At 39.5% G+C, this 115,343-nt stretch carries 93 protein-coding genes, 1 tRNA gene and 2 pseudogenes (1 of these 96 running past the window's edge); 69 read left to right on the top strand and 27 right to left on the bottom strand.

What is annotated here, in order from left to right:
- Positions 1 to 810 precede the first annotated feature (810 nt).
- From ACJJVZ_RS05060 to ACJJVZ_RS05075, 4 genes are all read left to right on the top strand, one after another.
- Entirely contained in the window at positions 811 to 1,605 is a 795-nt protein-coding gene (locus ACJJVZ_RS05060) for a VOC family protein (RefSeq protein ID WP_405598661.1), read from the top strand.
- A 298-nt stretch (positions 1,606 to 1,903) separates the two neighbouring features.
- Entirely contained in the window at positions 1,904 to 2,266 is a 363-nt protein-coding gene (locus tag ACJJVZ_RS05065) for a hypothetical protein (RefSeq protein ID WP_077536274.1), read from the top strand.
- Positions 2,263 to 4,596 (top strand): fatty acid cis/trans isomerase, encoded by a 2,334-nt coding sequence (locus ACJJVZ_RS05070; RefSeq protein ID WP_405598664.1) that lies wholly within the window; start codon positions 2,263 to 2,265, stop codon positions 4,594 to 4,596. The genes ACJJVZ_RS05065 and ACJJVZ_RS05070 overlap by 4 nt, the downstream gene beginning before the upstream one ends.
- Before the next feature lie 120 nt (positions 4,597 to 4,716).
- Entirely contained in the window at positions 4,717 to 6,438 is a 1,722-nt protein-coding gene (locus tag ACJJVZ_RS05075) for a response regulator (protein ID WP_405598667.1), read from the top strand.
- 158 nt (positions 6,439 to 6,596) lie between these two features.
- On the opposite strand, the gene ACJJVZ_RS05080 is transcribed toward ACJJVZ_RS05075, so the two are convergent.
- The 4 genes and pseudogenes from ACJJVZ_RS05080 to ACJJVZ_RS05095 all read right to left on the bottom strand — a co-directional run.
- Positions 6,597 to 7,475, bottom strand: a complete 879-nt coding sequence (locus tag ACJJVZ_RS05080; protein WP_405598668.1) for a TraB/GumN family protein — start codon at positions 7,473 to 7,475, stop codon at positions 6,597 to 6,599.
- A 50-nt stretch (positions 7,476 to 7,525) separates the two neighbouring features.
- On the bottom strand, positions 7,526 to 8,962 hold the full coding sequence (locus tag ACJJVZ_RS05085; RefSeq protein WP_405598670.1) for a sensor histidine kinase: 1,437 nt from the start codon (positions 8,960 to 8,962) through the stop codon (positions 7,526 to 7,528).
- Positions 8,943 to 9,365 (bottom strand): annotated as a pseudogene (locus ACJJVZ_RS05090) (response regulator transcription factor); the annotation flags it as partial. The gene ACJJVZ_RS05085 and the pseudogene ACJJVZ_RS05090, both read right to left, overlap by 20 nt.
- A gap of 51 nt (positions 9,366 to 9,416) precedes the next feature.
- Positions 9,417 to 10,568, bottom strand: a pseudogene (locus ACJJVZ_RS05095) (phosphoethanolamine transferase); the annotation flags it as partial.
- A 552-nt stretch (positions 10,569 to 11,120) separates the two neighbouring features.
- On the opposite strand from ACJJVZ_RS05095, the gene ilvG reads away from it, so the two are divergent.
- The 8 genes from ilvG (at position 11,121) to ACJJVZ_RS05135 (ending at position 20,239) form a co-directional block, all read left to right on the top strand.
- The gene (gene ilvG / locus ACJJVZ_RS05100; RefSeq protein ID WP_405598672.1) at positions 11,121 to 12,770 is read left to right on the top strand and encodes an acetolactate synthase 2 catalytic subunit; all 1,650 of its coding nucleotides are present in this window, start codon (positions 11,121 to 11,123) and stop codon (positions 12,768 to 12,770) included.
- On the top strand, positions 12,767 to 13,012 hold the full coding sequence (ilvM, locus tag ACJJVZ_RS05105) for an acetolactate synthase 2 small subunit (RefSeq protein WP_096792339.1): 246 nt from the start codon (positions 12,767 to 12,769) through the stop codon (positions 13,010 to 13,012). Before ilvG ends, ilvM begins: the two co-directional genes overlap by 4 nt.
- A gap of 103 nt (positions 13,013 to 13,115) precedes the next feature.
- Positions 13,116 to 14,972: a dihydroxy-acid dehydratase gene (ilvD, locus tag ACJJVZ_RS05110; protein ID WP_096794061.1), complete on the top strand. Its 1,857-nt coding sequence runs from the start codon at positions 13,116 to 13,118 to the stop codon at positions 14,970 to 14,972.
- Positions 14,973 to 14,974: 2 nt separating this feature from the next.
- Positions 14,975 to 16,528, top strand: coding sequence for a threonine ammonia-lyase, biosynthetic (gene ilvA / locus ACJJVZ_RS05115; protein WP_405598675.1), 1,554 nt, complete (start codon positions 14,975 to 14,977; stop codon positions 16,526 to 16,528).
- A 96-nt stretch (positions 16,529 to 16,624) separates the two neighbouring features.
- Positions 16,625 to 17,659, top strand: a complete 1,035-nt coding sequence (locus ACJJVZ_RS05120) for an ABC transporter substrate-binding protein (protein ID WP_405598676.1) — start codon at positions 16,625 to 16,627, stop codon at positions 17,657 to 17,659.
- Between the two features lie 62 nt (positions 17,660 to 17,721).
- Entirely contained in the window at positions 17,722 to 18,897 is a 1,176-nt protein-coding gene (locus tag ACJJVZ_RS05125) for a methyltransferase (protein WP_182701835.1), read from the top strand.
- A 30-nt stretch (positions 18,898 to 18,927) separates the two neighbouring features.
- A complete protein-coding gene (gene can / locus ACJJVZ_RS05130) occupies positions 18,928 to 19,590 on the top strand; it encodes a carbonate dehydratase (RefSeq protein WP_077536252.1) in 663 nt (220 codons plus the stop codon).
- A 4-nt stretch (positions 19,591 to 19,594) separates the two neighbouring features.
- Positions 19,595 to 20,239, top strand: a complete 645-nt coding sequence (locus ACJJVZ_RS05135) for an NAD(P)H-binding protein (protein WP_405598679.1) — start codon at positions 19,595 to 19,597, stop codon at positions 20,237 to 20,239.
- Positions 20,240 to 20,456: 217 nt separating this feature from the next.
- On the opposite strand, the gene ACJJVZ_RS05140 is transcribed toward ACJJVZ_RS05135, so the two are convergent.
- Positions 20,457 to 20,720, bottom strand: coding sequence for an accessory factor UbiK family protein (locus ACJJVZ_RS05140; RefSeq protein ID WP_405598681.1), 264 nt, complete (start codon positions 20,718 to 20,720; stop codon positions 20,457 to 20,459).
- 161 nt (positions 20,721 to 20,881) lie between these two features.
- On the opposite strand from ACJJVZ_RS05140, the gene rep reads away from it, so the two are divergent.
- Positions 20,882 to 22,900: a DNA helicase Rep gene (rep, locus tag ACJJVZ_RS05145; protein WP_405598683.1), complete on the top strand. Its 2,019-nt coding sequence runs from the start codon at positions 20,882 to 20,884 to the stop codon at positions 22,898 to 22,900.
- Positions 22,901 to 23,392: 492 nt separating this feature from the next.
- Here rep and mutT read toward each other — a convergent pair whose 3' ends face one another.
- Together mutT and secA are read right to left on the bottom strand one after the other, a co-directional pair.
- Complete coding sequence (gene mutT / locus ACJJVZ_RS05150; protein ID WP_182701832.1) at positions 23,393 to 23,791, bottom strand: 8-oxo-dGTP diphosphatase MutT; 399 nt, start codon at positions 23,789 to 23,791, stop codon at positions 23,393 to 23,395.
- 68 nt (positions 23,792 to 23,859) lie between these two features.
- Complete coding sequence (secA, locus tag ACJJVZ_RS05155; RefSeq protein ID WP_182701831.1) at positions 23,860 to 26,568, bottom strand: preprotein translocase subunit SecA; 2,709 nt, start codon at positions 26,566 to 26,568, stop codon at positions 23,860 to 23,862.
- 650 nt (positions 26,569 to 27,218) lie between these two features.
- Here secA and ACJJVZ_RS05160 point away from each other — a divergent pair.
- On the top strand, positions 27,219 to 27,989 hold the full coding sequence (locus ACJJVZ_RS05160) for an NADP-binding protein (RefSeq protein WP_405598686.1): 771 nt from the start codon (positions 27,219 to 27,221) through the stop codon (positions 27,987 to 27,989).
- Between the two features lie 103 nt (positions 27,990 to 28,092).
- Here the strand turns inward: ACJJVZ_RS05160 and hutH are convergent, their stop codons facing one another.
- From hutH to hutC, 3 genes are all read right to left on the bottom strand, one after another.
- Positions 28,093 to 29,625, bottom strand: coding sequence for a histidine ammonia-lyase (gene hutH, locus ACJJVZ_RS05165; RefSeq protein WP_077536233.1), 1,533 nt, complete (start codon positions 29,623 to 29,625; stop codon positions 28,093 to 28,095).
- 2 nt (positions 29,626 to 29,627) lie between these two features.
- Positions 29,628 to 31,301, bottom strand: a complete 1,674-nt coding sequence (hutU, locus tag ACJJVZ_RS05170) for a urocanate hydratase (RefSeq protein WP_405598688.1) — start codon at positions 31,299 to 31,301, stop codon at positions 29,628 to 29,630.
- Between the two features lie 66 nt (positions 31,302 to 31,367).
- Positions 31,368 to 32,075, bottom strand: a complete 708-nt coding sequence (gene hutC, locus ACJJVZ_RS05175; RefSeq protein WP_077536229.1) for a histidine utilization repressor — start codon at positions 32,073 to 32,075, stop codon at positions 31,368 to 31,370.
- Positions 32,076 to 32,193: 118 nt separating this feature from the next.
- On the opposite strand from hutC, the gene hutI reads away from it, so the two are divergent.
- Entirely contained in the window at positions 32,194 to 33,441 is a 1,248-nt protein-coding gene (gene hutI, locus ACJJVZ_RS05180) for an imidazolonepropionase (RefSeq protein ID WP_405598690.1), read from the top strand.
- A gap of 123 nt (positions 33,442 to 33,564) precedes the next feature.
- A complete protein-coding gene (locus tag ACJJVZ_RS05185; RefSeq protein WP_405599091.1) occupies positions 33,565 to 35,226 on the top strand; it encodes an EAL domain-containing protein in 1,662 nt (553 codons plus the stop codon).
- Here ACJJVZ_RS05185 and ACJJVZ_RS05190 read toward each other — a convergent pair.
- Both ACJJVZ_RS05190 and rraA read right to left on the bottom strand, forming a co-directional pair.
- Complete coding sequence (locus tag ACJJVZ_RS05190; RefSeq protein ID WP_405598692.1) at positions 35,223 to 36,272, bottom strand: formimidoylglutamase; 1,050 nt, start codon at positions 36,270 to 36,272, stop codon at positions 35,223 to 35,225. The genes ACJJVZ_RS05185 and ACJJVZ_RS05190 overlap by 4 nt on opposite strands.
- Before the next feature lies 1 nt (position 36,273).
- Positions 36,274 to 36,771, bottom strand: coding sequence for a ribonuclease E activity regulator RraA (gene rraA / locus ACJJVZ_RS05195; RefSeq protein WP_138584618.1), 498 nt, complete (start codon positions 36,769 to 36,771; stop codon positions 36,274 to 36,276).
- Positions 36,772 to 36,976: 205 nt separating this feature from the next.
- Between rraA and ACJJVZ_RS05200 the strand changes: the two genes are divergently transcribed.
- From ACJJVZ_RS05200 to ACJJVZ_RS05210, 3 genes are all read left to right on the top strand, one after another.
- The gene (locus ACJJVZ_RS05200; protein WP_193156173.1) at positions 36,977 to 37,516 is read left to right on the top strand and encodes a phosphatase PAP2 family protein; all 540 of its coding nucleotides are present in this window, start codon (positions 36,977 to 36,979) and stop codon (positions 37,514 to 37,516) included.
- Entirely contained in the window at positions 37,513 to 38,547 is a 1,035-nt protein-coding gene (locus ACJJVZ_RS05205; RefSeq protein ID WP_138584620.1) for an MJ1255/VC2487 family glycosyltransferase, read from the top strand. The genes ACJJVZ_RS05200 and ACJJVZ_RS05205 overlap by 4 nt, the downstream gene beginning before the upstream one ends.
- A 91-nt stretch (positions 38,548 to 38,638) precedes the next feature.
- Entirely contained in the window at positions 38,639 to 40,519 is a 1,881-nt protein-coding gene (locus tag ACJJVZ_RS05210; RefSeq protein WP_405598695.1) for a methyl-accepting chemotaxis protein, read from the top strand.
- Positions 40,520 to 40,569: 50 nt separating this feature from the next.
- Here the strand turns inward: ACJJVZ_RS05210 and ACJJVZ_RS05215 are convergent, their stop codons facing one another.
- The 5 genes from ACJJVZ_RS05215 to priA all read right to left on the bottom strand — a co-directional run bounded on the left by ACJJVZ_RS05215 (position 40,570) and on the right by priA (position 45,663).
- Positions 40,570 to 40,944: a gamma-butyrobetaine hydroxylase-like domain-containing protein gene (locus tag ACJJVZ_RS05215; RefSeq protein WP_138584622.1), complete on the bottom strand. Its 375-nt coding sequence runs from the start codon at positions 40,942 to 40,944 to the stop codon at positions 40,570 to 40,572.
- A 55-nt stretch (positions 40,945 to 40,999) separates the two neighbouring features.
- A complete protein-coding gene (hslU, locus tag ACJJVZ_RS05220; RefSeq protein ID WP_193156176.1) occupies positions 41,000 to 42,328 on the bottom strand; it encodes an HslU--HslV peptidase ATPase subunit in 1,329 nt (442 codons plus the stop codon).
- 11 nt (positions 42,329 to 42,339) lie between these two features.
- Positions 42,340 to 42,858, bottom strand: coding sequence for an ATP-dependent protease subunit HslV (gene hslV / locus ACJJVZ_RS05225; RefSeq protein ID WP_405598699.1), 519 nt, complete (start codon positions 42,856 to 42,858; stop codon positions 42,340 to 42,342).
- Positions 42,859 to 42,937: 79 nt separating this feature from the next.
- The gene (locus tag ACJJVZ_RS05230) at positions 42,938 to 43,456 is read right to left on the bottom strand and encodes an SPOR domain-containing protein (RefSeq protein WP_405598701.1); all 519 of its coding nucleotides are present in this window, start codon (positions 43,454 to 43,456) and stop codon (positions 42,938 to 42,940) included.
- Positions 43,457 to 43,476: 20 nt separating this feature from the next.
- The gene (priA, locus tag ACJJVZ_RS05235; protein ID WP_405598703.1) at positions 43,477 to 45,663 is read right to left on the bottom strand and encodes a primosomal protein N'; all 2,187 of its coding nucleotides are present in this window, start codon (positions 45,661 to 45,663) and stop codon (positions 43,477 to 43,479) included.
- Positions 45,664 to 45,894: 231 nt separating this feature from the next.
- Between priA and rpmE the strand changes: the two genes are divergently transcribed.
- Together rpmE and ACJJVZ_RS05245 are read left to right on the top strand one after the other, a co-directional pair.
- Positions 45,895 to 46,110 (top strand): 50S ribosomal protein L31, encoded by a 216-nt coding sequence (gene rpmE, locus ACJJVZ_RS05240; RefSeq protein ID WP_007377245.1) that lies wholly within the window; start codon positions 45,895 to 45,897, stop codon positions 46,108 to 46,110.
- Positions 46,111 to 46,632: 522 nt separating this feature from the next.
- On the top strand, positions 46,633 to 47,874 hold the full coding sequence (locus tag ACJJVZ_RS05245; protein ID WP_077536209.1) for a malic enzyme-like NAD(P)-binding protein: 1,242 nt from the start codon (positions 46,633 to 46,635) through the stop codon (positions 47,872 to 47,874).
- A gap of 94 nt (positions 47,875 to 47,968) precedes the next feature.
- Here the strand turns inward: ACJJVZ_RS05245 and metJ are convergent, their stop codons facing one another.
- Positions 47,969 to 48,289, bottom strand: coding sequence for a met regulon transcriptional regulator MetJ (metJ, locus tag ACJJVZ_RS05250; RefSeq protein WP_077536207.1), 321 nt, complete (start codon positions 48,287 to 48,289; stop codon positions 47,969 to 47,971).
- 198 nt (positions 48,290 to 48,487) lie between these two features.
- On the opposite strand from metJ, the gene metB reads away from it, so the two are divergent.
- Positions 48,488 to 49,735, top strand: coding sequence for a cystathionine gamma-synthase (metB, locus tag ACJJVZ_RS05255; RefSeq protein ID WP_193156179.1), 1,248 nt, complete (start codon positions 48,488 to 48,490; stop codon positions 49,733 to 49,735).
- A 20-nt stretch (positions 49,736 to 49,755) separates the two neighbouring features.
- A complete protein-coding gene (gene metL, locus ACJJVZ_RS05260) occupies positions 49,756 to 52,101 on the top strand; it encodes a bifunctional aspartate kinase/homoserine dehydrogenase II (protein ID WP_405599093.1) in 2,346 nt (781 codons plus the stop codon).
- A gap of 62 nt (positions 52,102 to 52,163) precedes the next feature.
- Here the strand turns inward: metL and ACJJVZ_RS05265 are convergent, their stop codons facing one another.
- Positions 52,164 to 54,665, bottom strand: coding sequence for a penicillin-binding protein 1A (locus ACJJVZ_RS05265; protein WP_405598707.1), 2,502 nt, complete (start codon positions 54,663 to 54,665; stop codon positions 52,164 to 52,166).
- Between the two features lie 131 nt (positions 54,666 to 54,796).
- On the opposite strand from ACJJVZ_RS05265, the gene ACJJVZ_RS05270 reads away from it, so the two are divergent.
- The 9 genes from ACJJVZ_RS05270 (at position 54,797) to ACJJVZ_RS05310 (ending at position 63,707) form a co-directional block, all read left to right on the top strand.
- The gene (locus tag ACJJVZ_RS05270; protein WP_405598709.1) at positions 54,797 to 55,876 is read left to right on the top strand and encodes a pilus assembly protein PilM; all 1,080 of its coding nucleotides are present in this window, start codon (positions 54,797 to 54,799) and stop codon (positions 55,874 to 55,876) included.
- Complete coding sequence (locus tag ACJJVZ_RS05275) at positions 55,864 to 56,436, top strand: PilN domain-containing protein (protein WP_077536201.1); 573 nt, start codon at positions 55,864 to 55,866, stop codon at positions 56,434 to 56,436. Before ACJJVZ_RS05270 ends, ACJJVZ_RS05275 begins: the two co-directional genes overlap by 13 nt.
- The gene (locus ACJJVZ_RS05280; protein ID WP_077536199.1) at positions 56,426 to 57,031 is read left to right on the top strand and encodes a type 4a pilus biogenesis protein PilO; all 606 of its coding nucleotides are present in this window, start codon (positions 56,426 to 56,428) and stop codon (positions 57,029 to 57,031) included. The genes ACJJVZ_RS05275 and ACJJVZ_RS05280 overlap by 11 nt, the downstream gene beginning before the upstream one ends.
- Positions 57,028 to 57,564 carry a pilus assembly protein PilP gene (locus tag ACJJVZ_RS05285; RefSeq protein WP_138584628.1) on the top strand — a complete coding sequence of 179 codons (537 nt, stop codon included), beginning with the start codon at positions 57,028 to 57,030 and terminating at the stop codon, positions 57,562 to 57,564. The genes ACJJVZ_RS05280 and ACJJVZ_RS05285 overlap by 4 nt, the downstream gene beginning before the upstream one ends.
- Entirely contained in the window at positions 57,551 to 59,644 is a 2,094-nt protein-coding gene (locus ACJJVZ_RS05290; RefSeq protein ID WP_405598713.1) for a type IV pilus secretin PilQ, read from the top strand. Before ACJJVZ_RS05285 ends, ACJJVZ_RS05290 begins: the two co-directional genes overlap by 14 nt.
- A gap of 184 nt (positions 59,645 to 59,828) precedes the next feature.
- Positions 59,829 to 60,347: a shikimate kinase AroK gene (gene aroK, locus ACJJVZ_RS05295; protein WP_006793103.1), complete on the top strand. Its 519-nt coding sequence runs from the start codon at positions 59,829 to 59,831 to the stop codon at positions 60,345 to 60,347.
- A 27-nt stretch (positions 60,348 to 60,374) separates the two neighbouring features.
- Positions 60,375 to 61,445, top strand: a complete 1,071-nt coding sequence (gene aroB / locus ACJJVZ_RS05300; RefSeq protein ID WP_405598715.1) for a 3-dehydroquinate synthase — start codon at positions 60,375 to 60,377, stop codon at positions 61,443 to 61,445.
- Positions 61,446 to 62,801: an SPOR domain-containing protein gene (locus ACJJVZ_RS05305; protein ID WP_405598717.1), complete on the top strand. Its 1,356-nt coding sequence runs from the start codon at positions 61,446 to 61,448 to the stop codon at positions 62,799 to 62,801.
- A 54-nt stretch (positions 62,802 to 62,855) separates the two neighbouring features.
- Positions 62,856 to 63,707, top strand: a complete 852-nt coding sequence (locus tag ACJJVZ_RS05310; RefSeq protein ID WP_077536190.1) for a Dam family site-specific DNA-(adenine-N6)-methyltransferase — start codon at positions 62,856 to 62,858, stop codon at positions 63,705 to 63,707.
- Here the strand turns inward: ACJJVZ_RS05310 and ACJJVZ_RS05315 are convergent.
- Together ACJJVZ_RS05315 and ACJJVZ_RS05320 are read right to left on the bottom strand one after the other, a co-directional pair.
- Complete coding sequence (locus tag ACJJVZ_RS05315; protein WP_182701811.1) at positions 63,670 to 63,855, bottom strand: DUF2970 domain-containing protein; 186 nt, start codon at positions 63,853 to 63,855, stop codon at positions 63,670 to 63,672. The genes ACJJVZ_RS05310 and ACJJVZ_RS05315 overlap by 38 nt on opposite strands.
- Positions 63,855 to 64,136, bottom strand: coding sequence for a hypothetical protein (locus tag ACJJVZ_RS05320; protein WP_405598721.1), 282 nt, complete (start codon positions 64,134 to 64,136; stop codon positions 63,855 to 63,857). Before ACJJVZ_RS05320 ends, ACJJVZ_RS05315 begins: the two co-directional genes overlap by 1 nt.
- Positions 64,137 to 64,351: 215 nt before the next feature.
- Here ACJJVZ_RS05320 and rpe point away from each other — a divergent pair, with 215 nt between their 5' ends.
- Genes rpe through trpS form a run of 3 tightly spaced genes read left to right on the top strand, consistent with a single transcriptional unit; the run spans position 64,352 to position 66,737 of the window.
- A complete protein-coding gene (gene rpe / locus ACJJVZ_RS05325; RefSeq protein ID WP_405598723.1) occupies positions 64,352 to 65,035 on the top strand; it encodes a ribulose-phosphate 3-epimerase in 684 nt (227 codons plus the stop codon).
- Entirely contained in the window at positions 65,035 to 65,700 is a 666-nt protein-coding gene (locus ACJJVZ_RS05330; RefSeq protein ID WP_405598726.1) for a phosphoglycolate phosphatase, read from the top strand. Before rpe ends, ACJJVZ_RS05330 begins: the two co-directional genes overlap by 1 nt.
- Positions 65,701 to 65,732: 32 nt before the next feature.
- Entirely contained in the window at positions 65,733 to 66,737 is a 1,005-nt protein-coding gene (gene trpS, locus ACJJVZ_RS05335; RefSeq protein ID WP_193156184.1) for a tryptophan--tRNA ligase, read from the top strand.
- Between the two features lie 157 nt (positions 66,738 to 66,894).
- Here trpS and uvrA read toward each other — a convergent pair whose 3' ends face one another.
- Positions 66,895 to 69,720, bottom strand: a complete 2,826-nt coding sequence (gene uvrA, locus ACJJVZ_RS05340) for an excinuclease ABC subunit UvrA (RefSeq protein ID WP_405598729.1) — start codon at positions 69,718 to 69,720, stop codon at positions 66,895 to 66,897.
- 163 nt (positions 69,721 to 69,883) lie between these two features.
- Between uvrA and ACJJVZ_RS05345 the strand changes: the two genes are divergently transcribed.
- The 3 genes from ACJJVZ_RS05345 to ACJJVZ_RS05355 all read left to right on the top strand — a co-directional run bounded on the left by ACJJVZ_RS05345 (position 69,884) and on the right by ACJJVZ_RS05355 (position 73,805).
- On the top strand, positions 69,884 to 71,251 hold the full coding sequence (locus ACJJVZ_RS05345) for an MFS transporter (protein ID WP_405598731.1): 1,368 nt from the start codon (positions 69,884 to 69,886) through the stop codon (positions 71,249 to 71,251).
- A gap of 20 nt (positions 71,252 to 71,271) precedes the next feature.
- Positions 71,272 to 71,985, top strand: coding sequence for a single-stranded DNA-binding protein (gene ssb, locus ACJJVZ_RS05350; RefSeq protein WP_405598734.1), 714 nt, complete (start codon positions 71,272 to 71,274; stop codon positions 71,983 to 71,985).
- Between the two features lie 230 nt (positions 71,986 to 72,215).
- Entirely contained in the window at positions 72,216 to 73,805 is a 1,590-nt protein-coding gene (locus ACJJVZ_RS05355; protein WP_405621610.1) for an EAL domain-containing protein, read from the top strand.
- Between the two features lie 356 nt (positions 73,806 to 74,161).
- Here ACJJVZ_RS05355 and ACJJVZ_RS05360 read toward each other — a convergent pair whose 3' ends face one another.
- Positions 74,162 to 75,073: a 1-aminocyclopropane-1-carboxylate deaminase/D-cysteine desulfhydrase gene (locus ACJJVZ_RS05360; RefSeq protein ID WP_405598739.1), complete on the bottom strand. Its 912-nt coding sequence runs from the start codon at positions 75,071 to 75,073 to the stop codon at positions 74,162 to 74,164.
- Positions 75,074 to 75,598: 525 nt separating this feature from the next.
- Here ACJJVZ_RS05360 and ACJJVZ_RS05365 point away from each other — a divergent pair.
- From ACJJVZ_RS05365 to tldD, 9 genes are all read left to right on the top strand, one after another.
- Entirely contained in the window at positions 75,599 to 77,617 is a 2,019-nt protein-coding gene (locus ACJJVZ_RS05365) for an SUMF1/EgtB/PvdO family nonheme iron enzyme (RefSeq protein WP_405598742.1), read from the top strand.
- A gap of 94 nt (positions 77,618 to 77,711) precedes the next feature.
- Positions 77,712 to 78,755 carry a rod shape-determining protein gene (locus ACJJVZ_RS05370; RefSeq protein ID WP_002958401.1) on the top strand — a complete coding sequence of 348 codons (1,044 nt, stop codon included), beginning with the start codon at positions 77,712 to 77,714 and terminating at the stop codon, positions 78,753 to 78,755.
- Positions 78,755 to 79,597 (top strand): rod shape-determining protein MreC, encoded by an 843-nt coding sequence (gene mreC, locus ACJJVZ_RS05375; RefSeq protein ID WP_171037454.1) that lies wholly within the window; start codon positions 78,755 to 78,757, stop codon positions 79,595 to 79,597. The genes ACJJVZ_RS05370 and mreC overlap by 1 nt, the downstream gene beginning before the upstream one ends.
- Positions 79,590 to 80,069 (top strand): rod shape-determining protein MreD, encoded by a 480-nt coding sequence (gene mreD, locus ACJJVZ_RS05380; protein ID WP_077536168.1) that lies wholly within the window; start codon positions 79,590 to 79,592, stop codon positions 80,067 to 80,069. The genes mreC and mreD overlap by 8 nt, the downstream gene beginning before the upstream one ends.
- The gene (locus ACJJVZ_RS05385) at positions 80,070 to 80,639 is read left to right on the top strand and encodes a Maf family protein (protein WP_405598748.1); all 570 of its coding nucleotides are present in this window, start codon (positions 80,070 to 80,072) and stop codon (positions 80,637 to 80,639) included. It begins immediately after the preceding gene.
- 1 nt (position 80,640) lies between these two features.
- Positions 80,641 to 82,113, top strand: a complete 1,473-nt coding sequence (gene rng / locus ACJJVZ_RS05390; RefSeq protein ID WP_077536165.1) for a ribonuclease G — start codon at positions 80,641 to 80,643, stop codon at positions 82,111 to 82,113.
- Positions 82,113 to 85,973: a YhdP family protein gene (locus ACJJVZ_RS05395; protein WP_405598750.1), complete on the top strand. Its 3,861-nt coding sequence runs from the start codon at positions 82,113 to 82,115 to the stop codon at positions 85,971 to 85,973. Before rng ends, ACJJVZ_RS05395 begins: the two co-directional genes overlap by 1 nt.
- Entirely contained in the window at positions 85,966 to 86,805 is an 840-nt protein-coding gene (locus ACJJVZ_RS05400; RefSeq protein WP_405598752.1) for a carbon-nitrogen hydrolase family protein, read from the top strand. Before ACJJVZ_RS05395 ends, ACJJVZ_RS05400 begins: the two co-directional genes overlap by 8 nt.
- Complete coding sequence (tldD, locus tag ACJJVZ_RS05405) at positions 86,802 to 88,241, top strand: metalloprotease TldD (RefSeq protein WP_138584335.1); 1,440 nt, start codon at positions 86,802 to 86,804, stop codon at positions 88,239 to 88,241. Before ACJJVZ_RS05400 ends, tldD begins: the two co-directional genes overlap by 4 nt.
- Positions 88,242 to 88,304: 63 nt before the next feature.
- Here tldD and ACJJVZ_RS05410 read toward each other — a convergent pair whose 3' ends face one another.
- A complete protein-coding gene (locus tag ACJJVZ_RS05410) occupies positions 88,305 to 89,198 on the bottom strand; it encodes a LysR family transcriptional regulator (RefSeq protein WP_405598755.1) in 894 nt (297 codons plus the stop codon).
- Between the two features lie 113 nt (positions 89,199 to 89,311).
- Between ACJJVZ_RS05410 and ACJJVZ_RS05415 the strand changes: the two genes are divergently transcribed.
- The 5 genes from ACJJVZ_RS05415 to ACJJVZ_RS05435 all read left to right on the top strand — a co-directional run bounded on the left by ACJJVZ_RS05415 (position 89,312) and on the right by ACJJVZ_RS05435 (position 93,333).
- A complete protein-coding gene (locus ACJJVZ_RS05415; protein WP_077536155.1) occupies positions 89,312 to 89,716 on the top strand; it encodes a hypothetical protein in 405 nt (134 codons plus the stop codon).
- Between the two features lie 306 nt (positions 89,717 to 90,022).
- Complete coding sequence (locus tag ACJJVZ_RS05420; RefSeq protein ID WP_405598757.1) at positions 90,023 to 91,123, top strand: alkene reductase; 1,101 nt, start codon at positions 90,023 to 90,025, stop codon at positions 91,121 to 91,123.
- Positions 91,124 to 91,157: 34 nt separating this feature from the next.
- Positions 91,158 to 91,697: a YbhB/YbcL family Raf kinase inhibitor-like protein gene (locus ACJJVZ_RS05425; protein ID WP_193156192.1), complete on the top strand. Its 540-nt coding sequence runs from the start codon at positions 91,158 to 91,160 to the stop codon at positions 91,695 to 91,697.
- An 18-nt stretch (positions 91,698 to 91,715) separates the two neighbouring features.
- Positions 91,716 to 92,651 carry a polysaccharide deacetylase family protein gene (locus tag ACJJVZ_RS05430; protein WP_193156193.1) on the top strand — a complete coding sequence of 312 codons (936 nt, stop codon included), beginning with the start codon at positions 91,716 to 91,718 and terminating at the stop codon, positions 92,649 to 92,651.
- Positions 92,652 to 92,742: 91 nt separating this feature from the next.
- Positions 92,743 to 93,333, top strand: coding sequence for a DUF2799 domain-containing protein (locus ACJJVZ_RS05435; RefSeq protein ID WP_405598761.1), 591 nt, complete (start codon positions 92,743 to 92,745; stop codon positions 93,331 to 93,333).
- Between the two features lie 282 nt (positions 93,334 to 93,615).
- Here ACJJVZ_RS05435 and ACJJVZ_RS05440 read toward each other — a convergent pair whose 3' ends face one another.
- Positions 93,616 to 94,452: a mechanosensitive ion channel family protein gene (locus ACJJVZ_RS05440; protein ID WP_077536151.1), complete on the bottom strand. Its 837-nt coding sequence runs from the start codon at positions 94,450 to 94,452 to the stop codon at positions 93,616 to 93,618.
- A 137-nt stretch (positions 94,453 to 94,589) separates the two neighbouring features.
- Positions 94,590 to 95,951, bottom strand: coding sequence for a glutathione-disulfide reductase (gene gorA / locus ACJJVZ_RS05445; RefSeq protein ID WP_405598764.1), 1,362 nt, complete (start codon positions 95,949 to 95,951; stop codon positions 94,590 to 94,592).
- Positions 95,952 to 96,248: 297 nt separating this feature from the next.
- On the opposite strand from gorA, the gene prlC reads away from it, so the two are divergent.
- The 12 genes from prlC (at position 96,249) to ACJJVZ_RS05505 (ending at position 109,078) form a co-directional block, all read left to right on the top strand.
- Positions 96,249 to 98,288 (top strand): oligopeptidase A, encoded by a 2,040-nt coding sequence (gene prlC, locus ACJJVZ_RS05450; protein WP_405598766.1) that lies wholly within the window; start codon positions 96,249 to 96,251, stop codon positions 98,286 to 98,288.
- Positions 98,289 to 98,425: 137 nt separating this feature from the next.
- Complete coding sequence (locus tag ACJJVZ_RS05455) at positions 98,426 to 99,607, top strand: PleD family two-component system response regulator (RefSeq protein WP_193156196.1); 1,182 nt, start codon at positions 98,426 to 98,428, stop codon at positions 99,605 to 99,607.
- A gap of 57 nt (positions 99,608 to 99,664) precedes the next feature.
- Positions 99,665 to 100,420 carry a class I SAM-dependent methyltransferase gene (locus tag ACJJVZ_RS05460; RefSeq protein WP_182702346.1) on the top strand — a complete coding sequence of 252 codons (756 nt, stop codon included), beginning with the start codon at positions 99,665 to 99,667 and terminating at the stop codon, positions 100,418 to 100,420.
- 159 nt (positions 100,421 to 100,579) lie between these two features.
- Positions 100,580 to 101,305: a tRNA (cytosine(32)/uridine(32)-2'-O)-methyltransferase TrmJ gene (gene trmJ, locus ACJJVZ_RS05465; RefSeq protein WP_182702347.1), complete on the top strand. Its 726-nt coding sequence runs from the start codon at positions 100,580 to 100,582 to the stop codon at positions 101,303 to 101,305.
- Positions 101,306 to 101,540: 235 nt separating this feature from the next.
- Complete coding sequence (gene iscR / locus ACJJVZ_RS05470; protein WP_024612845.1) at positions 101,541 to 102,032, top strand: Fe-S cluster assembly transcriptional regulator IscR; 492 nt, start codon at positions 101,541 to 101,543, stop codon at positions 102,030 to 102,032.
- 24 nt (positions 102,033 to 102,056) lie between these two features.
- Complete coding sequence (locus ACJJVZ_RS05475) at positions 102,057 to 103,274, top strand: IscS subfamily cysteine desulfurase (RefSeq protein WP_077536140.1); 1,218 nt, start codon at positions 102,057 to 102,059, stop codon at positions 103,272 to 103,274.
- Between the two features lie 41 nt (positions 103,275 to 103,315).
- Positions 103,316 to 103,699, top strand: coding sequence for a Fe-S cluster assembly scaffold IscU (gene iscU, locus ACJJVZ_RS05480; protein ID WP_007377675.1), 384 nt, complete (start codon positions 103,316 to 103,318; stop codon positions 103,697 to 103,699).
- 12 nt (positions 103,700 to 103,711) lie between these two features.
- Complete coding sequence (gene iscA, locus ACJJVZ_RS05485; protein ID WP_007377674.1) at positions 103,712 to 104,035, top strand: iron-sulfur cluster assembly protein IscA; 324 nt, start codon at positions 103,712 to 103,714, stop codon at positions 104,033 to 104,035.
- 95 nt (positions 104,036 to 104,130) lie between these two features.
- Positions 104,131 to 104,658 (top strand): co-chaperone HscB, encoded by a 528-nt coding sequence (gene hscB / locus ACJJVZ_RS05490; protein ID WP_405598773.1) that lies wholly within the window; start codon positions 104,131 to 104,133, stop codon positions 104,656 to 104,658.
- 41 nt (positions 104,659 to 104,699) lie between these two features.
- Complete coding sequence (hscA, locus tag ACJJVZ_RS05495) at positions 104,700 to 106,562, top strand: Fe-S protein assembly chaperone HscA (protein WP_405598775.1); 1,863 nt, start codon at positions 104,700 to 104,702, stop codon at positions 106,560 to 106,562.
- Between the two features lie 11 nt (positions 106,563 to 106,573).
- A complete protein-coding gene (fdx, locus tag ACJJVZ_RS05500) occupies positions 106,574 to 106,912 on the top strand; it encodes an ISC system 2Fe-2S type ferredoxin (RefSeq protein WP_007377671.1) in 339 nt (112 codons plus the stop codon).
- A 738-nt stretch (positions 106,913 to 107,650) separates the two neighbouring features.
- Positions 107,651 to 109,078, top strand: coding sequence for an NAD-dependent succinate-semialdehyde dehydrogenase (locus tag ACJJVZ_RS05505; RefSeq protein WP_405598778.1), 1,428 nt, complete (start codon positions 107,651 to 107,653; stop codon positions 109,076 to 109,078).
- A 515-nt stretch (positions 109,079 to 109,593) separates the two neighbouring features.
- Here the strand turns inward: ACJJVZ_RS05505 and ACJJVZ_RS05510 are convergent.
- Positions 109,594 to 109,669: transfer RNA gene (locus tag ACJJVZ_RS05510), tRNA-His, on the bottom strand.
- A gap of 261 nt (positions 109,670 to 109,930) precedes the next feature.
- On the opposite strand from ACJJVZ_RS05510, the gene ACJJVZ_RS05515 reads away from it, so the two are divergent.
- From ACJJVZ_RS05515 to ACJJVZ_RS05535, 5 genes are all read left to right on the top strand, one after another.
- Positions 109,931 to 110,749, top strand: coding sequence for a mechanosensitive ion channel family protein (locus ACJJVZ_RS05515; protein WP_182702352.1), 819 nt, complete (start codon positions 109,931 to 109,933; stop codon positions 110,747 to 110,749).
- Positions 110,750 to 110,888: 139 nt separating this feature from the next.
- Positions 110,889 to 111,677, top strand: coding sequence for a YdiY family protein (locus ACJJVZ_RS05520; protein WP_405598780.1), 789 nt, complete (start codon positions 110,889 to 110,891; stop codon positions 111,675 to 111,677).
- 117 nt (positions 111,678 to 111,794) lie between these two features.
- A complete protein-coding gene (locus tag ACJJVZ_RS05525) occupies positions 111,795 to 114,506 on the top strand; it encodes an SLBB domain-containing protein (RefSeq protein ID WP_405599096.1) in 2,712 nt (903 codons plus the stop codon).
- 16 nt (positions 114,507 to 114,522) lie between these two features.
- Entirely contained in the window at positions 114,523 to 114,918 is a 396-nt protein-coding gene (gene gspG / locus ACJJVZ_RS05530) for a type II secretion system major pseudopilin GspG (protein WP_405598782.1), read from the top strand.
- Positions 114,918 to 115,343, top strand: the start of a protein-coding gene (locus ACJJVZ_RS05535; protein WP_405599098.1) for a GspE/PulE family protein. It continues 1,221 nt past the right edge of the window; 426 of the gene's 1,647 nt are visible here — the first part of the coding sequence; its start codon is at positions 114,918 to 114,920; its stop codon lies beyond the right edge, outside the window. Before gspG ends, ACJJVZ_RS05535 begins: the two co-directional genes overlap by 1 nt.

The following is a 115,343-nucleotide window of genomic DNA, read 5'->3' on the forward strand; positions in this document are numbered from 1 at the left end:
GGCTCTACTTTTCCCATCTAAAAAATGAGAAATAGCTAATAAACGAAGTCTCAATCGGGCATCTGATGTTGAAGTAATCATTTTATCTAAGTCTTGTGTCATATTTCACCACCTATAAATAGAAACTTATTAGATCACAAAATTAATGGAATTGGTATTAAAATACGAAAGTGGTGTTTTTTGTTATCACCGCTTACTTATACCAAACTGCATAAATCTTTGATCAATTTAACGAATTAAATTGCACTATAACGTCGTTGAAATTTTTTATTTAGAACACTAGATACAAAAATTTTTGCCTAGTTCTAGCGTAATTTTATTAACGTTAAATAGGCCTCATATATAAATAGATTTGTATAATAGGGAGCAAACGCATTATATAATCTCTTTTTTGCGTAAAAATAAAGCATACTGCCGCAAATTAAACCTTCAAAAAATTAACCGCTGATAATTTCCTTAATATTGAGCAGAGCTGGTACTTAGCCGGTTGATATAATTTATCTGTTTTTTATACCAATCCGCAATAATACTTAATCAATTTGAGGGATTAAATCTGACGCTAACTGCGTTAAAAATTTCTGATATAGAACAACTAAATAACGAAATTCTTGCCTTGTTATCGACACGATTTTCTTACCTCAGGATAGATTACTTAATTAAGCGAATTGGTATTAGATATAAAATGTATATCACTCTACTTTAAGCCATTTTAATTTCTGCCTATTAATATTGATTAATTACTGCTCTAAGCTAAATTTTAGTTATATGATTTATCAGGTAAATAAAAATTAAAATAATAAGGGTTTAATAATGAATAAGACTAAAAGCCATTCGCATGGGATTTTTTGCTGGTCTGAGTTATGTACGCAAAACTGGAAAGAGGGTAAAAACTTTTATACTTCATTATTCAGCTGGGGATATGATGATCAAGCTATTGGAGAAGGCGTATATTACACCATGTTACAAAAACAAGGGGATGATATAGCCGCTATGTATGAAATGCCCAAAGAGCAAGTTGATGGCGGAGTTCCCAGTCACTGGTTGGCGTATATTGCAGTTGATAATGTTGATAATTGCGCAGTTAAAGCAAAAATGCTCGGGGCTGAGATTATTGCGGGTCCTCATGATGTTATGAATGCTGGGCGTATGCTGATGCTAATAGATCCTGCTGGTGCTACGGTGGCTTTGTGGCAAGCAAATGAGCATAAAGGCTGTAAACGCTTAGGTGAATTAAATACACCATATTGGCATGAGCTAGCAACCAGAGATAGCAAAGTAAGTAGCGATTTTTATTGTTCTTTATTGGGATGGACAAGCGAAATAAAGCCGATGGAAGGCATGGACTACACTTTGTTTTTAGTAGATGGGCAACCCATTGCTGGCATGCTTGAAATGACAAGTGAGTGGCCAGAAGATATTTCTGCTCATTGGATGATTTACTTTGCGGTAAAAAACTGCGATGCAACTGTAAATAAAGCGATTAGTTTTGGGGGCGAAATATGTGTTCCTGCGACAGATATCCCTGAAGTTGGGCGTTTTAGTGTTATCTGCGACCCCCAAGGCGCTGTATTTTCGGTGATCGAATCTGCTATGGATAACGTTTAATGCGGTTATGTAATACCAATTTTATTAAAAACATGATCATTCTAGCGTATTAAATAACTCACTAACGACGTTAAAAATTATTTATATAGAACAACTATGTATCATAATTTTGGCCTTGTTATTGCGCTATTTTCTTATCGCTATAATAGATCACTAATTTAATGCAATTGGTATAATTATTAAGTGCAAGATTAAATGGCTTTGTGCTTAATTATTTTACACTCCCTTTAGCGTTAATTTATTTGCAATTTTGCTATAATGCTAACCAATTAAATCGTCAGTAAGTGCAGAGAACGCAATGGAATTTGAACAAGATAGCAATTTAACCCTCCCTTTATTTCTTTTAGATGAAACATTAAGTGAAAGAGATTTAGAGCAGCCTGATTTTGAAATATCAATTGGACTTGATGATGAGTTACTTGCTCAAATTTGCCAGAATCCAAGTGAAGATAGCAGTATCGCTATTACCGTTAATAGTTATGAATTACTTATTGCTGACTCCCCATATTTAAAGATATTAGATCAAGAACATGATGCGCAAATAACATTAACGCACGGACCGCTTTTAAGTGTTATTTTAAATACTGAAGATCAAAAGGCATTCGTTTCTCCACAAATGGATATGATGCCTACTTTCGACTTGGGCGACGAAGACGAATGAAAAAAATCATAATAAGTACATTTGTATTAATAATTCTTAGTGGTTGTGCGTACTTGGGTAATGTTCACTACAATGATTTATTTGGTTTGGAACAAACACAAGAGCGAATTGTTTCACACTCTACACTTTCAGGTGCTGATTTTTTACAAAATGTAAAGCCGGTGCTAGATACCCGCTGTGTGGTTTGCCATGGTTGCTATGATGCTCCGTGCCAACTTAAGCTGTCATCGCCTGAAGGAATAGATCGAGGGTTGAGTAAAGAGTTGGTTTACGATGGAACTCGTTTATTGGCAACGACTCCGAGCCGTTTATTATTTGATGCGACTAACACTCAGCAATGGCGGGGGAAAAACTTTACGCCGGTACTTAATGAGCGAATACAAACTGAAGAGGCGAATTTAGCCGGCAGTGTTTTATTTAATAGTTTAGTACTTAAACAAAGCCATGAATTACCAGCAAATGAAGTATTAGACGATGAGTTTGATTTTTCTTTAAATCGCTCTCAAACTTGTGCAACGATGGGGGAATTTGATCAATTAGCTGATGAACAACCTCATGGTGGTATGCCCTATGGATTGCCTGGCGTATCACGCGAAGAGTTTAATCATCTACAAAGATGGCTTAAAACAGGCGGTAAAATGTCGCATATTACGCCGCCAAGTAAACTCGAGCAAAATAAAATAAACGGATGGGAAGCCTTTTTAAATCAAGACAGTTTAAAATATCAGTTATCGGCTCGTTATATTTATGAACACTGGTTTTTAGCACATATTTATTTTACCCCAGAAAATCCACAGAGCTTTTTTAAGTTAGTACGATCTAGCACACCCCCAGGAGAGAAAATAAAGCTTATTAATACACGTCGCCCTTATGACGACCCTAAGGTTAGTCGTGTTTATTACCGATTTATGCAAGAGCGCACAACAATATTATCTAAAACGCATTTACCGCTAGAGCTTAATGAAGCTAAATTACTGCGTTTATATGATCAATTTATTGCTCCTGATTATACTGTTACTCAAATGCCAAGTTATAAGCCTGAGTCAGCATCTAACCCATTTAAAACATTCGAAGTTATTCCTATTAATTCAAAATATCAGTTTATGCTGGATGAAGCTGAATTAATTATAATGGGCTTTATTAAAGGGCCGGTTTGTCGTGGTCAAATTGCTTTAAATGTGATTAACGACCATTTTTGGGTCGCGTTTGCTGATCCAGCTAAAGTAGCTACTCCCGCTGTTGGTGAAATGCTCATGCAACATGAAGATGCGCTTGAACTGCCCGCTGCTGAGGAAAGTAATGCCTTACCTATTTCTAACTGGGTTAAATATTCAGCGTTAGAACAAAAATATTTAAAAGCAAAGGTTGGCCTTGCTAATGAAATGTTTAAAGGTGGGGAGCACTTAACAACTGACTTATTATGGAAAGGCGATGGGCATAATGAAAATGCGGCACTGACTATTTTTCGTCATTTTGATAGTGCCACTGTTGTGAAAGGTTTTATAGGACAAGAGCCAAAAACTACATGGATCCTCGATTATGCCTTATTTGAACGTATACATTACCTTCTAGTCGCCGGCTTTGATGTGTATGGTAATGTTGGGCATCAGCTAATAACGCGTTTATATATGGACTTTTTACGTTTAGAAGGTGAGCAAAACTTTTTAGCATTATTACCTGAGCATAAGCGTGATCAAATTAAAAAACATTGGTATCGCAAATCGCCACCGAGTCTTGCTGACTTTTTTAAAAATAATCGAGAGTTTAGTCAACCAAGTGGTATTGAATATGAAACAAATGATCCTCAACATGAGCTTTATGGCTTAATGAAAGAGGCTTTAGCGCCAGTGTTAAGTAAGCAATATGACTATACTCAAGTACCTAAAGCGCTAGGCGTAATAAATGCTATGCCAGCAAAAGCAGTTAATTTATTGCCGCAATTATCTTTTGTTTTAGTTAAGCAGTCTGATGATAGCCACAAGGCTTATACTATTATTCATCACAATGCACACTACAATATATCCAGTTTATTAAATGAAGATGGGCAACGTGCTTATAAAGAGGATACAGCGACTATTGTTCCAGGCTTTATTGGTGACTATCCAGAATCTATTTGGTATTTAAATAATGATCAGCAAGTGGCTGCTTTTACAGAGCAATTACCCATGATGCAAATAGAGGCTGATTATAGAGCATTAAAGTCTAAGTTTGGTATTCGACGTACTCACCCTCAATTTTGGCAGTATAGTGATATTCTGCACGATACAGCTAAACAATATCGCGGTATAGAATATGGAATGTTCGATTATAATCGCTTAGAGAATCGATAATTAAATAGTTTTTTATTGGCCCAGCTTTTTAAGTTGGGCTTTTTTATTTAAAAATCATATTGAAGCCGTTTATTTGTTTTAAAAAATTAAGCTACACTTAAAACAAAAACTGGCCATAGTATGTTTAAAGTTGTCGCAAATATCCGAACCCGCTACCAATGGGCTTTAATCGCAATCGCGGTCTTAATAAGCATATCAGCATCACTTATGCAGTATTTTTTATCAGTGCAAAAATATGATGCAAAAATTATCAATATCGCAGGTAAACAAAGAATGCTTTCGCAAAAAATTGCTTGGCATAGTAATGAATTACTCATATCTTCAGTAGATGCTACCAACCATATTAAAGCGCTAAAAGCGTCATTACTATTATTTAAAAATAGTCATGAATATTTGCTTTCTAAAAATGATGATGGCGAATATCAGTACCTTACTCCTAAGCTTGTAAAGCTATACACATCAACTCCGAATAAACTCGACTCTCAAGTTAAGGTATTTATTCAAGAGGCTGAAAGTCTACTTTATCAACAAGGACAAGTAGATAGGCAAATATTTTCTGTTACACAAGTTGAAGTTCTATTAAAACAGTTAGATTATGCTGTAAGTTTATTTGAGACCGAAGCAATCACAAAAATGAACTGGGTGTCTAATCTTGAGCTGCTATTTTGGCTTGCTGCCATGCTATTGCTACTTGTAGAGCTACGGTTTGTATTTATGCCAATGGAAAAGGAGATACTTAATGCGTTGACTGATTCTCAAAAACAGAAGGAGTTTGCTTATCAGGTGAGTAAAAATAAAGAACATTTTATTGCCAGAGCTAGTCATGAATTCAGAACGCCATTGCAAGGGCTGATTTCGTCAATCGAAACTCTATATATTAAAGATGAGCAAAAAAAAATTAAAATGCAGGCGGCTTTTTGCGCGTCAAGAATAATAGCGATGCTCGATGAACTTCAAGATTTACAAGCATTGAGTTTAGGGCATTGGTCACTGCAATTAACAAATAAAAATTTATTACGATCACTAGAAAGAATATTAACCACTTATAAGTATGCTTATGAGCAGAAAGGTATAAGGTTGATAACCTCGTTCGATTCGACTCTTGATTGTACTACTGAACTCGATCATAAGCGTTTGCAGCAGATGCTAGCTGAATTATTAAGTAATGCGTTAAAGTTTACCCTGCAGGGTGAAGTTCATATCGATGCTAAAGTGGATTGCGAGCAATTAATTGTTACGGTAAAAGATACAGGATGTGGTTTTTTAAGTCAGGTAGATAGCCCTGTATTTAATTCGCAGGAGCAAAGCAATCATTTTCAAGGCCTTAGAACAGGCCTTGCGCGCGTGCAATACATTGTTAAAGCTTTTCATGGCAAAATATTATTTGAAAATAATGAACATGGTGGGGCGTTGGTCACGCTTAAAATACCAATTACTATTAATGAGCCAGATAAATCGAAGAAGACAATACTACCTTCAACGCTTCATTGCTTAGTTGTTGAAGATAACCCATTAAATATGCTGGTATTAACACGAGTTTTGACATCACTCGGTTATAGCTGCGTATCTGCTGAAAATGGTAAAGTAGCCTGTGAAATGGTCACTAGAGAACGATATGACGTAATATTTATGGATTTAAATATGCCCGTAATGGATGGCTTTGAAGCGAGTAAAAAAATACGAGCATTTGATCAATCAACACCAATCATTGTTGTTACTGCAAATACCTCCGATAGTGATATCGCGTATGCAGGTGAATGTGGGATTAATGCCCATGTTTTTAAGCCTATAGATAAGCAGATGGTGATTGATGTATTAGCGAAAGTGTATAGTCGTAAATAGGTCTATTTTTGATATCTCAAATGACAAAATTTTATCAACTCAGTGCTTTTAGCTGTAAAGTAAATTATCTAAATTGTTATTGTGTAAATAAAATTAGGAAGTAGCTCAGCGTATAAAAATGAGCAAACATTGGCCTGCTCATTTCATTTTATAGAGGATTAAATACGGCTAACGGTAAAACCTTGCTTTTGTAGTTGTTTAATTAGACCGTGTTGCTCAGGTAAGTGTAGAGCGCCCACCGCAATAAACAGTTGCTCGTTTGCTAAACGGGGTGTGAGTTGTTTAACCCAATTATTGTTACGATTAATTAGCATTACTTGCTCGCTGATCTTACCGTAGTCACTCTCATCAAAACTCATGTTGTAGTAATCGGTTAGTGTATCCATGTCACCGCTTTTCCATGCATTAACTAACTTGATAAAGTAAGTATTAATATCGGCTAGTTGCTCAAAGGTTTCTTCAATCATTTCATTGCTTAATAGCGCCATACCATCAAACATTTGTAGTTGCTGCTCTAGGGTTTCAAGCTCGCCAATTTTAATATTATGCTCTTTTGCATAACTAAGTACTTGCTTGTCTATGCCCGTTTGATCAGAAAAGCCTGCATTTTGAAATTCAATTTGCATCATGGTAACCATTACGGCCCATGGCTTTAAAGCATTGAACATAGCAATATCAATCGATTTTTTAGCAAAGTAGTCTTTTAGTTTATTGTAATTTTGTTTAGACAGTTCTGTTTGCAGTGTTTTACCATCGGTTTGCATCATAAGTGGCATTGAGCGCTGCTGCATTTCAAATGGTGTAAGTTTACTTATATCAACCTCTACAATAACTTCTTTGCTTGCGCTAATTGCATCGGTTACCTTTATAGGTAAGCCCTTCATGCTGGCATCACCAACGTGTACGGTGCCAAATAAGTAAGAGCTAACGCCATTTTTTTCTATTTTATATAAGGCAGGATCTGCGTAGCTGTTAAAGCTAAATGTTATAAGTAACGCCACAATAAATAAATGGCTCATGCGGATCAGGGCATTCATGGTTTATCCTTAAAATTTCGAGAATTAGTAATATAAATACTAACCTAAATTCACTTAGTGGGTAACGTTAATATAAACGTTAGCGTGGTATCTTTGGTATTGTTAGCTGTAATTGTAAGGCCATTTAAGTTACACAAGCTCTGCACAATAGATAACCCTAAACCGTGGCGTTGATTATTAGTTCGTGACGAATCTAACTGATAGAGCGGATCAAAAATAGCGGTCAACTGATCGTGACTTAGTGGCTTGTGTATTTTATTACTAACAGAGACAGTAATATTTTTCGTGTTATTTACTGCACTTAATCTAATAGGGTCTTCAGGAAGTCCATAAAATAGTGCGTTATCAATCAAATTACACAAAATAGTATTTAAACTAAATTCGTCAGCCATAAGTGTAAGGTCTTCACTAATATTGCTTCTTAAACGCGATTTAATAGTTGGGTGCTTAAAAGTCAGTTCATTAATAGTTTGATTGACTAAGTTATTGAGGGTGATTGCTTTTATATCTAATTTCATTGTACTGCTGTTTGAACGTTGTAATAACAATAGGTTATTCACTATCGTTTTCATACGCTGTGAAATATTAAGTACATCACTGGTATAGGTGTCGCTAATACGTTTATCGTCAGGGTAGCGAATAGCCACTTCTGAAAGGCTTATGAGTTCAGCTATTGGGGTTTTTAGCTCGTGTGCAATGTCGCTTGTTAGGCGTTTTTCATTACTATAGAGTTGCTGATTAACGGTAATAAACTTATTTAGCTCGTTACGTATGGGTTCTATTTCTTCTACTTTAAAGTCGCTTTCTATTGTTTGCGCAACACCAGTAATATCGAGTAACTTAATTTGGTCGTTTAAGTTGTGTAGCGGGTGCAGACCTTTATTTACAATACGTGTCACTAAATAGCGCACACCAAACACACCAAGCACACAGGTTAAAATAAAGACCACATCAATAATAATAAGTACTTTATTAAGTTCGGCTGTCGGCGCTGCAATCGCAAGAGTCATGGTATTAAAAACAGCAGAGTGAGTGGGGTTTCTATCGTCTTTTTGGGCTACAAAGTGACTTATAAGTGCGCGGCCATCACGCCCGTTAGGAAGCTCGTAATCTATAATTTTAGATTCGTTTATCGGCATTTTTAAAAAAGGCAGGTTAGCATTTTCATAAAGCGCTAATGAGTCCGAACGCTCAAAAACATCACGGCCATGCCATAACTGGTAAAACTCCGTGGCATCGGCTGCTTCATACTCCGACATAAATTCACCAGCAAAATCAAATTCAACCACGTTGTTGTCATCTTCAACTAAGGTTTTTAAGTAGTTAGCTTTGTTAGTTAAAGACTGATTGAACTGATCTTCCACCCAAGTATCAACGCTTAAATCAACGGTTAAAAATATGGTGAATAAAATAACTGAGATCACAGCGCTAATATTATTAACGAGTTTACGTTTTATTGAGTGACTTTTATTTTGTTGTTGCGACATAACCAAATCCACGTTTATTTTTTATCGGGAGCTCGCCGTCAAACTGTCTTACTTTTTTACGTATGGTTGAGATGTGTGCTTCAAGCGCATTTTTAGAGAGCATATCAAACTGACCTACCACCGCTTCACTTATAAGTTCAAGCCCCAATACTCGCTCTGGGGCATTAAATAAGCATTCTATTATTTTGTATTCATTGCGAGTGAGCTCAATGGCATGCTGCTTGTAATGGAGAGTTTTAAGCGAAAGATCTAATACGCAATCGCCTACGGTAAGCGTATTTTGCTGGTTTTGCAGTGAACCACGACGAAGCAATGCAAGGACGCGAGCATGGAGTTCTTCAAACGAAAATGGCTTAGTTAAATAATCGTCAGCGCCTTTTATAAGGCCGCTAATTTTATCTGGGTAGCGTTTAAAGTTGGTTGGTCCGTGTGAGCCCATCATATGTAGGACGATAACGGTATTAGCTTGGCTTAAATTAGCGAGTTTGCGCTTAAGTGGATCAAGCAGTGCTTCATCAAAACAATATTTCCCATCGCAAAGCGCTGATGGGGCGGTTGGTATATCAATATTAACAACACGGGTGCATACATTTTTGCAGCCGCTGTTGTTATCAACCCACAGTACGTCACTGCCAGCTTGTTGTGCTAAGCCAATTAGGTTTTGTTGGTTGTCGGCTGCTAATCGATCAAAGTTATTTTGTGTTTGCAGTGAAAACATACACGGCACAGACACAGCCGTAGCGGTGCCACAAGACGCCACATTTTTGAAATACTTCACATTGTACTTTTGTGTGTAAGGATTGGTGTTGCGCTTATAACCTTGATAAGCAAAGTTTTCTGCTCGTGCGGTTTCGCCAACAACTATAACTGTTACGCTGGTGGTGTTTGGCGCAATAAGCGTAGGTGTTGCATCTATATTTTTAAATTCCATATTGGTATACAGCAGCTGATCGCGCATATATTTATAACCGCTAGAGAGATACTGAAAGGGAATGATTTCTTTTTTTAAAATACGGTTATTGCGGCCTGTGGCTGCGTAGTCGGCGTAAAAGTTTATGACCACTAAAGCAATTAATGAGCAGCACGCTACAATAAGTTTTATGCGACTAATCGCTTCTTGGTGAGGGCGGGTAAAGTGTATTTTTACTTTGCTTAATACAAAAACAGGTAGCGCACAAAACAGCAGTAGAAAGCCTATGAGCTGCGGATTTAAATAGCTCAGTGCTTCGCTTGAATCCGTTTCAAACGTGTTTTGAATCATTGAATAGTCAAACACGACGCCGTAATTTAATGAGCCGTAAAGCACAGCGCTCGAAATTATCAGTAAAAGGTAGTTAATTGGCTTTAGTAACCACCTAACCGACACTATCGAAAAGAAAATAATTAAAAGGCATAACAACAGTAGTGGCACTGAAAGTAAAAATAGCCACGAAAAAGATGCAAGGGAGGTGATGGCGCTAAACGAACCTTGAATAAAAGGAATGTTTATAACTAAACAGTAATAACAGGCAATCATCACTACAAAGGCATTTGCACTACAGTGAATGTAAAACCGTTTACTACGATTTGGCTTTTTTTGTGCTGGTGTTTGGCTAACTACGTTCATATACAGGCTCGTTTAAAATAACAACGCCATGCTATGCAACAACACTTAAGAGTCGCTTAAGAGAACCTACGCATTACCTGAAGGTGATAAATAATTTTATTTATAAAAACATTCTCAAAAATTAATCAAACCTTAAATAAGGGATATAAGAATAGTGAATTTCTGAGATTAAAATTAGAGCATAAAAAAACCACTACTAACTTATATAGTGAATTATAAAACCTGATAAATTGTGTTTTAGTCTTTTTGTTAGATTAACTTTGGTGTTGACTTAAAGGGCCTAGCGCGGTACTAATATAAAAAGAGAGCGAAGGAATAACCTTCGCGATAATTGAACAAAATTTGGTATTAATTACATGCTTACAAACGCACTTAACCTAGTCCTGATTATTATCGTGGTGATTATTCCCGCGAGGGCTTCGTAGTGCTTTAAAAACTTAAGCATTAAAGAGCCCTCCGCACTTAACCGTTCGGAGGGCTTTTTAGTTTTAAGGGTAAAATTTTTAGCGTGAAAATGTAATTGGGTTGTCACTGAGGAATGAGGGTTTATTAATGACAGGCGCAGAACTAACAATCGATTTATTGACCAAACACGGCGTAAATGAAGTATTTGGCTACCCAGGCGGAGCTATTATGCCAATTTACGATGCGCTGTATGGTGCGCCAGTCAAACACTACCTTACTCGCCATGAGCAAGGTGCAGGGTTTGCCGCTGTTGGTTATGCTCGCAGTACGCGTAAATTAGGCGTGTGCTTTGCAACATCGGGCCCAGGTGCAACTAACTTAATAACAGCCCTTGCTGATGCGATGATGGACTCAGTTCCGTTGTTAGCGATCACCGGCCAAGTGCCTACTGCAGCCATTGGATCTGATGCATTTCAAGAAATAGATGTACTAGGTATGTCGCTTTCGTGTACCAAACATAGCTACATGGTAGAACGAGCTGAAGACTTAGCAGAGATATTACAAGAAGCTATCCATTTAGCGCAAAGCGGCCGACCAGGTCCCGTACTTGTCGATATCCCAAAAGATATTCAAATGGCGCAAGTCCCTTTTAAGCCTTGGCTTGCAGCTGATGAATACTTACCAGAGTTAGATTTAAAGCAAGTTGCTATTGCTAACCAACTGTTGAGTGAGGCTAAACAGCCTGTAGCGTATGTAGGCGGTGGTGTACAAGCTGCTGATGCGCAAGACGAGTTAATGCAGTTTTTAAACAAAACGCAGATGCCAGCTGTATCAACACTTAAAGCGCTAGGCAGTGTGTTACCAGATTACGAGCATTACTTGGGTATGTTAGGTATGCATGGTGGTCAAGCTGCTAATATTGCGGTGCAAGAATGTGATGTACTTGTATGTATAGGTGCACGCTTTGATGATCGCGTAACAGGTAACTTAGCTAAATTTGCAGCTAAAGCAAAAGTAATCCATTTAGATATAGATGCCGCTGAAGTTGGTAAACGAAAACCTGCTAAAGCCTCATTAATTGCTGATTTAAAAACGTCGTTACCCGCACTTGAGTGCTTTGTAGCACCTAAAGCCTGGTGTGACACAAATAAAGAAATGAATATTAAGCACGCGTGGCGTTACGACTACCCAGGTGAGAAGGTATATGCACCGTACTTGTTAAACCAATTGAGCCAACGCATGCCAAAAACGGGTGTTGTGTGTTGCGATGTTGGTCAACACCAAATGTGGGTAGCACAACACATGAAGTTTACTCACCCGAGTAATCATTTAAGCAGTGGTGGTGCAGGTACAATGGGCTTTGGTTTACCTGCGGCTATTGGCGCGCAGGTAGCACGCCCTGATGACTTTGTTATTACTGTGTCGGGTGATGGCTCAATAATGATGAATATTCAAGAATTGGCCACTATTCGCCGTAATAATTTACCTGTAAAAATATTAATTTTAGATAATCAGCGCTTGGGTATGGTTCGCCAATGGCAGGAACTATTTTTTGAAGGGCGTTACTCTGAAACTGACCTTTCGGATAATCCAGATTTTGTTCAATTAGCTGCTGTATTTGGTATTCCTGGGCAAACAATTACCCACGCGAACCAAGTTGATGATGCTATTACAGCATTAGTTAACAGTAAAGGCCCGTACATAGTACATGCCTGTATTGATAATAAAGAAAACGTTTGGCCACTTGTACCACCTGGGGCTGCTAACGACGAAATGATGACGGAGAAAGCACAATGAAACATAGCCTAACTATTGCATTAAAAAGCCAAAGTATAGCGGTAGAGCGCTTTTTACGCGTTGTGCGTCATCGTGGTTTTGACCTTACGCATTTTCAGCTCAATATGGATGATGGCTTATACAATGTGGTCATGACGGTAGATAGTGATAAACCTATTCACCTATTAACCAGCCAGCTAAACAAGCTGGTGGATGTAAAAGAAGTCACTTTACAAAATTTACAGCACCAACAGGCTGTGTAATTACGCATTAAAAAATAATTTACGAGTAACTGAGTCACTCGGTTATTCACCAATTTTAGAATGAGGAATGCCCGCTTACATTGCGGCAAAAACTGAGGTAACTATGGCTAAATTAAGAAGTGCAACAACAACTGAAGGACGTAAACGTGCAGGCGCAAGAGCATTATGGCGCGCAACAGGTATGACAGACTCTGATTTTGGTAAACCGATTATTGCCGTAGTTAACTCGTTTACACAATTTGTACCAGGGCATGTACACCTTAATCAGCTTAGTGAGCTTATGGGTGAGACAATAACCCAGGCCGGTGGCGTTCCAAAAGAATTTAATACCATTGCGATTGATGATGGTATTGCGATGGGGCACGGCGGTATGCTTTATTCGCTGCCTTCGCGCGATTTAATTGCTGATTCGGTTGAGTACATGGTAAATGGTCATTGTGCTGATGCGATGATCTGTATTTCAAACTGCGACAAAATTACGCCAGGAATGATGCTTGCAGCACTACGCTTAAACATTCCGGTAATATTTGTATCGGGCGGTCCAATGGAAGCGGGTAAAACTAAACTTGCTAACATCGACATTAAACTTGATTTAGTTGATGCCATGGTTAAAGGCGCTGATGAATCGGTAAGTGATGCAGATTCAGAGCAAGTAGAGCGCTCTGCGTGCCCTACATGTGGTTCGTGTTCGGGTATGTTTACTGCAAACTCAATGAATTGTTTGTTAGAGGCAATAGGCTTAGCGCTGCCGGGTAACGGAACCACGCTTGCCACTCATAAAGACCGTAAACAACTGTACGTTGAAGCGGGGGCTCGTATTGTTGATTTATGTCGTGAGTATTATCAAAAAGATAATCAAGATGTATTGCCACGCGCTATTGCTAACAAAACAGCCTTTATGAATGCAATGGTTGTTGATATTGCAATGGGCGGCTCGTCAAATACCGTATTACATTTACTCGCTGCAGCGCAAGAAGCGGGCGTTGATTTTGATATGTCGCACATTGATGCGCTTTCTCGTAAAACACCGTTTTTATGTAAAGTGGCACCAGCAACACCAGAGTACCATATTGAAGATGTACATCGCGCTGGTGGCATGATGGCAGTCGTTCGCGAGCTTGGTAAAGCAGGCTTAGTTGATATGTCGGTTAATCATGTTGCTGGGTCAACAATGGCTGAACTTGTTAAAAAATGGGATGCAACTGACCCTACGAACGAAGCGGCGCGCAAGTTTTATCGTGCAGGCCCTGCGGGCATTCGTACAACTAAAGCAATGAGCCAAGAGTGTCGTTGGGATGAAGGCGATAACGACCGTGTGAATGGGTGTATTCGAAGCGTTGAACACGCTTTTCGTCAAGACGGTGGTTTAGCTGTGCTTTCGGGTAATCTAGCCGTTGATGGTTGTGTTGTGAAAAGTGCAGGCGTCGTTGACGAAATGCTGCATTTTGAAGGCACCGCAGTGGTGTACGAATCACAAGATGATTCGGTAGAAGGTATTTTAAATAATGAAGTAAAAGCCGGCGATGTTGTTGTTATTCGTTATGAAGGGCCAAAAGGCGGCCCAGGGATGCAAGAAATGCTATACCCAACAAGCTACTTAAAATCGAAAGGCTTAGCTGAAAAATGCGCACTTATTACTGATGGTCGTTTCTCAGGTGGTACTTCGGGTTTATCAATTGGCCATGTGTCGCCAGAGGCTGCAAGTGGTGGTGCAATTGCTTATGTTGAAAATGGCGACAAAATCATTATTGATATCGCAACACGCGAAATTACGTTAGCGCTAAGCGATGAAGAACTTGAGGCACGTAAACAAAAGCAATTAGCACGCGGAAAAATGGCGTACAAACCAGTTGATCGTGAACGTTATGTGTCGTCTGCTTTAAAAGCCTATGCATTACTTGCAACGAGTGCCGATAAAGGCGCTGTTCGCGATTTAGCTAAATTGGAGGCGCTTAGTTAATTATGGTCTCTCAAGAGCTCGATTATTTTCGCGCTATTATTCAAGCAAACATGGAGCCTTTGGCTAAAGTTACTGAGGTCAGCGAAATGGCTGAACTCAGTAAAAAGCTAGGTAACCATGTTTGGTTAAAGCGTGAAGACCAACAGCCCGTGTATTCGTTTAAATTACGCGGGGCGTATAACAAATTAAATAAATTACCTAAAGGTTCGGTGGTTATTACCGCTTCTGCGGGTAATCATGCTCAAGGGGTTGCATTAAGTGCATCTCACTTAGGGCATCAAGCCACCATTGTAATGCCAGTAACAACGCCTGAAATAAAAGTAAGCGCCGTACGCGCACTTGGCGGTGAAGTTGTATTACATGGGCATCATTTTGATGCAGCAAAAGCCTATGCGCTTGAACTTACAGAGCAACGTAACGGTATATTTGTCCCACCATTTGATGATCCAGATGTCATTGTTGGTCAAGGCACTGTTGCGCGCGAATTAATGCAGCAATTAAACGAGCTTGATGCTGTGTTTATTCCTGTTGGCGGCGGCGGTTTACTTGCTGGTATGGCGGTTTATATTAAATCGTTGCGTCCAGATATAAAAGTAATTGGTGTAGAAGCCGACGAAAGTGCATGTTTACAAGCAGCGCTTGAAGCCGGTAAGCCAGTAGAGCTTGATCGCGTTGGCAGTTTTGCCGATGGCGTAGCAGTTAAAATTATTGGCACTGAAACATTTCGTTTAGCGCAAAAGTTTTGCGATGAGGTTGTTACAGTAACTAGCGACGAAATATGTGCAGCCATGCAGGATATTTTTGTATCTACCCGTGCAATTGCAGAGCCTTCAGGTGCACTTGCAACGGCTGGGCTTAAAAAATGGAGTCAGCAACCGGGGTTAAAAGGATTGCACTTAGCCGCTGTTTTATCGGGTGCTAATTTAAACTTTGATCGCCTGCGTTATGTGGCAGAGCGCACAGCGCTGGGTGAAAAAAATGAAGCGTTATTAGCCGTTACAATCAAAGAAGAAAAAGGCAGCTTTAAACAGTTTTGCGCTTCTTTAGGTGGCCGTGCTATTACTGAGTTTAACTACCGTTATGCAGGACCTGGTGAAGCACAAATATTTGTCGGTATTGCCCTTCGCCAAGGCGAGCAAGAACTCAATGAGCTAAAGCAAGACTTAACAAATAACGATTATCAATTTTGCGATCTTTCGGATAACGAACTCGCTAAATTACATGTGCGCTATATGGTTGGCGGAAAAGCACCAGAGCAATTACATGAGCGTTTATTGCGTTTTGAATTTCCTGAGTATCCAGGTGCGCTTGCACGCTTTTTAGATACTTTAGGCAGTAATTGGAACATTACCTTATTTCATTATCGTAATCACGGTGGTTCGATGGGGAATGTACTGGCAGGTTTTGCTATTGAGCCTAGTCAGTATGAAATGTTTAACGAGCATTTAAATCGCTTAGGTTACAGTGTACAGGATGAAACACAAAACCCGTGTTTTAGCCAATTTTTAACATCAAAACCGCAAGCAGAAAAAGCCGAAAAACTCGCCTCAGTATAATCCTTCTTTAAAGGCAGGTACCTAACTAGGGTGCTTGCTTTATTACACGTTTTACATATAGTTACAGGTAATCGCCATACTTTTGAGGATACCTAGTTGCTATTTAAGGGATTAATTATTGGATTGTGCTTTTTTTGTAGCCATATAGTGGCGCAAGAATCAGTCACATTACAGCTAAAATGGACGCATCAATTTCAGTTTGCTGGTTATTATATGGCAAAACAAAAAGGTTTTTATGAAGAAGTTGGCCTTGATGTAATTATTAATCCCGCTAATCCGATGATGCCCGATACCTTCGAACCTGTTGCCAATAATAAAGCACAGTTTGGGGTCGGTCATTCAGGTATTTTACAGCAACGTATTAATGGTCAACCCCTTGTTGCTATGGCTGCTATGCTGCAGTTTTCACCTTACTGCTGGATGGTTAAAGATACTTCCGATATTTTCCATCCACGCAACTTTGCTAATAAACGCATTACTGGCGTAAGCCGTAAGGATGCTACCGAATTAATGGTTATGCTTAAGCGCAGCGGGGTAGATACTGATAGGCTTAAGGTTTATGAGGGGGAAAATCCAAATCAAGCATGGATTGAAAACAAGCTAGATGCGATGCAAGTATACGTCACTACTGAGCCTTATTATATGACCCAGCAAGGTATTGCGCATCGCCTTATTTGTCCGCAGCGATATGGTATGGATGTGTACGCTGATATTTTATTTACCAGCGAATATATGCTTAAAAAACACCCGCAAACCGTCGAGAAATTTTATCAGGCCAGTTTAAAAGGCTGGCGTTATGCGATGATGAACATGGATGAAGCAATTAATATTACGCAACAAGTATATGCGCCAAGTAAAAGTTTTCATCAGCTCGCTTTTGAGGCTGAAGTATTAAAAAATTACATAATGCCTCCTACAACCAACTTAGGGCATATGTCTATAGCAAAATGGCGTTTAATCGCGGATTTATATAGCATACAGCAAAGTAAATTTGATGACGTTAAAGCAAGTTTTATATATAAATATCAAGAACCCGAAGCAATGCAATTATCTTGGATGCTCATAGCCGCTATTCTGGTGAGTATCATTTCGATACCTTTGTATATACGGCTGATTTTTAGCAAAAAATAACCGCTTAATGAGAATCTACTGAACTGCTATAATCGACTGTCTTTTTTTTACTTTAAGTTGTTATGACTTTAGCTGAGCAATTTTTTGCCCTTGATTCACTTTTACTACGCAATCGCCAGTATTGGCAGTGTACTGCATTTGATTTTGACGCGATCCCGTGGCCAAAACTACAAGAGGTACTTAATGGGCTAAGTGACGATCAAGTTACAGCACTTGATAACGATCAAAGTCAGTTATATCAATTTTTTAGTCAATACATAAATGACCTTGGTGAACTTGCTAATTTGTGTGAACTACCAGGCGCGGAGTTAAACCGAACTGATTATCCATTTTGGATAAGTAACGGTATTAAAGGTCGTAAGTTTGATCAGTTACAAGATTTTGTATCGGCACTGCCTAATACTAAACAGCCAGTTTTAGAGTGGTGTGCTGGTAAAGGGCATTTAGGGCGAATGCTTGCTTTTAATGGCGCCAGTGATGTGCACAGTATTGAGCTGCAACAAAGCTTATGTGAGCAAGGGCAAAAAAGTGCACAGCAACAAGGCTTAGCAATGCACTTTAGCCAAGCAGATGTGCTAAAAGATGACATCACTCAATTTTTTAATGCTGATATGCATGCTGTAGCGCTGCACGCATGCGGTGGCTTGCACCAAACATTTATGCGCCAAGCAAGTTTAGCTAAAGTACAAAAAATTAGCTTTTCACCTTGTTGTTATCACCTATTTACGGCTAATGAATACCTTGCTATGAGTGAGGTTGCAAAGCAAAGTACGCTTAAGCTAACGCATCGTGATTTAAAGCTCGCATTGCAAGAAACCGTTACAGCGCCTTCTCGTCTGGAAAAAGTGCGTAAAACAGAATTAGAATGGCGACTCGGTTTTGACGCACTAAGAAAGTCGATTACGAATGAATCACACTACGTAAGCGTGCCTTCGGTTAATAAAGCAATATTCTCAGATTCGTTCAAATCATTTTGCGCATGGGCTGCTGAAAAAAAAGATATAACGTTACCTCAATCTACTGATTATAATCAGTTTTTAGAAGTGGGGCAGGCGCGAAAAAAAATAACTGACCGAATTGAACTGGTTCGACATGTGTTCCGAAGAGCAATTGAGGTTTGGCTTGTGCTCGATCGTGCTTTATATTTGCAGCAGCAAGGTTATCAGGTGAGTGTTAATATTTTTTGCGAGAAGCAGTTAACGCCTCGTAATATTTTAATTCTTGCCAGTATCCATTAAATTTCCGTCCTCGACTTAATAAGAGATGTAATGAGAAAGTTAAAAAATTTATTCGAAAATAATAAACGCTGGGCTGCTCGTACAAGCGAAGCCGACCCTGACTTTTTTAAAATTTTATCAATGCAACAAAATCCTGAATATTTATGGATTGGTTGTTCTGACTCTCGTGTACCTGCTAATCAAATAGTTGATTTACTACCAGGCGAATTATTTGTACATCGTAACGTTGCTAACGTGGTTGTACACACTGACCATAATTGTTTGTCGGTTATGCAGTACGCTGTGGAAGTATTAAAAGTAAAACACATTATGGTTGTGGGGCATTACGGTTGTGGTGGCGTACAAGCCGTTTTAAGCAATGCAAAATTTGGCTTTATTGACAACTGGCTGCGCCATGTAGGTGATGTAAAAGAAAAGCACCTTGAGCAACTTAACGCAATGCCAGAAAGCGAGCGCTTAAGCCGTCTTATTGAGTTAAACGTAATCGAACAAGTACGTAATGTATGTCGTACTAACATTGTGCAAGACGCGTGGGAGCGCGGGCAAGAGCTCAGTGTTCATGGTTGGGTTTATGGTTTAGAAAATGGGCACCTTCATGATTTGGAGTCGGTTGTAACGTGCGCCAGCGAGGAAACACAAAGTTATAAAAGAGCAGTACAGCACGTGCTTAAAAAAGTAGGTGAGAGTAAATAAAACTATGACTAAGACGGCGATATTAATAGGTGCTACAGGTTTGGTTGGTAATGAGTTGCTGCATAAGTTACTCAATAGCGAGCACTATACACAAGTGGTTACGTTAAGTCGTCGGGCTTTGCCACTTACACATGCAAAGTTAGTTAATCACGTTATTGATTTTGAAAAATTAACTCAATACGTTGAGTTTTTTAAAGGTGACGTATTGTTTTCGTGTTTAGGCACAACACGTAAGCAAGCAGGCTCAACCCAAGCTCAGCGCAGAGTTGATGTTGATTATCAGTTCATAGTCGCGCAACTGGCGGCAAGTAATGGCATCTCACATTACTGTTTAGTGTCATCAAGTGGTGCTAATGCACACAGTAATAGTCCTTATTTAAAAATGAAGGGTGAGCTTGAACAGCATATTAAAGCACTCACTTTTGACAAAATAAGTATTTTTCAACCGTCGTTGCTATTAGGTGATCGTGAGCAGTTTAGAGTGGCAGAAAAAATAGGCAGTATTATTTTTCCTGTTATTACACAATTTGCGTTTTTAGAGCGTTACAAACCAATAACTGGCGAGCAAGTGGCGCAAAAAATGCTGAGTGTGAGTTTAGAGCAGCAGGCTAAGTTGTCTTATTACGTACTTGATGAGCTATTTGAATAAACTTAGTAAAACGCAAAAGGCAGCCTAAGCTGCCTTTTTTGTACATTAAATTAATACCAATTTTATTAAAAACATGAACATTCTAGCGTATTAAATAACTCACTAACTACGTTAAAAATTATTTATATAGAACAACTATGTATCATAATTTTAGCCTTGTTATAGAGCTATTTCCTTATCGCTATAATAGATCACTAATTTAATGCAATTGGTATAATTATTCAGCGTCAGTCTCAGTGCTAAGTTGTTGTTCAAGTAATGCTACTTTAGCTTCGAGTTCAGTTAGCTTTTCGCGAGTACGAATAAGTACTTGGCTTTGCACATCAAATTCTTCACGGCTCACAAAGTCCATCTCAGCAAGCTTGTTTTGTAAAACTTGCTTTGTTTTACCTTCGAGTGTGTCTGCTAGGTTTTTTACACCTTGTGGCATATTGCTAGTAATTTGCTTAGCAATTTCTTCAAGTTTTGCTGGGTTGAGCATATTTTTCCCTTCGGCATTGCCTAAATGATAATAACTAATATTACCTTATACCCACGGTATTTAACACATGATCATCTTTGCCTTAATTAATTAAGGCAATTGCTATGCTCGCAGTAATGGTTACGTTAAAATTGCGCGTCTTTTAAATTTCTTTGGTCGTTATGAAACTCAATCCTAAACAAGATGAAGCCGTAAAATATATTAGTGGTCCATGCTTAGTACTCGCGGGCGCGGGTTCTGGTAAAACCCGTGTTATTACTAATAAAATTGCTTATTTGGTGAAAAAATGTGAGTACAAAGCGCGAAATATAGCGGCGGTTACTTTTACCAATAAAGCAGCCAAAGAAATGCGTGAGCGAGTGCTGCAAACGCTTGGTAAGCAAGATGCTAAAGGGTTATGGGTATCAACGTTTCATACGCTAGGTTTAGAAATAATAAAAAAAGAGCTAAGCACACTGGGGTTCAAGCCAGGTTTTTCGTTATTTGATGACCAAGATACCAATCAATTACTGGGTGATTTAACCGAAGATGAGCTAAAAAAAGACAAAGATTTACTCAAACTACTTAAAATGGAAATTGGTAGTTGGAAAAATGAGTTAGTGCTGCCCGAGCAAGCAATACGCGAAGCACGTGATGCGCAAAAAGCCTTGTTTGCACAGCTTTATGCACGCTATCAAAATCAGCTACGTGCTTATAACGCACTGGATTTTGATGATTTAATTATGATCCCTACTTTGCTACTTACTAATAACGCCACTTCTCGTGAGCGCTGGCAACAACGGTTTAAGTATTTGCTGGTGGATGAGTATCAAGATACCAATACTAGCCAATATCAACTTGTTAAATTGTTAGTAGGCGAGCGTGCCCGTTTTACCGTGGTAGGTGATGACGACCAATCAATTTACTCATGGCGTGGTGCACGTCCGCAAAACTTAGTGTTATTAGGTAAAGACTATCCAGGGCTTAGGCTTATAAAGCTTGAGCAAAACTACCGAAGTGCAGGGCGAATACTAAAAGCGGCTAACATTTTAATTGCCAATAACCCTCATGACATCGAGAAAAAACTATTCAGTGAACTAGGTTACGGTGAGCCAATTAAGGTAATTGGCTGTCGTGATGAAGAACATGAATCTGAGCGAGTGGTTGCTGAAATAATTTCGCATAAGTTTATGAAGCGCACCAGCTATAAAGATTATGCGATTTTGTATCGTGGTAATCATCAAGCGCGTGGCTTTGAAAAATCACTAATGAGTAACCGTATCCCCTATAAAATTAGTGGTGGGATGTCGTTTTTCGCTCGTTCAGAAATTAAAGATATTATGGCGTACTTACGCCTGTTAGTTAATCAAGATGATGACAATGCTTTTTTACGTATCGTAAATACTCCGCGCCGTGAAATAGGCACGGTCACACTTGAAAAGCTTGGCACATTAGCTAACGAAAAACATGCGAGCTTGTTTGCTACTTGCTTTGATAACGATTTAGGCTACAGATTAAAAGGACGTGGCTTTAATGCGCTTGCCGGATTTGCGCGCTGGGTTGTTGAGCTATCTGATAACGCAGTACGCAGTGACACGCTTGAAGCAGTTAAAGACTTAGTGCGTAATATTAACTACGAGGCGTATTTGTACGAGTCATCACCGAGTGCAAAAGCCGCTGAAATGCGCATGAAAAATGTATCCGAACTGTATCGCTGGATAACCGATATGCTGACCGGTGATGCCGATAACGAGCCAATGACATTGGCTGAAGTTGTGAGTAAGTTAACCCTTCGCGATATGCTTGAGCGTAACGAAGAAGAAGACGAAGCTGATGCGGTGCATTTATCAACACTGCATGCATCAAAAGGCTTAGAGTACCCGTATGTATTTATGGTGGGTATGGAAGAAGGTTTGCTTCCTCATCAGGTAAGTATTGATGAAGACAACGTAGATGAGGAACGCCGATTAGCTTACGTTGGTATTACACGTGCCCAGCAAGAGTTAACACTTACTTATGCAAAAATACGACGTCAATTTGGTGAAACCTCACAAACCGAATTAAGCCGATTTGTACAAGAATTACCACAAGACGATCTTGCGTTTGAAAATAAAAAGGCACCTAATACGCAAGCAGAACGTATGGAAAAAGGCCAAGCAAGAGTGGCTAATTTACGGGCTATGTTTAAAAAGCCGGAATAGATTTTTAAGGTGAAGTGATTAAATACGATCGTATCCATGACCATCTTTAGTCTATTTTTATAAAGCGAAAGTTGGTTTCGGATACGTTATAAATTGTATTTTTTAGCGCTTTAAAATTAAATGCTGCTCAATCAGCTTTGCATTACTGACTAACTGAGCAGTTTTTAGGTACTTTGGTTATAGCAATCCGCAATAATATTTAACCTGAACTTTGGTTAAGAGATTTACTAACGTATTGAATTATCGTGATATTTAAATTTATTTTCTCTAGCCAGAGATTTTTGGTGAAAACAAGGCGAATTTACGCGTCAATAGCAGGCCTATTGCAAGTAAATTCAACGCAGTTAGCGCTGAAAATAGCTGCTCGAGATAGATTTATTATCTAGAGTTCAGGTTATTTAACCTGAGCTCTGGTTAAATAAAAAACTTTTGCCTTGTTATCGACACGGTTTTCTTACCTCAAAATAGATCACTTAATTAAGCGAATTGGTATTATGCGTACCGAGAGATTATCTTTTCGATTATGTCGGCATTAGCCTCAGGAAAATCATAATTTCCTAATTCACTAATTGCTACCCACTCGCTAGGTTGTCCTTCTGCACCATGCGCTTCACCGCTAAAGTTACTTACTACGTGTACATCTAACTTAACGCATTTATCGCCGTAGTCATGTTCAATAACCATAAGTTGGCTAGAGCTGTGAATAGTTAACCCTACTTCTTCAATAAGTTCGCGCTTAAGTGCTGCAAAAACACTTTCGCCTGCCTCAACCTTACCACCTGGAAATTCCCATAACCCGCCCTGATGTTGTTCATCTGCGCGTTTACAAATGAAGATCGCATTGTTTTTTTTAATCACACCAACAGCAACATGCACAATTTCTATAGTCATAACTCTGAAACTCCATAAAAAAAACGACGCTAACGTCGTTTTTTTATTAACTACTTATACAGTATTGGTTACTTTAATTTACCACAACACTGTTTGAATTTTTGACCTGATTTACAAGGACAAGGGTCGTTACGACCAACTTTTGGTTCTGTACGAGCCATCACTGTAGCTGTTTCTGGCGTTTCACCACCAACATGCTCAACTTCTTCATGTTGGTATTCGCGAGGAGCGCTTTCACTTTTACGGTGTTGCTCTTCTACTTTTTCAACATCTTCTTCTGCGCGTACTTGCACCTTACTTAAAATGCTTACAACATCAACTTTTAAGTTTTCAAGCATTTCAGAGAACAGCTCAAACGATTCACGTTTATACTCTTGTTTAGGGTTCTTTTGCGCGTAACCACGTAAATGAATACCTTGGCGCAAGTGATCCATAGCAGCAAGGTGATCTTTCCAGTGCTGATCAAGACTTTGTAACATAATTGCTTTTTCGAATTGACGTAGGACAGAATCGCCGACCATCTCTTCTTTTTGCTTGTATGACTGCTCAACTGCTTCTTCAATACGTTCACGAAGTTTTTCTTCGTATAGTTTATTATCGTCAGCTAGCCATTGAGCGATTGGCAGTTCAATTAAGAAATCTTGTTTTAAGCGTTCTTCAAGACCGGGGATATCCCACATTTCAGCAAGGCTTTGCGGTGCAATGTACTGATCAATTATATTGCTAAGTACGTCACCACGAATTGCAGTAATCGTTTCTGAAATATCGCCTTCTTCAAGTAGCTCGTTACGCTGAGAGTAAACAACACGACGTTGATCGTTTGCTACATCATCGTATTCAAGTAGTTGCTTACGAACGTCGAAGTTACGTGCTTCTACTTTACGTTGTGCATTTTCAATCGCACGGTTTACCCAAGGGTGTTCAATCGCTTCACCGCGTTGCATGCCTAATTTACGCATCATGTTAGTCATGCGCTCACCAGCAAAAATACGCATTAACGCATCGTCCATCGATAAGTAAAAGCGGCTTGAACCGGCATCACCTTGACGACCAGAACGACCACGTAATTGGTTATCTATACGACGTGATTCATGACGCTCAGTACCAATGATATGCAAACCACCCGCGTCAATTACAGCATCGTGACGAATTTTCCAAGCTGCTTTAATTTCAGCAATTTGTTCATCCGTTGGGTTTTCAAGTTTTTCAACTTCACTGTTCCAGTTACCACCTAACACGATATCGGTACCACGACCAGCCATGTTAGTTGCAATTGTAACTGTACCAGGTAAACCCGCATCTGAAACAATATCGGCTTCTTGTGCGTGGAATTTAGCGTTAAGTACGTTGTGCTTAATTTTTTCTTTACGTAAAAACTGCGATAAATATTCAGAGCTTTCAATCGAGATAGTACCAACCAGCACAGGTTGTCCACGCTCTTGGCAATCTTTAATATCGATTAAAATAGCTTCGTATTTTTCTTCTTGTGTTAGGTATACTAAATCAGCACGATCATCGCGGATCATTGGCTTATTAGTTGGCATAACGACAGTGTCTAGGCCATAGATTGACTGAAATTCAAAAGCTTCAGTATCCGCAGTACCTGTCATACCGGCTAACGTTTCGTATAAACGGAAGTAGTTTTGGAACGTAATAGAGGCGAGCGTTTGGTTTTCGTTTTGAATTTTTACACCTTCTTTAGCTTCAACAGCTTGGTGTAAACCTTCTGACCAACGACGACCTTCCATTGAACGACCGGTGTGCTCATCGATGATGATTACTTCGTTTTCTTTTACAACGTAATCAACATCTTTCTGGTATAGCTTGTGAGCACGAAGTGCTGCGTAAACATGGCTCAATAGCGTGATGCTTGTTGCTGAATAAAGCGAATCGCCTTCTTCAATCAAACCGCGTTCAGTTAGTAGCTCTTCTACCTTAATTTGGCCGCGTTCAGTTAAGTGAACTTGTTTAGATTTCTCATCGATAGTGTAGTCGCCATCGCCTTCAATACCTTCTTCGTCTTCTTTTTCTTGAAGTTCAAGTAAAGGAACGATGGTATTTATTTCAGTGTAAAGCTCCGAGCTGTCCTCAGCGGGGCCTGAAATAATAAGTGGCGTACGTGCTTCATCAATTAGGATTGAATCCACTTCATCGACTACAGCATAAAATAATGGACGCTGTACACGTTCATCAATGCTAAATGCCATGTTGTCGCGAAGGTAGTCAAAACCAAATTCGTTATTAGTACCGTATGTAATGTCGGCAGTATACGCCTGCTTTTTCTGCTGTGGCATCATACCTGGTACGTTACAACCAACCGTCAGGCCTAAAAACTCGAATAATGAACGGTTAGTTTCAGCATCACGCTTTGCAAGATAGTCATTTACGGTAATTACATGAACGCCTTTACCAGTTAAACCATTTAAGTACGCTGGTAATGTTGCTGTTAATGTTTTACCTTCACCGGTACGCATTTCTGCAATACGACCTTCGTGCAAAACCATGCCGCCTAGTAGCTGTACGTCAAAATGGCGCATACCATTAACACGTCTTGATGCTTCACGTACCACACCAAAAGCTTCTGGCAAAATGTCGTCTAGACTTTGTCCGTTATCGTAACGTTCTCTAAACTCAGCTGTTTTCGCTTTTAAATCTTCATCAGAAAGCGCTTCTAGTTGCGTTTCTAGTGCATTGATAAGCGCGACCGTCTTTCTAAAGTTTTTAATAGTGCGGTCATTGCGACTACCAAAAATTTTGGTAAATAAATTAGATATCATGATAAAACCGTTACAATGTATTCTTTGTCAGCCGAGTATCAGCCAACCCATTTTTAATAATTGGTAATTAATATGTGCTTTTAAATAACACCTAGAACATATTAATTAGCAATTTTGTATTTGAAGTACTTAAAAGCACTGTTTATTACGTGCGCTACTATACCAGACTCTGCCAAACAACAAACTATCTCGACAAAAAGATGTGTATTTAAAATGGAAAAATTTGATCTAGTTAGTAAAAATAACGCTATACCCTTAAACCGTTACAAAAAACAGTAGCTAGCTGTAAAGATATGGTGATTAATAAATTAAAAACAAGGGTCACACTTAGCTTAAATTTAACGCTTAAATATGCACTTAAATAAGAGCCTCTTTTTCATTTAAAACATGTGGCTCACTCGTAATCATGGCTGGCCTATTGCAAGTAAATTCAACGCAGTTAGCGCTGAAAATAGCTGCTCGAGATAGATTTATTATCAAGAGTTCAGGTTAAATAGTGTTGTTGCATTTTACGTAATAACTAACGGTTTAATACAAGTGCACATATTCTTTTGATTTAGTAGAGTACCTATAATTATATCGCGTTTGAAATCTGTATTAAAGTTAGACAAAAATACTAATTTTTCTTTTAAAGTGGAGGCTTACACAAAATGGAAAATAAAATAAATAAATTGGTAGTTTTAGGAGCCGGTTGGCTAGGTCATACTTTATGTGTAAATGCACAAACAGCGGGCTGGCAAGTGCAAGGGACGCATAGAAGTGATGTACACAAGTTTGATTTTGAACGTCAATTTATACTCGAGAATGACCAATTAACACATCAAATAGACTTGCAAGATGCTTATTGGGTGTGTGCTATCGCGCCGCGTAGCAGGCACAATGAAAGTAATTATCCTGACACACTCACGGCAGCACTTAAACTTTCAAAGGGGCTAAACGCTAAAGGTTTTTTGTTATGTTCATCAACAGGTGTGTACGATCAAGAGCCTGGTGTATATAGCGAAAATAGTGATATTTCGTGTACTAATGAGCGACAGATAAAGCTTTATGAGGCTGAAGAGCAAGTGCTGCAACAAGATGGCAAAGTACTTCGTTTAGCTGGGTTGTTTGGTCCTAACAGAGAACCTGGTCGTTTTGTTGCGGGTAAGGAGCTCAATACATCAAGTGAGCAAGTGGTAAATATGGTGCATCAACAAGATGTTATTAATGCCATTTTTGCTGTGATAGAACATTGGTCAGTTGGGCAAAATATTTATAATGTGGTTAATCCGGCGCATCCAACAAAAGCTGAATATTACGCATTAAAGTGTCTGCAGCAGGGGAGTGAAATGCCTCGTTTTGCCAGTGACGAAAAAGCTGAGCGCAAAGTGATTGGCTCAGCTATTGAGGCGTTAGGCTTTACTTATCAATATGGGATTTAGCAAAGACATTCCACTAAAGTTTTATACCAATTGCATTAAATGAGTGATCTATTATAGCGCTATTCAATGCGCTAGAACGATCATGTTTTTTATAAAATTGGTATTAGTATGAAGGCAAGGGGTTGCTGTCAATAAAGTCACATAACTTGCCTTCACTTAATAGTGTATTTGTTTGTTCTATATCCGGTGCAAAATAGCGATCTTTATCATAGTAACTAACGTGTTCGCGTAATAATGTTTTTGCGTTTTGTACCTTATTAGATGGTTTGAGTGGCTTTCTAAACTCTAGCCCTTGCACCGATGCTAACCATTCTATAGCTAAAACCCCCTGAGTGTTATTGGCCATTTCACCTAAGCGCCTAGCTGCAAAAGTGGCCATAGATACATGATCCTCTTGATTTGCTGATGTTGGCAAACTATCGACCGAAGCGGGGTGTGCTAATGATTTATTTTCTGATGCGAGCGCTGCGGCGGTTACTTGTGCAATCATAAAGCCTGAATTTACACCGCCGTTTTCAACTAAAAATGGTGGTAATTTAGATAAGTTAGAATCGATAAGTAATGCAATTCGTCGCTCTGCTAATGCGCCAATTTCGGCAATAGCGATCGCTAAGTTATCGGCGGCCATCGCTACCGGCTCTGCATGAAAATTCCCACCAGAAATAATATCGCCTACATCCGCAAAAACTAATGGGTTATCGGTGACGCCGTTTGATTCACAGAGTAATACTTCTGCAGCTTGGCGTATTTGCGTTAAACACGCACCTAACACTTGTGGTTGGCAGCGCAGGCAATAAGGGTCTTGTACTTTTTCACAATTGACGTGTGAATCGCTAATTTGTGAATGAGTATCAAGTAACTCTCTAAATACTTGAGCAGTATCTATTTGCCCTCGTTGACCGCGAATGTCATGAATACGCGCATCAAATGGTGAACGACTGCCCATTGCGGCTTCAATACTAATAGATCCAATAACACAGCTTTGTGCATATAAATCTTCAGCTCTAAATAAGCCTTGTAGTGCAAATGCAGTAGATGCTTGTGTGCCATTTAATAATGCTAGGCCTTCTTTTGCTGCAAGGGTAAGCGGTTTAAGCTCTGCTATTTTTAAGCCTTCTTCGGCACTAATAATATTACCTTTATAGCGCATGTTACCCTCACTGAGTAAAGGTAGGCACATATGCGCAAGAGGGGCTAAATCGCCCGACGCACCCACAGAGCCTTTTTTAGGTACGCATGGGTAGACTTCACTATTAAGCAATTGCATAAAAAATTCGATAACTTGCAGGCGAATACCTGAGTAGCCACGAGACAGCGAATTAATTTTTAAGGTGATCATCAGCCTTACTGTACTGTCATCCATGTATTCGCCAATACCCGCTGCATGCGAAAGTACAATGGAGCGCTGTAATAATTCAAGTTCATCATCGGCAATTTTAGTATTGGCTAATAATCCAAAGCCGGTATTTATTCCGTATACAGTGCGGTGTTCGTTAATCACATTTTGAACGGTTTGTGCGCTTGCTGCTATTTGTGACTCAGCATGCTTGGCAAGGCTTAACTTTACTGATGAATTATTAATTTTTCTCAGCGTGCTTAAATCAAGCGAGCCAGGTGTGAGAGTAAGTTCTACCATGATCATTCCTCGTTTAGCATTGGTAAGTCTAAGTTTTGCTCTTTAGCACAGGTTTTTGCGATGTCGTAGCCCGCATCTGCATGGCGCATTACGCCAGTTGCAGGGTCGTTCCATAACACACGGCCAACACGCTCTTTGGCTTCGTCTGTTCCATCGGCAACAATAATCACACCAGAGTGCTGACTAAAGCCCATACCAACGCCACCACCATGGTGAAGCGATACCCATGTAGCGCCACTTGCTGTATTAAGTAATGCATTAAGTAATGGCCAATCTGATACTGCATCAGAGCCATCTTTCATGCTTTCTGTTTCACGATTAGGGCTTGCAACAGAGCCTGAGTCTAGGTGATCGCGACCAATGACTATCGGTGCTTTAAGCTCGCCATTTTTAACCATTTCGTTAAAGGCCAATGCAAGGCGTGCTCTGTCTTTTAAACCAACCCAACAAATGCGTGCAGGTAAGCCCTGAAATTGAATACGTTCACGCGCCATATCTAGCCAATTATGTAAATGTGCATCATCGGGAATCAGCTCTTTTACTTTTGCATCGGTTTTATAAATATCTTCTGGGTCGCCCGATAAGGCTACCCATCTAAAGGGCCCAATACCTTGGCAAAATAAAGGTCGAATATAAGCAGGAACAAAGCCTGGAAAATCAAATGCGTTGGTAACGCCTTCATCAAACGCCATTTGGCGAATATTATTACCATAGTCAGTTGTTGCAGAACCTGCTTTTTGCAGCGCTAGCATGGCGTTAACTTGCACTGCCATTGATTGCTTAGCCGCTTTTACTACGGCTTTCGGATCTTGCTCACGCATTTTTGCTGCGTACTCCATTGTCCAATCTTGTGGTAAATATCCATTAAGTGGATCGTGAGCAGATGTTTGATCTGTGACTACATCAGGGGTAATGCCTGTTTTAACGAGTGTACTAAATACATCGGCAGCGTTGCCAAGTAAGCCCACCGAGAGGGCCTCACCTTTAACACATGCATCGGTTATTAATTGCAGTGCATGTTCAAGGTTCGTTGCTTTTACATCAACGTAACCTGTTTTTATACGAAAATCGATTCTGCTTTCATCGCACTCAACAACAAGTGCGCTAAATCCAGCCATTGTGGCTGCAAGCGGTTGTGCGCCGCCCATGCCGCCAAGACCACCTGTTAATACCCATTTTCCTTTAGCTTGACCGTCAAAATGCTGTTTTGCCATGGCAACAAACGTTTCGTAAGTGCCTTGCACTATGCCTTGCGAGCCAATGTAAATCCAAGATCCGGCAGTCATTTGCCCATACATCATCAAGCCTTTTTTATCGAGCTCGTTAAAGTGTTCCCAATTTGCCCAATGCGGCACTAGATTTGAGTTGGCAATCAGTACGCGCGGTGCATTACTGTGGGTTTTAAATACGCCGACGGGTTTGCCCGATTGTACAAGTAGGGTTTCGTCGTTTTCGAGCCTATCGAGGGTTTCTATAATTTTGTCATAACTTGGCCAATCGCGTGCTGCACGGCCAATACCACCATACACAACAAGCGAATGAGGATGTTCTGCAACATCAGGATCTAAATTATTCATGAGCATGCGTTTAGCCGCTTCAGTTTGCCAGCTTTTAGCGCTTATTTTATCGCCATGCGGTGCACGTATTACGCGACTTGTGTCGAGTCGGTTGTTCATGTTTTACTCCTGTTGTATATACAAGGTTGTTAATTATAAAAAAGCGCAATAAGCGCAATTTTTTTGTTATTTTTTAAATGTTAAATGGCCACCTAAGCGGTATTTACTGCCAGGTGATACAAGGCGTGCAAAGCTTACAATGCCATGAATAGACCATGTGCGTCGAATAACTTGTAAGCATGGCTCTTCGTTATATAAATTGAGCCATTGGCACATTTCGCTGTTTGGCATAATGGCTTCTACGGTATGCCTTGCTTGAGTTAGCGGTGCAACGCTCGATAGATATTCATGAGGAGTGAGTGCCGTAAAATCTTGCTGTAGATAGCCACTAGCAAGTGCTGGATTTACAAAGCGTTCTTCTAGCTGCAAAGGGCTATCGTTCTCATTGTGTACGAGTACACTGCGATATACTACGCTGTCAATTTCAACACCAAGTGCAATAGCTATGGGCGCGACTGCATTTATAGATTCAAGTATGAGTACATTACAGGTGTAGTTCCCGTTGCGCTCTTTTACTTCATCAGCAATATTTTTGATTTCGAGTAATGATGACTGCGATTTAAATGTAGCAACGAATGTACCTAACCCTTGGCTGCGCGTTAAAATACCGGCTTCGGTTAGTTCGCTTAGCGCTCGACGAGCCGTCATTCTGCTCACGCTAAATTGACTAGCCAGCTCGTTTTCAGAGGGCACACGTTGATTTTCTTGCCATGTGGCGCTGCGAATTTTATCAACAATAAATTGTTTTATTTGCGCAAATTTAGGTGTCGTCATTAAATTAATGGTTACATTGAAAGTAAACTATATAAACAAGATGGCATAATTACCTTGTATATACAAGGTGAATTGCTAGACTATATTTTCATCATAATAGGGCAAAAAAGGGTATAAGATGCAAAGCACATCACAACATTATGAGTTAGAAGATCTCGACTTACTTTTAACCGACGCCAATATTGCCACTATGGATAGCAGTATCGATGCGGCTTATGGTGCCATTGAGAATGCAGCAATAGCCATTAAAAATGGTGAGATTGTGTGGCTTGGAAAGCAATCGACATTACCAAGTTTTGATGTTTTTGCAACGCCGACATTAAGTATAAAAGGGCAATGGCTAACGCCTGGATTAATCGATTGTCATACGCATTTAGTGTTTGCAGGCTCAAGATCGCAAGAGTTTGAACAACGCTTGCAAGGAGTTAGCTATGAGCAAATTGCAGCACAAGGCGGTGGCATAGCGAGTACGGTAAAAGCGACTAGAGCGGCTGATCGAGAACAATTATTTGTTGATGCAAAAGACAGACTCAATACTTTGTTAAAAGAAGGGGTTACCACAGTCGAAATTAAATCAGGCTATGGGTTAGATACTGAAAACGAAATAAAAATATTAGAAGTCGCCCGCTTGTTAGGTGAACACCATCCTATAGATATTAAAACTACGTTTTTGGGAGCACATGCTTTACCGCCAGAGTACAAAGGCCGTGCTGATGAGTATATTGATCTAGTTTGTACAGAAATGCTTGAGCAAGTAGTTGCTAGTGATCTTGCTGATGCTGTCGATGTATTTTGTGAAAATGTAGGATTTAGTTATGCACAAACCAAGCGTGTTTTTGAAGCCGCTAAAAAGCATAATCTTCCAGTTAAATGTCATGCTGAACAGTTATCTAATCAACATGGTGCTGAGCTAGTAGCGCAGTTTAATGGTCTTTCGGCCGATCATATTGAGCATCTTGATGAAGAGGGGGTAAAAGCAATGGCACAAGCAGGTACTGTTGCCGTGTTATTGCCTGGTGCATTTTATTTTTTGAGAGAAACTAAATTTCCACCCATTGAACTACTCAATCAATATAAGGTGCCGATAGCGATAGCCAGTGACTTTAATCCCGGAACTTCGCCATTATGCTCTGTGCAGTTGATGATGAATATGGCATGTACTCTATTTAGGTTAACGCCGGAACAGGCCTTATTAGGCGTAACTCAAAATGCGGCTAAGGCATTGGGATTAAAAGATCGTGGTGTGCTAAAGGTGGGTGCCAGAGCTGATATAGCGCACTGGGAAATAGGTCATCCATCACAGCTGAGCTATCAATTTGGTGTAAATAAACTGTTAAATCTATGGGTTTTGGGTAAACTTAATTAGTTTGAATTAATTTGGTTCACAATAAATATGCTTATACTGAATTTTTTAATCAATACGAGCGGTACAGATTTGGGAATTTTAGCTGATAGCCGTTTTGCTATTTTTTTTAGCGGTGCGTTGCTGATGGCGATGATTGCTACTTTGCTTGTTGTTAAAAGTAACAGTATTAAATTTAGTTATTTATGTATTGCGCTGATTGGCTTTGCGATTTTGAGCAATGAAACGCCTTGGCTTGTTATTTTACTTACCTTTGGGTTTTGCTTTTATTTATGGCAAGCTTTAGAGCATAATAATTGGGCTATGATCATGGTCAGTGCAGCTGCAGGCTTATTGTTTGTATTACTGCTGAGTGCCTATTTTTTACTACATATTCCTTTATTTTGGGTCGTGCTCGCTATCCTATTGTTAACATTAGCAGGTTTTTTCAATGATAATGCAGCTATAAAAAATCAACGAATAGAAAATACACCAGAGCAAGAAACATTTATTGATAATTCGCCTCTTGCCGCCTTCAGTAATATAAGTAAGTTGCGTAAAAAGGTTGATGAGTGGTGTATTAATAAACCACTCAACGCCGTACTTGTTATTATCCGTTTAGAAGGTTTTGAGCAGGTAAATCAGCATTTAGGACGTAATTTTGGAGATTTACTTTTAGCGCAATCGGCAAATAGAATAAAGGCGCTATTAGAGAGTGATGAGGTTGTTAACTTAGCCCCACAAGAGAAGCTTGCGCATTTGGGTGGGCTCAACTTCGCATTTATTTGTGATCTCGCGAATCAAAAGCATATTCATGAGCAGCTAATACAAAAAATACTAGATGCAACACTTAAGCCTTTTAATGTTGCCAATTGCACCGTTGAAGTAAAAGCAAGAGCAAGCTATGTGGATTGTACAGAGCAAAAAAATGACTTTGATAATTTAATATCCTTTGCTTACCTTGCGCTTGATAGTTACCCAGGTAGACAAGTCATTGCTTATCGAAAACAAATGATGGTTGAGCAATTAGAACAGCAAGCTAGGTTAAAGGAGCTAGCCAATATCGATTTTTCGAGTGAATTTGAGTTATATTTTCAACCCATAATTTGTAATGAAAATGGAAAGATTGAGTTTTTAGAGCTATTGCTGCGTTGGCAGCATCCTAAGCAAGGTATTTTATCGGCTAACCGATTTATTGATGACATTAAAATTGCGGGGCTTGCTTTTCAATTAGCGACGTTTGTAATGGAGCGAGCGGCGGAGCTGGCGATGGCGTTACGCATGGAAGGTATGGCGATACCGCTCAGTGTTAACGTATTTGGTCCTGAGATGCTAAATGAAGAATTTGTAGAGTTTGTTGACAACATAACAAAAGATCATCAATTAGAAACTGGCGATTTAATTGTTGAATGTCCATTGCATATTTTTACTAACTTAGATAGTAAAGGTAAAGCAATGATTGCTCGACTTAATAATATTGGTTTAAAAATATGTGTTGATGGCTTGGGCGATAATCCTGTACTGCTGTCTAAATTACCCAGCTTGGCCGTTGAATATATTAAAGTTGCGCCATCATTAACCGCTGATTTTAGTAATCAAAATACGATACGCAGTTTGATCGGTGGTATGGTTGAAATGCATAACCAGCAAAAAACAAAAGTTATTTTTGAAGGGATTGAAACGCTTGAGCAACTGAGATTTATTAAAAGCTTAAATGCTTATGCCGCACAAGGTTATTACTTTGGGCACCCACTAAGTAGTGTAGGCTTAATGAGCTGGCTAAAGCAGTGGCTATTAGCTCAGCGTTAAAGGCTCTCTTTAGATTGTATGTAGCTATTGACGAGTGCCGTTATTACTTGCCCACAATGCTGCATTCCACTATCTAGTCCATTGGGGTGTTGACTCGGTGCCGCTTCACATAAATGTAGGTATGTAGATTGACGTTTTTTAGCTGCTAAATGTACAAAATGTTCAGTGTCGCTGACGCTAAATCCACAGCATGTATAAGCACTAACCGGCATACCAGTAATGCTATCTAAATCAACTTCTACACCTAGCGGTGCTTCATCAAAACAATTTAGTGCATTATTAATTGCTTGAGTAAGAGTAATCTCTCGTTTAACTTGTATTGCTTGATAACTATTAAACTTAAAGTTGGCTTCATTCATTGCTGTAATAATTGCTTGGTTGTTCTTTAACTCATGTAAGCCAATAACATGGTAATTATTTAAATGTTTTTCGTTGTATGCATAGCGAAAACCATTGCCACTATGGCGACCTTCACACTCTCTAAAATCAGCATGGGGATCAAAGTTTATCGCATTTATTGGTGTGTTTTTATGCTTGCTCAGCGCTCGAATAATTCCCAAGCAGTTGTTGTGTCCGCCACCAATTATTATGGGTTCAAGTCCTGCTTGAAAAATAAGATTCAAAACAGATTCAACGCGTTCATCAAGTTGTTGGCACAAAGCGCGTAATTGAGTTAATTGTTGAGGTTGTTGATTATCGAGTAGATTACTTTGCGCCATTAAATCATCAACATTAACTTCACCCAACAAAAGTACTTTTTGAGTCGTGATAAATTGATTATGAGGCTGGTTTAAAAAACGTTTTAGAAATGCTGACCATGCTTGATTTGCACCGCCATTACCTAAGTTTGCTTTGGGGCCAATATCTTCGCAAATACCAAGAAGAACATAGCGAATACCAAATTGTGCAGCGTCAACAAGAGCTTGTTGTACGTTTACTTGGGTGTCGAGCAAGGCCATTGTTTGCCAAGCTTTTTTCTCGTTTGCGCGGGTAGAGCAAAGTGCTGTAACCGCGCTTTCATCATATACTTTTAATTGAATGGTCACGTTATATTTCTACGACTTCCAATTCAAGTTCTTCAGCAGATAGAACGATGCCTGTGCTGTCGGCATAAATAAAGTCGTCATCAAAAAAGGATACGCCAGCAAAGTTAACACCTATAGCGTCTTCGCCTGCACCCTCACTGTCGGCTGCAACAGGAATAGAAGCAATGGCTTGAATGCCTAAATCAAGCTCTTCAAGCTCGTCTACGTGGCGCACTGCGCCGTAAACAATAATGCCATTCCAGTTATTTTCAAGTGCTAACTCGGCCAGTTCAATATCAATAAGTGCACGACGAGTTGAGCCACCGCCATCAATAAGCAGCACTAAGCCTGTACCATCTTGAGAAAGCAATTCGCGGATCAGTTCATTATTTTCAAAACATTTGACCGTTTTAATGCGGCCACCAAAGCTGTGTCGACCACCAAAGTTGATGAACATAGGCTCTAGCACGTCAACCACATCAGCAAAGTGGTCACATAAGTCAGAAGTGCTGTAATCCATTATTTTATCCTCAAAAGATACATTAATTTATACCTCAGTATACCCTCCTTATATGCAATAACAACGACTTAATCGCAGTAAATTTAGCCAAAACAAAGCCTAAATCAATAATAGCAACAATAGTGTCTTAAAAGCGTCACTCAATTGTTATTTACAACACCTAAGCTAAATCAGTGTTCATATATTATGCAGCGTGGAGTAAGTGATGGATGATAATAATATGCTTAAAAAGGTAGCTCAGGTGGATGAGCAATTATTTTTAACTCTGTTTAATTACAACTCACCTAGATGGCTTAAAGTAATAGCATTTGGGTTGTCTAAAAGCGGCGATGGTGGTTTGTACTTGCTTATGTGCGCAGCTGTTTGGTGGCTTAGCAATAACGAGCAGCACCAATTACTACCCATTACAATTTTGGTTGGCTTTGCCATAGAAAGACCCATCTATTTTTTAGCGAAAAAGAGCTTTGCCCGGGTGAGACCTTGTGATTGCTTAGTTACGAATGCGTACATAGTACCCAGTGATAAATTTAGTTTACCGTCAGGGCACAGTGCCGCCGCATTTCTTGTTGCTATTATATTGAGCAATTTTTTCCCTGAGTATGTGTGGTTGTTATTTGGCTGGGCTTCTAGTGTGGCAATTTCTCGTGTGGTCTTAGGTGTACACTTTCCTGCAGATATTATTCTCGGTGCAATTATTGGCAGTTCTTGTGGCTTATTTGCATTAGTCTTGGTGGTTCCTGTATGAAAATACTGTATGGCATTCAAGGCACTGGTAATGGTCACATAACGCGAGCTCGTGTTATGGCGAGCTGTTTTAAACAACATGGAATTGATGTTGATTATATTTTTTCAGGGCGTGCTACTAAAGACTATTTTGATATGCAGGAATTTGGACATTATAAGAGTTTTCGAGGGTTATCTTTTAACACTAAAAATGGTCAAATAAAAAGCTTACAAACAGTTAAAAATGCGCGGATTTGTGAGTTGGTTTCAGATATAAAGTCACTCGATATAAAACAGTATGATTTTATACTTAACGACTTTGAACCAATTACGGCATGGGCTGCAAAACGTGCAGGCGTTCCTGTTGTAGGAATTAGCCACCAAGCGGCGTTTTTATCAGACAGCGTGCCGATGTTCAGCCGAGGTATTTTACGTAAATCTTTAATTAAATATTATGCCCCAGCAAACACTTATCTCGGTGTTCATTGGCAGCCATTTGCAGATAATATTATTCCTCCTTTTATCGCAAACCATCAACATGGTAACCCTGTTGCAGTAATGAATAAGGTATTGGTATATTTACCATTTGAAAATTTAAATAGTATTATCGATTACTTAAAAGATTTCCCCGAAAAAGAGTTTTATTGTTACCACCCTCATGCATCAAATCAGTCAATGGGGCATATTCATTTACGTGCTCCATCGCGTGTTAGTTTTTTAAATGACTTAGCCAATACCAGTGGTGTTATTGGTAATGCAGGGTTTGAGCTGGCAAGTGAGGCGCTTAAGCTAGGTAAAAAGCTACTTTTAAAACCACTTGATGGGCAGTTTGAGCAAGGCGCGAATGCGCAAACGTTGTTATCAATGAGGATGGCGCATGTAATGAATTACTTAAACCCGCAAGCACTAGATGATTGGAATAGTGCCCCACAAAATAAACGAATTAATTATCCTAGTGATCCCACACCGTTAATTAACTGGTTGGTAAATAAGCAATGGTGTAATACGCAATCACTGCATAAAGGGCTTTGGGGAAGTGTAAATGTGTCATAGCAGAAATAAATTAAAAATTTACTCTGATAATTGAACCACTTGATCTATGCTTAGCTATACTAGAGAAGAATATTAAATATAGGCTCTTAGAATGAATTTTTTGCAGAATCTTACTATCAAACGTCGCTTGCAATTAAATGCGATTGTTGTTGGCTTAGCAATGATTGTTTTATTATGTGTGATAATTTTTGAATCACGTACCACTTTGAATTTAAATAAAACGATTCAATTGGCGGAAGAGCTTAATGTACATTCATTAGCATTACGTAACCACGAAAAAAACTTCTTGTTTTACAAGCAAGAAGATTCACTGGCTGAGTTTGAAATGAATTTTAAGCAGCTAAGCATTAAAATTACTAAGTTAAAACAATTAATGACTCAGCAGGGGATTTCTGCTGCTCAGCTTGAACGTTTTGAACAACTAATAAACAGCTATAACAACGACTTTAACACGGTTACTACGCTGCAAAAAGAGATTGGGTTGACCCCTAAAGATGGCTTATACGGAAAGCTAAGAAGTGCAGTGCACGAAGTCGAAGTACTATTAAAAGAGCAAGAAAACTACAAGCTTTTATCATCTATGTTACAACTTCGGCGCTCAGAAAAAGATTTTATGCTTAGATTTGATGATAAATATCTAGGCCGCTTTAATGAAAGTATAAATACCTTTAAGCAGCAGATTGCATCGGCTGATTTGTTAAGTAGTTATAAAACACAAATAACCCCGCTAATTGATACCTACCAAAATGAGTTTAAAACACTTGTGCAAGCGCAAACTGAATTAGGGTTAGATCTCAACTCTGGTGCGCTGGGTGTTATGCAAGAGAGCGTAAATAAAAGTGAAAAAATTGTTACTCAAATCGTTCAAGATACCAAGCTACAAGTTGAAAAAAGCGTAGAGCAAGCGCAGTTTTTAGCTATTCTCGTTTTTGTTATTGCAGGTGTTATTGTTTTAGCTTTGGTTTATTTTACTAGTCGCTCAATTATCATTCCTATTGAACGTGTTTATCATACTATAAATGATATTCGCCGCAGCAATGATCTTACTATTTTGATAGAGCAGACTGGCAAAGATGAAATCACCACGATGACAGTCGACTTCAATAGCTTAATCGGTGACTTTAAACACCTAGTTAACGATGTTAATGGGGCTTTGAATACACTTAATATTGCCACAGAGCATTTGTCAGAGAATACATCAGCAACAAGCTCTGGTATGCAAGAGCAATTGCATGAAGCTGATATGGTGGCAACGGCAGCCACTGAGATGCAAGCAACAATTCAGGATATTTCACATAATACTGAGGCTGCGGCTAAAAAAGCTGAATCAACCAACTTGAGCGCACAGCAAGGGCGTAATGAGGTTGAGTCAACCGTTAAGCAAATTAGAGAGCTGTCTGGCTCACTGGGAGATGCATCGAGCGTTGTTTCTCAATTAGAAAAAGATGGTGAGACTATTGGATCTGTACTCGATGTGATTCGTGCCATTGCAGAACAAACCAACTTATTGGCACTTAACGCAGCGATTGAAGCTGCAAGAGCTGGTGAATATGGACGCGGTTTTGCGGTTGTAGCAGATGAAGTTCGTTCATTAGCAAAACGTACCCAAGAGTCCACAAGTGAGATTGAAGGTATAATAAGTACTTTGCAGCAGCGTACACAAGAAGTCGTCAGTATTATGCATAAGTGCCGCTCACAGGGGGACGAAAGTGCATCGCAGGCAATTAAAGCTGGCGATTTACTTGGAGCAATAACGGAAGATGTACAAACGATAATGGAAATGAGCACACAAATTGCCGTAGCCATTGATGAGCAAAGCCAAGTGGCATCAGAGGTAAATAAAAACGTAGTGCGTATACGCGATATTGCACAAAGCGCATCAGAAAATGCATCTAGCAATGCACAAACAAGTGAAGAAGTATCTCAACAATCTCGTGTGCTATTTGCTGCTATTGATAAGTTTAAGGTGTAATCAACAAGCTATTTATAACTTACAATAAACTATTAAATGGCCAATAAGGTTTAAGGAATAAACTTTATTGGCACACTATCTTTATTGTTTTTATGCTCGTTTATACGTTGTAAATATTCATCCCACAGTGCGCTTTGCTGCTCTTGTAGTTTTGCAAAATATTGCCAGCTGAATAATCCACTATTATGACCATCATCAAAGCCTAAACGAAGCGCATAGTGCCCAACGGGTTCAATACTGTTAATACTCACAGATTGCTTATTAAACACTAACTTCATCGGACCTGAACCATGTCCTTGTACTTCAGCAGATGGAGAATGGACGCGTAAAAATTCACTACTAAATACCGATTTGCTTTCGTCATCAAAGTAAATATCTACGTTTTTACTTATGCTGTGGTAATGTATTTTTGTTACGTGTTTCATTTTTATCCCATTAAAAAGCCCCCATAACGGAGGCTTTTAGTATAAGGGGTATCAATTAAAGAATGAAGCGGCTTAAGTCTTCATCTTCAACCAATGCACCTAGGTGTTTTTCAACATAAGCGGCGTCAATAGTAAGTGACGAACCTGCTTTTTCAGAAGCGTCGTATGAAATCTCTTCCATTAACTTTTCCATCACAGTATGCAAACGGCGAGCACCGATATTTTCAGTTTTTTCGTTAACTTGCCATGCCGCTTTTGCAATACGATCAATAGCATCATCACTAAACTCAACAGTTACCTGTTCAGTTTTTAGAAGCTCTCGTTGCTGCTCTGTAAGCGATGCATGAGGTTCTGTGAGAATGCGTTTGAAGTCATCAGCAGTAAGCGCTTCAAGCTCTACACGAATTGGCAGGCGACCTTGTAGCTCAGGGATCATGTCAGATGGTTTTGCCATTTGAAATGCACCAGAGGCAATAAACAACATATGGTCAGTTTTAACCATGCCGTGTTTAGTGTTTACTGTTGAACCTTCAATAAGCGGCAGTAAATCGCGCTGCACACCTTCACGGCTAACATCAGGACCTGAAGAATCACCACGCTTACAAATTTTGTCTATTTCATCAATAAACACAATACCATTTTGTTCTACTGCAAAAATAGCTTGTTCTTTTAGCTCTTCAGGGTTCACTAATTTCGCGGCTTCTTCTTCCGTTAATAGTTTGAAGGCTTCTTTGATTTTTAGCTTACGTTTAGTGCGTTTGTCGCCACCCATGTTTTGAAACATGCTTTGCAGCTGGTTGGTCATATCTTCCATACCAGGGGGCGCCATAATCTCTACGTTTGGCTGTGTTTGAGCTAAATCAATTTCAATTTCTTTATCATCTAGCTGGCCTTCACGTAGTTTTTTACGAAACGTTTGACGTGTTGAGGAGTTATCATCACGCTGTGTTTCGCCGTATTGATCTTTAACAGGAGGAAGCAAGGCATCTAAAATACGCTCTTCGGCCGCTTCTTCTGCGAGATGTTTAAATTTTTTGGTTTGCTGCTCACGAGTCATTTTAATCGACACGTCGACTAAATCACGGATGATCGTATCAACTTCTTTACCAACATAGCCAACTTCGGTGAATTTTGTCGCTTCTACTTTAATGAATGGCGCATTCGCTAATTTTGCTAAACGGCGTGCAATTTCTGTTTTACCTACGCCAGTTGGGCCAATCATTAGAATGTTTTTAGGTGTCACTTCACCACGTAAATCTTCATTAAGTTGCATACGGCGCCAGCGATTGCGAAGTGCAATAGCCACTGCTTTTTTTGCATTCGCTTGGCCAATAATGTGTTGATCTAGTTCGTGAACAATTTCTCTTGGGGTCATTGCAGACATAGCGGTTCCTATTATAATTCTTCGATGGTTTGGAAATTATTAGTGAATACGCAGATATTGCCTGCAATAGTTAAGCTTTTTTCGACGATTTCACGAGCGCTTAAGTCGGTATTTTCTAATAAGGCTGTTGCTGCAGATTGGGCAAAATTACCGCCACTGCCGATGGCGATTAGATCATTCTCTGGCTGCACCACATCACCGTTACCGGTAATAATAAGAGATGCAGTTTCATCTGCTACAGCGAGCAATGCTTCGAGTTTTCGAAGAGCCCGATCGCTGCGCCAGTCCTTAGCCATTTCGACCGCTGCTTTGGTTAGGTTGCCTTGGTGCATTTCTAATTTACTTTCAAAGCGTTCGAAAAGGGTAAAGGCATCAGCAGTACCGCCGGCAAAGCCAGCAATTACTTTGCCATGATAAAGGCGTCTAACTTTACGGGCGTTGCCTTTCATTACGGTGTTACCAAGAGATACTTGGCCGTCACCGCCGATTACAACTTTGTCGCCGCGGCGTACACTTACGATAGTAGTCATGTTATTCCTCATCATCGAGCTGTAGAGACAACTCGTAAAAAACGATTATGATGAGGTTATATGGGTGAATGGTTTATTTTCAAGTCCAGTTCCAAATTCCGCAGCTGACTATATTCACACGTTTAAGCTTGTTTTTATCACTTTCGGCTTGGCGTTTGGTTTTATAAGGCCCTAAACGCACCTTGTGCCAAGTGCCTTCTTGCTTAATTTCAGATATAAGTCCTGCAAATGCAATTTTAGCTTTGAGTGATTCGGCTTGGGCGTGGGTTTTAAATGAACCACATTGCATAACGTAAGGACCTTTTTGCTCAAGCTGTTTTACCTCAACTTGAATTTCGTGGTTTCTAATTTCTTTAATAAATGCGGGCGTACGTGGGATAACCACTTCGACCTTTTTTTCAGCTGTCGTCGAGTTAGCCTGCTTTTCTACCAGCTTAGGATCGGCGTTACTTTTAATAAACCATAACCCGTAGACGAAACCGCCTACAAGTAAAAGAGCAATACTCACTAAAAAAATCGGAAATGGTTTTTTCGCAGGTGCTTGCTTATTGTTTTTTCTGTTTGCTGGTTTTTTGTTAATGTAATCGTGCTGTGCCATAGCGTTATTTTGGCCTTAACCTAAATCATGTCTATAGGGTCTACGTCTAAGCTCCAGCGGACTTTTTGTGCGAGTTTGCTTGAGCTTAAATAATCAACCATTTGCGCAAGATATTGGTGCAGTATGCGGCGATCTTGCGCTTGAATATGTAACTGAAAACGATACATACCTGCGACCCTTTCTAGAGGCGCAGGTATCGGGCCGAGCAATTGTATACCAGATACCCCATTGACTGGAACCAAATCAGTCAAAAAGTCGACGACTTGCTTAATGCTATGTCCTTGAGCACGAACAATAGCCATATTTGTAATTGGAGGGAGATCGGCATCATCGCGTTCACTCAGTGCAAAGCGAGCAAAGTCTTGATATCCATTGTTAACCAAGTCTTGTAAAAGTGGATGCTCAGGAAAGTGGGTCTGCAATAGTACTTGGCCTGGTTCTCCAGAGCGCCCAGCACGTCCTGCTACTTGTGTAACAAGCTGAGCTAAATGTTCGGTTGCTCTAAAGTCACAGGAGTATAAACCGCTATCTACATCTAAAATAAGCACCAAGCTGACATCTGCAAAGTGATGACCTTTGGCAAGCATTTGTGTGCCAACTAAAATACGTGCTCCCCCTAAGTTAATTTCATCAAGTGCTTTTTCAAGACTCCCTTTACGACGAGTTGAATCGCGATCAATGCGCGTGATCGGCGTATCAGGGAACTCAGTTGATAAAAACTCTTCTATTTGCTCTGTACCTTTGCCGTTGGGGAATATTTGCGTACTGCCACAATCAGGACATTGATGAGGCACCGGGTATTGATCGCCACAATGGTGGCAAATCATTTGACCAATCGCTTTGTGAAACGTTGCGCTAGTGCTACAGCGTTTACACTCGCTTAGCCAGCCGCATTCATGACAAATAAGCGTGGGCGAAAAGCCTCGGCGATTTAAAAATACCATCACCTGTTTACCACGATTTAAATGCTGACGCATAGTGGCAAGGCTTGCATGGGCTATACCAGCTTGATCGGGCTGGCCTTTCATGTCGAGTAATTTGAATTGGTTGTCGGTCGCGGTTTGTGCACGCTCAGTTAGGCTCAATAGCTTATATTTATTATTAATCGCTTTGTGAAGTGTTTCAAGCGCGGGCGTAGCACTGCCTAATATGAGTGGAATCTTATGCTGAAATGCTCTGTATGCGGCTAAATCACGAGCATGATAGCGAAGGGTATCTTGCTGCTTAAATGAAGAGTCGTGTTCTTCATCAACCACTATCATACCGAGTTGCAAAAAGGGCAGAAAGATACTCGAGCGAGTGCCTATTACGATTGCACAGCTGCCTTTTTCGCAAAATCGCCATGTTTGGAGTCTTTCGTTATCGGTCAGGGCTGAATGCCAAAGCATAATGGGTGTATCAGGAAAGCGGCGACGAAAGCGATTAACTGTCTGGGGGGTTAAACCTATTTCGGGAACTAATACGAGGGCTTGCTCACCACGCTTTAATACCTCTTCAAGGCACTGTAAATATACTTCAGTTTTACCACTGCCTGTCACACCTTCCAATAAAAAGCTGCTAAAGCCTTTGCTTTGATTAATCGCCGTACAGGCAACCGCTTGCTCTTTATTAAGAATTGGTTTGCTACCAACTTTGGGGGTAATGCTTTGCCATTGGTTATCGTGTTCGATAGTTTGTGTGACAAGTTCTTTATCAATGAGGCTATCGATGGTTTTTTTGCTAAAGCCTAAGGCTTTTAGTTCAGTTAAAGACGACTTACCTGATTGTGATAACTGCTTCAATAAGTTGAGTTGAGTTTTGGCTTTTAATGACGGTACTTTAGCGCCTTTTTCAGTAAGCATTACCATGTTAATGCTTGTTTTGTCTGGTGATTCACCTTGGCGTAGTGCACTAGGCAGGGCTATATGAATCGTTTCGCCCAAAGGGTAGCAATAATAACGAGCGGTAAAGCTAAGAAGCGCTAAGTGTTGCGTAGATAAAATAGGAGCATCGTCAATGACTTCAAGAATACTTTTAATTTTATTTTCAGGAACTTCAGTGTTGGTTTTTAAAGCTAATATAACGGCCACTTTACGTTGGTTGCCAAAAGGGACTAAAACACGCATTCCAGGCTTTAGATCCGAAACCAAGCCTGAGAGCTGTTCATCTACTTTATAATCAAAGGTGCGCGGTAACGGGACTTTTATAGCAACTTCAACAAAACGCATAACAACTCAACTAATAAAATTAATGGTGTAATGTACTAAATATACGGTTAAAAACCTACTAGCAAATTATAACCGTTTTATTATTTGATTACTTTTTTAGCAAAAAATATAATTAAACCTTGTGTGCTTGGTAGTTGTTGGATAAAATCCGCCACCAACAAATTTGTTTTAACGACGTATGGTACCAAACTACGGGTTTGGAGAGCGATGCGGCCTTAACTAGAGGTTTCTATGAAAGAAGGTATTCACCCTAAGTACGAAGTAATTTCAGCAACATGTTCATGCGGAAATGAATTCGAAACAAGCTCTACTCTTTGTAAAAACATTCACTTAGACGTATGTTCTGCGTGTCACCCGTTTTACACTGGTAAGCAAAAAGTTTTAGACACTGGCGGACGTGTTGATCGTTTCAACAAGCGTTTCGGTGCACTTGGTAGCAAGAAGTAATTTTTGCTATTTAGTAAAGGAAGCACCTTAGGGTGCTTTTTTTATGCCTAAAATTCATCTTTTATTTACTTTTCCTGCCTATTTTGACGTTATCTTCTTTGCATAACTATTTCCTGTTCTTATTCTGAGTATGCATAAACCTTTGCAGACAAAGTACGCAATAGTCTCTATATTTTGAAGTGTTCAATTTTTAACTAAGTTGTTAAATGTAGCTAACGTGAAGATAAATGTTTTTAAAGTAGAGTATTAAGCTGTTTATAGTTATTTATACTAAAAATTTGACAGTCGTTTTTAGAGAAAACGACTCGCGGCTAAAAGTACCTCTAAAATTCTTTTTATATGAATTTCTATTTATGAAATGTCAGTATATCTTCGCAAAGTTACTGAAAAACCTCTTAAAATCAATGAATCTAGCATATAACAGGATAGACCTGATATTGCTTGGAATTTAAAAATAATAAGGGTATCGTAACCCAGACAACACCTCTCACTTTAACTTAAATTGCAGGATACAATCGCGTTATGTCAGACTTTCGTGAACAAGCACTACATTACCATTCTCATCCCGTTCCAGGAAAAATCAGCATTGAGCTAACCAAGCCTGCCGAAACGGTTCAAGATTTAGCCCTAGCATATAGCCCAGGTGTTGCTGAACCTGTGCGTGAAATTGCTGCTGATCCTGCAAATGCTTATAAATATACCGGTAAAGGTAATATGGTTGCGGTCATTACTAATGGTACTGCAATTTTAGGTCTGGGTAATTTAGGGCCACTCGCATCTAAACCCGTAATGGAAGGCAAGGCTTTATTATTTAAGCGTTTTGCAGGCCTAGACTCGATTGATATTGAAGTTAAGCACCGTACTACCGAAGACTTTATAAATACAGTTGCAAATATAGCAGATACATTTGGTGGCATTAATCTCGAAGATATTAAAGCACCAGAGTGTTTTGAAATCGAAAAAGCGTTAATTGAGCGCTGTAGCATTCCAGTTTTTCATGACGATCAACACGGCACCGCCATTGTTACCGCTGCAGGTATGCTTAATGCGCTTGAGGTACAGGGAAAGTCAATTGAAGATGCGACTATTGTTTGTTTAGGGGCCGGTGCCGCTGCTGTTGCGTGCATGGAGTTACTAATTAAGTGTGGTGCGCTACGCGAGCATATCTATATGTTAGATCGCAAAGGGGTTATTCACACACGCCGTGATGATTTAAATGAGTACAAGCAATTGTTTGCCAATAATACCGATAAACGTACGTTGCAAGATGTAATTGCAGACGCAGATGTATTTGTTGGTGTATCGGGACCTAATTTATTAGGTGCTGAAGATTTAAAGTTAATGGCTGATAAGCCGGTTGTGTTTGCGTGCTCAAACCCAGATCCTGAAATAGATCCTGCACTCGCACACAGCGCACGTAACGATTTAATTATGGCAACAGGGCGCTCTGATTACCCTAATCAGGTTAACAACGTTTTATGTTTCCCGTTTATTTTCCGTGGCGCACTTGATGTTCGTGCAAGCGCGATTAACGACGAAATGAAAATAGCCGCAGTAGAGGCTATTCGCAGTATTGCTAAAGAGCCTGTACCGGCTGAAGTATTAAAAGCCGCAGGTGTGGATAAATTAGAATTTGGCGCTCATTATATTATTCCAAAGCCGATGGACCCACGTTTACTTCCACGTATAGCAAGGGCAGTAGCGCTTGCTGCTGTTGAGTCGGGTGTAGCGCGTATTGAGCTACCTGAAAACTATATGCAGTAAAGTATGCAGTAAAGTATGCAGTAAAATATGCAGTAAAATTCAGTTATAAAAAAACCTCAGTAATTACTGAGGTTTTTTTATGTTTTTTAAACGCTTAATCTTCATTTAAAACAGGTACTTCAAGCCCCATTTCTTGCATTATTTTTTTCACTTCTTCTGGTACTTTTTCGGCATTATCTTTACGTAAATCGTCGTCATTAGGTAAAGGTTGGCCTGTAAATGCATGTAAAAAAGCTTCGCATAATAGTTCACTGTTTGTCGCATGGCGTAGGTTACTAATTTGACGACGTGTACGTTCATCAGTTAATACTTTTAATACATTTAGTGGGATCGAAACGGTGATCTTTTTAACTTGTTCTGATTTTTTACCGTGTTCTGCGTATGGGTGAATATACTCACCATTCCATTTAGCCATAAGATGTATCGTTGCCTCAGATTATTAATTGCTCACACAAGATAAAAGCGTGTGAATATGCGTGAAATTCTATCGATTTAAAAAAGATAGTCAAATACTTGTTATTTAGCCATCTAGCGGTTTAAATGTTTTGACTTCTTAAATTGAATAAACTACTCTTTTAGACGTCTAAACATCCAAATTAATTAGGTGACAAGTATGAGTGGAAAAAATAAAGCAACTATTGCAGTGCGTAGCGGTATAGAGGCTGATAAACAGCATGGTGCAGTGGTAGCTCCACTCTATTTGTCGACAACGTATTCGTTTGCTGATTTTGATACTAAGCGCCAATATGATTACGGCCGTAGCGGTAATCCTAATCGTGATATTTTAGCTGAAACGCTTGCAGAGCTCGAAGGTGGGGCGCGTGGCATTATTACAGCTACAGGCATGGCTGCTGTGCATTTAGCTACGCAGCTACTTAATCACGACGATACATTGGTGATCCCACACGACTGTTACGGTGGTAGTTATCGTTTATTTACTTCATTACAAAAGCGCGGCTTATTAAAACTTAAAGTTTTAGACTTAACTAAACAACAGAGCCTTGATCAAATATTAGAGATTAAACCAAAATTAATTTGGATAGAAACACCCAGTAACCCAGTATTACGTTTAACTGATATTAAAGCGGTCACTGAAATTGCAAAACAATGCGGTGCATTGGTTGCAGCAGATAACACATTTTTGTCACCAGCATTACAAAACCCAATTAAATTTGGAGTAGACATTGTCGTGCACTCTACAACTAAGTATATCAATGGCCATTCGGATGTTGTTGGTGGTGCAGTCATAACCGCAACACAAGCACTGGGTGATGAACTTGCTTGGTGGGCAAATAATATTGGTATTACAGGGGCACCTTTTGATAGCTACTTAACATTACGAGGTTTGCGTACCTTAAATATCCGTTTAAAACAGCACCAAGAAAACGCATTAGCAATTGCTAAGTATCTTGAAGAATCTGAGTTTGTTAGCCAAGTTTATTATCCAGGTCTTGAGTCGCATCCTCAACATGAATTAGCGAAAGCACAGCAGCTTGGTTTTGGTGGCATGGTTAGCTTTGATATTAAAGGCGACATACACGATGCGGCTGCATTTTTAACAAGCTTAAAAGAGTTTAGTTTAGCTGAGTCATTAGGGGGAGTGGAGAGTCTAATTTGCCACCCTGCGACAATGACTCATGCAGGAATGGAAGAAGAAGCACGCTTAGAAGCGGGGGTGGGCGATACGCTTATCCGTATTTCGGTTGGTATTGAAGATATACATGATTTACTTGCAGACTTTGATCGCGTATTTAATCTTGTTAAACCAGGGTATAAAAAGAACGAAAGTCACGCAGGGAAAAGGGCTGGCGTTTCTAATAACAATGTTAAATTAAGTGCTGCTCATCCGGCACTTTGGTGATTAAAATGGATTGGTACAATATGGTTAACTGTGTACATAAATTTGGCGGTTCGAGCTTAGGGTCGGCCGAACGTTATCAAAGTGTGGCAAAAATTATTTTAGGGCACACTCAACTAGGTGATTGTGTGGTTGTGTCGGCATCAGGTAAAACAACCGATACCTTAGTAACTTTGTGGCAAAGCTATCAACAAAAAGACACGCAAGCTGTTGCTGATATTGTGTTGCAGTTGAGTAATCATCAAGGTGATTTAATTGAACAATTACTGCGCGCAGATGTTAAGCGCAATGCATTACATACATTAAACGAAGAGTTAAATTTAATCGCTGAGCTTGCTAAAAATGGACAGTTACAAGAATCTGCATTGCTTGCCCATGGGGAATTATGGTCGGCGCGTTTATTGGCCGCTTATTTACAGCAGCTTAATGTTGAAGCTTGCCTGCAAGATGCCAGAAATCTGTTTATCTTAAATGACGGGCAATTATTACATGCGCAAAATATTCAACAATGTAGTGGGTTAATTGCCAGTAATAAAATTAATGTCGTCACTGGGTTCATTGCGTCCAACAGCCTTGGTGATACCGTAACGCTTGGGCGTAATGGCAGCGATTACAGCGCGACTTTATTAGCAAGTTACTGTAATGCAAAGCACGTAAGTATCTGGACTGATACGCAAGGTATATTTAGCGCCGACCCCCGTAAAGTAAATAAAGCGATTAAGTACGCAAAAGTGTGTCGCGGGCAAGCGAATTTGCTAGCCAGATTAGGCAATCCTGTTTTGCATGCAAAAACACTATCTCCACTTAAAAATACCGACATAAAACTTGCTGTGCGCAGTAGTTACGATGTACAAGCTAGTCAAACCGATATAGTTAAGGAAGGCTGTGTAAAACAAAAACGTTTTATAACAACCTTACAGAATGTCGATTTATTAGTTATTGAAGGTCTGAGTGAAGGTGAGGTTACTCATGTTAGCCAGCTTATTCAGCACAGCCTTCATCATTTTAGTCAAGATGGAGATACGTATTTAGTGGTACCAGCAGCTTCAACGTATCAGGTAGTAAGCTACTTCGCTGGCAGAGCGAATATTAGTGAATCGAATTTAAATGGTTGTGCGGTTTTAGCTCCTGAGCAGGACGTAAATACGTTAGCTTTACATGCCCTTGATTTACTCAACCTACAAAGTATTCAGCCTCGTTTTGTACATCAAGGTGATGGCTATGTATTACTACTGACAGATCAATTAATTGATAGTGATATTTTAAGTATATTACACGATAAGCTTATTAATAAAGGGCAAGAAGTTGCGCTGATAGTGGCAGGACTGGGTAATGTCGGTGAAGTATTTATTGAGCAGCTATCTACTCAACTCGATCGTTTATCGGATAACTTTAGCGTCAAACTTGTGGGGTTAGTGCGATCGACACAGATGCTATTTAATGCCAGTGGTATCAATACAGTACAATGGAAAACTCAATGGCAACATGAAGCAAATAACTACAATGAACATGATTTATTGAGCGCGATCAATGAGCTAGATTATGAGCATAAAGTAGTTGTTGATATAACCGCCAGTGAAAAATTTAGTGCGTTATATACTGATCTTGTTGAACGCAATTGCCATTTAATTAGCGCTAATAAATATGCAGGAACAGCTCCAACTATTTGGTATGAAGCACTGTGTAAAAGCATTACAGAAAAAAACTTGCATTGGCGCTATAACACAAGTGTTGGAGCTGGTTTACCAATTAACTTTGCACTCGCTGATTTACAAAATAGTGGCGACAAAATTACGCGCATAGAAGGTGTTTTCTCCGGGACATTATCGTGGTTATGTAGTAAATATGATGGTTCAAAAGCATTTTCTGATTTAGTGCTCGAAGCACAAAGTATGGGCTTTACAGAGCCTGACCCTAGAGAGGATTTATCGGGTCGAGATATGCAGCGCAAGTTGCTGATTTTAGCGCGTGAGCTGGGCATTAAATTAGACCTTGACGATATAGCGTTATCGGCACTTATGCCCGATGAGCTGGCTCAAGGTAGTTGGAATGATTTTATTGATCAAAAAGATCAGTTAGATGAATTTATAAAAGCGCATGCCCATAAAGCGCAATTAGAGAATTCAGTTCTTCGTTACACGGGGTTATTAGAAATAAATCAAGGTAAAATAACCGCGAAGGTTGGTATCAGTTATGTAGCAAAAGGCAATGCTTTGGCTAATTTAACACCTGGCGACAATATATTTGTGATTAACAGTCAATGGTACAGCGATAACGCGTTAGTTATTCAGGGTCCAGGTGCTGGAAAGGAAGTTACAGCAGCTGGCATTCACTCAGATTTATACTGGCTGATGCAAAATTTAAAGTGACAGCATATAGCCAAAAGCAAACAGGCAGCTAAATTAGCTGCCTGTTTATTTGCGAAAATAACCTAAAATAGCTCTTCTTCAGTTTTAGTCTCTTCTTCAAAAATATCAGTTGGCTGCGAAAGTACGTATTTCGTTGGTGCAGTGCCTTTATCAAAGTATTCAAACCGGCTGGTATAGTCATTTTTATGGCTTAACAAGCCAGTCGCTAAATCAATTCGAATTGAAATAAGACCTTCTGGTGGCTCTATCGGCGCCTCTGGTACGCCCTCAAGTGCAGCTTTCATGAACTCAATCCATGCAGGTTGAGCTGTTTTTGCTCCAGACTCAGCACCTGAAATTTGACTGCTATCAAGATTGTTATTGTATGTTGAACGACCTAAAGAATTTCCAGGGTTGTCAAAGCCAACCCAAACAGAGGTCAGCACATTTTTATTAAATCCACTAAACCAAGTATCAACGGAGTCATTAGTAGTGCCTGTTTTGCCAGAAAGATCGCGGCGATCTAATGACTGAGCACGCCAACCCGTACCGCTCCAGCCTGTTTTTTGCGCCCAACTACCTCCGCCCCAAATACCACTGTGCATAGCATCTGCAATTAAAAATGCATTTTGCTTAGAAATAATACGTGGCGCACATTGTGTGATTTGGTTAGCTTCATTCTCATTATTTTGGGCTGTAAAGTTGGTAGGGATAGTTGTTGCTTCATTCATTTCTTCATCGCATACAACAACAGGGTTCGTTTTAAATAATATATTGCCGTAGGCATCTTGAATTTCAGAGATAAAATAAGGTTCTATTAGGTGCCCGCCATTGGCAAATGCGCTCATACCACGGGCTAGTTCAAGCGGAGTTATTGATGCGCTACCTAGTGCTAATGATTCGCTGCGATTTATATCTTCATTCTTAAAGCCAAATTTTAGTAAGTGATCGGCGGTACGTTGCAGCCCTACACCACGCAGTAAACGTACGGAAATAACGTTTTTAGATTGTGCTAACGCGCGGCGAATACGAATTGGACCATTATAAATAGCGGGGCTATTTTTTGGTCGCCATGCAACACCTTGGCTTTTATCCCACTGATTGATTGGCGCATCATTTAATATAGACGCCAAGGTGTAACCCTTTTCAAGCGCTGCTGAATAAATAAAAGGTTTAATGTTTGAACCCACTTGGCGTTTAGCTTGCACCGCTCGATTATATTGGCTCTGCTCAAAGCTGTAACCACCTACAATTGCTTTAATACGTCCGTCTTGAGGATTGAGCGATACAATAGCACTTGATGGCTCAGGTATTTGGCTTAGCAAATAACTGTCGTCATTATTTTTACGAAGCCATATTTGCATACCTGGTGCTAGGATGTCGGTCGCCGCTTTTGGTGCAAAGCTCTGGCGGTAACGCGTAATGTATTTACGCGCCCATTTTAAATTATCCCAAGTAAGTGTGCTTTGCGTACCATTTTTGAGAATAACATCAGCTGTTTTTTCATTCACAGCAACTACAACCGCGATTTTTAGAGATCCTAGCTCTTGTACGTTTTGCAGCTCATTAATAATTTGTGATTTGCTAAGTGCTGGTTGAGTTTCTTGCTCCCACAACACCTTTACAGGGCCTCTAAAGCCATGTCGCATATCATAGTTGTGCAAATTATTGATCAGTGCTGTTTGTGCTGCTTGTTGTACATTAGACTCAACCGTTGTAAAAATCTTATAACCAGAATTATACGCTTTATCAATTCCGTAACGGGCAACCATCTCTGCACGTACCATCTCAGATATATAAGGTGCATATAAATCAATTTCTGCCCCATGAAAATAAGCGGTTATAGGTTGATTTGTTGCGTCATTATATTCGGACTGTGTTATGTATTTTTCTGTCAGCATGCGGCCAAGTACTACATTACGACGAGACTTTGCACGTGTGGGGTTACGAATGGGATTGAGTGCTGACGGTGCTTTAGGTAAACCTGCGATCATTGCCATTTGTGCAAGTGTTAAATCTTTTAATTCTTTCCCGTAATATACTTGTGCGGCGGCACCAATACCAAATGCACGATTGCCTAATTCTATTTTGTTTAGATAAAGTTCAAGGATTTCATCTTTTGTTAATATATTTTCTATATGTAGCGCAATAAATATTTCTTTAACTTTACGGATATACGCTTTTTCGCGGGTAAGGAAAAAGTTACGCGCTAATTGCATTGTTATTGTACTAGCACCTTGTTTTTTCTCACCAGTAGAAATAAGTACTAACGCCGAGCGTACTATTCCGATAGGATCTATACCAATGTGGCTGTAAAACCGATTATCTTCTGTTGCCAAAAAAGCATTGATTAAAGGTGTTGGTATTTCGTTTATAGTAACGGGAATACGTCGTTTTTCGCCAAATTGATTTATTAAAAGCCCATCTTTAGTGAAGACTTGCATAGGGGTTTGCAGTTGCACGTCTTTCAAAACTTGAACGCTAGGGATGTCCGATTTAACGTAATAATAAAGGCTGATTAAAGTGATCAGTCCAAGTAACGTGCAAATGATAAAAAATTGTAAAGTTCGTTTTAATAAAATCACTTATATTTCCCTAAATTGACTCCCAATTATGCATGGAGACTGCTAGTATATATTGATTAAAAAATGAATAATATTTTTTCAGATAAAAATTATAACTTGTTTATTATTAAAACAAAGGTCAAGTTGCAAACATGCTAAGTCAACTATTTCAAAAACCGTCGACTATGATGGTCGGAATTGATATTGGATCGCATTCCATTAAGGCGGTACTTTTAAGTGAAATTGAAACTGGATTTCGGCTAGAGGCGCTTGCCATTGAGCCAATGCCAAAAGGTGCAATGAGTGAACGCGCCATTCAAGATATTGAAGCGATTGGCAATGTAATTATTAAGTTGAAAAGAAAACTACCAAGATCGTTAAAATTTGCCGCTGTTGCTGTTTCAGGCCAAACTGTTATCACAAAAGTGATTTTTATGGATGTGTCATTAACCGATGCTGAATTGGAGTCGCAAATAGAAATTGAAGCCGACAGTTTAATTCCTTACCCCCTCGATGAAGTAAATCTTGATTTTGAAAAGCTCTCAATAAACGAAGCCGATCCGAGTAAGATGAACGTACTACTTTCAGCTGCGCGGACAGAAAGTGTGGAAGCCCGTGTTGGTGCGCTTGAGGTTGCAAATTTAGAAGCGAAGGTTGTAGACGTAGAAAGTTACGCGCTTAGTCGCTCAATGGATGTTTATTATCAGCAATTACCTAGTGATGCATTTAATAAATGCGTAGCTGTTGTTGATATTGGTGCGGTGCTTATGCTTGTAAGTATTGTACAAGCAGGAGAGACCATATACACCCGAGATCAAATGTTTGGCGGCGATCAATACACAAACAGCATTGTTGCTTATTATGATAAAGGTTTTGATGAAGCTGAAATTGGCAAAACAACGGGCGATTTGCCTCCAAATTATACTTTCGAAGTACTTGCGCCATTTCAGACCTCGTTACTTCAACAAGTACGCAGAGCCGTGCAAATGTTTTTAACAACCAGCGGTAAAGATCAAGTTGATTATATTGTTTTAACAGGAGGTACTGCCATGATTAAGGGAGTCGATCGTCTGTTAATTGAAGAGCTGGGTATCCACTCTGTGGTTGTTGAACCTTTTGATAATATGGAAATATCTCCTAAGGTTGATCGTAATGTAATGCAGCGACATAAAACGCAATTTGCAATTGCTACAGGATTGGCATTGAGAGGGTTTTCATCGTGCCACATATAAATTTACTGCCTTGGCGTGAGGAACAGCGCCAAGAGTCAAAGAAGAAATTTGTCACCATTTTAATTGCCATTGTCATTGTATGTTTTGCGAGCATGTATTTGTTGAGTTCATTTTATGGAGCTTTAAAAGATGGGCAAAATTTAAAGAATAGTTATCTTAGTGCAGAGATTAACAAACTTGATAAAAGAATCACTGATATTAGAGACTTAGATAAGAAAAAAGAGAACTTACAACAAAGAATGCGTTTAATAGAAGAGCTACAAAGTAGTCGTAATTTAGGGACTCAAATCATGGATGAGGTGGCAAAAATTGTCCCGGCGGGCGTTTACTTTACAAAGCTAGAGCGCAGAGGTAACCAAATTCATGTTTTAGGGCGTAGCGAATCTAATAATCGTTTGTCGACTATGCTTCGCCAAGTACAAAGCTCCTACCTATTAGAACGACCATCAATGCAAGGTATTGTTGCTGGTAATAAATCATCGAGCCTACTGAGTGACTTTAATATGGAATTTTATGTAAAACCATTCAATAAAATTGGTGAAGTTAACAATGAACCTTGATTTTAAAGCACTTAATGATATTGATTGGAATGAAATAGAGCTTGATAACATCAGTGAATGGCCTATCGCAGTTAAGGCCATTTGCTGCACATTTATTGCGAGCCTTGTGTTGTTTTTTAGCTATAGCTTATTGGTTTCTGATGAAATTAATAGTTATCACAATGCTGTTGCAAAAGAAGTTGAGTTACGAACGACTTACCGTACAAAGTATGCAGTGGGCAGTAAACTTGATATTTATCGTCAACAAATGCTTGAAATGGAAGATAAATTTTCTAAATTATTAAAGCGCTTACCTACTTCAAATGAAACCCCTGGTTTATTAGATGATTTGTCGTATGTAGGAACAACTAGTGGCTTAACATTCTTAAAAATAGGGTGGTTACCTGAAGTTGAAAAAGAATTCTATACTGAATTACCAATAAAGATAGAAGTGGTAGGAACCTATCATGAGTTTGGTGAATTTGTCGGTAAAGTAGCGCAACTCCCCCGTATTGTTAGTTTGCACGACTTTTCTATTTCATCATCAGGTGAAAAACAGTTAACATTTAGCGTAGTGGCAAAAACATATCGTTATGAAGAAGGTCTGCAAAAATGAAGCGCTTGTTTTTAACTTCAGTACTGGCCCTTGTGCTATGCGGGTGTAACGATGACATATCTGAGCAAAAAGAATTTATTGACCAAGTTAAAGCGAGTACAACGCCTAAAGTTGACTCAATTCCTGAATTATTAAAATTTGAACATTTTGAATATAACGCAAAACAATTGCGAAGCCCTTTTGTAGCACCGCAACCAGAGATTATTCAAAATAAACTAACACAAATTAAAAACTGTTTGCATCCAGATCCAGAGCGTACACGCGAAGTGCTGGAAAAATACCCGTTGGATAATTTGGCAATGAAAGGCACAATCGGATCAGCTGAACAAGTATGGGCACTTATTACTGCTGCTGACGCCACTTTGCACCGGGTAACCGTTGGCAACCATTTAGGCAGTTATGATGGAAAGGTAAGATTAGTAACGAATGACTATATAGAGCTTGTAGAATTAATCCCTGATGGGTCTGGTTGTTGGAAAGAGCGCCTGACGAAATTGGAAATGTTAGAGGCGGCAATTGATGGCGCAAATTAATAAGAAAAAAGGTAAAAACAGCATGCATAAGGATGTTCCTTGGCTTAACCGCATCTCGATAATTTTATTTGTTATCGTGAGTGTGTTTACAGCTAACTCCGCTATCGCAACACCGTTACTTTATGATGTTCGTTATAACCCACTGCTTAAAGGTGAAACTGAGTTACAGCTGGTATTTGACGAAGAATTAATTCAAGAGCCTAAAATCCAAGTTTTTAATAATCCGGCACGTATAGAAATGTTATTCAGTGCTGCTCACTTGGAGGAGGGGTTAGAAAATGTACCGGTTAATCAAGCGGGCATCAAGAGTGTTACTAGCGCGCTAACAAGTAATGGCTTAAAAGTTATCGTCAATCTTGAGCGTTTGAAAATTTATGAAACACAAATCCATAACAATCTTGTTTCTTTACGGGTTTCTGATAATCCATTAACAGAGCATATTGTTGAAGGTGAAAATACTAACTCTCAAGAAATAGCGGGTAATTATATTAACCGCGTTCAATCGATAGATTTCCGTCGAGGTGAAAAAGGTGAAGCGAAGGTGCTTGTTTTTTTACAAGATACTCAAGCGGCAATAGAGGTACATGAAAGTGGCGGTAAAATTATCGCTGACTTTCACCATACTGATATTTTAGATGATTTACTGTATGAGCTAGACGTGCTCGATTTTGGAACGATTGTCAGTAAAATAGAAACATTTAAAAAAGAGGGTCTAACCCAAATAGTTATTGAGCCAAATGCAGCATTCACTTTCACTTATCAACAAATAGATAATATTTTTACATTAACAGTAGAAAAAGACGATGCTCAAAATGCTTATTTAGATGGAGGTAAAGAGTATCAAGGTCGCCCAATGACCTTAAATTTTCAAGATATTTCTGTTCGAGCTGTGTTACAAATTATAGCAGGCTACAATAACTTTAATTTAGTGACCAGTGACTCAGTGACAGGCAATATTACGCTGCGATTGGATGGTGTGCCATGGGATCAGGCGCTTGATGTAGTGCTTCGTATTAAAGGGCTTGATAAGCGCATGGATGGCTCTATATTAATGGTTGCTCCCTCAGAGGAACTAGCGGCGCGAGAGGCAAAAGATTTAAAGGCAAAGCAAGATGTTGAAAATTTAGAGCCGCTATATAGCGAGTATATTCGTCTAAATTATGCTAAAGCTGAGGAGTTTGCCGATCTACTAAAAACAGATACCAATAGTATCATCACTCAACGGGGAAGTGTTTCTGTTGATAAGCGCACGAATACATTATTGATAAAGGACACCGCAAAAAGCATTGAAAGTGTGCGCCGGATGGTCGAAACCCTCGATATAGCAGTTAAGCAGGTTGTAATAGAAGCCCGCATGGTCACAGTGCGCGATAACGTAAAAGAAGACTTAGGTGTGATTTTGGGCTTTAGTGATCAGCAAGGTAGTGATGGTATATCGGGCACATTGGAAGGGGCTAACACAATTTCTAATGGTGTTATCCCAGCTATATCAGATAGATTAAATGTAAACTTACCCGTTGCAAATGCGTCAGCAAGTATAGGTATGCATATTGCGAAGCTTGCCAATGGGACATTGATTGATTTAGAGTTAACTGCACTTGAGGAAGAAAATAAAGGCGAAATTATCGCGAGTCCTCGTATCACTACAGCAAATCAACAACAAGCACGTATAGAGCAGGGGACTGAAATCCCTTACGTTGAATCGGCTTCAAGTGGTGCGACAACGGTGAGCTTTAAAAAAGCAGTGCTAAGTTTGCAAGTAACACCACATATTACACCTGACAATAAAGTCATTTTAGATTTAATTATCACTCAAGATACACGAGGGGATACAGTTCAAACTGGAACTGGCCCTGCTGTTGCTATTGATACTCAACAAATAGAAACACAAGTGCTTGTTGAAAATGGCCAAACAGTCGTACTTGGTGGAATTTTTCAACAACAAATTATAAATTCGACTAAAAAAGTACCAATTTTAGGCGATATTCCATATTTAGGAAGGTTGTTTAAGAGTACCAGTGAGTTTAACGAAAAGCGTGAATTACTGATTTTCGTGACTCCAAAAATACAAATTGATTAAAATAAGATAGTTTTTTGTTAACCAACGGGTAATTATTTAGATTAATTGCTCGTTATATAGCTTTTTATGCTAATTGACTTGAAATGCCCCTGCAATTACTGAGATAATCCCCTCCTTAATTTTGGGGCCAGGTCGTTAGGCGGGGTTTTATTTCAAATTTTAGAGTTCGTTTGTACTAAAAGATATGGCTGAGAAACGTAATATATTTCTAATTGGCCCCATGGGGGCTGGAAAAAGCACAATTGGTCGTCACATTGCCGATCAATTACACCTTGAATTTGTTGATTCTGATCAAGAAATCGAACGCCGAACAGGTGCAGATATTGCATGGGTGTTTGATCTTGAAGGTGAAGAAGGCTTTAGACTTCGTGAAGAATCTGTTATTGGCGACTTAACGGAAATGCAAGGTATTGTACTTGCTACCGGTGGTGGTTCAGTAATGAGTAAAGAAGTTCGAAACAAGCTTTCGGCTCGAGGTATCGTTGTATACCTAGAGACACCGATTGAAAAACAAGTTGCACGCACACAACGCGACAAGCGTCGCCCGTTACTGCAAACAGAAGAAGCACCTCGTGATGTATTAGAGCGCTTAGCAGAAGAACGCGAACCGTTATATAAAGAAGTGGCAGATTTTGTTGTACGCACTGATGAGCAAAGCGCTAAAGTTGTTGCTAACCAAATCATCGAGAAACTAGATTTTTAAAAACTAATAATAAAGGAATAACGGAGCATGCTTGAATTAACTGTTAATTTGGACGAGCGAAGTTACCCTATATACATTGGTAAATCTGCACTTCAAGATAATGGCCGCCTAGTCCACCACATTGGTGATTGTCGGCCTATCATCATTACTAATGACACAATAGCGCCTTTATATTTACAAAAGCTACTTGATTCATTAGCTGAGCTAAATCCACTTTCTTTTATCATTCCTGATGGCGAACAGTATAAATCATTAGAATGGTTTGAAAAAATATCTGCCTTTTTACTTCAAAACAATTGCGGCCGAGATACGTGCTTAATTGCATTGGGCGGTGGTGTTGTTGGTGATTTAACCGGCTTTGTTGCTGCATGTTATCAGCGTGGTGTGCCGTTTATTCAAATACCCACAACGTTATTATCGCAAGTTGATTCATCAGTAGGTGGTAAAACCGCTGTAAATCATCCTCTAGGTAAAAATATGATAGGGGCATTTTATCAGCCACAAGCTGTTTTTATCGATACACAATCACTACATACGTTACCTGCTAGAGAATTTGCTGCTGGTATGGCTGAAGTAATTAAATATGGTTTGATTTACGACACCGATCTATTTAGTTATTTAGAGCAACATGTGGCAGGTTTACAGCAATTAGATGAAGTTTGTTTGCAACATATTATTTTTAGGTGTTGTGAAATTAAAGCATTAATTGTTGCTCAAGATGAAAAAGAACATGGTTTACGAGCGCTACTCAACTTAGGCCACACATTTGCTCATGCGATTGAAGCGCAAATGGGGTACGGTGTTTGGTTACACGGAGAAGCTGTTGCTACTGGGATGGTGCTTGCGGCTAAGCTGGCGAATGCGCGTGAAGATTTGAGTGCGGACGAAGTAACACGTATTATTGATGTGATTGCACAGTATAACTTACCAACCAAAATACCTACAAAAATGACAAGCGAGCAATTTCTAACGCACATGCGTAAAGATAAAAAGAATAAAAAAGGAACGATTCGTTTTATTTTACCCACCCAATTTGGCCAATGTGCATTAGTTGATGATGTATCTGACGACCAAGTTCGAGACTTAATCGAGCAATAAATGCAGCTACAAATTTTACCAAGCCGTGCTGCTTTGGTGGATAGAATCGCACTGCAATTTGAATACGGGCAAAACCTCATTGTTTTATTGGGCACTTCAGGGCTTGGTAAAAGTTATATGCTCGAAACTTTCATTACTGATAAATATACCGAGTTTAATAAAGTTTTTGTGCAGACAAGTGCAAAAATGACTGACACTCAATTAATGAGTAATTTGTTAGAGCAAAGTTTTAAGACCCCTTTAGTTGATCATAACTTAACTTTATCTGAAAATTTTTACCAGCTATCACAACAGCAATCATGTGATCCCTGTTTATGGGTGCTTGATGGCGGCCGAAATCTATCTGAAGAATTTTTGTCTGAATTAGAATTACTTGCAAAAAATAGCCCAAGTACTTTATACATCATGCTTGCATCATCATCAAAGTTACCTTTGAATAATGCGGTAGAAATTTATTTAGAGCCGCTAACGCTGAGTGAGAGTAAGCAATTAATGGGATGGTATTTTAAGGACCTTCCTTATGATGAAGATCCCGTATTCCAAGCATTTTTAACTGAGGCACACGGAAATCCAAGTTTATTACTTGCATGGCAAGCTAATGATCACGTTGCCGATGTTGTTGTAAAAGACAAGGTATCTTGGCGTTTGCATTTGCTTATTTTGATGTTGATCCTCATGTTCTTAATTATAGGTTTTTTATATAAATCAGACATGACTCAATGGTGGCAACAATACTATCAGCAAGAGCAGGTTGAGGTTAGTACCACTGCAATTTCTGTAAAGCAGATTACCGAATCGTCGCTAGAAAAAGATAATGTAAAAAGCGCTTTCTCTACATCTAATAGCTCTACTCTCAGTGCTGGCGAAGTAATTGCTGAATCAAACATTGCTGAGAGTAAGCCTCTTCATAATGATGTGCCGGCAATAATGCAAAGCCTCACAAAGCCTAAAGAGAACGTTGATGTAGTCGCAGGCAATGACAGAGCATCGACTCCTGTTATTGAACCGCTTGCAAAAGTCAGCAAACAAATTACTAATAAGACTAGTCAGCCCGAAAGTGAAAAACAATGGTACCTCAAGCAACCAGAAGCTAATATTGTTATTCAGTTATTAGCAGTTACGCAGCAACAAGTGAGTAATCAATTTATTGCTCAATATAAGCTACAGAATACGGTGCATATTTATCAAACAAAAAGAAATAATAAAGTTTGGTGGGTAATAACATACGGCAGTTTCGAAAACTTAAGCGATGCGACCTTAGCGATGAAAAATTTGCCAATAGGTATTTTAAAGAATAAACCTTTCTATAAGAGAATTAATAAAATAAAACAAGAAATTGCACTACTAGATCAGTAAATTAAACGACTTTAGTGTAAAATCTCGCAACACCGAATTGAAGTAAAGAGCCCAATGCAGCAAAAGAGTAGAGCCTTCCTTAAATGGGCTGGCGGAAAATACAGTCTAGTTGATGATATTAACGCGCGATTAAAGCAAGCAACTAAGCATGCTGATACTTTGGTTGAACCTTTTGTTGGCGCGGGCTCAGTTTTTTTAAATAGCAATTTTAAACACTATATTCTTAATGATATTAATGCTGATTTAATCAACTTATATAAAGAACTGAGAGACTCTCCTGATGAGTTTATCAGTGATGCTAAAAAGCTATTTGTAGATTTAAATAATCACCCCGACGCTTACTATGAGTATCGTGTGCAGTTCAATCAAAGCCGCGATGTTTATGAGCGATCAATGCTGTTCTTATACATGAACCGTTTTGGTTATAATGGCCTTTGTCGATATAACTTAAAAGGTATTTTTAATGTACCTTTTGGAAAATATAAAAAGCCTTACTTCCCTGAAAAAGAAATGTACTTTTTTGCCGAAAAAGCGCAGCAAGCTACCTTTACGTGTTTAGGTTACGATGATGTGTTTAAACTGGTGCCCGAAAATGCCGTTATATATTGCGATCCACCCTATGTACCATTAAGCAAAACAGCGTCGTTTACATCTTATGCTAAAGGCGGTTTCAATTTAGATGATCAAGCTAATTTGGCTAATTTAGCTGAACAAGCTGCATTTGAAAATAATACCCCCGTACTTATTTCGAACCACGATACTGTCTGGACTCGCAAAATTTACAGTCAAGCATCTCTTGAGCAAATTCAAGTAAAGCGTACTATTAGTCCTAAAGGGGGATCTCGTAATAAAGTCAATGAGCTGATGGCTATGTATTTAGCACCAGAACGACCACGGCATAAATAGCGATAACAAATAGAATAAAGAAAATAATAGCGATTATTGCAATTGAAAATAGGGAGTGTTGTTTGAAATCTGTTTGGCGCTTATTTTCAGATTGAACACCAAAAAATGCTGCTAACACACTCTGTATAGCGCTAAAAAAATGCAGCATTATTTAAACAATGGTTTTAAAGATGAGGTGTTTTTAGAGTCTTCGTTGCTGGTAAGTAGTTCTAACAAATCAAGGTAATGAAACTGAGCACTTCGGCTATCACCGGTAACCCAAGAAAACCAAGATGAGTCATCTTCTATTTTGATACAAGCATTTACAGTTTTTTGATGCTGGCAGCTACCTACAGAGCTGAGTTCTTGCTCGTTATCTGAAGCAAAACTAAACGCCCCAATAAATAGTATTGCCGATGCAATTAATATCCCAATTTTAAAAGCCCGCATAATATAACCTAATAATTTGTTACTTTTTTAAGCATAACAAAAATTGATTAAATAACAAACTTAAATTTAACTGAATATAGGTAATAATTATATAAAATAATAACTTAACTTTTAAATAATTAACTTTAAAGCTACGACTATTTTGTTGTAGTAACTTGGGTAACATCACAAATTAAGTTACATTATGGAATAAATGATTCATTGATGGATTTACTATGTTTACTCCAGAACAAAAATACTTGATAGCCCCTTCAATTCTCTCTGCTGATTTTGCAAAACTAGGTGAAGACGTCGACAAAGTCTTGGCAGCCGGTGCCGATGTAGTGCACTTTGATGTAATGGATAATCATTATGTACCTAATCTAACTATTGGCCCTATGGTATGTAAAGCACTTAGAGATTACGGTATTGCAGCACCCATCGACGTACATTTAATGGTGAAACCAGTCGACAGCCTTATTCCCCAGTTTGCACAAGCGGGTGCTTCAATTATCACGTTTCATCCAGAGGCGAGTGAGCATGTTGATCGCACCATCCAGCTAATAAAAGATCATGGTTGTAAAGCGGGCTTAGTATTTAACCCTGCAACCAGCTTAAGTTATTTGGATCATGTTATTGATAAACTCGATGTCATTTTACTTATGTCGGTAAACCCAGGATTTGGCGGGCAAAGTTTTATACCTCACACGCTTGAAAAACTACGCCAAACCAAACAACGAATTGTTGAATCAGGTTGTGAAATTCGTTTAGAAGTGGATGGTGGCATTAAAGTGGATAATATTGCAGCTGCAGCAGCTGCGGGGGCGGATATGTTTGTTGCGGGTTCTGCTATTTTTAATCAACCAGATTACAAAGAAGTGATAGATCAAATGCGTGAGCAGCTCGGAAGTGTTAAATAATGAAGTACGATGTCGCTTTATTTGATTTAGATGGAACCTTGGTTGATAGCGTTTATGATTTATACATTGCCCTTAATCTTACCTTGAGTGAACTCGCTTTTCCTATTGTTAGTCAGCGCTTAGTTGAAAGCTGGGTAGGCAATGGTATTGAAGTACTAGTAAAACGCGCTTTAAGCGGTGATATACAAGTTAGCGAACATATAGATGAAGCACTTAGTAGCAAAGCAATAACGCAGTTTTATATGCACTATGAGCAGCAAGTTGGTGAATACAGCTTGCTGTACCAACATGTAGAAACAGGCCTTGCGGCACTTCGTGGTATGCCAAAAGCGTTAATTACAAATAAAGCCCGTATATTTACAGAAAAGCTACTTGATAAACTAGCGCTAACAAGCCACTTTGATGTGATTATTTGCGGTGATGATATGGCAAAAAAACCATCGCCGGAACCATTGCTTTTTGCTTGCAAAAAGCTAAATGTTGAACCCAATAAAGCCATAATGATAGGCGATTCAAAAAGCGATATACTCGCCGCTAAAGCCGCTAATATAGACGTAATTGCACTTAGTTACGGCTATAATCAAGGCGAAAATCTTGAGGATTATAATCCGCAGTACCTATGCGATAACTTCTTAGATATAATACCTGTTCTAACGCAGCGTTAAATATTATTCATTAAGCAAAATAAAGGAAAATCATGAGTAAACCAGTAGTTTTAAGCGGCATTCAGCCAACCGGTGGTATGACAATAGGCAACTATGTTGGCGCTATTAACCAGTGGCTAAAGTTACAGGAAGACCACGAAAGTTTCTTTATGTTAGTAGACTTACACGCTATTACGGTTCGCCAAGAGCCTGAATTACTGCGCTCTCGTGTGTTGGATGGTATTGCTCTATACGCGGCATGTGGCATTGATCCTGAAAAATCTGCGTTATTTGTACAGTCGCAAGTACCTGAGCACGCACAGTTAGCGTGGGTATTAAATTGTTACGCGCAGATGGGCGAGCTTAATCGAATGACTCAGTTTAAAGATAAGTCATCTAAGCATGCAAATAATGTAAACGTGGGCTTATTTTCATACCCAGTATTGCAAGCTGCGGATATTTTATTATACCAAGCTGACCAAGTACCTGTAGGGGATGATCAAAAGCAGCATTTAGAGCTGACTCGCGATATAGCAACACGCTTTAATAATTTATACGGTGACGTATTTAAATTACCAGAGCCGTACATTCCACAGTTTGGTGCACGCGTAATGAGCTTGCAAGATCCACTTAAAAAGATGTCTAAGTCTGACGAAAACCCAAATGGTTACATCATGTTATTAGATGAGCCTAAACAAATTGTGAAAAAGCTTAAAAAAGCAGTAACTGATTCAGATGAGCAAGCGCGCATTTACTTCGATCGCGCAGAAAAGCCAGGTGTGTCAAACTTGCTTACTTTATTGAGTGTTGCAACTAAGCGCTCAATTGAAGACTTAGTGCCTGAGTATGAAGATAAAATGTATGGCCACTTAAAGAAAGATACAGCTGATGCAGTTGTCAACATGATTGAGCCGATTCAAGCACGTTTTAAAGAGATCAGAGAAGATCAAAACCTACTTGATAGCATAATGAAATCAGGTGCTGAAAAAGCCAGTGTACACGCTGAGAAAACACTGAAGTCGGTATACGATGCGCTTGGTTTTATACCTCGCGGTTAAATTATATAAGTTTAAAAACAAAAAATGCCGCTTTATTAAGCGGCATTTTTTATATGATACGGATTAATAGAATTATATTTATATAGAAGCTTATTTGCCCGCCACTTTATAACTCTAGAGTACTCAACACCGACTTTCTTTATGGTAAGTAAAACCTCTATTTACTTAAGAGAGGTTTTAAGTAATGTCCTGTATGTGAACGCTCACATTCGGCTACTTCTTCTGGTGTACCTGCAATGAGTATTTCACCACCGCCAGCACCGCCTTCAGGTCCTAAATCGATAACCCAGTCTGCTGTTTTAATAACATCAAGATTGTGCTCAATAACCACAATTGTATTGCCGTGATCGCGCAAGCGATGAAGCACAACAAGCAGCTGTTCAATATCAGCAAAGTGTAAGCCTGTTGTTGGCTCGTCCAATATATAGAGTGTTTTACCGGTATCACGCTTTGATAGCTCGCGCGCTAATTTTACACGTTGCGCCTCACCACCAGAGAGAGTAGTAGCGGCTTGACCTAAACGGACATACGACAAACCAACGTCCATCAGCGTTTTAAGCTTACGGGCAATAGCCGGTATTTTATCAAAGTAATCATGGGCGTCTTCAACAGTCATCTCAAGCACTTGGTGTATGTTTTTACCTTTGTATTGTACTTCGAGTGTTTCGCGGTTATAGCGCTTACTCTTACATACGTCACACGGTACATATACATCAGGTAAAAAGTGCATTTCAACTTTAATTAAGCCGTCGCCTTGGCACGCTTCACAGCGTCCGCCTTTAACGTTAAAGCTAAAGCGGCCCACTTTGTAGCCACGTGAGCGCGCTTCTTGCGTACCTGCAAATAACTCGCGAATACCGGTAAATATACCAGTGTAGGTTGCCGGGTTTGAACGCGGAGTACGACCAATTGGGCTTTGATCTATATCGATTACTTTATCAAAATGATCCAAACCACTAATTGATTTATACGGTGCAGCTTCGGCAGTGGTTGCGCCATTTAGCTCTGTATGAGCAAGTTTAAATAAAGTGTCGTTTATTAGCGTTGATTTGCCCGAGCCTGATACACCGGTAACACAGGTCATTAAACCAAATGGAATTTTTAAATCCACACTTCTGAGGTTGTTCCCTGTAGCGCCAAATAGCTCTAGCCATTTTTCGTTCGTTGGGTGGCGTTCTTTTGGTATTTCTATTTTACGTACGCCTGATAAAAATTGGCCCGTAACAGACTCTTTGCTTGCTAAAATATCGTCGCGTGTACCTTGAGCAATAATATGCCCACCATGAACGCCCGCGCCTGGGCCAATATCAATAATATGGTCAGCGGCACGAATAGCATCTTCATCGTGCTCTACCACAATAACGGTGTTACCTAAGTCGCGCAAATGGACCAGTGTTTGTAATAAGCGGTCGTTATCGCGTTGGTGTAATCCAATAGATGGTTCATCTAGTACGTACATTACGCCTACAAGGCCAGCACCAATTTGGCTCGCTAAGCGGATACGCTGTGCTTCACCGCCCGATAGAGTGTCGGCGCTTCGCTCAAGTGATAAGTAATTTAGGCCAACATTAATTAAAAACGATAAACGGTCGCGAATTTCTTTTAATATTTTTTCAGCAATTTGGCCTTTTTGTCCGGTGAGTGTTAACCCTTCAAAAAAGCTCATGGCTTCACCAATACTCATGCACGTGATTGCAGGTAAGTTGGTTTGCCCAATAAATACATTTCGAGATTCTTCGCGTAAACGTGAACCATGACAGCCAGGGCACGCTTGGCTTGTTTGGTATTTAGCAAGTTCTTCGCGTACAGAGTTTGACTCGGTCTCGCGGTAGCGACGATTCATGTTGTTTAAAACGCCTTCAAACTCATGGTTACGCGTAATTAAATCGCCACGGTCGTTACGGTAATTAAACGCAATTTTAGTGCTACCAGAGCCATCTAAAATAATTTTTTTCGAGTCGCTGTCTAAATCTTGATAAGGCACATCTAAATCAAAACTATAATGATCCGCAACGGCTTGTAGCATTTGATAGTAATAAAAGCTGCGTTTATCCCAGCCTTTAATTGCACCGCCAGCAAGGCTGAGCTCAGGATTGTGCACTACACGATTAGGATCAAAATATTGGCGTACACCTAAACCATCACAGGTTTGGCACGCACCAGCAGGGTTGTTAAACGAAAACAAACGCGGTTCTAGTTCAGTCATTGCATAGCCACAAGTAGGGCAGGCAAAATTTGCTGAAAATAGAATTTCTTCAGCGCTGCTATCATCCATATATGCTACATGTGCAACGCCATTAGACATTTCAAGTGCGGTTTCGAACGATTCTGCTAGGCGTTGTTGTAAGCCATCTTTTACTTTAAAACGGTCTACAACCACTTCAATGGTATGTTTTTTATGAAGCTCAAGGGTTGGTGGATCAGATAAGTCACATACTTCACCATCTATACGGGCGCGAATGTAACCTTGGCTTGATAGCTGTTCTAATAACTTAACATGCTCACCTTTACGCTCTTTTACTATAGGCGCAAGCAGCATTAATTTACTGCCTTCAGGCAGTGCCAAAACGCTATCGACCATTTGGCTCACTGTTTGCGCAGCAAGTGGTAAATCATGCGTAGGACATCGTGGTTCGCCAACGCGGGCAAACATGAGTCGTAAATAATCGTAAATTTCGGTAATAGTACCCACGGTTGAGCGTGGATTATGAGACGTTGATTTTTGCTCAATAGAAATGGCAGGAGAGAGGCCTTCGATGTGATCGACATCAGGCTTTTCCATAAGCGATAAAAATTGCCTTGCATACGCAGAGAGTGATTCAACATACCGGCGTTGCCCTTCTGCATAAAGTGTATCAAATGCAAGTGATGACTTCCCCGAACCAGATAGGCCAGTAATAACTATTAATTTATCACGTGGGATGGTTAGGCTGATGTCTTTTAAATTGTGCGTGCGGGCGCCTCGGACTTCAATGTTTTCCATGCTATCTCGTTTATTACCAAAATTATTTACTCAGTATCGCATAATACGAAGCAATATTAATCCTTGATCAATGAAAAAATCCTTACTTATAGGCGATTAATTATTGCCAAGCTTATGGTAGAATCCCCACCTCAATTTTTCATAGAGTAAGATCACGTAAATAATGACCGCATCTTCACTTAATTCACGAGAAAAACGCGCCGCTGTATCATTAGCGAGTGTGTTTGCATTTAGAATGCTCGGCTTGTTTATGCTGATGCCTGTATTGGCTATTTATGGACAATCGCTTGAAGGTTTTTCGCCTATTTGGATTGGTTTTGCTATAGGTGCGTATGGTTTAACGCAAGCCGTATTACAAATACCTATGGGCCGATTATCCGATAAAATTGGTCGTAAAAAGGTTATTGTAGGTGGCTTAATTGTATTTGCTATTGGATCGGTAGTGGCTGCATTAGCAGATTCTATTCAAATGGTTACGATAGGCCGCGCTTTACAAGGTATGGGCGCAATAGCCAGTGCGCTACTCGCGTTTGCTTCAGATTTAAGCCGCGATGAGCAACGACCAAAAGTAATGGCTGTCATTGGTATGAGCATAGGAATGAGCTTTGCGTTTGCTATGTTATTGGGGCCAATTGTTGCAGCTTCGTGGGGCATTGCCGGCGTATTTTGGCTGACTGCTATTTTAGCTGTTTTTGGTATATTTATTGTTACTATGCTAGTGCCAAATGCGGTAAATAAAGCCCCCAAAGGCGATACGTTAGCAAGCTTTAGTGATATTAAAAAACTAATTAAACACCCTCAGTTAGCGCGATTAAATGCAGGTGTGCTGCTATTGCATTTAACCCTAACCACAATCTTTGTGGTATTGCCGAGTCAACTCATTAAAGATGGCTTGGTTGCCGATCATCACTGGTATTTATATATTCCAGTGTTGTTTTTAGCTTTTTTATTAATGGTCCCAATAATGATAGTGGCTATTAAAAAAGAGAAAGAAAAACAAGCATTTATTGGCTCAGTAGCCTTGTTAACTATAAGTATGTTAGCAATGTCGGTGTGGGTAAATAGCGTAGTAGGTATTGCTGTATGTATGCTACTTTATTTTGTAGCATTTAACTTTTTAGAAGCCACAATGCCTGCACTTGTATCGCGTATTGCACCTGCAAGCCAAAAAGGTTCAGCAATGGGGGGCTACTCATCTAGTCAGTTTTTAGGCGCCTTCTTAGGTGGTATGTTAGGCGGCTATGTAGCACAAACTACAACGACGCAAGCTGTGTTTGCGGCAGCGGCACTTGTTGGGTTAATATGGCTTATTATTGCGTGGAAAATGCAAGTCCCACCCAAAAGTAAAGTTATTAGTTTAATGACCAAATTAGATTCTGAAGAGCATGCTCAAACACTTGCTTCTCAGTTAGTTGCTTTACCAGGCGTAATAGAAGCAACTGTGGTTCGCGATGAAAGTCGCAGCTATTTAAAGATTAATGATAAAGAATTTGACCTAGACCAAGCACGTAAAGTCGCTGGTTTAATCTAACATTTATAGGAGATGGTTCCATGGCACGCGGTGTGAACAAAGTAATTTTGGTTGGTAATTTAGGGCAAGATCCTGAAGTTCGTTATATGCCTAACGGCAACGGTGTAGCAAATATTACCTTAGCAACTTCAGATAGCTATAAAGATAAAAACACTGGCCAAATGGTTGATAAAACTGAGTGGCACCGTGTTGTATTTTTTGGCAAGTTAGCTGAAATTGTTGGTGAATATTGTCGTAAAGGTTCACAAATTTATGTTGAAGGTAAACTTCAAACTCGTAAGTGGACCGATCAACAAGGCCAAGAAAAATACACTACAGAAATAGTTGTAGATGGCTTTACTGGTCAAATGCAAATGTTAGGCGCACGTGGTGGCGATCAGCAAAGTGGTGGTTACCAAGGTAATCAATCACAAGGTGGTGGTTACCAAGGTAATCAAGCGCAAGGTGGTCAACAAAGCGGTGGTTACGGTCAAAATAATCAAGGCCAAAATAACCAGCAACAAGGTGGTTATGCTCCACAACAGCAAACAGCACCAGCAGCGCAACCTCAGTCAGCGCCAGCACCACAACAAAATAATCAATACCAACAACCGCAAGGCGGCTTTGCACCACAACAAAATAGTGCACCGCAGCAACAAGGTGGTTTCGCTCCTAAACCACAAAATGCCCCACAAGGTGGTGCATCAAACCCAATGGAACCAACCATTGATTTTGACGACGATATCCCATTCTGACCTAAGACAAAATGTTGAAAAAGTATTTTAAAGCCGCTTAATAGCGGCTTTTTTGTTTTTTTGAAAATTTAAACTTACTGTGCTGCCTTGTGTTAATAGAAATTTTGAACAACACTTCAACTATTACATTCACGAGTGAGCAAGCTATGCAACAGGTAAGGCTGTGGTTCTTAAATCAATTCAAGGCGATTTATTTACTCTTTCTTGTACTGTCACTCATTGCGCTAAACTTGACCTTAAATAATGCATTGCATGATAAGGCTCACCGCTTAGGGCAGCAGTTTGTTAAGCAAATTTACGAACTACAAATAGACCCCACTATTGATTCCCAGATCGTTACAGCACTCGCTCAAAGTCGCGGTTTTATGCTCAAACTCGACCCATCTTCTACTAGCTTAATACAGCCAGAGCGTGATGTTTTTTCCTATAAAACTCTCAATATAAGCTTATACCATTACCCGAGTTGGATTGTTGAAAGTTATCTATTTATATTGCTAAACCTTATTATTTTAGGGACTGCTCGTTGGTTTTATAAATGGCGAGATACTTTAAAGCCGTCACAGTTAAATTCACTTCAATATCTAATAGCTAAACCAGGTAAGGCTGATGCAAAAAAAATAAAAAGTTTAATAAAACCATTAAAAAGCAGAGAGTTGAAAACTTTAGATAAGGAGGTTGTAACATGTCACAGTTTATATGTACTTATAAAATGTGATTGCAGATTTGATAAACATACTGATCAAGAAGCTAGTTTTAAAATTTTAATCATTAAAAGCTTTCCTGAGTTGCGGGAGTCATCTTTCAAACTATTGGATAATGGAAGCTTTGCTATAACATTATTCAATGTGCCCATTATAGAGTTAGATCGGTATATAGATCGTTTACATCAACGTATTTTTTTATTATGCCAACAACATCAAAAAACGATTGTAAGAAAAAACATTAAAGTAGGCGCATGTGATTATTGTTTTGGGGATGATCAAACAAATGTTTATCAGTTAGCGAAATCGGCGCTTACGCTTTCCCAGTTTAGCCTATTGCAGCATTGCCATCGATTATCCTTAAGCGATAACCAAGAAAAAGGCATAACAAGCAAACAAATCATTAAAAATATTAAAACAAATAAGTTTGTATTTTCTTTCCAACCTTTGTTTGATCTTACTGATGGTGACATTCTTCAGCATGAGGCAATTATTAAAGTTAGGCATAATACGCATGGCTTACTCGATGCTAAGCCATATATAACGCAGGTTAAAACGGCTAAAGACGCATTAATGATAGATAAAAGCATTTTGACAAAAATTTTGAAATTAGTAGTTACAGAAAACTCACCCTTGACGGTTAGTATTAATTTACACCCTGAAAATTGGCTCAGTACTCAGTTTTGGGGTTGGTTATCTGTATGTGTTGATGATTTAAAGTTAAGTAGTAAGTTACAATTTGAAATAAGTGATGACTATTTCTTTGCTCATAAAGCGGCAGTGATTAATTCATTTAGAGTCATTAAAAAAGATAGCGCTCATATTATCCTTGATAATGTTAATAGCAGTAAAAATATCCCGATGCTTATTAATTACAAAGAAGTCTGTGGATTAAAGCTCTCGTATCAATTAGTCCACCTAATTAATGAGAAAACTCAGCACCAAAAACAAATAAAAAGAATAATAAATGCAGGGAAATTATTAAATTTACCTGTATATGCCGTCGGTGTAGAAACTCAAAAAGAATTACTTACACTGACTAAGCTTGGTGTGGCCGCAGCACAAGGCTTTTATTTTTCTAGGCCTTTACAAGAATTGACTGAAGCCGTATTTCATTAAATAACCTGAGCTCTGGTTAAGATATTTACTAACGTATTGAATCATGGTGATATTTAAATTTATTTTCTCTAATACCAATCTGCATAAATCTTTGATCAATTTAACGAATTAAATTGCACTCTAACGTCGTTAAAAATTTTTTATTTAGAACAACTAGATACAAAAATTTTTGCCTAGTTCTAGCGTAATTTTCTTAACGTTAAATAGACCCCATATATAAGTAGATTGGTATAACCAAAGAATTTCAGTGAAAACAAGGCGAATTTATGCGTCACTAGGGGCCTATTGCAAGTAAATTCAACGCAGTTAGCGCTGAAAGTAGCTGCTCGAGAGAGATTTATTATCCAGCGTTCAGGCTAAATCAGCCCTCGGTATTTTAGGCCGTTCAATCCTTGCAATCCACCGGTGTGTATTGCAATTATTTTACTGCCAGTCGGGAAGTAATCCTGCTCAATAAGCTGCCACAAGGCATGCATCATTTTTCCACTGTAAATTGGCTCTAAAGGTAAGTTGTGAGTGTTATTCATATATTGACAGAATTGCCAGAGTTCAGGGGTAAACTTACCATAACCTCCACCATGAAAATCAGTCACTAATTGCCAATTAGTTTGAGTCTTAGCTTTATTGCTTAGTTTACATATTTCACTTTTCAAGTATTCAGCCTGCTTAAGCACAGCTATACCAATAACTTGAGTTGTTAATTCACTGCCTTCAATGAGTCCTGCGAGTGTTCCGCCACTTCCCGTAGGGCAAACTAAATAGTCATGTTGAGGCAAGCTTTGCGCTAACTCAATGCAACCTTGTATGGCAAACTCATTTGTTCCTCCTTCAGGAATGATGTATGCATTTGGGAAGCGAGCTTGAATTTCTTTAAGGTACTCAGGGTTATTACGTTGCCGATATTCAAGTCTATTAACTACGTGTAAATTCATCCCGGATTGCTGTGCAAATTGAATTGTGGGGTTATTGTTATCGAGTTCAGGACCTCTAACAATAACATGGGTGACTAAATTAAATTCTTTTCCTGCAGCAGCACAAGCATGAAGATGATTTGAAAAAGCACCTCCAAAAGTAAGTAATTCTGTTTTGCTTAGCTCTTGCATACGGGCTAAGTTATATTTTAACTTACGCCACTTATTGCCACTTATTTGTGGGTGAAGTAAATCGTCACGTTTTATACCTAAATAAATATCCCTCTCTTTTAGAAACGTCGTATTTATTTGTTGAATAGCATTATTTTCATTTATTTTTAACTGCGGAAAATTCATATTTTTTATCTGGGCATGTTTTTGAACAAGAATAAGTAACCTAAACTTCTAGCATATTGAACCATAATGATATTTAAATTTATTTTCTCTAGTCAGAGATTTTCAACGCAGTTTGCGCTGAAAATAACAGTTTGAGATAGATTTAATATCCAGAGTTCAGATTAAGTATACAGTTGCTATCGCTACTTGCACAAATGAAGCTTTTGTCATGCCTATTCAATCGAGTGCAAAATTGTAAAGAATAAACATTACTAAAGATTCTTTTTAAAGATAATTACCCCTTGTTACGCAATTTTACTTGGGTTAATAAGTTACAAACTCGAACTCGATCCCAGCACTATTTTACGATTTGTCTGCTTTAGGAGAAATGATCGGGTTATTTACTGGCGTGGAGCACGGGAATAGTTGTAAACTAAGATAATAATTGAACAAAGCTTGTGTTTTGCGCCGCAAGTACATAGCATAAGACTTTAATTATAAAAAAAATAACGACCAAATAATTGCCGCTTTTTGGGACTAGAATATATGCGAATTGCTTCTTTATCTCTGCTAATTTCAGCTAGCTTATTAGCTAGTAGTGCATTTGCACAAGATACAGCCACTGTGACTGGAATTGAGTCTGAGATTAGTATTAAACAAACTGAATACGATAGCTCGACAAGAATACTTGATAAACACTTAAAAGAAGAAAATCAGTTACAAAGTCAACTTGAATTACTTCGTTCACGCTCTACAGAGTTAGATAAAGAAAAAAACCAAGCTCTTGATGCGATGAATGAAATGTATCGCCGATTAATCGACGACCCGACACTTGATATTAGTGTGGCTCAATCGCGCTATCAAAAAGCGGTGGTCGATCATAAGCAAAATAAGAACGATATTTCTATGCAGTTGGCGGCAATTGCATCCCACCGTAAAGATATTGAACAAATTCGTGTTGCCAAGCATACACTTTTAAACACATTAGAGAGTTTAAAAGAGCAATTAACCACTGCGCGTGTTGAACGATTACGTAATGAGTTTACGCGTGAGGGTACATTAGAAGTAGATCACACTATAAATTGTAAGCGTACAGAAACGCTTGCAGCGTGTGAGCAGCGTGGCCAGCAAATGGGATTACAAAAAGCAACTAAGCGGTTTGTCGATCAAATATTTGTTAATTTAACCGAAGAGCGTTTAGTTGAGCCAAAGCGAAATATGGCGGGCGCTCAGGTGCAAATTTTAAGTAGCCATGTAGTAAGTAGTGCTTTTAGTGGACAAGGCAATTATAACGTTAATTTAAGTGTCACGATGCGCGGCGAAGTTAACAGCAGCCGTTTATGTAATTTACTAAGTATAGATAATCGCTATTGTTCTGAATACGGTACTCCGATGGCGACAACATATCAGCCAAGCTACCGCAGCAACACTTATTCAGATAGTCAGTTAACATTCAGTAATGACGCTGATAATAGTGCAGCCTCATCATCTGATTACGCTATAAAGTCGCCAACAACAAATAACAATATTAGTGCTAGGCAAGATGAAAACCAGTCAATTGAATTAACACTGCGTTCAAACGTATACGATGATGAAGTGTTTATTGATGGCGTTAGCTTTGGATCAACGCGCTTAGTGACTCGTTTACCAAGCGGTATTCACAATGTAGAAGTGCGTAAACTAGGTTATAAACCTTACCAAGTTAGAATTGACTTGAATAAAGCACAAACTATTCATGCTAATTTAGTAAAAAAGTCTAAGTCGATTGCTGCACCGACATATACTCGTGAGCAACCAGAAGTCATTACTAGTCAAGTAAATGAAAATGTAAAAATATTAAATACAATCGTTGATGAGCCTGTTGTCATTATTCCTGCGGGAAAGTTTAAAATGGGCGATATTAACGGCAGTGGCTTAGCAAACGAACGCCCTGTTGTTGAAAAAACGATTGCAAATTCTTTTGCAATGCAAAGTAAAGAAGTAACCGTTGGCGCTTATGAGAAGTTTGTTTTAAACAGCGGCTATAAAACGCAAGCAGAGCAGGGCAAGGGGTGTGCGTACTATTTAAATGGTGAGCCGGTATGGGAAACTAATTTAAATTGGCGTAACCCAGGTTTTGATCAAGGTAATGATTTTCCAGTTGTATGTTTAACGTATAACGATGCAAAAGCCTACGCAGAATGGCTGTCGGGTCAAACAGGGCAACAATTTCGCTTACCGAATGAGGTTGAGTGGGAATATGCCGCACGATCAGGTACTGACACTGAGTACCCTTGGGGTAACGACATAGATAAAAACTTAGCTAACTGTGGTTGGTGTGGTAGTGAATGGTCAAATAAGCGTGCAGCACCTGTGGGCTCTTTTTCTCCCAATGCGTTTGGTTTATACGATACAGTTGGTAATGTGTGGGAATGGACTGACAAAGAGTCAGGAGAATCTGATGTTGCAGTTAGAGGTGGGGCGTGGAATTTTGCTCCAAGTCTTGCTCGAGCGTCAACGCGCTTAATTTTGACCCCTGATTTTAGAGCAAATTACATTGGTTTTCGCTTAATGCGAGAACGATAATTTATAAAAGGAAGCCTCTATTTTTAGTTTGAATTTTAAAACCTAAAAATTAGAGTGCCGTTAATACAAAATATTTCAAAGGTCATCCAGCCTCATGTTTAAAAAACTCCGTGGTATTTTTTCTAACGATCTATCGATCGACTTGGGTACAGCCAATACCCTGATTTACGTTAAAGAAGAAGGTATTGTACTAAACGAACCTTCAGTAGTTGCGATTCGCCAAGAGCGTGCTGGTGGGCCTAAAAGTGTTGCATCTGTAGGCACAGAAGCAAAGCAAATGTTAGGCCGAACGCCTGGTAATATTAAAGCCATTCGCCCGATGAAAGACGGTGTTATTGCTGACTTTTATGTAACAGAAAAAATGTTACAGCACTTCATTAAGCAAGTGCATAATAATAACTTTATGCGACCTAGCCCACGTGTATTAATTTGTGTACCGTGTGGCGCTACTCAAGTTGAAAAACGCGCAATACGTGAATCTGCAATGGGCGCGGGTGCACGCGAAGTTTACTTAATTGAAGAGCCAATGGCAGCAGCTATTGGCGCAGGCCTACCAGTATCAGAAGCAACCGGTTCTATGGTTGTTGATATTGGCGGTGGTACAACTGAAGTGGCTATTATTTCACTCAATGGTGTTGTTTACTCATCATCTGTTCGCATTGGTGGAGACAAATTTGATGAAGCAATTATTAATTATGTACGCCGTAACTTTGGCAGCTTAATTGGTGAAGCGACAGCAGAAAATATTAAACACCAAATCGGTTCTGCGTTTAAAACAGATGAGCCAATTGAAATTGAAGTACGCGGTCGTAACCTTGCTGAAGGTGTGCCGCGTTCATTTACACTTAACTCACACGAAATATTAGAAGCATTACAAGAGCCATTAATGGGTATTGTAAGTGCTGTTATGGTAGCTCTTGAGCAATCTCCGCCAGAGCTCGCATCAGATATTTCTGCACACGGCATGGTTTTAACTGGCGGTGGTGCATTACTAAAAGATTTAGACCGTTTATTAATGGAAGAAACAGGTATTCCGGTTGTAGTTGCTGATGATCCTCTAACGTGTGTAGCACGTGGTGGTGGTAAAGCACTTGAAATGATTGATGTTCATGGTGGTGACGTTTTTAGTTACGATTAATGAAATCAATGTTTGAAAGAACCGCGTCTTTACAACTGCGACTTTTTGTCGCAGTGTTTTTGAGTATCGTACTCATAGCAGGTGATAGGTATACACAAGGCAGTACGATTATTCGTACCAGCCTAAATACGCTTGTAAGCCCATTAATCTATGTTGCTAACTTACCTTATGAATTATTTAGTCTAAGCGCTAAAAGTTTACATACGCGCGATCAACTGCTTACTGAAAATGAAGCACTGAAGAAAAAGCAAATGTTACAAAGTGAGCAGCTTCAGCAGTATCAGTACCTAGCCAGAGAAAATCAAAAATTACGTGCATTATTAGGCTCATCAGCAAAGCAATCTAACCGAAAAATAATTGCCCAAGTACTTTCTGTCCATTCAAACCCATATAGTCATCAAGTCGTTATAAATCGTGGCACAACAGATGGACTCAGTGAAGGTCAAGCTGTCATTGATGAAATGGGCGTTGTAGGCCAGCTAACAAAAGTGGGCTCAACCACATCACGTGTATTGTTAATGACAGATACGACTCATGCTACACCAGTGCGTATTTTACGTAATGACGTGCGTACCGTGGTCGAAGGGATCGGAAAAATTAACGTGGTTAAGCTGTCGCATGTACCACATAGTTTAGACGTACGTATTGGCGATATATTAGTAACTTCAGGCCTAGGTGCAACGTTTCCCGAAGGTTATCCTGTTGCAGTAATCACCGAAATTAATCGTGATGAAGGGCGTCCGTTTGCACAAGTTTATGCCGAGCCAATTGCACAATTAGATCGTGTCCGTTTATTAGTTATTTTGTGGCGAAACGAACAGGAGCGCTTAAATAATGATTAGCCGTTATTCATTATTAATTGCACTAAGCATATTTTTTGCTTTGATAATGGCGCTCATGCCGTTGCCATTTTCGTTCGAACCATTTCGCCCTGATTGGGTATTACTGGTATTAATGTACTGGTCTCTTGCAGCGCCACATCGTTTAAATATTGGTACGGCATGGGTGGTTGGTCTATTAATTGACTTAGCATCTGGCTCGCCGCTTGGCGTTAACTCGTTAACCTATTCAATCTGTATTTTTGTAACGGCTAGTAATTTTCAAAAAATCCGCAATTTTTCTTTGTGGCAACAAAGCTTATTAATTGGTTTATTTTTAACGCTTTATCATCTAATGCAGTTTTGGTTAAATCACTTTTTACTGGGTGTTTACTTTAATCCACAATATTTATGGCCAGTTTTAACCGGCATGTTAAGTTGGTTTTGGGTCTTTTTATTGCTTCGTAAATATCGCAGACATTTTAGGATTAGGTAAATGACTACCGCAGTATATTTGGCATCAGCCTCTCCCCGTCGTAAAGAATTACTAGCTCAGCTAGGTATTGAGTTTTCGCAGTTTAGTGTTGACGCAGACGAAAGCCAGTTGCCTAATGAGCAACCACAGAAGTATGTAGAGCGCTTAGCGCGTTTAAAAGCAAAAACAGGTGTTGAGCTTGGCTATATTGACCGTCCAGTGCTAGGCAGTGATACGGTTGTTGTGATTGATAACGAGTCTTTATGTAAGCCTCGGGACGAAGCTGACTTTACACAAACGTTAAAGCGCTTGTCGGGTAAAACACATCAAGTGTTAACGGCAGTTGCTTTTGCTACACAAGAAAAAATATTGAGTTGTGTTGTAACAACAGACGTTACTTTTAAAGACCTCACCGATGAAGAAATAAAAGCTTATTGGCTAAGTGGCGAGCCACAAGACAAAGCCGGTGGTTATGGTATACAGGGTTTAGGCGGTCGCTTTGTTACCCATATTTCGGGTAGCTATTTTTGTGTAGTAGGCTTACCTTTATATGAGACCGAACAATTATTACAAGCATTCTTAAGAAGGTAACATGAGTACAGAATTACTGATCAATGTCACGCCAAGCGAAAGCCGTGTTGCCCTAATAGAAAACGGCGTATTACAAGAAATTCAATTAGAACGAATAGGTAACCTAGGTATTGTAGGTAACATTTATTTAGGAAAAATCAGCCGTGTTTTGCCTGGTATGCAAGCGGCCTTTGTTGATATCGGTCTTGAAAAAGCGGCATTTTTACATGCATCAGATATTGTCAACAGTGCATCTATTGTTGAAGGGGTCGACGACGTACCAATAAAAAAAGTACAAGATATTAGAGAGTTAGTTCGCCAAGGCCAATTCATAATGGTGCAGGTGGTAAAAGATCCTCTGGGTACTAAAGGTGCTAGGCTTACTACTGATATAACGATACCTTCTCGATACTTAGTTTTTATGCCTGATGCGACTCATGTTGGTGTTAGTCAGCGCATAGAAACCGAAGAAGAGCGTTCGCGCCTTAAAAAAATTGTTGCTGAATATGGTGACGAAAATGGCAGTTTTATTGTTCGCACTGCTGCAGAAGGTGCTAGTGAAGCTGAATTACGGCACGATGCCGGCTTTTTAAGAAAGCTCTGGGAGAGAATAACATCCCGTCGTAAAAAAACGAGCAAAGCCAGTATATTACATGAAGATCTGACGCTTACTTTTAGAACGCTACGAGATTATGTCGGTGAAGACATGGAGCGTATTCGTGTTGATTCAAAACTCACTTATCAAGAATTAAAACTATTTACCGAAGAATTTGTACCACAATTGTCGCAAGTCTTGGAGTATTACCCAGGTGAACGGCCAATTTTTGATTTATTTGATGTTGAAAATGAAATCCAAAAAGCGCTACATCGCAAAGTTACGTTAAAGTCGGGTGGCTATATCATTATTGATCAAACCGAAGCGATGACTACGGTTGATGTAAATACTGGCGCGTTTGTGGGTCATAGAAATTTAGAAGAAACCATTTTTAATACCAATGTTGAAGCTACTTCAGCCATAGCTCGCCAACTTAGGTTACGTAATTTAGGCGGTATTATTATTATCGACTTTATTGACATGGTAAGCGAGGATCACAAACGTCGAGTGCTTCATTCACTTGAAGCTGCTTTATCACAAGATCGAACCAAAACGAACATTAACGGACTCTCAGCACTTGGCTTGGTAGAGATGACTCGTAAGCGTACCCGTGAAAGTTTAGAGCATATTTTATGTGATGTATGCCCTGCCTGTTCAGGTCGCGGTTCGCAAAAAACGGTTGAAACAGTTTGCTACGAAATATTACGCGAAATAGTCCGCGTTAACCGAGCTTATGCGGCAGATAAATTTATGGTTTATGCCGCACCTGCTGTAAGCGAAGCTTTACTCAATGATGAATATCATAACCTTGCGGAACTTGAACTGTTTATAGGTAAGCAAGTACATATTCAAACCGAAAGTTTGTACAGCCAAGAACAGTTTGATGTGGTGATGATGTAATGAAGGTAAAAGCGGCCTGTTTTTTTTGTTTTAGAAAGTTATGGCAAACTTGTGCCATCACTTTAGTGTTACTGGCCGTTATTGTCTCTATTTTAAAGTATACACTACCCTATGCAAACGATTACAAAAGCAATATTGAAACCTACCTATATGATAAGTTTGCAATAAGCCTGTCAATTGGCGCAATTTCGGCGAGTTGGCAGGGCAGTGGGCCTGCTCTAGTGCTTGAAAACTTATCGTTTAAAGATAACGAAACTGCGCCTATATCACTCACCATAGCCAAAACAAGCTTAGAGCTTAACTTGTGGGAAAGCTTAAAAACGCTGCAATTTAAATCTAACTATTTTGTTATTAATGGTTTTCATACCAGCGTCAATATGGCTAATTTATTTAATAGTAACGAGACTGAAGAGGTTTCGTTTGAACAAAAAGAATTAATAGAAGAGCTTTTTTTAGGTGAAACAGGCCATTTTGCAGTAGAAAACTCGAGCATTAACTTTGTGCTAGAAGATGGCACAGAGCGGAAATTGTTGCTCAAAAATATCACTTGGCAAAACGAAGAAAACCAGCATTTAGGCAGTGGCACCTTAGCTTTACCCGGGATTTCAGTGGGTAATTTTGATGCACACATTGCACTTACTGGTGAAACAATTGAGCAAGTGGCGGGTGATATATATGTGCAAGCAAATAAAGTTGATGTGTCTAATTTGTTATCGCAATACATTAACACTGAAAAGCAGCAATTAAGTAGCGATATAAATTTACAGGCGTGGCTTAAGCTTGAAAAAGGGCTTGTAAGTGATATAAAAATGCAATGGTTACCTAGCTTTGTTCGATGGAAAAGTGCAGAGCAAAATCAGCAAGTAAGTTTGAGTGAAGGCGGCTTTCATTTATATCCAGAGCAAAACAGCTGGCACTTAAAAAGCACTGGTTTAACATTTAATAGTAATAAAACAACGTGGCCAAGTTTAAAATTTGAAGCGCAACTAGGTACTCAAAAGCAACTATGGTTAGAGCAAGTTGATTTGGGGTTGCTTGCTAATTTAGCGGAACTTACACGTTTTGATACACTTAAACCATTTTTAAATCGACAACCTAGCGGTCAAATAAAACAAGCTTATGTCAGTTTTAATAATGCACAGCAATGGCAGTTATGGTTCGAGGCGAACGAGATTGGCTGGCAAGAATTGGATTCAATACCAGCAGTGCAAGGGTTGCGTGTAAACGGTTTAGTTAACCAAAGCCGCGGTCGTATTTCATTGTTTGGCGAAAACGGTACATTGGTTACAGGGGACAGCTTTAGTAATGATATAGCTTACAACCAGCTTAATATTGTGCTTGATTTAGCTAAGCAAAATGATAGCTGGCATATCAGCAGTGATAATATTTGGTTTGATAACAACGAAGTGACATTAGTTGCCGAGATGGCACTGAGCTTAGGTAAAACCCCCCGCTTAGATTTATATGCAGAAGCGTTCGCACCAGATGCGAGCATTGCAGGTAATTATTTTCCGCTTAAAGCGATGAGCTCAGAACTTGTTAGCTATCTAAATGGTGCAATTAAAGGTGGTGAAATAGCCAAAGCGCAGATTTTATTTGCCGGACCGGTATCGGGGTTTCCATTTGCTGATGGTTCAGGTCAGTTTAATGTATTGGCACAAATAGATAATGCAACCTATGAATTTGATCCTGATTGGCCAACTGTTACTGATGCAAATGTTGCTCTGCATTTTGCTAATGAACGTATGGATATATATAGTCAGCAGGGCAAACTAGTAAATTTAGACATAGGCAGCAGCGTAAAAGTAAGCATTGCCGATTTGATGAATGCTGACGAAGTTATTGTACAAATAGATAAAAAAGCACCAATGGAAAAGTTGCATGATTTTTTTGCAGCCACTCCTATTGCCAATCCTCTTGCTGAGATTTTTACTGTTGTGCAAGGCAAAGGAGAGGCACAAGCCAGTATTGAGTTATTAATTGGCTCTAAGTTTGAAGATGGTGCAAGTGTGAGTGGCAAAGTTGACTTAAGTAATCTGCCAGTATTCATTGCGACTCCAGGTATTGATCTTAAAAACCTAAGTGGTGAACTTAGTTTTAAAAACGACAATATCACACTTCAAAATGCTACAGCTACGTGGCTTGGTATGCCATTAAATATTAACTACAGCAGTAAAAGTGATGCTAAAAATTACCAAGTAAATATAGATATTAATGCGCAACTTGACGCCAATACCTTAATAGCACGCGGACAAGGTATTTTAAAAGATTACCTTAAGGGTCAAAGTGATATTGATATTGGTTTAGTCCTTAACTTTACCGAGCAAGGTTTTAATTATCGTGCACAGGTAACTTCAGAACTACTTGGTTTAACGAGCAACTTACCAGCACCTTATAATAAAACGAGTGAACAAATATGGGCACTTGATGCTGTTGTGCAAGGCGATGAAATTTCAAACCTTATTACAGCAAATGCAAATCAGCAATTTTACTTTAATGCTATTTTAGAAAATAATAAGTCGCAATTTAGCAATGCTCATTTTGTACTGGGTAAACAAGATTTAGGGCTTAGCCCAAAAGATTTAAGCGTTAATATTAATCTCGAGCAAACAGAGTTAGTCCCGTGGATTGATCTTATTGATCAAATAATTGATGCAGCAAAAGACGATCCAGATAGCCAATCATCAGGCATTATGCCGCCGTTAAACAAGGTTGTTGCAAATATAGGTACTTTTAATGCAAGTAGTATTGTATTTAATGACTTTGAAATGCAGTTGGCACCTATGCAAAGTGATTTGTCTCTAAAATTAAACGCAAAAGAGTTACGTGCTGGTGTATTTATTCCTACCTCTCAGCCGAGTCAGCCAATACGTATTAATGCTGATTATTTAAGACTTAACTTTGCACAGAGAATCCAACAAGAGCTAGATACCAAGGATGCAGAACTCGACGAAGATTTAAGTTGGTTAACTAAAGTGCCGGCAATAGAGTTTGAATGTAGTGACTGTAAAATATCTCATTATCAATTAGATAAAGTAAGTGCCTCGCTATTAGGTGATGGCAAGCGACTTGTTATTTCTGAACTCGTTGTTGATAAAGGCGACCATATACTGCGAACCAAAGGACAATGGGAAAATGGTTTAACTAATCTTAATGGCGAGCTTAAAAGTGATGATGTAGGTGCCTTGTTTGATGAGTTTGATATAACTACAGCGATTAAAGATTCTAAAACAACCATTAATTATAATTTAGGGTGGCAAGGCGCTCCTTATGACTTTGATGTTGCAAGTTTAAGTGGTGAAATACAGTGGGATTTAGGAGAAGGGCATTTAACTGAAGTTAGTGATGGTGGTGCACGCGTATTTTCGTTGTTGAGCCTTGATTCATTAGTGCGCAAACTGAAACTTGATTTTAGAGATGTTTTTTCAAAAGGCTTTTTTTATAACAGCATGCAAGGCACTATGCAGTTAGAAAACGGTATTGCTTACACCAAAGATACTAAAATGGACGGTGTACCTGCCGATTTAACCATTAAGGGCTACGCAAACTTAAACACCCTTGATATAAATTACGATCTTGCTGTCGCACCACAAGTAACGTCGAGTATTCCGGTTATTGTTGCTTGGATGGTGAATCCAGTAACAGGGCTTGCGGCGCTAGCACTTGATAAAGTTATTCATTCAGCGAATGTTATTTCAGAAATTAATTTTAAAGTAACGGGTAAAATGAACGATCCTATAGTTCAAGAACTCGACAGAAAAAGTCGTGAAGTTACGCTACCTCAAGCTGCGCAAAATCAGCCTCAAACATCAACAGAGTTAACGCTTAAAAATACTGATGTAAAAACAGCTAATGAGTAATACCGAGAGCCTTAAAACAGCTACAATAGTTGCAGTGCAAATGTGCTCAACGCTAAATGCTGATGAAAACATGGCAAGCTTAAAGTGCGTGTTGAAAACATTACCAGCAACCAGGCCATTGCTTGTTTGTTTACCTGAGGCTTTTTTAGTCTTTAGCAAAAGTGGCCACGATACGCTCGTTGTTGCTAAGCAAGTTGAGCGATACAAACTACAACTTAGTGAATTGTGCCAACACCATAACATTTGGTTAAATGCAGGCACAATGCCTGAGCAATTTAACGAACATAAATATTATGCAGCATCGCACTTATATAATAATCAAGGCGAGCTGGTTGCAACGTATAACAAAATACATTTATTTGATGTAAGCGTTGATGATCAAACAGGTAGCTATCGAGAGTCAGATTTTACCCAAGCAGGTAGCGATGTGGTGGTAGTTGATTCTCCCTTTGGTAAAATAGGCTTAACAGTATGTTATGATCTGCGCTTTAGTGGCTTATTCAACGAACTGGTACGCCAAGGCGCCGATATTATTTTAGTACCCAGTGCGTTTACAGTCGTCACAGGGCAAGCACACTGGCAACCGCTATTAGCAGCTCGCGCAATAGAAACACAATGTTATGTAGTTGCAGCAGCTCAGTACGGTACACATGAAAATGGCCGACAAACATATGGCCACAGTATTATTATTTCACCTTGGGGTAATATCCTGAGTGAATTGCCAACAGGCACCGGTTTTATAAGCTGCAACGCAGATTTAGACCAGTTACAAAAAATTAGACGAGATATGCCCGTGCAGTCTCATCAACGATTTAGAGAGCATTTATTATGAATTCGGTTGAACAGCATTTACTACACGACAGCCAGCTAAATAGAGAAGAGCTCGAAAAAACGCTCGCTTACATACATCAGCATAAAGTGGATTACGCTGATTTATATTTTCAATCAAGCCACCACGAATCATGGGTGCTTGAAGACGGCTTAGTTAAAGAAGGCTCTTACAACGTTGAGCGCGGCGTTGGTGTACGTGCTGTAAGCGGCGAAAAAACAGGTTTTTCTTACTCTGATGCAATAAATCTTGAAGCACTAAATAAAGCTGCAACAGCAGCGCGTAGCATTGCAGATGCAGGTGAAGATAGAGCGATTAAAGTATTTAGCGATGTTAAAGCCAAAGAGCAGTTTGCACCACATCAGCCAATTTCTAGTATGAGCGATACCGACAAGGTCAACTTATTACGCGAACTTGAAAACTATATTCGTGAACTAGCACCCGATGCAGAGCAAGTAATTAGTTCAATGTCTGCGGTATACGAAGAAGTATTAATCGCGGCAAGTGATGGCACGTTTGCCACCGATATTCGCCCGCTTATTCGTTTAAACTGCTCGGTACTGCTTGAAAAAGAGGGTCGCCGTGAGCGCGGTGGCGCAGGCGGTGGTGCACGTTTAGACTATGGTTATTTTAAAGAACTTGTTGATGGTAAACCACGGTGGATGGAATTTGCCGAAGAAGCGGTACGCCAAGCAAAAGTAAACCTTGAAGCAATTGATGCCCCTGCTGGTACTATGGAAGTTGTACTTGGTAATGGTTGGCCTGGCGTGCTTTTACACGAAGCTGTAGGGCATGGACTTGAAGGTGACTTTAACCGCAAAGGTGCATCTGCATTTAGCGGTAAAGTTGGCCAAAAAGTAGCGTCTGAACTATGTACAGTGGTTGATGATGGTACAATGGCTGATCGCCGAGGGTCGCTTAACGTAGATGACGAAGGCACACCTGCAGCTTACAATGTACTGATCGAAAAAGGTATTTTAAAAGGCTATATGCAAGATAAGCTAAACGCGCGTTTAATGGGTGTAAATCCTACAGGTAACGCACGTCGCGAGTCTTACGCGCATTTACCTATGCCTCGCATGACCAATACTTACATGTTAGGTGGAGAGCACAGCCAGGCCGATATTATCAGCAGCGTTAAAAAAGGGGTATTCGCGCCTAACTTTGGCGGCGGGCAAGTAGATATAACCTCAGGTAAGTTTGTATTTAGCGCATCAGAAGCGTATTTAATCGAAAATGGTAAAATTACTCAGCCGATTAAAGGCGCAACACTTATTGGTAATGGCCCAGAAGTAATGCAGCAAATATCGATGGTTGGTAACGACTTAGCACTTGATAAAGGTGTTGGTGTTTGTGGTAAAGATGGTCAAAGCGTACCGGTAGGCGTTGGTCAGCCAAGTCTTAAAATTGATAATCTAACCGTTGGCGGTACAGCTTAACTTTTGTAAGTATCATATAGCCTCAAAATTACAACCTTGAAAGCGCAAGCTCTCAAGGTTTTTTTATATTAATTGTTGCTGTAAAAAGTCCATAAATGCCACTGCTTGCCTAGGCTGAAATTTACGTGACGGATAGACAAACTGTAAACCAATCTGTTCTTTATCTTTATTACTAAATCCAAGAATATCTTCATCGAGTAAAGTTACTAGGCTACCGTTAGCTAAATCAACACTAATATCGACCAATGATTTAAGTGCAATACCAGCTCCATTAATAGCCCAATGCCTGATCACCGAACCATCACAGCTACTCATAGCGACTGGAACACGTATTATTGTGTTTTTAAAATGCCATTCATTCATCGGCTGGCCAAACCGCTCCATCACCAGGCATCGATGATCAACTAAATCATCCGGTGATAAAGGTTGCCCATGTTTTTCTATGTAATCAGCTGAGGCACATAGCACCCGTTTGTTGGGTTTGATCATACGGCTGATTAAATTACTGTCTGGTAAGTTACCAAAGCGGATAGCGACATCAATGCCTTCTTCAATTAAGCTGATTAAGCCATCTGTTAAATGAAGATGCGGTTTTACTTGCGGATTAAGGGCGACAAATTTTGATAGCGCAGGGGCAACAAACTGCTTACCAAAATCTGAAGGTGCAGTGATTTTTAGGCTGCCAGAGAGCTCACAGTCATTGATGGCGATGCTCTGCTCTGCGGCATCAACTTCAGCAATCACTCTTAAACAGCCTTGATAAAATCGCTCACCTGCATCCGTTAACTTAATGCTGCGGGTATTACGGATCAATAAACGTGTTTGATAGTGATTTTCGAGCTGATTAATTCGCGCCGTCATGCTCGCTGGCGATAAACCTATTTTCCGTCCCGCTGCCGCAAGTCCTGCGGATCTCACTACATGAACAAAAAGCTGCATATCATCAATTTTAGCCATTAATCCTCACTTTTATATTCAGTTTTTATGAATAGTCTTTTTAATATTAACTCAATTATCAAATTATCATAAACAATTAAACTGGCTGTATTAAAAACGACAAGAGAAAACGAATGCGATTAGATCATGTGTTAATTGCGAGTGCTGATTATCCAGTAATGCGCCAATTTTTTATCAACTCTATTGGATTAACGCAAGGGTACCGGCCACCGTTTTCATTTGAAGGTAGTTGGCTATATGGCACCGATAATATTGCGTTAATCCACTTAGTCAACGCTGCTGGAAATAAAGCACAGCAGCGTTATTTATCAGCGGTTAATAGCAAAATGCAAGGCCGAGGTGTTGTAGATCATATTGCAATTCGTAGCTTACGTTACCAAGCATTCAAGAATCGTTTAGATCAAACAGGAGTCATTTACTTTGAGCGCTCAGTGCCTGAGCTGCTAGAGCATCAGATTTTTATAGATGGGCCTGAAGGGCTAAAAATCGAAATGCTATTTAATAGTAATGAAATTTAGTTTTAACCCTAGGGCCAGTTGACCTTTGTGGATTGAAATTTGTTCAATCTAGGGGCGATTTAATCGCGGCGCGAGGTTTGTAACCTAGTGGGCTAAGTAAAAACCGAGCAACAAAGAGTTAATTGCCCCTAGGTAGAACCCTTCGGGCAGCGCATGTTTGGCATTTATACTGCGTTATCGCCTATTTATGGGGAGTAACCACACACCATAGGCTCTGCCTTGCCTAAATATCAAACATGCAGCTGCAAAATCAATCGCTAAAGGTCAACAGGCCCTAGTGTAAATTATTAAATAAGAGAGCAAATTATGTCTATAAAATCGTTATTCAACGCTAAAAAAATTGGCGATACACCCCTTAATAATCGAATTGTTATGGCGCCTATGACCCGCTCACGCACAGCGCAACCAGGTGATATTCCAACTGAGTTAATGGCAACGTACTATGCTCAACGCGCAAGTGCTGGGCTGATTATTTCAGAGGCAACGCAAATTAGCCCGCAAGGTAAAGGTTATTCGTTCACACCTGGTATTTACTCGCAGGAGCAAATTGAAGGTTGGAAACTTGTAACACAGGCGGTGCACAACGAAGGCGGGAAAATATTTTTACAGCTGTGGCATGTAGGGCGTATGTCACATCCTTCATTTCATAGTGATGGCTTACCTGTTGCGCCATCAGCACTGGCTCCAGATGCACAAGTTTGGGTTGTGGGTGATGATGGACAAGGGCGCCTGCTTGATTGCCCAACCCCACGAGCGCTTAGTGCTTTAGAAATTAAAGCGATTGTGAACGACTATAAACAAGCGGCTATTAATGCAATAAAAGCAGGCTTTGATGGTGTTGAAGTACATGGTGGTAACGGTTACTTAATTGACCAGTTTTTACGACGCTCATCGAACAAGCGCCTTGATGAATATGGTGGCAGTCAAGAAAACAGAATACGCTTTGTGTGTGAAATTATCGCTGCAATTAGTGGAGCTATTGGCGCGCACAAAGTGGGTATAAGACTCGCACCTTTTATAACCCAGCGTGGTATGGATGACAATGAAGCCATTGAAACAATTTTACTCGCTGCAAATAAGTTTGATGACATTGGTATTGCATATATTCACCTAGCAGAAGCAGATTGGGACGATGCGCCAACAGTGACACGTGAATTTAGAGAGGCGCTACGTCGCGGCTTTAGCGGCGCTATTATGGTTGCTGGTAATTACACCGAACAAACAGGGGCTGAGCTTATCGATAAAGGCCTTGCCGACTTTATTGCATTTGGCAGACGTTTTATTGCCAACCCTGATTTACCGTATCGCATTGAACACCAACTACCATTAAGCAGTATTACTGACCATGCAACGCTTTTTGGTGGCACAGCGGTAGGTTATACCGATTACCTTCCTTATCAGCAATAAATCAGATTTTTAAAGATAAAAACAAGGAATACCTATGTTTAATATAACAAAAACAGCTGCCGCTTTAATACTGACCGGCTTGTTTAGTAGTATAAGTTTTGCTGCTGAATTTAATTTATCAAGCCCTGATTTACAGCAAGGTCAGGCAATAACGAAGACACAATATTGGAACCACTTTGGCTGTCAAGGAAGCAATATTAGGCCGCAACTTGATTGGCAAAACGCGCCTAAACAGAGCAAAAGTTTTGCTGTGACAGTTTATGACAATGATGCACCGACAGGCAGCGGGTTTTGGCATTGGGTGGTGTACGACATTCCAGCAAATACGAGCTCAATTGCATCCAAGTCACTACCTCTTGGTGCTGTTGAGGGCAATACTGATATGGGCAAAGCTGGCTACTTTGGCCCTTGTCCACCAGAGGGAAGAAAGCACAATTACACTTATAAAGTATATGCATTGGATGTTGAAAAGCTTGATGTACCAAAGGGCGCAACGAGTGCATTAACAGGTTTTTTTATACACCAGCATGCCCTAGATACAGCCAGTATCACGGTGACGGCAGGTCCGCGTTAATTAACTTAGGATATACAGATGAAAATATTATCTCTGTTTACGTGTTTAATCGCATTACTTGGTAGTTTACCAACTAGCGCTGAACAGCTCTCTGAAAAATCAGGGTTTTGGCCAGATAATGCACAGCTAGTGATCTCTATTTCAATGCAATTTGAAGCCACCGCACAGGATGCTTCTGATGCTGGGCCATTTCCTCAAATAGAAGTGGGCTACAACGACACTATCTCTCCTACATGGTATCAATATGGTATGAACGAGGGTATTCCACGGTTGCTCGACTTATGGGATAAGCATAATATCAAAGTGACGTCGCACATGGTGGGCAGGGCTGTTGAGTTAAATCCTATGTTAGCCAAAGAAGTGGTTACAAGAGGGCATGAAGCATCGGGTCATGGTCAAACGTGGACCCCGCAATACTCAATGACAGCAGAGCAAGAGCGTGCTTCATATATTAAAAGCGCTAATATAATTGAGGAAATAACGGGCACTCGCCCTGTTGGTTTTAATGCTTTTTGGATGCGACACTCAAAAAACACATTATCCATTTTACAAAACTTAGGCTTTATTTATCACATTGACGACTTATCACGTGATGAACCATCGTATACACCTGTAAATGGTAAGCCTTTTGTTGTAGTGCCTTATACCTTTAGAAATAACGATATTGTTCGTTACTCGGGCAGCACTGCGATGACAGGTAAAGCCTATTTACAAGAACTAAAAGATGAGTTTGATGTACTTTATAGCGAAGGTAAAACAAGACGGCGAATTATGTCGATAAGTGCGCATGACCGTGTTGCAGGGACGCCTGCGAGAGTTAAAGCACTTGATGACTTTATTCTGTACGCCAAGCAGCATCAAGGTATTAAGTTTATGCGTAAAGACAATATAGCAAAATGGATCATGCAACAAACACAAGTGCCGACTAATCCAGCAAGAAAATTTAACGACTGATGCAACAGCACTGAATGATAGACTAAACATACGCAGCTTTAGGGCCTATTGATATGGCCCTAAAGGGGGGATAATATGCTTGTATATTCAAATGAAAACAGATGTTGTTGATATGATTAAAAAACTTGTTTTTAGCCTAGCCCTTATTACTCTCAGTGGCTGTACTAGCTTATCGCAAGAAGAGTGTGCATACGCAAATTGGCAGCAGCTAGGTTATGATCATGGCGAATCAGGCAAGGCTTATAACCAAGGTATTGATACAGTAAAAGCTTGTCGAGAGTTTGGTATTTCACCTGACGTTGCTTTGTATAAAGAAGGTTATAACAATGGCCTGCAGCACTATTGCAAACTTGAAAACGGCTTTACAGTAGGCATTCGTGGCGAGTCATTTAATGGCGTGTGTAACAGCAAACAGTTTCGAAAGGCCTGGGAAGAAGGTAATGATCGTTACCAAATCGAAGCAAGAAAAACCGAAATAAATAACCGACTCGACACAATAAACAGACGACTTGAAGTGATCAGCAATGAGTTAAGTGCTGCAAATGTCTCCAGTAATCAGCGCAGAGAGCTCACTAATGAGCGAAGGGTACTTGATGATGAGCGCAGCTCTTTAAGACGAGAGCGTTCGCTTATTCCATTATTAAATAAGTTGCCTTCGTTTCGTGTTGAATACGAGTTATAGATAAGCGAGGCTTAGGCTAAAAAACCAAAGAGTGGTTTGCAGTACTACCTAAAAGTTAAATAAGCGCGAAATCAACTCGCGCTTATTTTTAATGGTTATTGTCATATCAATCGGCTTAAATATGGGTCTATTTAACGATGTTATGGAGTATTTAACTCGTTAATTTGTTTAAATGCTTATGTCGATTGGTATAAGTAACCTGAACTCTGGAAATAAATCTAAATATCACCATGATTCAATATGTTAGTAAATCTCTTAACTATAGTTCAGGTTAAGTAAGATTTATACCTCGCCCGCATCAGTGCTACTTTTCAGCGCTTGTGCATACCACAGTGCCATAAAACACTCAGTGAGTTTATGTTCAATTTCAAGTGCTTTATCGGTTGGGCAAAACAACGTAAAACTGGCTCTAAACTCACCTAAATCCGTTGTACCAAAGTGAATTTCAGGCTCAGGGCCCGAAATTTTAGCATCCAGCTTTCTTTCAATAATTGAATTGTATCGACTGGCTACTTCTTCAAATTCTTTACAGTAAAGTTTAGCTTTAGCAGTTAACGTGTCGTAAATTGGGTATGGGTTAAAACTCTCTTTACGTACAATAGTAAAATGATGAGTGGCAAAGCGTTTTACAAAATTTAAGTTTTTAATTGGGCTGGTGATCAGCTTATTGTTAGGTATGTATATAGTTTTTCTTGAAAACTGATAAGTATGCATATCAATTTCATGCATAGTGGTTTTTATCCAATCAGTTTCGGCGACTTCACCATAATACTCACCGACCTGAATCCAATCGCCGACTCTAAATGGCCGCGTTGTCACTAAGTAAAAAAAGCCAATGACACACTGAATAAATTCACGTGTAGCAAGTACAATTGCAACAGCAAAAGCGGCAATTGAGAGAGCAAAGTTTTGTATTTCAGTAGACCATACAAATAGTAGTGATAACACCATTACAAAATTAATAAAGTGCTTAATATTATGTGCAATGTAGCGAATATCTTTTTCTTTTTTTTCTGCACGATTTTTCGCTAATTTATCAACAAGTACTTTGAGAATAAATGCAATTGTGAGCATCACTAATGAAATAAGAAATGGGTGAGATAATATATCTGTGAGCATAATTTCCAGTTCGATATGAGTTGATTAAGACACACTAAGTATATTGATTTATTAAGCCAATTGGTAAACTTAATGCAAATAAAAACCCCTTAGCAAATTAATACGAAGGGGCTTATGTTTTTAAATTTGTAAAAAGCTTATTTCATGGTAACAAACTCTTCTGAGCCTGTTGGGTGAATAGCAACAACGGCATCAAAATCAGCTTTAGTTGCGCCCATTTTCATGGCAACTGCAAAACCTTGAATCATTTCATCAACTGCAAAACCAATACCATGTAGGCCAACTACTTTTTCGTCTGGGCCGGCACATACAAGTTTCATCTTACAAGGCTGACGATGTTTGGTTACGGCTGTGTACATAGCTGTAAAACCAGATTGGTAAATTTTAACGTTTTCTTCACCATACTGGGAAATAGCTTCTTGCTCAGTTAAACCAATAGTACCAATTGGTGGGTGACTAAATACAACCGTAGGAACTAAGCTGTAATCCATTTTTAAATCATCAGGTAGTTCTTTATTAAATAAGCGCTCAGATAAGGTACGGCCTGCTTTTACTGCTACTGGTGTAAGTTCAATACCGTTTTCGATGATATCGCCAACTGCGTATACATTTTCAGCTGTCGTATTTTGATACTCATCAACTTTTACAAAACCACTGCTGTTTACTTCTACGCCTGCGGCTGCAACGTTAATAGCATTGGTTGTTGGCTCGCGACCAATTGCCCAAATAACTTGGTCAACGTTATGAGTTTTACCGTTATCTAAATGCAGTGTTACAGACCCATCATCTTCTTTTATCAATTTATTTGGTACAGAATGAGTGTGTAAAGTAGGGCCTTCGGCAGCCATTACTTCAACAAGTGTATCTACAATGTACGAATCAAAGCTGCGAAGTGGAGCGTGTTTACGTACAAATAAATGCGTCTCAGTACCTAGACCGTGTAATACACCAGCAAGCTCAACGGCTATGTAGCCTGCGCCAATAACGGCAACGCGCTTAGGCTGTTCTTTTAGTTCAAAAAAGCCATTTGAATCAATGCCGTGCTCAGCACCTTCAATATTTGGAATACTTGGGCGCCCACCAACTGCAATTAATATATGGTTGGCTGTGTAATGCTCGCCATTTACTTCAACTGTTTTATTATCTACAAATTTAGCAAAGCCTTTAATTACAGTAACGCCATTGCTGGCAAGGCCACTGTCATAACCTTTATGAATTCGGCCTATGTAGGCTTCGCGGCTTTCTACTAACTTGCTCCAGTCAAAACCTTTAACTTCAACATTAAAGCCGTAATCTGGGGCATATAAATTAATTGCTTCAGCAACCTGAGCACCATGCCACATTACTTTTTTAGGTACGCAGCCTACGTTTACACACGTGCCGCCCATGTGCTTTGCTTCTATAAGTGCTACTTTAGCGCCACGCATCGCTGCTCTATTTGCAGAGGCAATACCACCACTGCCACCACCGATTGCAATATAATCAAAGTGTTGTGTCATTTTATGTCCTTAGGCGTTGAGTTTTATGCGCATTAGCATAACATTAAGTTTTAAAAATAAAGAGTGTTTAGGTGACCTATGTTTAGTAAAAAAACATTCGAATTTATCACTTTGCTTGAACAAAACAATAATATAGAGCGGTTTAACAGTCACAAAATCAGGATATCAAGAATACGTAACAGAGGCCGCTTTAGATTTTATTAGGCAAAGTAAGCGCCATTTACCGATTAGATAAGAGTTGTTTTTTTATTTTTAGACCCAATTTAAACGTAATGCATTAACGCAAAGAGAGTATTTATGAGCAACCCATTAATTGGCCTTGAAGGCTTACCACCATTTTCAAAAATAAAGCCTGAGTACGTAGTACCAGCACTTAAAGACGGTATTGAGCTTTGTCGTAAAGCCATTGATGACGTACTTGCAAAAGGGTCGTACACGTGGGATGACTTAGTATTACCCCTTGAAGAAGCTGACGATAAATTATCGCGCATGTTCTCCCCTGTATCGCATTTAAATTCAGTAATGAATAACGACGAATTACGCGAAGCTTACGAGCAGTGCTTACCGTTAATATCTGAATATTCAACATTTGTAGGTCAGCATCAAGGTTTATACAACGCGTATAGTACGCTTTATAGCAGCGACGAATTTAAAACGCTGACTACAGCACAGCAAAAAACAATAACTAATGCGCTGCGTGATTTTAAATTATCGGGTATTGCATTAGCGCCGAAGCAGCAAAAACGCTACGGTGAAATAAGCGCACGTTTATCAGAGCTTGCTTCTAAGTTTGGTAATAACGTAATGGATGCGACCTTAGCGTGGCACAAACACATTACTGACGAAGCCGATTTAGCCGGTTTACCAGAATCAGCCTTAGCACTTGCAGCCGACACTGCAAAAAGTAAAGAATTAGACGGTTGGGTATTTACCCTTGATTTTCCGTCGTACTTGCCAATTATGACTTATGCAGATAATCGCGAGCTTCGCAGAGAAACCTACACTGCGTTTTCTACCCGCGCATCCGATCAAGGCCCTAACGCCGGTGAATTTGATAATTCTGATATTATGAGTGAGGAGCTTGCGCTTCGCCATGAACTTGCACAGTTACTAGGATTCAACAGCTACGCTGAAAAATCACTGGCAACTAAAATGGCCGAAACACCGGCGCAAGTATTCTCGTTTTTAGAAGACCTAGCGGCTAAATCAAAACCACAAGCAGAGCAAGAAGTGGCAGAGCTAAAAGCTTACGCTGAGCAAAAGCATGGTATTTCTGAATTGCAGGCATGGGATTTTGGTTACTACAGCGAAAAACTTAAGCAAGAAAAATACGCAATTTCAGACGAAGTGCTACGTCCTTACTTCCCAGCAAATAAAGTATTAAGTGGCTTATTCGAAACCGTTAACCGCTTATTTGGTATTAGCGTAAAAGAAGTTACTGACTTTGACAGCTACCACAAAGATGTACGCTTTTTTGAAATTGTAGACAGCAGCAATACCCTACGCGGACGTTTTTATCTCGATTTATATGCGCGCGACCGTAAACGCGGCGGTGCGTGGATGGACGACTGTATGGGTCGTAAAGTACGTGCTAACGGCGAGTTACAAACACCGGTTGCTTATTTAGTATGTAACTTTAATAAAGCGGTAGGCGATAAGCCTGCGCTGTTTACTCATGACGAAGTGACAACCTTGTTCCACGAGTTTGGCCATGGTATTCATCACATGTTAACTCAAGTTGATGCAGCACCAGTAGCGGGTATTAATGGGGTTGCTTGGGATGCAGTAGAGCTTCCTAGTCAGTTCTTAGAAAACTGGTGTTATGAAGAAGAAGCACTGAGCTTTATTTCAGGTCATTATGAAACGGGCGAGCCGTTACCTAAAGAGCTACTTGATAAGTTACTAGCGGCTAAAAACTATAACTCAGGCATGCAAATGCTACGTCAAATTGAGTTCTCGTTATTCGACTTTAAAATACATAATGATTATAAAGCCGGTGAAGAATGCCAAATTCAAACGGTATTAAACGATGTACGTAGCCGCACGTCGGTGGTTAATCCGCCTGAGTTTAATCGTTTTCAACATGGTTTTAGTCATATCTTTGCTGGTGGTTATAGTGCTGGTTACTATTCATATAAGTGGGCTGAAGTTCTTTCTGCTGATGCATTTTCTAAGTTTGAAGAAGAAGGTATTTTTAACCCAGAAACAGGGCAAGCCTTCATGCAAAATATTTTAGAAAAAGGCGGCAGTGAGGAGCCGATGGAGCTATTTAAAAAATTCCGTGGCCGCGAGCCAAATGTAGATGCTTTACTGCGTCATAGTGGTATTGCGGCTTAAAAATAAATTTTTTAGCACAAACTAAACTAAAGCGCCTTGATGGCGCTTTTTTATTATCTAAATTTTACCCTAAAATTTTTAGTAAATTCAGTCTACCAAGCTATGCTCTTAACATACCTAACAAAATGGACTAGGGCATGGCAAAGCTAATATTGGCAATTGATGACGATAAGTTGGTTCACCATATAATTGAGGAGTCTTTAGCAGGTTTTTGTAAAATTATTCATGCGAAAGATGGTGATGAAGGTTTAAGACTCACAAAAAAATACAAGCCAGATATTATCTTACTCGATATAGAAATGCCGGGTAAATCAGGTTTTGACGTTTGCCAAGTCATTAAAAAAAATGAGCAGACCAAAGACATCCCCGTTATGTTTCTATCATCCAATATCGAGTTGGCTGATCGTGTAAAAGGTTACAGTGCTGGTGCATCTGACTATATAGCTAAGCCTTTTAATGCCCAAGAATTGATGGCGCGCATAAAGGTGCTTTATGAATATCGTCAACAAGGCATAAAGTTAAAAAATGATGTAGAGCATGCAGAAAAAACGGCCCAAATAGCCATGACTGAATCAGGAGATATGGGGCGAATAATGCGGTTTGTTGGGCAAAGTTACCATGCTAATAATTTTCAATTATTAAGCGAATATTTTTTAGCATTTTTTACTCCTTTCAATTTAGATGTCGTGGTTGTATTTTGGTACAAAAGCCAAGGCATATTTTATAGCTTACAAAGTGCGGTGTGCCCATTAGAGCAAGAATTGCTAGAACAACATAGGTACGCGCAGCGGTTTGTTGATGTTGGTGCCAGCACCATTATTAACTACCCTAAAGTATCATTACTGATAAAAAATATGCCCGTTGACGATAGTGCTAAATTTGGACGTTACAAAGATTTGTTTCCGCACATTTTGGAGATCACCAATGAAAAAGCGATCACCATACAAAATAATGAAAATAGCTACGAACAGGCCGCGCAAATAGGCATTGCGCTTGAAGATATAGTAAAACAATTAGTTTCTCAGAATCAGGCACAAAACAGTATTACTAAACAGTTTATAGAACAATTACATGAGCTTGATTGTGCAATTAAACTGCAAAAAGAAAGTGATAAGCTTTGTGACTTAACACCCTACTTTATCAAGCTAGATCAAACTATGCAGCTATTTACTTCTGCTAATAGCGATTTAGCATTTATTAAATGTCAGCTTAAGCAAATTAATGAAACTCGCAATGAGTTACTCGCTAGCTTGCGTAGTAACGCTGGTGAACTTGTCTTACAAAATACCACTGAAAATAATGATATAGAGCTATTTTAGTGCTTTAACTTGCACTGATTGATATACTGATCAGGTATTTTATCGTCGGAGTGTATAGTGGTTATTCAGTGTGTTTTTAAAGAGTGTCGCCCTTATTTAAATGAGTTAGAAACACGTTTTGGTTTGGCTCAGTGGGCAGAACAAAGCAATGGTTTTAGCCTACATTATGACGATAGTGGCTTGAGTTTATATAAAACAGATGAACCCAAATTAGGCGCAATCAATGTTGATTTTGTAACCGGTGCAGCGGCACATAGACGTAAGTTTGGTGGGGGGAAAGGCCAAGCAATTGCAAAAGCGGTTGGCTTAAACAAAGGGGCAACGCCCGTTGTGCTTGATGCAACAGCAGGCTTAGGTCGTGATGGTTTTGTACTTGCGTCACTAGGGTGCAACGTTATATTGCATGAACGTCATCCCGTAGTGGCCGCGTTATTGTATGATGGTTTACAGCGCGCTTATAACGACATAGAAATTGGCTCATGGATGAAGCAAAGTATGAGCCTCATATTTGGTTCGAGCCATACGTTACTATCGCAATGTGAAAGCATCCCTGATGTAGTTTATTTAGATCCTATGTTCCCGCATCGTGAAAAATCAGCTCTTGTTAAAAAAGAAATGCGTGTATTCCAAGAGCTTGTTGGTGCAGATACCGACGCCGACGATTTACTCGAATTCGCCTACCCACTCGCCAGTAAACGCGTAGTCGTAAAGCGCCCCGATTACGCCCCATTTTTAAATGATCAAACCCCAAGTATGCAAATTAAAACTAAAAAAAATCGCTTTGATGTGTATGTAAAAGCGGCAATGGTTTAAACACTAAGCATAGATTGGTGTTTTTATACAATAAAGCCGGCTCATGTAAGAAGCATTATATTGGGCTGGATCTTAGGATCTAGCTTTTTGAATCTAGGATCTTGTGGCATTTTCATGTTAGAATTCGCGCAATTTTTGGCATAGGTAAGTAGCATAGCAATGATCTTAGATGATATTCGCGTTGTTTTAGTTAACACATCACACTCAGGCAATATTGGCTCAGCAGCTCGCGCCATGAAAACCATGGGTTTATCAAAACTTTATTTAGTTGACCCCGCATGTGAAATAGACAGCCACGCGAGTGCTTTGTCTGCAGGTGCCAGTGATGTTTTAGGCAATGCAGTTATTGTTGGGACTGTTGAAGAAGCGATTGCCGATTGTGCATTAACAATTGGCACCAGTGCGCGCTCGCGTACGCTTTCTTGGCCTATGGTTGAACCACGTGAATGTGGTGAAAAACTGGTTGCAGAAGCTGTAAATGGCCCTGTAGCACTTGTGTTTGGTCGTGAAAACAGTGGTTTAAGCAACGATGAGTTACAGCTTTGTAATTACCATGTATGCATCCCTGCGAATCCTGAATATAGCTCGCTTAACTTAGCGATGGCAGTGCAAACGTTGTGCTACGAAACACGCATGGCGTTTTTAAATCAACAGCCTAAAAAGGTTGAAGAGGATGACACAGTTTACCCGAGTTCAAAACAAACAGAGCTATTTTACGATCACCTTGAAGAGACACTGTTTAAAACTGGCTTCATAATAAAACAGCACCCAGGTATTGTAATGACAAAGCTACGTCGCTTATTTAACCGTGCTCGTCCAGAAGATGCCGAAATGAACATTTTACGCGGTATTCTCACCTCAATTAATAAGTCTATCCCTAAGTAACTTAGGTATAGCGATTAGTTATAAAAGACCGAGACTAATTAACGCGCTAATACTTGACTAAATTACTCAGGTAATTACAATGGCCGTAATACTTGACTAAAGAGGTCAAGTATTGAAAATTTGTTAACTCTACAATTTAAAAGTAAGAGTGTTTAAATCAAATTTTTATCAAGTGATAATACTTGACTAATCTACTCTGGTAATTAAAATTTGCACTCTTTGTGCAGGGGGCGTTATGAAGTTAACATCAAAAGGCAGATATGCCGTTACAGCGATGCTGGATGTTGCACTGCACACAGGTGTAGGTCCTGTAGCCCTTGCTGATATTTCACAGCGACAAGAAATTTCTTTGTCATACCTTGAACAATTATTTGCCCGTTTACGTAAAAATGGCTTAGTAAGTTCTGTTCGTGGGCCTGGTGGTGGTTATTTACTAGGGCGAGAAACGAACGTTATTTCTGTTGGCGATATTATTAGCGCCGTAGACGAATCGGTCGATGCAACACGTTGCCAAGGTGCCGATACCGGCTGTCAGAGTGGCATGCGTTGTTTAACACATAATTTGTGGTCAGATTTAAGCGCACGTATAGAAGAATTTTTAAACAATATTACCCTTGCTGAATTGGTGGAAAAGTCAGATGTGAAAGAAATAGCATCGCGCCAAGATAACAGTATTAATAATGCAATCAAGCAGTTGGAAAATATTCAAGTAAGCTGTCAACTTTAAAGTTGACCTGCAGCGGAGAGAGAAATGAAGTTACCGATTTATTTAGATTACGCAGCGACCACGCCTGTTGACGAACGTGTTGCTAAAGAAATGATGCAATGCCTGACAATGGACGGTAAATTTGGTAACCCTGCGTCACGTTCACACCGTTTTGGTTGGCAAGCAGAAGAAGCCGTTGACCAAGCGCGTAATGATATTGCGGATTTAATTAATGCAGACCCACGTGAAATAGTTTTCACTTCGGGTGCAACTGAATCAAATAACCTTGCTATTAAAGGTGCCGCACAGTTTTACAAAAAGAAAGGTAAGCACGTTATTACCGCTAAAACTGAGCACAAAGCTGTTATCGACACATGTCGTGAGCTTGAGCGCCAAGGTTTTGAAGTAACGTATATGGACGTTGAAGAAAACGGCCTACTTGATTTACAAAAACTTGCCGACACAATGCGTGACGACACAGTACTTGTAAGCATCATGCATGTTAATAACGAGCTAGGTGTAATTCAAGATATCGCGACTATTGGCGAAATGTGTCGCGAACGTAAAATTATGTTCCACGTAGATGCAGCGCAAAGTGCGGGTAAAGTACTTATCGACATACAGCAGCTTAAAGTTGATTTTATGTCGTTCTCTGCACACAAAGCGTACGGTCCTAAAGGTGTTGGTGCACTTTACGTTCGTCGTAAACCACGTGCTCGCTTAGAAGCGCAAATGCACGGTGGCGGACATGAACGCGGTATGCGTTCTGGTACGCTTGCTACTCACCAATTAGTGGGTATGGGAACTGCATTTAGAATCGCCAAAGAAGATTTTGAAAAAGATTACGCACACATCAGTGCATTACGTAAACGTCTAATTGACGGCATTATGTCTGATATGGACGAAGTATACTTTAACGGCACACAAGACCAATCAGTACCAGGTATTATAAACATCAGCTTTAACTTTGTTGAAGGTGAGTCGTTACTTATGGCAGTAAAAGACATTGCAGTATCGTCAGGTTCAGCCTGTACATCTGCAAGCTTAGAGCCTTCTTATGTACTGCGTGCACTTGGCCGTAACGACGAATTAGCACATAGCTCAATTCGTTTTAGTATTGGTCGCTTTACTACCGAAGAAGAGATTGATTACACCGTTGAATTAATGAAAAACTCTATCGGTCGCCTACGTGAAATGTCTCCACTTTGGGAGATGCATCAAGAAGGTATTGATTTAGATTCAGTTGAATGGGCCCACCACTAATAGTGTGAGCACATACCCTAGCAGGTAATGAGGATAGAATAATGGCTTATAGTGATAAAGTAATCGACCACGTAGAAAACCCACGTAACGTAGGTACTCTAGATAAGAATGATCCGTCAGTGGCAACGGGTATGGTAGGCGCACCAGCATGTGGTGACGTAATGAAATTGCAAATCAAAGTATCAGCCGAAGGCGTTATTGAAGATGCAAAATTCAAGACCTATGGTTGTGGTAGTGCAATTGCTTCATCTTCACTTGTAACAGAGTGGGTTAAGGGTAAAACATTAGACGAAGCAGCGACAATTAAAAACACTGATATCAGTGCAGAGCTTGAATTACCACCAGTGAAAATTCACTGTTCAATTTTAGCCGAAGACGCAATTCAAGCAGCAATTGCAGACTACAAAAGTAAACAAGCGAAGTAAGAAGAGAAACTCATGGCAGTGACATTGACAGATGCGGCAGCAAACCGCGTACAATCATTTTTAGCAAACCGCGGTAAAGGTTTAGGCCTGCGCGTTGGCATTAAAACGACGGGCTGTTCAGGTCTTGCTTATGTACTTGAGTTTGTTGACGATTTAAACGAAGACGATGAAACTTTTGCGGCTAAAGGTGTCACATTAATTGTTGACGCTAAAAGCTTAGTTTACATCGACGGCACAGAGCTCGACTACACTAAAGAAGGCTTAAATGAAGGGTTTAAATTTAGAAACCCTAACCAAGCAGATGAGTGTGGTTGTGGCGAAAGCTTTACCGTTTAAGCTTTAAATATCTTTGTAGTATAAATAAGCCCTGCCAGTTAATGTAGGGCTTTGTTATTTTTGAAATTAATTTCTGAATATTATTGGTTGAAGTTATGCGTTACTTTGAATTATTTGCAGTCCCCGTTGATTACAATATTGATTTAGCAACAGTTAACAAGCACTACTTGGAATTACAGCGTACTGTACATCCTGATCGCCACGCGAATGCGAGCAGCCGCGATAAATTAATGGCCGTGCAAAGCGCCGCCGAAATTAACGATGCGTTGCAAATATTAAAGCACCCAGTAAAGCGTGCCGAGTACATGCTGAGCGAGCTAGGCGTTGATATTCGTGCAGAGCAGCAAACCTTACAAGATCCAATGTTTTTAATGCAGCAAATGGAACTTCGCGAAGAACTTGAAGAGCTAACATCAGCAAGCGATCCTGATACTGCGATTGCAAATTTTGAAAAACAAATTAAGCAACTAAACAATCAATACAGTGCACAACTTGCTGAACAACTAGCAAGTAACGATGAGCAGCACTATCAACTTGCCGCAGATAATATTCGTAAACTGAAGTTTGTTTATAAGTTACGTGACGAATTAGAGCGCATTGAAGACAGTTTATTTGACGATTAATTACTTGCTGCAAAGCGAGCAACACGAGTTTAAAGAGCATTATGGCATTATTGCAAATTGCTGAGCCGGGGCAGAGCGCGGCACCACACGAACATAAACTAGCGATTGGTATTGACCTTGGTACAACCAATTCATTGGTAGCAACAGTGCAAAGTGGCGAAGCCCGCACGTTAACTGATGATCTTGGCGCGGCTATGTTACCGTCGGTTGTGCGTTATCAAGCAGGTGGTATTACTGTTGGCGCAGAGGCAGCGCAAGCTGCAACGCAAGACCCTGCGAATACACTTATTTCGGTTAAGCGTTTTTTAGGTAAAACTCAGACTGAAATAGAGCAAAGTTATGGCCAATTACCGTATCAGTTCTGTGAACACAATGGTGCGCTAGCAATAGAAACTGCGGCAGGTAAAATCAGTCCAATTAAAGCATCAAGCCACATTTTAGCTGCATTAAAAGCACGTGCCGAACAAAGCTTTGGCAATCAAGAGATTTTAGGTGCTGTGATTACTGTACCAGCGTACTTTGATGACGCGCAGCGCCAAAGTACTAAAGATGCAGCAGAGCTTGCAGGCATTAACGTACTACGTTTATTAAATGAGCCAACAGCAGCAGCCGTTGCTTATGGCTTAGATTCAGGTCAAGAAGGTATTATTGCTGTTTACGATTTAGGCGGTGGTACGTTTGATATATCAGTACTTAGACTACATCAAGGTGTATTTGAAGTAATGGCAACGGGCGGCGACTCTAGCCTCGGTGGCGATGACTTTGACTCGCTCCTTGTTGATTACTTTAAACAGCAAACTGGTGTGTCAGCGTTATCATCTTCAGTTTTACGTTTATTCATCAATAAAGCAAAAGCGTGTAAAGAAGCACTTAGCCAATATGCAAAAGTGAATGTAGGTCTTGAGTTTGACGATCAAAAATACACTGTTGAAGTAACGCGCGAAACCTTTGATGAGCTGGCTATACCATTGGTTAAAAAAACGCTACGTTCGTGTCGACGTGCTGTAAAAGACGCTGGCATAGAAAACGAAGACGTACTGCAAGTTATTATGGTCGGCGGTTCAACCCGTATGCCACTAGTGCGTAGCCAAGTTCAAAGCTTTTTTGATAAAGAGCCGCTAACCTCTATCGACCCTGATCGCGTTGTCGCCTTAGGCGCTGCACTTCAAGCTGACGTATTAATTGGCAACAAGCCAGATTCTGACATGTTATTGCTTGATGTTTTACCATTGTCGTTAGGCCTTGAAACGATGGGTGGTTTGGTTGAAAAAATTATTCCACGTAATACCACGATTCCGGTAGCTCGCGCACAAGAATTTACAACGTTTAAAGACGGCCAAACAGCCATGTCATTGCATGTGTTGCAAGGCGAGCGTGAGCTTGTTGATGATTGTCGATCACTTGCTAAGTTTAGCTTAAAAGGTATTCCACCAATGGCGGCAGGCGCTGCGCATATTCGTGTTACCTTCAAAGTTGATGCCGATGGTCTATTAAGTGTTTCAGCAATGGAAAAATCAACAGGCGTGCAAGCTGAGATTCAGGTTAAACCGTCGTTTGGTTTATCTGATGACCAAGTAGCTAACATGCTAAAAGAGTCAATGAGCAACGCTAAAGGCGATATGCAAGCACGTATGCTTAAAGAGCAACAAGTAGAAGCACTGCGTGTTATTGAAGCGCTTAATGCATCACTTGCAAGCGATGGATCATTACTAGACGATACGCAACTAGCAAACTTACGCGCTGAAATTGCAGAACTAGTAAAAGTGCGCGAAAATGCACAAGAACCAAACGAAATTAAAGCCGCTATCGAAAAAGTTGATAATGCGAGTAGTGACTTTGCATCGCGCAGAATGGATGCATCAATTAAAAAGGCCCTTACAGGGCAGTCAGTAGACAACATTTAAGAGAGATTAGAATGCCACAAATTGTTTTTCTTCCACATCCTGAATTATGTCCTGACGGCGCGGCTATTGAAGCTCCTACAGGCCAAACGGTACTCGACGCTGCGCTTAAAAATGGTATTAGCATTGCGCATGCCTGTGAAAAGTCGTGTGCATGTACTACGTGTCATTTAGTGATTCGTGAAGGATTTGATTCACTTGACGAAAGTGATGAGCTAGAAGATGACATGCTAGATAAAGCATGGGGCTTAGAGCCTGAATCACGCCTTGGTTGCCAAGCAATTATAAGAGATGAAGACCTAGTGGTTGAAATACCTAAGTACAATCTCAATATCGTTAATGAAGAGCACTAGTTTTTAACGATGTATTTTTTAAAAGCCGCTGTTTGATACAGCGGCTTTTTTGTTTGTGAATTGTAAGCGCAACGAGTAAAACTCGTAGGTTATTCTGTAGACGCGCAGCTTGCTTGCGTGATGCGTTTTGGCTCGAGGTTATAAATCTAGAAGCCGCGCTCCCTACGTGAGCAAACTCAACATCTACAGCAAACTTTAAATTATATATTTGCTTTGTAGACGCGCAGCTTGTTGGCGTAATGTGTTTTAGCTTGAAGGTAAATATAGAAGCTGCGCTTTTCACGGAGCAAGCTCAACGTCTGCAGTAAATTTTAAATTATATATTTATTTTGTAGACGCACAGCTTGCTGGCGTGATGTGTTTTAGCTTGAAGGTAAATATAGAAGCTGCGCTTCTCACGGAGCAAGCTCAACGTCTACAGCAAACTTTAAGTTATACATTTATTTTGTAGACGCACAGCTTGCTGGCGTGATGTGTTTTGGCTTGAGGGTAAAAATATAGAAGCTGCGCTTCTCACGGAGCAAGCTCAGCGTCTACAGCAAACTTTAAATTATATATTTGCTTTGTAGACGCGCAGCTTGCTGGCGTAATGTGTTTTAGCTTGAAGGTAAATATAGAAGCGGCGCTTCTTACGTGAGCAAGCTCAACATCTACAGTAAACTTTAAATTATATATTTGCTTTGTAGACGCGCAGCTTGCTGGCGTGATGAACTTAAAACGTAATTTTGGAGGTTTATTTTGAGTAATCTTATTTTTTCAGACTCATTTATTAACGGTGACTTTTATAAAACGGACACGCATTTCAGCGTTAACGATCCCGCAACCGAAAAAAATATTGTTGATGTAAGCGATATTGACGAGCAGGGTGTAAGTTTAGCAATAAGTGCATCACAGGGGGCTTTTGTTAAGTTAAAAGCCACGAACGCGACCGAGCGAAGTGAAACCCTGATGCGCTGGTATGAGCTAGTTATAAAGCACAAACAAACACTTGCAGAGCTAATGACTAAAGAGCAAGGTAAACCACTCAAAGAATCCCTTGGTGAGATTGATTACGGTGCAGGTTTTATCAAATGGTTTGCCGAAGAGGCTAAACGTAGTTACGGCGATATAATTCCGCCAACAGACAACACTCATAGGTTAACTAGCTTTAAGCAACCAGTAGGTGTTGTCGCTGGCATAACGCCTTGGAATTTTCCTGTTGCTATGGTTACTCGTAAAATAGCTCCAGCTTACGCTGCGGGCTGTAGTTTTATACTTAAACCCTCTGAACACACGCCACTATGTGCTATTGCACTCGCTTATCTAGCCGATCAAGCTGGTTTTGTAAAAGGTGCATTTAACGTGCTTGTATCGCAAGATGCTAAAACAGTAGGAAAAATGCTGACTGACTCAGAAATTGTTCGCAAATTCACATTTACCGGCTCTACGGGAGTGGGTAAGCAGTTACTATCACAGTGCGCTTCTACCATTAAACGTACATCAATGGAACTTGGCGGTAACGCGCCTTTTATTATTTTTGATAGTGCTGAATTAAATGAAGCCGTTGAAGGGTTAATGGCGGCTAAATTTAGAAACAGCGGACAGGCCTGTGTTGCTGCAAACCGTATTTTTATACAGCGTAACATTCTCGACAAAGTACTTTCAAAAATCACCCCTAAAGTTGCCGTATTAAAAGTAGCAAATGGTTTTGAAGACGATGTTGATATTGGTCCACTCATTTACCCTAAAGCAAAAGAGAAAGTACAACAGTTAATACAAGATGCACTCGATAAAGGCGCTACCTTTATTGGCGATAATAGTGATTTAGGTGGCAGCTTTCAAAACCCATTAATACTAAATAATGTAACCACTGAGATGGATATTTACCACGAAGAGGTATTTGGCCCAGTATTAACGGTTATTCCTTTTGATGAAGAAAGCGAAGTGCTTGCGCTTGCTAACGATGTACCATTTGGTTTAGCAGCGTATTTTTACAGCCAGAATATTAAGCAAATTTACCGAATAAGTGAAGGGCTTGAATTTGGTATGATCGGTGTAAATGAAGGGGTTATATCAAACCCTGTTGCACCATTTGGTGGTGTAAAGCAATCAGGTTTAGGGCGCGAAGGAGGGCACCAAGGGCTTGATGAGTACTTAGAAGAAAAATACGTGTGTATTAAGATTTAGCCAACTTGGTTTATTACACTAATGTGGCAGATATATGATCTTTACGCTTTGCTGTTGCCTCACAAAGCCCTAAATGCTACCTTTGCAGCAGCATATTTTGTTAAATAAAAATTAATAAAAAAAGAATTTCTATAAGTAGAAATAACCCCGTGTGTAAATGCCACCGCAAGGTGGCATTTTTTTAAGGCTGCTTTTAAAATAGCGCTACACATATATTTACCTCTAGATTACATCTGCTTTTATAGCCTCTCGCTGTGATTAAATCGCAACAGGCTTTAGTCCCAAAAGATCAATAAGCCCTATCTAAATAATCTACAGCATCAAAAATAATATATATGAAAAATTGTATGTCATGATTTTTAGTTGAGCGCCCGTTTCAACGATTATTTATTGAACAAACAGTAGAAATAAAGCGACTATAAGCGTATAAAAACTGAATTTTAAAGTAGACTATTAGTATAAAAATGAAGATATATAATATAGGAAATACAGGATAGATATTAGAGAAGAAAAATTGGGGCGATTGACGGGGCTTGAACCCGCGACAACCGGAATCACAATCCGGGGCTCTACCAACTGAGCTACAACCGCCACAACACACCTTGTTTGGTGTGGCGCGCATGATACATAAAATAATAAATGTTGTGAAGCTTTTTTGTAAAAAAAACAAAATAAAATAAAATGACTGCTTAGGTCTCAAAATATTAGCTATAGTGTGTTGGTTTTTAATTCACCTAAAATAGAGGACGCAAGTTTCATTGGTAGTGAGAATTCATTATTTTATGAGAATAGGTTGTAAATTAATGTATGATAACGCTTAAAATTGCTTAATAAATAATATTTGGAGTAAATATGGATTCAGTACTTAATTGGCTTAACGAAAACTCAGGACTAGTATTGCATTATGGCATTCAAGCTGTTGTTGCGCTTGTTATCTTTTTGCTTGGTAGCCGTATCGCTAAGCTTTGTGCTCGTTTAACTGAAAAAGCGTTCGACAAAAAGAAAGTCGACAAAGCGGTTGGATCATTTGTTTCAAGTATTGTGTACACACTTGTATTTGCTGTCACTATTTTAATGGCACTTTCGCAAATTGGTATCGAAACCACATCGTTCATTGCTATTTTAGGTGCCGCTGGTTTAGCTGTTGGTTTGGCATTACAGGGCTCGCTCTCTAATTTTGCATCTGGGGTTCTTATTATTTTACTTCGTCCGTTTAAATCGGGTGATTATGTAGAAGCAGGCGGAAAAGCCGGAACAATCAAAAAAATCGAAATATTTTCAACTGAAATGCGTACCCCAGATAATAAAGTTATTATCATGCCAAATTCGCAAATAATGTCGGGCGCAATTACTAACTTCTCACGAGAGTCTACTCGTCGTATTGATTTAGTCATTGGTGTTGGTTACGACGCTGATTTACGCCAAGCAAAAGAAGTATTAAAATCAGTACTCGATGCAGAAGCGCGTCTACTAAAAGACCCTGCTTACACTGTGGCTGTATCTGAGTTAGGTGACTCAAGCGTAAACTTTATTGTTCGTCCTTGGGTTAACTCAGCTGACTATTGGCCTACATATTGGTCTTTAATGGAAAATATTAAAATTGCATTAGATGAAGCCGACATTACAATTCCATTTCCACAAATGGATGTTCATTTACACAAACAAGACTAATTTTAAAATACTTGGCTGTTTTTTGATCGCTTGAGTAACATAATAGCTCATAAACATAATCGTTTATGAGCTATTTAGCTTGCTCTAACAAGCCATGCTTTAATAAAATAGGCGCAAATTAATACAAAGGTTATTTTTAATGAAATTAAAGTTTTTATCAGCTGTAGTTGCTGTATCTGTAGTAACTAACGCATTCGCAGAAGACGCAGTATCTGAGCAAAAAACATGGGAAGTTACCAGTGAGCTAGGCGCAATTATCACTAGCGGTAACACCGAAACGACCACACTCAAAGGTGGTATTAAAATACAGCATAATTTAGAAAGCTGGAACAATGAGTACAAAATCGACGGTATCTACAAAGAAGATGAAGTTGAAAATGATAACGGCAGCAAGGAAAAACAGCGTACAAATGAAAAGTACTCTATTTCTGCTCAAGGTAATTACAAATTAAATGAAAAACACGCTCACCTATTCATTTATGGTTCACACGTATCAGACTACTTTGGCTCATACAGAAGTGAATCAGTAATTTCTGCAGGTTATGGCTTGCGTTTATTAAACGAAAAAACGATGTGGTTGAGCGCCGAGATAGGTCCTGGTTATAAATATTTTACATACCCTGACGACAGCACAGAAACAGATGATAGCGGCAAGCTACTTGCTGGCGAGTCTGACGGAGAAGTTATTGCGCTTGGTAAGTTAGATTACAACTGGAAAATTTCAGATAATGCACGTTTCACTCAGTTAGTGGCTATCGAATATGGTGATACAAACACCAAAACTCGCTCTGAAACTGCGTTACTTGCAAAAATCAACGGCTCATTACAAATGAAAGTTGCTTACAACATTACAAACAACTCAGACGTTGCCGATGACAAAGAAAGCACAGATACTGAAACATCATTAACACTTGTTTACAGTTTTTAACATCACTTTAGATTATATAATGGGTAAGCTTGCTTACCCATTTTTTTTATCTAAAAAATGGTGTAACATGCCGCGGCTCTCTTTATCTTTTTACTGGAAGGAAACTTTGTGAAGTTAATTAAATTTTTTTCGGCGATACTGTTTTTCAGTACCTTACTATCGTTTTCTGTATTAAGTGCAGAGCAGGGGGTTCAGCCCACAGAACAGCAGCTAGAGCAATTTAAAAAATTGCCAGAGGCTCAGCAGAAATCTTTGGCAAAAAAATATGGTATTGATCTAAGTTCATTAGAACAGTCAAAAGATAAAGACTCGGAGGATAAATTATTAATACCTTCTGTTTTACCTCGAAATGATAAAAATAAAATCAACGATGAAGAGTTTCAAACAGATGAGGAAAAGTTTAAGCCTAAATCAGACGACCCCAAACCGTTTGGTTATGAGCTTTTTTCGGGTGAGCCAACTACATTTACACCATCTGAGAATGCATTGGTACCTGATAATTATATCGTTGGTCCCGGTGATACATTCACTATAAATTTATACGGTAAAGATTCTTCAACTGAAGAAGTAGAAGTTGATAGGGAAGGGCGACTAGCTATAGATAAATTACAACCTGTTACAGTTTCAGGTATGGAATATAGTGATGTAGTTAAACTGGTAAAGATAAAAGTTGAGAAAGAAATGATCGGTGTAGAACCGTTCGTTTCTATGGGTAAAACTAGAAGCATTAGAGTTATGGTGCTAGGTGAAGCTTATTTATCAGGTGCCTACACAATTCCTGCATTATCTTCAATTTCACATGCGTTATTTGTAAGCGGCGGTATTTCAGAAATTGGTTCATTACGTAATATCCAATTAAAGCGTGCAGGTAAAACTATTCAGACGCTTGATTTATACGACTTGCTCATCAAAGGCGATAGCTCTAATGACGTTATTTTAAAACCAGGTGACGTTGTTTTCATACCAACGGTAGGGAAGCAAGTGACGGTTGATGGTGAAGTTCGTAGACCTGCCATTTTTGAGTTGAAAAACAATGAGTCAATACAAGACTTAATTACGATGGCGGGTGGCTTTAATGGTGCAGCTTACCCACAAAAAACTGTAGTGGAACGCTACACTGGAAATAGTTTTAAAACAATTTTACAAATAGATTTGACGAGTCCTGATTCAAATTATGCAGCTAAAAATGGCGATAAAATCAAAGTTCCTTCTTCTAGCGAAGAGCTAAATGAAGCTGTTACTTTACTTGGAGCTGTGACCTACCCTGGTAATTATTCATGGAAGCAAGGTGATAAAGTAAGCCGTTTATTCTCTTCAATAAAAAGTGATCTATTACCTGTTGCTGACTACGAGTATGCTCTTATTATAAGAGAAACAAATACCAAAGGAGACATAGAGGTCCATCAATTCTCTCCCATAAAAGCAATTGCTCACGACGATAATGAAGATCTAAAACTTCAAGCTCGTGACAAAATAATTGTTTTCAGCCGCTTTCAGTCGAAAGAAGAAGAAGAAACGGCATTAGATTCACTTGCTTTGACTCAAGAACAAATTAAGCTCAGAGAACGAATGACTTTATGGAATGAGTATGAAGAAAAGCAATTTTATGAATTTATAGATTTAGGTGATTCATTAGATAAGGAGCTAGCAGAACAAGTTGCTAAAGAATTAGAAGAAGAAGAAAAGAAAAAAGTAACCGCAATTACTGAGATTTTAAATCAAAAAATTGAACTAAAAGATGATGAGTACTCATACTTTAGCCGAGAACGCTTACTAAAACCTGTCTTAGCGAAATTAAACCAGCAATCTGGCTACAAAAGTAAAGTACAAATTTACGCTATAAGAGGCGAAGTTTATCACGAAGGTATTTATCCTCGTCCTGTTAACGCAAATGTTGAGAAAGCGATAGCGTCAGCAGGTGGTCTAAAAGAATCTGCTTTTCTTGATAGTGCCGAAATAACACGTTTTTCATCAACAAGCTCTGCAATGCTTGAACATGTGAATGTTAATTTAGAAGAAGCAGTTACTAATCCTCAGAGTCAGAAATTTGTCGTTAAAAGTAAAGATTCAATCAATGTATATCCAATACCAAACTGGCAAAAAGGATTAAAAGTAAGCTTATATGGCGAAGTTAAGTTTCCTGGTGATTACGATATACGTAAAGGTGAAAGCCTTCGAGCAGTAATTAAAAGAGCCGGTGGGTTTACTGAGTTTTCTTATCCGGAAGGTGCTGTGTTTACACGTGAAACTCTTCGCTTTCAACAGCAGCAGCAGCTAAATAAGTTATCAGAAGACTTACGCCGTGATGTTACTTCAAAGAGTTTTAACAGCTCGATTACTGATTCATCATTGAGTTATGATGATATGAACAGTTTAATCAATGATTTAGCTAAAGTTAAAGCTGTAGGGCGCTTGGTAATTAATTTACCAGCTATTGTAAATGGTAAGCTAGACATTCCGTTAGAAGATAGTGATACGCTTTATATTCCAAGTAAACAAAATAGTATTAATGTTGTTGGCGAAGTTAACTTTTCAAGCTCACATTTATTTGACTCCTCGTTATCGGTTGATGATTATATTGATAGAAGCGGTGGCTTTAAACAGCGGGCAGATGAGGATCGAGTTTACATTATTAAAGCAAGTGGCCTAGTTAAAATTCCGAGTAATAATTCTTGGTTTGCTGTTAATCGCTCTGAATTATTAGAGCCTGGCGACACGGTAGTTGTTCCGCTTGATACAGAACATGTTGATAATTTGACTCTATGGAGTACAGCGACGCAGATACTTTACCAAATGGGTGTAGCGGTTGCGGCTGTAGGTTCATTATAATTTAAGGTAGCATGAAATGAAAAAGCAAAATGGTTTTACAATGATGGAATTACTAATAGTTATTGTAATTTTAGGTTTATTGGCATCTTTAGTTGCTCCTAAGTTTTTTGGTAAGCTAAGTACAGCTGAAAGAGGAATTGCTGCGACTCAAATGGCTGCCTTTGAAACTGCGATAGATACATATAGGCTGGATTTAGGTAGATATCCATCTAAGTTAAGTGATTTACGAAGCGGCGATGAATCACGTTGGGATGGTCCTTACTTACCTAAAGATGTTCCTTTAGATCCATGGGGAAATCCATATATCTATAGCCTTAATAATGATAAGAGTCAGCCTTATACTTTATTGTCCTACGGGGCTGATGGTAAAGAAGGTGGCGAAGATAACAATCAGGATATAGTTCATCAATGATGAGTATTGAAGAATTACTTGTTGAAAAATTTAATATTAATCCACAAGACATTTCAAAAGCTTTAAATTATCAGCAAAAATTTGGTGGGAGAATTGAGCAAATATTAGTGAATATGGGAAGTCTTCCTGATGATCAAGTTCAGCATTTGCTTTCATTATATTTAGAACTGCCAATATTTGATTTGTTTGACTGGCAAGATAAAGATCTTCCGATTCTCGATAGTAAGGATCAGGATTTTTTATTAAAAAACAATTGGATTCTTTTAGATGAAGAAAAAAGTTATTTTGCATGTCTTTATCCTTTAAATTTAGCAGTTAATAACTGGGTTGCAGAACGAAACATTTCTGCAACGTTATTTATTGCTACTGAGACGGATATTAATAACTTAGCTTCAAAACTAAATGATAAAAATATAATTGATACT

Source organism: Pseudoalteromonas sp. Ld19 (assembly GCF_045064135.1).
GTDB classification, from domain to species: Bacteria; Pseudomonadota; Gammaproteobacteria; order Enterobacterales; family Alteromonadaceae; genus Pseudoalteromonas; species Pseudoalteromonas aliena.

Bases quoted from the DNA above. Each gene is read 5' to 3' on its own strand.
- ACJJVZ_RS05060 (WP_405598661.1), top strand. From the start codon at position 811: ATGAATAAGACTAAAAGCCATTCGCATGGGATTTTTTGCTGGTCTGAG.
- ACJJVZ_RS05065 (WP_077536274.1), top strand. From the start codon at position 1,904: ATGGAATTTGAACAAGATAGCAATTTAACCCTCCCTTTATTTCTTTTA.
- ACJJVZ_RS05070 (WP_405598664.1), top strand. From the start codon at position 2,263: ATGAAAAAAATCATAATAAGTACATTTGTATTAATAATTCTTAGTGGT.
- ACJJVZ_RS05075 (WP_405598667.1), top strand. From the start codon at position 4,717: ATGTTTAAAGTTGTCGCAAATATCCGAACCCGCTACCAATGGGCTTTA.
- ACJJVZ_RS05080 (WP_405598668.1), bottom strand. From the start codon at position 7,475: ATGAATGCCCTGATCCGCATGAGCCATTTATTTATTGTGGCGTTACTT.
- ACJJVZ_RS05085 (WP_405598670.1), bottom strand. From the start codon at position 8,962: ATGTCGCAACAACAAAATAAAAGTCACTCAATAAAACGTAAACTCGTT.
- ilvG (WP_405598672.1), top strand. From the start codon at position 11,121: ATGACAGGCGCAGAACTAACAATCGATTTATTGACCAAACACGGCGTA.
- ilvM (WP_096792339.1), top strand. From the start codon at position 12,767: ATGAAACATAGCCTAACTATTGCATTAAAAAGCCAAAGTATAGCGGTA.
- ilvD (WP_096794061.1), top strand. From the start codon at position 13,116: ATGGCTAAATTAAGAAGTGCAACAACAACTGAAGGACGTAAACGTGCA.
- ilvA (WP_405598675.1), top strand. From the start codon at position 14,975: ATGGTCTCTCAAGAGCTCGATTATTTTCGCGCTATTATTCAAGCAAAC.
- ACJJVZ_RS05125 (WP_182701835.1), top strand. From the start codon at position 17,722: ATGACTTTAGCTGAGCAATTTTTTGCCCTTGATTCACTTTTACTACGC.
- can (WP_077536252.1), top strand. From the start codon at position 18,928: ATGAGAAAGTTAAAAAATTTATTCGAAAATAATAAACGCTGGGCTGCT.
- ACJJVZ_RS05135 (WP_405598679.1), top strand. From the start codon at position 19,595: ATGACTAAGACGGCGATATTAATAGGTGCTACAGGTTTGGTTGGTAAT.
- ACJJVZ_RS05140 (WP_405598681.1), bottom strand. From the start codon at position 20,720: ATGCTCAACCCAGCAAAACTTGAAGAAATTGCTAAGCAAATTACTAGC.
- rep (WP_405598683.1), top strand. From the start codon at position 20,882: ATGAAACTCAATCCTAAACAAGATGAAGCCGTAAAATATATTAGTGGT.
- mutT (WP_182701832.1), bottom strand. From the start codon at position 23,791: ATGACTATAGAAATTGTGCATGTTGCTGTTGGTGTGATTAAAAAAAAC.
- secA (WP_182701831.1), bottom strand. From the start codon at position 26,568: ATGATATCTAATTTATTTACCAAAATTTTTGGTAGTCGCAATGACCGC.
- ACJJVZ_RS05160 (WP_405598686.1), top strand. From the start codon at position 27,219: ATGGAAAATAAAATAAATAAATTGGTAGTTTTAGGAGCCGGTTGGCTA.
- hutH (WP_077536233.1), bottom strand. From the start codon at position 29,625: ATGGTAGAACTTACTCTCACACCTGGCTCGCTTGATTTAAGCACGCTG.
- hutU (WP_405598688.1), bottom strand. From the start codon at position 31,301: ATGAACAACCGACTCGACACAAGTCGCGTAATACGTGCACCGCATGGC.
- hutC (WP_077536229.1), bottom strand. From the start codon at position 32,075: ATGACGACACCTAAATTTGCGCAAATAAAACAATTTATTGTTGATAAA.
- hutI (WP_405598690.1), top strand. From the start codon at position 32,194: ATGCAAAGCACATCACAACATTATGAGTTAGAAGATCTCGACTTACTT.
- ACJJVZ_RS05185 (WP_405599091.1), top strand. From the start codon at position 33,565: ATGGCGATGATTGCTACTTTGCTTGTTGTTAAAAGTAACAGTATTAAA.
- rraA (WP_138584618.1), bottom strand. From the start codon at position 36,771: ATGGATTACAGCACTTCTGACTTATGTGACCACTTTGCTGATGTGGTT.
- ACJJVZ_RS05200 (WP_193156173.1), top strand. From the start codon at position 36,977: ATGGATGATAATAATATGCTTAAAAAGGTAGCTCAGGTGGATGAGCAA.
- ACJJVZ_RS05205 (WP_138584620.1), top strand. From the start codon at position 37,513: ATGAAAATACTGTATGGCATTCAAGGCACTGGTAATGGTCACATAACG.
- ACJJVZ_RS05210 (WP_405598695.1), top strand. From the start codon at position 38,639: ATGAATTTTTTGCAGAATCTTACTATCAAACGTCGCTTGCAATTAAAT.
- ACJJVZ_RS05215 (WP_138584622.1), bottom strand. From the start codon at position 40,944: ATGAAACACGTAACAAAAATACATTACCACAGCATAAGTAAAAACGTA.
- hslU (WP_193156176.1), bottom strand. From the start codon at position 42,328: ATGTCTGCAATGACCCCAAGAGAAATTGTTCACGAACTAGATCAACAC.
- hslV (WP_405598699.1), bottom strand. From the start codon at position 42,858: ATGACTACTATCGTAAGTGTACGCCGCGGCGACAAAGTTGTAATCGGC.
- ACJJVZ_RS05230 (WP_405598701.1), bottom strand. From the start codon at position 43,456: ATGGCACAGCACGATTACATTAACAAAAAACCAGCAAACAGAAAAAAC.
- priA (WP_405598703.1), bottom strand. From the start codon at position 45,663: ATGCGTTTTGTTGAAGTTGCTATAAAAGTCCCGTTACCGCGCACCTTT.
- rpmE (WP_007377245.1), top strand. From the start codon at position 45,895: ATGAAAGAAGGTATTCACCCTAAGTACGAAGTAATTTCAGCAACATGT.
- ACJJVZ_RS05245 (WP_077536209.1), top strand. From the start codon at position 46,633: ATGTCAGACTTTCGTGAACAAGCACTACATTACCATTCTCATCCCGTT.
- metJ (WP_077536207.1), bottom strand. From the start codon at position 48,289: ATGGCTAAATGGAATGGTGAGTATATTCACCCATACGCAGAACACGGT.
- metB (WP_193156179.1), top strand. From the start codon at position 48,488: ATGAGTGGAAAAAATAAAGCAACTATTGCAGTGCGTAGCGGTATAGAG.
- metL (WP_405599093.1), top strand. From the start codon at position 49,756: ATGGTTAACTGTGTACATAAATTTGGCGGTTCGAGCTTAGGGTCGGCC.
- ACJJVZ_RS05270 (WP_405598709.1), top strand. From the start codon at position 54,797: ATGCTAAGTCAACTATTTCAAAAACCGTCGACTATGATGGTCGGAATT.
- ACJJVZ_RS05280 (WP_077536199.1), top strand. From the start codon at position 56,426: ATGAACCTTGATTTTAAAGCACTTAATGATATTGATTGGAATGAAATA.
- ACJJVZ_RS05285 (WP_138584628.1), top strand. From the start codon at position 57,028: ATGAAGCGCTTGTTTTTAACTTCAGTACTGGCCCTTGTGCTATGCGGG.
- ACJJVZ_RS05290 (WP_405598713.1), top strand. From the start codon at position 57,551: ATGGCGCAAATTAATAAGAAAAAAGGTAAAAACAGCATGCATAAGGAT.
- aroK (WP_006793103.1), top strand. From the start codon at position 59,829: ATGGCTGAGAAACGTAATATATTTCTAATTGGCCCCATGGGGGCTGGA.
- aroB (WP_405598715.1), top strand. From the start codon at position 60,375: ATGCTTGAATTAACTGTTAATTTGGACGAGCGAAGTTACCCTATATAC.
- ACJJVZ_RS05305 (WP_405598717.1), top strand. From the start codon at position 61,446: ATGCAGCTACAAATTTTACCAAGCCGTGCTGCTTTGGTGGATAGAATC.
- ACJJVZ_RS05310 (WP_077536190.1), top strand. From the start codon at position 62,856: ATGCAGCAAAAGAGTAGAGCCTTCCTTAAATGGGCTGGCGGAAAATAC.
- ACJJVZ_RS05315 (WP_182701811.1), bottom strand. From the start codon at position 63,855: ATGCTGCATTTTTTTAGCGCTATACAGAGTGTGTTAGCAGCATTTTTT.
- ACJJVZ_RS05320 (WP_405598721.1), bottom strand. From the start codon at position 64,136: ATGCGGGCTTTTAAAATTGGGATATTAATTGCATCGGCAATACTATTT.
- rpe (WP_405598723.1), top strand. From the start codon at position 64,352: ATGTTTACTCCAGAACAAAAATACTTGATAGCCCCTTCAATTCTCTCT.
- ACJJVZ_RS05330 (WP_405598726.1), top strand. From the start codon at position 65,035: ATGAAGTACGATGTCGCTTTATTTGATTTAGATGGAACCTTGGTTGAT.
- trpS (WP_193156184.1), top strand. From the start codon at position 65,733: ATGAGTAAACCAGTAGTTTTAAGCGGCATTCAGCCAACCGGTGGTATG.
- uvrA (WP_405598729.1), bottom strand. From the start codon at position 69,720: ATGGAAAACATTGAAGTCCGAGGCGCCCGCACGCACAATTTAAAAGAC.
- ACJJVZ_RS05345 (WP_405598731.1), top strand. From the start codon at position 69,884: ATGACCGCATCTTCACTTAATTCACGAGAAAAACGCGCCGCTGTATCA.
- ssb (WP_405598734.1), top strand. From the start codon at position 71,272: ATGGCACGCGGTGTGAACAAAGTAATTTTGGTTGGTAATTTAGGGCAA.
- ACJJVZ_RS05360 (WP_405598739.1), bottom strand. From the start codon at position 75,073: ATGAATTTTCCGCAGTTAAAAATAAATGAAAATAATGCTATTCAACAA.
- ACJJVZ_RS05365 (WP_405598742.1), top strand. From the start codon at position 75,599: ATGCGAATTGCTTCTTTATCTCTGCTAATTTCAGCTAGCTTATTAGCT.
- ACJJVZ_RS05370 (WP_002958401.1), top strand. From the start codon at position 77,712: ATGTTTAAAAAACTCCGTGGTATTTTTTCTAACGATCTATCGATCGAC.
- mreC (WP_171037454.1), top strand. From the start codon at position 78,755: ATGAAATCAATGTTTGAAAGAACCGCGTCTTTACAACTGCGACTTTTT.
- mreD (WP_077536168.1), top strand. From the start codon at position 79,590: ATGATTAGCCGTTATTCATTATTAATTGCACTAAGCATATTTTTTGCT.
- ACJJVZ_RS05385 (WP_405598748.1), top strand. From the start codon at position 80,070: ATGACTACCGCAGTATATTTGGCATCAGCCTCTCCCCGTCGTAAAGAA.
- rng (WP_077536165.1), top strand. From the start codon at position 80,641: ATGAGTACAGAATTACTGATCAATGTCACGCCAAGCGAAAGCCGTGTT.
- ACJJVZ_RS05395 (WP_405598750.1), top strand. From the start codon at position 82,113: ATGAAGGTAAAAGCGGCCTGTTTTTTTTGTTTTAGAAAGTTATGGCAA.
- ACJJVZ_RS05400 (WP_405598752.1), top strand. From the start codon at position 85,966: ATGAGTAATACCGAGAGCCTTAAAACAGCTACAATAGTTGCAGTGCAA.
- tldD (WP_138584335.1), top strand. From the start codon at position 86,802: ATGAATTCGGTTGAACAGCATTTACTACACGACAGCCAGCTAAATAGA.
- ACJJVZ_RS05410 (WP_405598755.1), bottom strand. From the start codon at position 89,198: ATGGCTAAAATTGATGATATGCAGCTTTTTGTTCATGTAGTGAGATCC.
- ACJJVZ_RS05415 (WP_077536155.1), top strand. From the start codon at position 89,312: ATGCGATTAGATCATGTGTTAATTGCGAGTGCTGATTATCCAGTAATG.
- ACJJVZ_RS05420 (WP_405598757.1), top strand. From the start codon at position 90,023: ATGTCTATAAAATCGTTATTCAACGCTAAAAAAATTGGCGATACACCC.
- ACJJVZ_RS05425 (WP_193156192.1), top strand. From the start codon at position 91,158: ATGTTTAATATAACAAAAACAGCTGCCGCTTTAATACTGACCGGCTTG.
- ACJJVZ_RS05430 (WP_193156193.1), top strand. From the start codon at position 91,716: ATGAAAATATTATCTCTGTTTACGTGTTTAATCGCATTACTTGGTAGT.
- ACJJVZ_RS05435 (WP_405598761.1), top strand. From the start codon at position 92,743: ATGAAAACAGATGTTGTTGATATGATTAAAAAACTTGTTTTTAGCCTA.
- ACJJVZ_RS05440 (WP_077536151.1), bottom strand. From the start codon at position 94,452: ATGCTCACAGATATATTATCTCACCCATTTCTTATTTCATTAGTGATG.
- gorA (WP_405598764.1), bottom strand. From the start codon at position 95,951: ATGACACAACACTTTGATTATATTGCAATCGGTGGTGGCAGTGGTGGT.
- prlC (WP_405598766.1), top strand. From the start codon at position 96,249: ATGAGCAACCCATTAATTGGCCTTGAAGGCTTACCACCATTTTCAAAA.
- ACJJVZ_RS05455 (WP_193156196.1), top strand. From the start codon at position 98,426: ATGGCAAAGCTAATATTGGCAATTGATGACGATAAGTTGGTTCACCAT.
- trmJ (WP_182702347.1), top strand. From the start codon at position 100,580: ATGATCTTAGATGATATTCGCGTTGTTTTAGTTAACACATCACACTCA.
- iscR (WP_024612845.1), top strand. From the start codon at position 101,541: ATGAAGTTAACATCAAAAGGCAGATATGCCGTTACAGCGATGCTGGAT.
- ACJJVZ_RS05475 (WP_077536140.1), top strand. From the start codon at position 102,057: ATGAAGTTACCGATTTATTTAGATTACGCAGCGACCACGCCTGTTGAC.
- iscU (WP_007377675.1), top strand. From the start codon at position 103,316: ATGGCTTATAGTGATAAAGTAATCGACCACGTAGAAAACCCACGTAAC.
- iscA (WP_007377674.1), top strand. From the start codon at position 103,712: ATGGCAGTGACATTGACAGATGCGGCAGCAAACCGCGTACAATCATTT.
- hscB (WP_405598773.1), top strand. From the start codon at position 104,131: ATGCGTTACTTTGAATTATTTGCAGTCCCCGTTGATTACAATATTGAT.
- hscA (WP_405598775.1), top strand. From the start codon at position 104,700: ATGGCATTATTGCAAATTGCTGAGCCGGGGCAGAGCGCGGCACCACAC.
- fdx (WP_007377671.1), top strand. From the start codon at position 106,574: ATGCCACAAATTGTTTTTCTTCCACATCCTGAATTATGTCCTGACGGC.
- ACJJVZ_RS05515 (WP_182702352.1), top strand. From the start codon at position 109,931: ATGGATTCAGTACTTAATTGGCTTAACGAAAACTCAGGACTAGTATTG.
- ACJJVZ_RS05520 (WP_405598780.1), top strand. From the start codon at position 110,889: ATGAAATTAAAGTTTTTATCAGCTGTAGTTGCTGTATCTGTAGTAACT.
- gspG (WP_405598782.1), top strand. From the start codon at position 114,523: ATGAAAAAGCAAAATGGTTTTACAATGATGGAATTACTAATAGTTATT.